The 111,423-nt window shown below is 69.9% G+C and carries 113 protein-coding genes (1 of these 113 only partly in view); 72 read left to right on the forward strand and 41 right to left on the reverse strand.

Annotated elements, in window-relative coordinates:
- Window positions 1–123 precede the first annotated feature (123 nt).
- Together AC5L3X_RS29880 and AC5L3X_RS29885 are read right to left on the reverse strand one after the other, a co-directional pair.
- Window positions 124–900: a class I SAM-dependent DNA methyltransferase gene (locus tag AC5L3X_RS29880; protein ID WP_189122606.1), complete on the reverse strand. Its 777-nt coding sequence runs from the start codon at window positions 898–900 to the stop codon at window positions 124–126.
- A gap of 121 nt (window positions 901–1,021) precedes the next feature.
- On the reverse strand, window positions 1,022–1,588 hold the full coding sequence (locus AC5L3X_RS29885; protein WP_494861363.1) for a MarR family winged helix-turn-helix transcriptional regulator: 567 nt from the start codon (window positions 1,586–1,588) through the stop codon (window positions 1,022–1,024).
- 140 nt (window positions 1,589–1,728) lie between these two features.
- Here AC5L3X_RS29885 and AC5L3X_RS29890 point away from each other — a divergent pair, with 140 nt between their 5' ends.
- The 6 genes from AC5L3X_RS29890 to AC5L3X_RS29915 all read left to right on the forward strand — a co-directional run bounded on the left by AC5L3X_RS29890 (window position 1,729) and on the right by AC5L3X_RS29915 (window position 5,876).
- On the forward strand, window positions 1,729–3,333 hold the full coding sequence (locus AC5L3X_RS29890; protein ID WP_494861364.1) for an LLM class flavin-dependent oxidoreductase: 1,605 nt from the start codon (window positions 1,729–1,731) through the stop codon (window positions 3,331–3,333).
- Window positions 3,334–3,377: 44 nt separating this feature from the next.
- Entirely contained in the window at window positions 3,378–3,737 is a 360-nt protein-coding gene (locus AC5L3X_RS29895; RefSeq protein WP_494861366.1) for an ArsR/SmtB family transcription factor, read from the forward strand.
- Window positions 3,734–4,363 carry an SRPBCC family protein gene (locus tag AC5L3X_RS29900; RefSeq protein WP_494861367.1) on the forward strand — a complete coding sequence of 210 codons (630 nt, stop codon included), beginning with the start codon at window positions 3,734–3,736 and terminating at the stop codon, window positions 4,361–4,363. Before AC5L3X_RS29895 ends, AC5L3X_RS29900 begins: the two co-directional genes overlap by 4 nt.
- Window positions 4,364–4,370: 7 nt before the next feature.
- Complete coding sequence (locus AC5L3X_RS29905) at window positions 4,371–4,769, forward strand: VOC family protein (protein ID WP_494861369.1); 399 nt, start codon at window positions 4,371–4,373, stop codon at window positions 4,767–4,769.
- A 60-nt stretch (window positions 4,770–4,829) separates the two neighbouring features.
- Complete coding sequence (locus AC5L3X_RS29910) at window positions 4,830–5,288, forward strand: SRPBCC family protein (RefSeq protein WP_494861370.1); 459 nt, start codon at window positions 4,830–4,832, stop codon at window positions 5,286–5,288.
- 114 nt (window positions 5,289–5,402) lie between these two features.
- The gene (locus tag AC5L3X_RS29915) at window positions 5,403–5,876 is read left to right on the forward strand and encodes a protein-tyrosine phosphatase family protein (protein WP_494861372.1); all 474 of its coding nucleotides are present in this window, start codon (window positions 5,403–5,405) and stop codon (window positions 5,874–5,876) included.
- A 32-nt stretch (window positions 5,877–5,908) separates the two neighbouring features.
- On the opposite strand, the gene AC5L3X_RS29920 is transcribed toward AC5L3X_RS29915, so the two are convergent.
- A complete protein-coding gene (locus AC5L3X_RS29920; protein WP_494861374.1) occupies window positions 5,909–7,066 on the reverse strand; it encodes an erythromycin esterase family protein in 1,158 nt (385 codons plus the stop codon).
- A 90-nt stretch (window positions 7,067–7,156) separates the two neighbouring features.
- Here AC5L3X_RS29920 and AC5L3X_RS29925 point away from each other — a divergent pair, with 90 nt between their 5' ends.
- Window positions 7,157–7,834: a TioE family transcriptional regulator gene (locus tag AC5L3X_RS29925; RefSeq protein ID WP_494861376.1), complete on the forward strand. Its 678-nt coding sequence runs from the start codon at window positions 7,157–7,159 to the stop codon at window positions 7,832–7,834.
- Between the two features lie 18 nt (window positions 7,835–7,852).
- Here AC5L3X_RS29925 and AC5L3X_RS29930 read toward each other — a convergent pair whose 3' ends face one another.
- A complete protein-coding gene (locus AC5L3X_RS29930; RefSeq protein WP_494861378.1) occupies window positions 7,853–8,257 on the reverse strand; it encodes a DoxX family protein in 405 nt (134 codons plus the stop codon).
- Window positions 8,258–8,440: 183 nt separating this feature from the next.
- The gene (locus AC5L3X_RS29935) at window positions 8,441–9,871 is read right to left on the reverse strand and encodes a DHA2 family efflux MFS transporter permease subunit (RefSeq protein ID WP_494861380.1); all 1,431 of its coding nucleotides are present in this window, start codon (window positions 9,869–9,871) and stop codon (window positions 8,441–8,443) included.
- A gap of 77 nt (window positions 9,872–9,948) precedes the next feature.
- Between AC5L3X_RS29935 and AC5L3X_RS29940 the strand changes: the two genes are divergently transcribed.
- Entirely contained in the window at window positions 9,949–10,596 is a 648-nt protein-coding gene (locus AC5L3X_RS29940) for a TetR/AcrR family transcriptional regulator (protein WP_494861382.1), read from the forward strand.
- A 78-nt stretch (window positions 10,597–10,674) separates the two neighbouring features.
- Here AC5L3X_RS29940 and AC5L3X_RS29945 read toward each other — a convergent pair whose 3' ends face one another.
- Together AC5L3X_RS29945 and AC5L3X_RS29950 are read right to left on the reverse strand one after the other, a co-directional pair.
- Window positions 10,675–11,505: an SWIM zinc finger family protein gene (locus tag AC5L3X_RS29945; RefSeq protein WP_494861383.1), complete on the reverse strand. Its 831-nt coding sequence runs from the start codon at window positions 11,503–11,505 to the stop codon at window positions 10,675–10,677.
- On the reverse strand, window positions 11,502–14,240 hold the full coding sequence (locus AC5L3X_RS29950; protein WP_494861385.1) for an SCO1167/SCO6262 family helicase: 2,739 nt from the start codon (window positions 14,238–14,240) through the stop codon (window positions 11,502–11,504). Before AC5L3X_RS29950 ends, AC5L3X_RS29945 begins: the two co-directional genes overlap by 4 nt.
- 146 nt (window positions 14,241–14,386) lie before the next feature.
- On the opposite strand from AC5L3X_RS29950, the gene AC5L3X_RS29955 reads away from it, so the two are divergent.
- From AC5L3X_RS29955 to AC5L3X_RS29980, 6 genes are read left to right on the forward strand one after another with little or no spacing between them, the layout of a single operon-like run.
- Complete coding sequence (locus tag AC5L3X_RS29955; protein WP_494861387.1) at window positions 14,387–15,481, forward strand: thiamine pyrophosphate-dependent dehydrogenase E1 component subunit alpha; 1,095 nt, start codon at window positions 14,387–14,389, stop codon at window positions 15,479–15,481.
- Window positions 15,478–16,458 (forward strand): alpha-ketoacid dehydrogenase subunit beta, encoded by a 981-nt coding sequence (locus AC5L3X_RS29960; protein WP_494861388.1) that lies wholly within the window; start codon window positions 15,478–15,480, stop codon window positions 16,456–16,458. The genes AC5L3X_RS29955 and AC5L3X_RS29960 overlap by 4 nt, the downstream gene beginning before the upstream one ends.
- Complete coding sequence (locus tag AC5L3X_RS29965) at window positions 16,455–17,714, forward strand: dihydrolipoamide acetyltransferase family protein (protein WP_494861390.1); 1,260 nt, start codon at window positions 16,455–16,457, stop codon at window positions 17,712–17,714. The genes AC5L3X_RS29960 and AC5L3X_RS29965 overlap by 4 nt, the downstream gene beginning before the upstream one ends.
- 10 nt (window positions 17,715–17,724) lie before the next feature.
- Window positions 17,725–19,128 (forward strand): dihydrolipoyl dehydrogenase, encoded by a 1,404-nt coding sequence (gene lpdA, locus AC5L3X_RS29970; protein ID WP_494861391.1) that lies wholly within the window; start codon window positions 17,725–17,727, stop codon window positions 19,126–19,128.
- Complete coding sequence (locus AC5L3X_RS29975; RefSeq protein WP_494861393.1) at window positions 19,125–20,435, forward strand: acyl-CoA dehydrogenase family protein; 1,311 nt, start codon at window positions 19,125–19,127, stop codon at window positions 20,433–20,435. The genes lpdA and AC5L3X_RS29975 overlap by 4 nt, the downstream gene beginning before the upstream one ends.
- Complete coding sequence (locus AC5L3X_RS29980; RefSeq protein WP_494861395.1) at window positions 20,432–21,550, forward strand: phosphotransferase family protein; 1,119 nt, start codon at window positions 20,432–20,434, stop codon at window positions 21,548–21,550. Before AC5L3X_RS29975 ends, AC5L3X_RS29980 begins: the two co-directional genes overlap by 4 nt.
- Before the next feature lie 3 nt (window positions 21,551–21,553).
- Here the strand turns inward: AC5L3X_RS29980 and AC5L3X_RS29985 are convergent, their stop codons facing one another.
- The 3 genes from AC5L3X_RS29985 to ureA form a co-directional block, all read right to left on the reverse strand.
- Window positions 21,554–22,177, reverse strand: a complete 624-nt coding sequence (locus AC5L3X_RS29985; RefSeq protein ID WP_494861397.1) for a GntR family transcriptional regulator — start codon at window positions 22,175–22,177, stop codon at window positions 21,554–21,556.
- Between the two features lie 212 nt (window positions 22,178–22,389).
- On the reverse strand, window positions 22,390–24,072 hold the full coding sequence (locus AC5L3X_RS29990; protein ID WP_494861399.1) for an urease subunit alpha: 1,683 nt from the start codon (window positions 24,070–24,072) through the stop codon (window positions 22,390–22,392).
- Between the two features lie 58 nt (window positions 24,073–24,130).
- On the reverse strand, window positions 24,131–24,826 hold the full coding sequence (ureA, locus tag AC5L3X_RS29995) for an urease subunit gamma (RefSeq protein ID WP_494861401.1): 696 nt from the start codon (window positions 24,824–24,826) through the stop codon (window positions 24,131–24,133).
- A 174-nt stretch (window positions 24,827–25,000) separates the two neighbouring features.
- Here ureA and AC5L3X_RS30000 point away from each other — a divergent pair, with 174 nt between their 5' ends.
- From AC5L3X_RS30000 to AC5L3X_RS30045, 10 genes are all read left to right on the forward strand, one after another.
- Entirely contained in the window at window positions 25,001–26,263 is a 1,263-nt protein-coding gene (locus AC5L3X_RS30000; RefSeq protein ID WP_494861403.1) for a pyridoxal phosphate-dependent decarboxylase family protein, read from the forward strand.
- Window positions 26,264–26,342: 79 nt separating this feature from the next.
- Window positions 26,343–28,067: an ABC transporter substrate-binding protein gene (locus AC5L3X_RS30005; RefSeq protein WP_494861405.1), complete on the forward strand. Its 1,725-nt coding sequence runs from the start codon at window positions 26,343–26,345 to the stop codon at window positions 28,065–28,067.
- 12 nt (window positions 28,068–28,079) lie between these two features.
- Complete coding sequence (locus AC5L3X_RS30010) at window positions 28,080–29,060, forward strand: ABC transporter permease (protein ID WP_494861407.1); 981 nt, start codon at window positions 28,080–28,082, stop codon at window positions 29,058–29,060.
- On the forward strand, window positions 29,057–29,989 hold the full coding sequence (locus AC5L3X_RS30015; RefSeq protein WP_494861409.1) for an ABC transporter permease: 933 nt from the start codon (window positions 29,057–29,059) through the stop codon (window positions 29,987–29,989). The genes AC5L3X_RS30010 and AC5L3X_RS30015 overlap by 4 nt, the downstream gene beginning before the upstream one ends.
- Entirely contained in the window at window positions 29,986–30,966 is a 981-nt protein-coding gene (locus tag AC5L3X_RS30020) for an ABC transporter ATP-binding protein (protein ID WP_494861411.1), read from the forward strand. Before AC5L3X_RS30015 ends, AC5L3X_RS30020 begins: the two co-directional genes overlap by 4 nt.
- Window positions 30,966–32,018: an ABC transporter ATP-binding protein gene (locus tag AC5L3X_RS30025; RefSeq protein WP_494861412.1), complete on the forward strand. Its 1,053-nt coding sequence runs from the start codon at window positions 30,966–30,968 to the stop codon at window positions 32,016–32,018. The genes AC5L3X_RS30020 and AC5L3X_RS30025 overlap by 1 nt, the downstream gene beginning before the upstream one ends.
- Before the next feature lie 74 nt (window positions 32,019–32,092).
- Entirely contained in the window at window positions 32,093–33,589 is a 1,497-nt protein-coding gene (locus tag AC5L3X_RS30030; RefSeq protein ID WP_494861414.1) for an aldehyde dehydrogenase, read from the forward strand.
- Window positions 33,590–33,676: 87 nt separating this feature from the next.
- Window positions 33,677–34,852, forward strand: coding sequence for an NAD(P)/FAD-dependent oxidoreductase (locus tag AC5L3X_RS30035; protein WP_494861416.1), 1,176 nt, complete (start codon window positions 33,677–33,679; stop codon window positions 34,850–34,852).
- 61 nt (window positions 34,853–34,913) lie between these two features.
- Entirely contained in the window at window positions 34,914–36,527 is a 1,614-nt protein-coding gene (locus tag AC5L3X_RS30040; RefSeq protein WP_494861418.1) for a N,N-dimethylformamidase beta subunit family domain-containing protein, read from the forward strand.
- A 172-nt stretch (window positions 36,528–36,699) separates the two neighbouring features.
- Window positions 36,700–37,428, forward strand: a complete 729-nt coding sequence (locus AC5L3X_RS30045; RefSeq protein WP_494861420.1) for an aldolase/citrate lyase family protein — start codon at window positions 36,700–36,702, stop codon at window positions 37,426–37,428.
- A gap of 141 nt (window positions 37,429–37,569) precedes the next feature.
- Here AC5L3X_RS30045 and AC5L3X_RS30050 read toward each other — a convergent pair whose 3' ends face one another.
- Window positions 37,570–39,144, reverse strand: coding sequence for an ABC-F family ATP-binding cassette domain-containing protein (locus AC5L3X_RS30050; RefSeq protein WP_494861421.1), 1,575 nt, complete (start codon window positions 39,142–39,144; stop codon window positions 37,570–37,572).
- Between the two features lie 175 nt (window positions 39,145–39,319).
- Here AC5L3X_RS30050 and AC5L3X_RS30055 point away from each other — a divergent pair, with 175 nt between their 5' ends.
- The 5 genes from AC5L3X_RS30055 (at window position 39,320) to AC5L3X_RS30075 (ending at window position 45,213) form a co-directional block, all read left to right on the forward strand.
- Entirely contained in the window at window positions 39,320–40,738 is a 1,419-nt protein-coding gene (locus AC5L3X_RS30055; RefSeq protein WP_494861422.1) for a S28 family serine protease, read from the forward strand.
- A gap of 106 nt (window positions 40,739–40,844) precedes the next feature.
- Window positions 40,845–41,507 (forward strand): TetR/AcrR family transcriptional regulator, encoded by a 663-nt coding sequence (locus AC5L3X_RS30060; RefSeq protein WP_494861423.1) that lies wholly within the window; start codon window positions 40,845–40,847, stop codon window positions 41,505–41,507.
- A gap of 69 nt (window positions 41,508–41,576) precedes the next feature.
- Window positions 41,577–42,362 (forward strand): winged helix DNA-binding domain-containing protein, encoded by a 786-nt coding sequence (locus AC5L3X_RS30065; protein ID WP_494861425.1) that lies wholly within the window; start codon window positions 41,577–41,579, stop codon window positions 42,360–42,362.
- A 782-nt stretch (window positions 42,363–43,144) separates the two neighbouring features.
- Window positions 43,145–44,065 carry a serine protein kinase RIO gene (locus AC5L3X_RS30070; RefSeq protein ID WP_494861427.1) on the forward strand — a complete coding sequence of 307 codons (921 nt, stop codon included), beginning with the start codon at window positions 43,145–43,147 and terminating at the stop codon, window positions 44,063–44,065.
- 410 nt (window positions 44,066–44,475) lie between these two features.
- Entirely contained in the window at window positions 44,476–45,213 is a 738-nt protein-coding gene (locus AC5L3X_RS30075; protein WP_494861429.1) for a dienelactone hydrolase family protein, read from the forward strand.
- A gap of 10 nt (window positions 45,214–45,223) precedes the next feature.
- On the opposite strand, the gene AC5L3X_RS30080 is transcribed toward AC5L3X_RS30075, so the two are convergent.
- Window positions 45,224–45,397, reverse strand: coding sequence for a hypothetical protein (locus AC5L3X_RS30080; RefSeq protein WP_494861430.1), 174 nt, complete (start codon window positions 45,395–45,397; stop codon window positions 45,224–45,226).
- A 199-nt stretch (window positions 45,398–45,596) separates the two neighbouring features.
- Between AC5L3X_RS30080 and AC5L3X_RS30085 the strand changes: the two genes are divergently transcribed.
- From AC5L3X_RS30085 to AC5L3X_RS30100, 4 genes are all read left to right on the forward strand, one after another.
- Window positions 45,597–46,598, forward strand: a complete 1,002-nt coding sequence (locus AC5L3X_RS30085; RefSeq protein WP_494861432.1) for an MDR family NADP-dependent oxidoreductase — start codon at window positions 45,597–45,599, stop codon at window positions 46,596–46,598.
- 18 nt (window positions 46,599–46,616) lie between these two features.
- Window positions 46,617–47,000, forward strand: coding sequence for a MerR family transcriptional regulator (locus AC5L3X_RS30090; RefSeq protein WP_494861434.1), 384 nt, complete (start codon window positions 46,617–46,619; stop codon window positions 46,998–47,000).
- Between the two features lie 365 nt (window positions 47,001–47,365).
- A complete protein-coding gene (locus tag AC5L3X_RS30095; protein WP_494861436.1) occupies window positions 47,366–48,529 on the forward strand; it encodes a YbfB/YjiJ family MFS transporter in 1,164 nt (387 codons plus the stop codon).
- Window positions 48,530–48,706: 177 nt separating this feature from the next.
- The gene (locus AC5L3X_RS30100; protein WP_494861437.1) at window positions 48,707–49,249 is read left to right on the forward strand and encodes an RNA polymerase sigma factor; all 543 of its coding nucleotides are present in this window, start codon (window positions 48,707–48,709) and stop codon (window positions 49,247–49,249) included.
- A gap of 84 nt (window positions 49,250–49,333) precedes the next feature.
- Here AC5L3X_RS30100 and AC5L3X_RS30105 read toward each other — a convergent pair whose 3' ends face one another.
- Complete coding sequence (locus tag AC5L3X_RS30105) at window positions 49,334–49,702, reverse strand: tyrosine-type recombinase/integrase (RefSeq protein ID WP_494861439.1); 369 nt, start codon at window positions 49,700–49,702, stop codon at window positions 49,334–49,336.
- 15 nt (window positions 49,703–49,717) lie between these two features.
- Between AC5L3X_RS30105 and AC5L3X_RS30110 the strand changes: the two genes are divergently transcribed.
- From AC5L3X_RS30110 to AC5L3X_RS30125, 4 genes are all read left to right on the forward strand, one after another.
- Window positions 49,718–50,332: a helix-turn-helix domain-containing protein gene (locus AC5L3X_RS30110; RefSeq protein ID WP_494861441.1), complete on the forward strand. Its 615-nt coding sequence runs from the start codon at window positions 49,718–49,720 to the stop codon at window positions 50,330–50,332.
- Between the two features lie 12 nt (window positions 50,333–50,344).
- A complete protein-coding gene (locus AC5L3X_RS30115) occupies window positions 50,345–51,757 on the forward strand; it encodes a pyridoxal phosphate-dependent decarboxylase family protein (RefSeq protein WP_494861443.1) in 1,413 nt (470 codons plus the stop codon).
- A gap of 25 nt (window positions 51,758–51,782) precedes the next feature.
- Complete coding sequence (locus AC5L3X_RS30120; protein WP_494861445.1) at window positions 51,783–52,202, forward strand: SRPBCC family protein; 420 nt, start codon at window positions 51,783–51,785, stop codon at window positions 52,200–52,202.
- A gap of 206 nt (window positions 52,203–52,408) precedes the next feature.
- Window positions 52,409–52,834: a DUF7144 family membrane protein gene (locus tag AC5L3X_RS30125; protein WP_494861447.1), complete on the forward strand. Its 426-nt coding sequence runs from the start codon at window positions 52,409–52,411 to the stop codon at window positions 52,832–52,834.
- Here AC5L3X_RS30125 and AC5L3X_RS30130 read toward each other — a convergent pair.
- The gene (locus tag AC5L3X_RS30130; RefSeq protein WP_494861449.1) at window positions 52,751–53,800 is read right to left on the reverse strand and encodes a helix-turn-helix transcriptional regulator; all 1,050 of its coding nucleotides are present in this window, start codon (window positions 53,798–53,800) and stop codon (window positions 52,751–52,753) included. The two genes, AC5L3X_RS30125 and AC5L3X_RS30130, sit on opposite strands and share 84 nt — an antisense overlap.
- 62 nt (window positions 53,801–53,862) lie before the next feature.
- On the opposite strand from AC5L3X_RS30130, the gene AC5L3X_RS30135 reads away from it, so the two are divergent.
- Window positions 53,863–55,020 carry an epoxide hydrolase family protein gene (locus tag AC5L3X_RS30135; protein WP_494861451.1) on the forward strand — a complete coding sequence of 386 codons (1,158 nt, stop codon included), beginning with the start codon at window positions 53,863–53,865 and terminating at the stop codon, window positions 55,018–55,020.
- A 162-nt stretch (window positions 55,021–55,182) separates the two neighbouring features.
- On the opposite strand, the gene AC5L3X_RS30140 is transcribed toward AC5L3X_RS30135, so the two are convergent.
- Entirely contained in the window at window positions 55,183–55,398 is a 216-nt protein-coding gene (locus AC5L3X_RS30140) for a hypothetical protein (protein ID WP_189122637.1), read from the reverse strand.
- A 105-nt stretch (window positions 55,399–55,503) separates the two neighbouring features.
- Between AC5L3X_RS30140 and AC5L3X_RS30145 the strand changes: the two genes are divergently transcribed.
- From AC5L3X_RS30145 to AC5L3X_RS30155, 3 genes are read left to right on the forward strand one after another with little or no spacing between them, the layout of a single operon-like run.
- Window positions 55,504–55,860, forward strand: a complete 357-nt coding sequence (locus tag AC5L3X_RS30145; protein WP_189122638.1) for an ArsR/SmtB family transcription factor — start codon at window positions 55,504–55,506, stop codon at window positions 55,858–55,860.
- Complete coding sequence (arsB, locus tag AC5L3X_RS30150; RefSeq protein WP_494861452.1) at window positions 55,860–56,951, forward strand: ACR3 family arsenite efflux transporter; 1,092 nt, start codon at window positions 55,860–55,862, stop codon at window positions 56,949–56,951. Before AC5L3X_RS30145 ends, arsB begins: the two co-directional genes overlap by 1 nt.
- A complete protein-coding gene (locus AC5L3X_RS30155; protein WP_189122640.1) occupies window positions 56,944–57,348 on the forward strand; it encodes an arsenate reductase ArsC in 405 nt (134 codons plus the stop codon). Before arsB ends, AC5L3X_RS30155 begins: the two co-directional genes overlap by 8 nt.
- Before the next feature lie 20 nt (window positions 57,349–57,368).
- Here the strand turns inward: AC5L3X_RS30155 and AC5L3X_RS30160 are convergent, their stop codons facing one another.
- From AC5L3X_RS30160 to AC5L3X_RS30170, 3 genes are all read right to left on the reverse strand, one after another.
- Complete coding sequence (locus AC5L3X_RS30160; protein WP_494861453.1) at window positions 57,369–58,721, reverse strand: serine hydrolase domain-containing protein; 1,353 nt, start codon at window positions 58,719–58,721, stop codon at window positions 57,369–57,371.
- A 17-nt stretch (window positions 58,722–58,738) separates the two neighbouring features.
- The gene (locus AC5L3X_RS30165; protein ID WP_494861454.1) at window positions 58,739–60,286 is read right to left on the reverse strand and encodes a hypothetical protein; all 1,548 of its coding nucleotides are present in this window, start codon (window positions 60,284–60,286) and stop codon (window positions 58,739–58,741) included.
- A gap of 161 nt (window positions 60,287–60,447) precedes the next feature.
- Window positions 60,448–61,407, reverse strand: coding sequence for a CE1 family esterase (locus AC5L3X_RS30170; RefSeq protein WP_494861456.1), 960 nt, complete (start codon window positions 61,405–61,407; stop codon window positions 60,448–60,450).
- 56 nt (window positions 61,408–61,463) lie between these two features.
- Here AC5L3X_RS30170 and AC5L3X_RS30175 point away from each other — a divergent pair, with 56 nt between their 5' ends.
- Window positions 61,464–61,664 carry a hypothetical protein gene (locus tag AC5L3X_RS30175; RefSeq protein WP_494861457.1) on the forward strand — a complete coding sequence of 67 codons (201 nt, stop codon included), beginning with the start codon at window positions 61,464–61,466 and terminating at the stop codon, window positions 61,662–61,664.
- Between the two features lie 23 nt (window positions 61,665–61,687).
- On the opposite strand, the gene AC5L3X_RS30180 is transcribed toward AC5L3X_RS30175, so the two are convergent.
- From AC5L3X_RS30180 to AC5L3X_RS30195, 4 genes are all read right to left on the reverse strand, one after another.
- Window positions 61,688–62,251, reverse strand: coding sequence for a GNAT family N-acetyltransferase (locus AC5L3X_RS30180; protein ID WP_494861458.1), 564 nt, complete (start codon window positions 62,249–62,251; stop codon window positions 61,688–61,690).
- A 30-nt stretch (window positions 62,252–62,281) separates the two neighbouring features.
- Complete coding sequence (locus AC5L3X_RS30185; protein WP_494861459.1) at window positions 62,282–63,166, reverse strand: glycosyltransferase family 2 protein; 885 nt, start codon at window positions 63,164–63,166, stop codon at window positions 62,282–62,284.
- Window positions 63,167–63,188: 22 nt separating this feature from the next.
- Window positions 63,189–63,929: a class I SAM-dependent DNA methyltransferase gene (locus AC5L3X_RS30190; RefSeq protein ID WP_494861460.1), complete on the reverse strand. Its 741-nt coding sequence runs from the start codon at window positions 63,927–63,929 to the stop codon at window positions 63,189–63,191.
- An 82-nt stretch (window positions 63,930–64,011) separates the two neighbouring features.
- Window positions 64,012–64,887 (reverse strand): NAD(P)-dependent oxidoreductase, encoded by an 876-nt coding sequence (locus AC5L3X_RS30195; RefSeq protein ID WP_494861462.1) that lies wholly within the window; start codon window positions 64,885–64,887, stop codon window positions 64,012–64,014.
- Window positions 64,888–65,007: 120 nt separating this feature from the next.
- Here AC5L3X_RS30195 and AC5L3X_RS30200 point away from each other — a divergent pair, with 120 nt between their 5' ends.
- The 5 genes from AC5L3X_RS30200 (at window position 65,008) to AC5L3X_RS30220 (ending at window position 70,699) form a co-directional block, all read left to right on the forward strand.
- Window positions 65,008–65,382 (forward strand): winged helix-turn-helix transcriptional regulator, encoded by a 375-nt coding sequence (locus AC5L3X_RS30200; protein ID WP_494861464.1) that lies wholly within the window; start codon window positions 65,008–65,010, stop codon window positions 65,380–65,382.
- Window positions 65,383–65,461: 79 nt separating this feature from the next.
- On the forward strand, window positions 65,462–66,055 hold the full coding sequence (locus AC5L3X_RS30205) for a DUF1707 SHOCT-like domain-containing protein (RefSeq protein ID WP_494861466.1): 594 nt from the start codon (window positions 65,462–65,464) through the stop codon (window positions 66,053–66,055).
- 86 nt (window positions 66,056–66,141) lie between these two features.
- Window positions 66,142–67,062 (forward strand): tyrosine-type recombinase/integrase, encoded by a 921-nt coding sequence (locus AC5L3X_RS30210; RefSeq protein ID WP_494861468.1) that lies wholly within the window; start codon window positions 66,142–66,144, stop codon window positions 67,060–67,062.
- A gap of 60 nt (window positions 67,063–67,122) precedes the next feature.
- The gene (gene recD2 / locus AC5L3X_RS30215; protein ID WP_494861470.1) at window positions 67,123–69,348 is read left to right on the forward strand and encodes an SF1B family DNA helicase RecD2; all 2,226 of its coding nucleotides are present in this window, start codon (window positions 67,123–67,125) and stop codon (window positions 69,346–69,348) included.
- Between the two features lie 163 nt (window positions 69,349–69,511).
- Window positions 69,512–70,699: a L,D-transpeptidase gene (locus tag AC5L3X_RS30220; RefSeq protein WP_494861471.1), complete on the forward strand. Its 1,188-nt coding sequence runs from the start codon at window positions 69,512–69,514 to the stop codon at window positions 70,697–70,699.
- Window positions 70,700–70,788: 89 nt separating this feature from the next.
- On the opposite strand, the gene AC5L3X_RS30225 is transcribed toward AC5L3X_RS30220, so the two are convergent.
- From AC5L3X_RS30225 to AC5L3X_RS30245, 5 genes are read right to left on the reverse strand one after another with little or no spacing between them, the layout of a single operon-like run.
- The gene (locus AC5L3X_RS30225) at window positions 70,789–71,301 is read right to left on the reverse strand and encodes a GNAT family N-acetyltransferase (RefSeq protein WP_189122773.1); all 513 of its coding nucleotides are present in this window, start codon (window positions 71,299–71,301) and stop codon (window positions 70,789–70,791) included.
- A gap of 52 nt (window positions 71,302–71,353) precedes the next feature.
- The gene (locus AC5L3X_RS30230; protein WP_494861473.1) at window positions 71,354–72,091 is read right to left on the reverse strand and encodes a phytanoyl-CoA dioxygenase family protein; all 738 of its coding nucleotides are present in this window, start codon (window positions 72,089–72,091) and stop codon (window positions 71,354–71,356) included.
- A gap of 34 nt (window positions 72,092–72,125) precedes the next feature.
- Window positions 72,126–73,055 (reverse strand): radical SAM protein, encoded by a 930-nt coding sequence (locus tag AC5L3X_RS30235; protein WP_494861475.1) that lies wholly within the window; start codon window positions 73,053–73,055, stop codon window positions 72,126–72,128.
- A gap of 49 nt (window positions 73,056–73,104) precedes the next feature.
- A complete protein-coding gene (locus tag AC5L3X_RS30240; protein WP_189122774.1) occupies window positions 73,105–73,410 on the reverse strand; it encodes a MerR family transcriptional regulator in 306 nt (101 codons plus the stop codon).
- An 18-nt stretch (window positions 73,411–73,428) separates the two neighbouring features.
- Window positions 73,429–73,860 carry an Hsp20/alpha crystallin family protein gene (locus AC5L3X_RS30245; RefSeq protein WP_494861477.1) on the reverse strand — a complete coding sequence of 144 codons (432 nt, stop codon included), beginning with the start codon at window positions 73,858–73,860 and terminating at the stop codon, window positions 73,429–73,431.
- Between the two features lie 132 nt (window positions 73,861–73,992).
- Between AC5L3X_RS30245 and AC5L3X_RS30250 the strand changes: the two genes are divergently transcribed.
- Genes AC5L3X_RS30250 through AC5L3X_RS30270 form a run of 5 tightly spaced genes read left to right on the forward strand, consistent with a single transcriptional unit; the run spans window position 73,993 to window position 76,167 of the window.
- Complete coding sequence (locus AC5L3X_RS30250) at window positions 73,993–74,316, forward strand: DMT family transporter (protein ID WP_494861479.1); 324 nt, start codon at window positions 73,993–73,995, stop codon at window positions 74,314–74,316.
- Entirely contained in the window at window positions 74,313–74,867 is a 555-nt protein-coding gene (locus tag AC5L3X_RS30255; RefSeq protein ID WP_225262283.1) for a TetR/AcrR family transcriptional regulator, read from the forward strand. Before AC5L3X_RS30250 ends, AC5L3X_RS30255 begins: the two co-directional genes overlap by 4 nt.
- A 20-nt stretch (window positions 74,868–74,887) precedes the next feature.
- Window positions 74,888–75,442: a GNAT family N-acetyltransferase gene (locus tag AC5L3X_RS30260; RefSeq protein ID WP_494861481.1), complete on the forward strand. Its 555-nt coding sequence runs from the start codon at window positions 74,888–74,890 to the stop codon at window positions 75,440–75,442.
- Window positions 75,439–75,738 carry a DUF952 domain-containing protein gene (locus tag AC5L3X_RS30265; RefSeq protein WP_189122778.1) on the forward strand — a complete coding sequence of 100 codons (300 nt, stop codon included), beginning with the start codon at window positions 75,439–75,441 and terminating at the stop codon, window positions 75,736–75,738. Before AC5L3X_RS30260 ends, AC5L3X_RS30265 begins: the two co-directional genes overlap by 4 nt.
- 54 nt (window positions 75,739–75,792) lie before the next feature.
- Entirely contained in the window at window positions 75,793–76,167 is a 375-nt protein-coding gene (locus AC5L3X_RS30270; RefSeq protein ID WP_494861482.1) for a nuclear transport factor 2 family protein, read from the forward strand.
- A gap of 569 nt (window positions 76,168–76,736) precedes the next feature.
- Here the strand turns inward: AC5L3X_RS30270 and AC5L3X_RS30275 are convergent.
- Entirely contained in the window at window positions 76,737–78,434 is a 1,698-nt protein-coding gene (locus AC5L3X_RS30275) for a hypothetical protein (protein WP_494861484.1), read from the reverse strand.
- A 289-nt stretch (window positions 78,435–78,723) separates the two neighbouring features.
- Between AC5L3X_RS30275 and AC5L3X_RS30280 the strand changes: the two genes are divergently transcribed.
- From AC5L3X_RS30280 to AC5L3X_RS30310, 7 genes are all read left to right on the forward strand, one after another.
- Complete coding sequence (locus AC5L3X_RS30280) at window positions 78,724–79,062, forward strand: ArsR/SmtB family transcription factor (protein WP_494861486.1); 339 nt, start codon at window positions 78,724–78,726, stop codon at window positions 79,060–79,062.
- On the forward strand, window positions 79,059–79,529 hold the full coding sequence (locus tag AC5L3X_RS30285; protein ID WP_494861488.1) for an SRPBCC domain-containing protein: 471 nt from the start codon (window positions 79,059–79,061) through the stop codon (window positions 79,527–79,529). Before AC5L3X_RS30280 ends, AC5L3X_RS30285 begins: the two co-directional genes overlap by 4 nt.
- On the forward strand, window positions 79,526–80,155 hold the full coding sequence (locus tag AC5L3X_RS30290) for a dihydrofolate reductase family protein (protein ID WP_494861490.1): 630 nt from the start codon (window positions 79,526–79,528) through the stop codon (window positions 80,153–80,155). The genes AC5L3X_RS30285 and AC5L3X_RS30290 overlap by 4 nt, the downstream gene beginning before the upstream one ends.
- A 225-nt stretch (window positions 80,156–80,380) precedes the next feature.
- On the forward strand, window positions 80,381–81,490 hold the full coding sequence (locus AC5L3X_RS30295) for an FAD-dependent monooxygenase (protein WP_494861492.1): 1,110 nt from the start codon (window positions 80,381–80,383) through the stop codon (window positions 81,488–81,490).
- Between the two features lie 101 nt (window positions 81,491–81,591).
- Window positions 81,592–83,304 (forward strand): enoyl-CoA hydratase-related protein, encoded by a 1,713-nt coding sequence (locus tag AC5L3X_RS30300; protein ID WP_494861494.1) that lies wholly within the window; start codon window positions 81,592–81,594, stop codon window positions 83,302–83,304.
- Between the two features lie 49 nt (window positions 83,305–83,353).
- Window positions 83,354–84,850 carry a UDP-N-acetylglucosamine 1-carboxyvinyltransferase gene (locus tag AC5L3X_RS30305; protein WP_494861495.1) on the forward strand — a complete coding sequence of 499 codons (1,497 nt, stop codon included), beginning with the start codon at window positions 83,354–83,356 and terminating at the stop codon, window positions 84,848–84,850.
- A 79-nt stretch (window positions 84,851–84,929) separates the two neighbouring features.
- Window positions 84,930–86,015: a tyrosine-type recombinase/integrase gene (locus AC5L3X_RS30310; RefSeq protein WP_494861560.1), complete on the forward strand. Its 1,086-nt coding sequence runs from the start codon at window positions 84,930–84,932 to the stop codon at window positions 86,013–86,015.
- A 131-nt stretch (window positions 86,016–86,146) separates the two neighbouring features.
- Here the strand turns inward: AC5L3X_RS30310 and AC5L3X_RS30315 are convergent, their stop codons facing one another.
- On the reverse strand, window positions 86,147–86,401 hold the full coding sequence (locus AC5L3X_RS30315) for a helix-turn-helix domain-containing protein (protein ID WP_494861496.1): 255 nt from the start codon (window positions 86,399–86,401) through the stop codon (window positions 86,147–86,149).
- A 135-nt stretch (window positions 86,402–86,536) separates the two neighbouring features.
- On the opposite strand from AC5L3X_RS30315, the gene AC5L3X_RS30320 reads away from it, so the two are divergent.
- Window positions 86,537–86,815 (forward strand): penicillin acylase family protein, encoded by a 279-nt coding sequence (locus AC5L3X_RS30320; protein ID WP_494861561.1) that lies wholly within the window; start codon window positions 86,537–86,539, stop codon window positions 86,813–86,815.
- A gap of 75 nt (window positions 86,816–86,890) precedes the next feature.
- Here AC5L3X_RS30320 and AC5L3X_RS30325 read toward each other — a convergent pair whose 3' ends face one another.
- A complete protein-coding gene (locus tag AC5L3X_RS30325; protein ID WP_494861498.1) occupies window positions 86,891–87,736 on the reverse strand; it encodes an NAD(P)H-binding protein in 846 nt (281 codons plus the stop codon).
- 115 nt (window positions 87,737–87,851) lie between these two features.
- Here AC5L3X_RS30325 and AC5L3X_RS30330 point away from each other — a divergent pair, with 115 nt between their 5' ends.
- On the forward strand, window positions 87,852–88,499 hold the full coding sequence (locus tag AC5L3X_RS30330; RefSeq protein ID WP_494861500.1) for a TetR/AcrR family transcriptional regulator: 648 nt from the start codon (window positions 87,852–87,854) through the stop codon (window positions 88,497–88,499).
- Window positions 88,500–88,503: 4 nt separating this feature from the next.
- Here the strand turns inward: AC5L3X_RS30330 and AC5L3X_RS30335 are convergent, their stop codons facing one another.
- Together AC5L3X_RS30335 and AC5L3X_RS30340 are read right to left on the reverse strand one after the other, a co-directional pair.
- Window positions 88,504–88,680: a hypothetical protein gene (locus AC5L3X_RS30335; protein WP_494861501.1), complete on the reverse strand. Its 177-nt coding sequence runs from the start codon at window positions 88,678–88,680 to the stop codon at window positions 88,504–88,506.
- Window positions 88,681–88,811: 131 nt separating this feature from the next.
- Window positions 88,812–89,426: a TetR/AcrR family transcriptional regulator gene (locus tag AC5L3X_RS30340; RefSeq protein ID WP_494861502.1), complete on the reverse strand. Its 615-nt coding sequence runs from the start codon at window positions 89,424–89,426 to the stop codon at window positions 88,812–88,814.
- A gap of 118 nt (window positions 89,427–89,544) precedes the next feature.
- Between AC5L3X_RS30340 and AC5L3X_RS30345 the strand changes: the two genes are divergently transcribed.
- Together AC5L3X_RS30345 and AC5L3X_RS30350 are read left to right on the forward strand one after the other, a co-directional pair.
- Window positions 89,545–90,459, forward strand: coding sequence for an NmrA family NAD(P)-binding protein (locus AC5L3X_RS30345; protein WP_494861503.1), 915 nt, complete (start codon window positions 89,545–89,547; stop codon window positions 90,457–90,459).
- Window positions 90,460–90,573: 114 nt separating this feature from the next.
- Window positions 90,574–90,783: a hypothetical protein gene (locus tag AC5L3X_RS30350; protein WP_494861505.1), complete on the forward strand. Its 210-nt coding sequence runs from the start codon at window positions 90,574–90,576 to the stop codon at window positions 90,781–90,783.
- 25 nt (window positions 90,784–90,808) lie between these two features.
- On the opposite strand, the gene AC5L3X_RS30355 is transcribed toward AC5L3X_RS30350, so the two are convergent.
- From AC5L3X_RS30355 to purB, 4 genes are all read right to left on the reverse strand, one after another.
- Window positions 90,809–91,669: an alpha/beta fold hydrolase gene (locus AC5L3X_RS30355; protein WP_494861507.1), complete on the reverse strand. Its 861-nt coding sequence runs from the start codon at window positions 91,667–91,669 to the stop codon at window positions 90,809–90,811.
- Between the two features lie 188 nt (window positions 91,670–91,857).
- Window positions 91,858–92,871, reverse strand: a complete 1,014-nt coding sequence (locus AC5L3X_RS30360) for a DUF4037 domain-containing protein (protein ID WP_494861509.1) — start codon at window positions 92,869–92,871, stop codon at window positions 91,858–91,860.
- A 128-nt stretch (window positions 92,872–92,999) separates the two neighbouring features.
- Entirely contained in the window at window positions 93,000–93,776 is a 777-nt protein-coding gene (locus AC5L3X_RS30365) for a GNAT family N-acetyltransferase (protein ID WP_494861511.1), read from the reverse strand.
- Window positions 93,776–95,206, reverse strand: a complete 1,431-nt coding sequence (gene purB, locus AC5L3X_RS30370; protein ID WP_494861512.1) for an adenylosuccinate lyase — start codon at window positions 95,204–95,206, stop codon at window positions 93,776–93,778. Before purB ends, AC5L3X_RS30365 begins: the two co-directional genes overlap by 1 nt.
- Before the next feature lie 130 nt (window positions 95,207–95,336).
- Between purB and AC5L3X_RS30375 the strand changes: the two genes are divergently transcribed.
- Both AC5L3X_RS30375 and AC5L3X_RS30380 read left to right on the forward strand, forming a co-directional pair.
- Window positions 95,337–96,383: a class I SAM-dependent methyltransferase gene (locus AC5L3X_RS30375; protein ID WP_494861513.1), complete on the forward strand. Its 1,047-nt coding sequence runs from the start codon at window positions 95,337–95,339 to the stop codon at window positions 96,381–96,383.
- Between the two features lie 270 nt (window positions 96,384–96,653).
- Window positions 96,654–97,589, forward strand: coding sequence for a hypothetical protein (locus AC5L3X_RS30380; RefSeq protein ID WP_494861514.1), 936 nt, complete (start codon window positions 96,654–96,656; stop codon window positions 97,587–97,589).
- A 32-nt stretch (window positions 97,590–97,621) separates the two neighbouring features.
- Here the strand turns inward: AC5L3X_RS30380 and AC5L3X_RS30385 are convergent, their stop codons facing one another.
- The 3 genes from AC5L3X_RS30385 to AC5L3X_RS30395 form a co-directional block, all read right to left on the reverse strand.
- Window positions 97,622–98,836, reverse strand: a complete 1,215-nt coding sequence (locus tag AC5L3X_RS30385; protein WP_494861562.1) for an RNA polymerase sigma factor — start codon at window positions 98,834–98,836, stop codon at window positions 97,622–97,624.
- Between the two features lie 43 nt (window positions 98,837–98,879).
- Window positions 98,880–99,251 carry a YciI family protein gene (locus AC5L3X_RS30390; RefSeq protein ID WP_494861515.1) on the reverse strand — a complete coding sequence of 124 codons (372 nt, stop codon included), beginning with the start codon at window positions 99,249–99,251 and terminating at the stop codon, window positions 98,880–98,882.
- A gap of 381 nt (window positions 99,252–99,632) precedes the next feature.
- Window positions 99,633–102,905, reverse strand: a complete 3,273-nt coding sequence (locus tag AC5L3X_RS30395) for an efflux RND transporter permease subunit (RefSeq protein WP_494861516.1) — start codon at window positions 102,903–102,905, stop codon at window positions 99,633–99,635.
- 97 nt (window positions 102,906–103,002) lie between these two features.
- Between AC5L3X_RS30395 and AC5L3X_RS30400 the strand changes: the two genes are divergently transcribed.
- Window positions 103,003–103,479 (forward strand): MarR family winged helix-turn-helix transcriptional regulator, encoded by a 477-nt coding sequence (locus AC5L3X_RS30400; RefSeq protein WP_494861517.1) that lies wholly within the window; start codon window positions 103,003–103,005, stop codon window positions 103,477–103,479.
- 26 nt (window positions 103,480–103,505) lie between these two features.
- Here the strand turns inward: AC5L3X_RS30400 and AC5L3X_RS30405 are convergent, their stop codons facing one another.
- Window positions 103,506–105,794 (reverse strand): HelD family protein, encoded by a 2,289-nt coding sequence (locus tag AC5L3X_RS30405; RefSeq protein ID WP_494861518.1) that lies wholly within the window; start codon window positions 105,792–105,794, stop codon window positions 103,506–103,508.
- 191 nt (window positions 105,795–105,985) lie between these two features.
- Here AC5L3X_RS30405 and AC5L3X_RS30410 point away from each other — a divergent pair, with 191 nt between their 5' ends.
- The 5 genes from AC5L3X_RS30410 to AC5L3X_RS30430 all read left to right on the forward strand — a co-directional run bounded on the left by AC5L3X_RS30410 (window position 105,986) and on the right by AC5L3X_RS30430 (window position 110,140).
- Window positions 105,986–106,687: a CTP synthase C-terminal region-related (seleno)protein gene (locus tag AC5L3X_RS30410; protein ID WP_494861519.1), complete on the forward strand. Its 702-nt coding sequence runs from the start codon at window positions 105,986–105,988 to the stop codon at window positions 106,685–106,687.
- Window positions 106,684–107,577, forward strand: a complete 894-nt coding sequence (locus AC5L3X_RS30415; protein ID WP_494861520.1) for a LysR family transcriptional regulator — start codon at window positions 106,684–106,686, stop codon at window positions 107,575–107,577. Before AC5L3X_RS30410 ends, AC5L3X_RS30415 begins: the two co-directional genes overlap by 4 nt.
- Window positions 107,578–107,667: 90 nt before the next feature.
- Window positions 107,668–108,609, forward strand: coding sequence for a sulfite exporter TauE/SafE family protein (locus AC5L3X_RS30420; protein WP_494861521.1), 942 nt, complete (start codon window positions 107,668–107,670; stop codon window positions 108,607–108,609).
- A gap of 145 nt (window positions 108,610–108,754) precedes the next feature.
- Window positions 108,755–109,168 carry an RrF2 family transcriptional regulator gene (locus tag AC5L3X_RS30425; RefSeq protein ID WP_494861522.1) on the forward strand — a complete coding sequence of 138 codons (414 nt, stop codon included), beginning with the start codon at window positions 108,755–108,757 and terminating at the stop codon, window positions 109,166–109,168.
- Between the two features lie 210 nt (window positions 109,169–109,378).
- On the forward strand, window positions 109,379–110,140 hold the full coding sequence (locus AC5L3X_RS30430) for an SDR family NAD(P)-dependent oxidoreductase (RefSeq protein ID WP_189122801.1): 762 nt from the start codon (window positions 109,379–109,381) through the stop codon (window positions 110,138–110,140).
- Between the two features lie 59 nt (window positions 110,141–110,199).
- Here AC5L3X_RS30430 and AC5L3X_RS30435 read toward each other — a convergent pair whose 3' ends face one another.
- A complete protein-coding gene (locus AC5L3X_RS30435; protein WP_494861524.1) occupies window positions 110,200–110,679 on the reverse strand; it encodes a pyridoxamine 5'-phosphate oxidase family protein in 480 nt (159 codons plus the stop codon).
- A 204-nt stretch (window positions 110,680–110,883) separates the two neighbouring features.
- On the opposite strand from AC5L3X_RS30435, the gene AC5L3X_RS30440 reads away from it, so the two are divergent.
- On the forward strand, window positions 110,884–111,423 hold the 5' portion of the coding sequence (locus AC5L3X_RS30440; protein ID WP_494861526.1) for a nucleotidyltransferase domain-containing protein. It continues 279 nt past the right edge of the window; 540 of the gene's 819 nt are visible here — the first part of the coding sequence; its start codon is at window positions 110,884–110,886; the stop codon falls past the right edge of the window.

Raw genomic sequence — 111,423 nt, forward strand, 5'->3', positions numbered from 1 at the left:
GACGTCAACGCAGCCCGCAACATCGCCGCACGCGGTGAGACGGGCTGGGCAGTGAGTCACGCTGCCTGACGCGGACCGGACCGTCGAAGCCACCGACGGCCAGGAGCTGCAAGCTCAGTCCCTTCAGGGCTGAGAAGCTGACATTCTTCTGGTGACGCGGATCTTCGACTGCTTGTGGGGCAGCCGCTCCCAGTCGTCCATGAAGACGGCGTCGAGGCCGTGGCGGTCGGCCATGGCCACGAGGGTCTCGGTGCGGTAGTAGAAGTCCTCGCGCAGCACCTGGTGTTCCTTGCCCACGGTGCGGTCGAAGGTGAAGTCGAACCAGCCGCCCGCCCGCATCACCCGCCCGACGTGGGCGAAGCACTCCTCGATGACCTCCGGCGGCGAGTGCGAGAAGACGCTGTGGGCGTGCACGACGTCGAAGTGGGCGTCGGGCAGGAACGCGAAGCGCAGGTCGCGCACCGGGGTCAGGTGCGGCAGTTTGTCGTGCAGGCCGTGCTCGACGATGGTGTCCTGGGCGGCGATCAGGATGTCGGGCGAGATGTCGATGCCGTAGTAGTTGCCGTGGTCGAGATAGTCGATGAACAGCCGGCCGGCCCGCAGGTTGCCGCAGCCGATCTCGAGCATCCGGAACTCCGGCTTGAGCCCGTGCTCCCTCAGGTAGTCGAACTGCATCCGCCCGAGCGCCAGCCAGCGTTTGTGGGAGTGGGAGCCCACCGCGCCCTCGGGGCTGCGGGCGGCGTCGGACTTCATGACGGCCCGGTAGTAGGCGACGTGGTCGCGGGTGCGCAGCCGCAGCCACGTGTCACGGGTCAGCCGCCGCAGGTGCGGCACGATCTTGTGCGGATGACGCAGCGCGTAACCGGCCTGGTGGACGAGGCTGGAGCGGGTTCGAGGCATGGCGGGATCACCAGACTTGTGGAGGCGGCGACGTTCCCTCGACCGTAGACACAGGGCCGTGGGCGCTCAATCGCTTTCCGTGAGCGTCCGGTAAAAAAATCTTGACGGAGCCCGGGACGGGTCAGTGGCGCGCGGAGTGGCGGGGGCGTGCCGGGGCGGGATCGAGCTCGGCGACGAGCTCGCAGGCGCTCGTGACGGGGTCGAGCGTGTGGGCCCGGACTGCCAGCTTCCGCAGCAGCTCACGGAACAGGTCGCGCTCGTCCGCCGCCAGTGGCGCGAGCACGTGCTCTTCGGCGTGTTCGAGCCGGGAGCACAGGCTCGTCCAGGTGGCCCTGCCGTCGGCGGTGGCCAGGACGCGCTTGTTGCGCCGGTCGGCGGGGTCGGGGCGGCGCTCGACCAGCCCGGCCTGCTCCAGGTCGTCGACCAGATAGGTCATGACCGTCTTATCGATGCCGAGCCGCTGCGCCAGCGCGCCCTGCCCGCCGGGCAGCTCCTGGGCGGCGGCGGCCAGCACCTGGTAGCCGCGAGCGCCGCCGGGCAGCTCGGCGACCAGGGCGTCGGCGATGCGGACGTAGGCGCGGAAGACGACGCCGAGACTCCAGCCGAGGTCGCGGTCCAGCGCGTCGGGCACGGTGTCGGACACCGTGTCGGGCACGGTGTCGGGCTTCGCGGGCGTGGTCTCGGGCACGGCTCCAGCCTACCCGGACAGACAGTTGAACAGACCATCTGTTTGACCATTCGTCTGTTTCACATATCATTTGGCCCACCTCCGGAGGCCGCGATCGCCCCTCACTCCGGTGACACCCCACACGAAGGGACACGACAGCGATGGCGGACCACGGCCACGATCTGATGTTCGGCACATTCCTCACCCCGGCGGCCCAGCAGGCCGAGCGGGTGGTAGAGCTGGGCCAGCTGACCGAGCAGGTTGGCCTGGACCTGGTGACGGCCCAGGACCACCCCTACCAGTCACGCTTCCTCGACACCTGGACGCTGCTCTCGGTGATCGCGGCCCGCACCTCGACGGTGCTGGTCTCGCCCAACGTGGCCAACCTGCCGTTGCGCCCGCCCGCGGTGCTCGCCCGCAGCGTCGCCAGCCTCGACCTCCTCAGCGGCGGCCGCGTCGAGCTCGGGCTCGGAGCGGGCGCCTTCTGGGACGCGATCGCCGCCGTCGGCGGCCCGCGCCTCGATGCCCCACGCGGTGTCGACGCGCTGGAGGAGGGCATCCGGGTGATCCGCGCGATGTGGGACACCACGAGCAGCCCGGTGCGCGTCGACGGCGAGCACCACCGGGTCGTGGGCGCGCATCCCGGTCCCGCGCCCGCCCACGACGTCGCCATCTGGCTGGGCGCCTACAAGAAGCGGATGCTGGCGCTGACCGGGCGGGTCGCCGACGGCTGGCTGCCCAGCAGCGCCTACGCCGCCCCCGACACGCTGCCCGCACTGCACCAGATCATCGACGAGGCCGCCGTCGCCGCCGGGCGCCGGCCCGGTGACGTCCGCCGCCTGTACAACATCCAGGGCACCTTCGCCGGGCGGGGCACCGGGTTCCTGAACGGGCCGGCGGGCACCTGGGCCGAGCAGCTCGCCGAGCTCGCCCTCGAACAGGGGATCAGCGTCTTCATCCTGGCCGGCGACGACCCGGACGTGATCCGCCGCTACGCCGCCGAGGTCGCGCCCGCCGTACGGGAACTCGTCGAGAACGAACGGGCGCGCCAGTCCCGGGACGAGAGGTCCCCGGCCGAGCAGGCGCCGGACGGGCAGGCGGCCACCGGGCGCATCACCAACGACATCATCGGCGAGCGGGCGCCGCGGCCGGTGACGGCGGTCGTCAGGACCGGGGCGCTGCGGGTCACGCCGACGCCGGACGACGGCGTCCGGCTCAGCGACGTCCGGGTGTGGGACGAGAGCGCCCGCCCGACCGGGCCGGCCCCCGATCCGGAGCGCCGCTACACGCCGCACGAGCAGGCGGCCGGGCAGCACCTTGTCGACGTGCACGACCACCTGCGCCAGGAGCTGCGGGAGATCCGCCGGCTCGTCGAGAAGGTGACCGCCGGCACGATGGACGTCGGCGCCGCCCGCTCGCACATCAACACGATGACCATGCGCCAGAACAACTGGACGCTCGGCGCCTACTGCGAGTCCTACTGCCGGGTCGTCACCACGCATCACACGATCGAGGACCAGAGTCTGTTCCCGCGCCTGCGCCGCGCGGACCCGGCGCTGGCGCCGGTCGTCGACCGCCTGGAAGCCGAGCATCGCGCCATCCACGACGTCCTCGACGGCGTCGACCGGGCCCTCGTCGCGCTCGTCGGCGAACCCGGCGGGACCCAGGCGCTGCGTGACGCCGTCGACCTGCTCACCGACACGCTGCTGTCGCACCTGTCGTACGAGGAGAGGGAGCTCGTCGAGCCGCTCGCCCGCCTCGGCTAATACCAGGTTTGACTTATATAAGCAGGACCTGAAACACTCGGGACGTGCACGCATTCGACGTCCTCGGCGATCCGATCCGGCGCCGGATCCTGGAGCTCCTCGCCGACGGCGAGCTCAGCTCAGGCGAGGTCACCGCCGTCATCCGGCGCGAGTTCGGCATCTCCCAGCCGGCCGTCTCCCAGCACCTGCGGGTGCTGCGCGACAACGGGTTCGCCACGGTGCGCGCCGAGGGCACCCGGAGGCTGTACGCCGTGGAGCCCGGCCCGCTGCAGGAGGTGGACCTCTGGCTGGAACGGTTCCGCGGCTTCTGGGAGCAGCGCCTGGACGCGCTGGCCACCGAGCTGGCGCGGGGCAAGCGGGAGCGCCGGACCAAGGGCGCCCACTCGAGAAACGAGAATCCATGATCGACATCATCAACGAGCTCAACCGGGCCCGCCGCGAGGTGAGTGACGGCGCCGAGGTCAAGACCATCGTGGTGAGCCGCCGCTACGACGCCGCGGTGGAGGATGTGTGGGACGCCTGCACCGACGCCGAGCGAATCGGCCGTTGGTTCCTGCCCGTCACCGGCGATCTCCGGCTCGGCGGCCACTACCAGCTCAAGGGCAACGCCGGCGGCGAGATCCTGCGGTGCGAGCCGCCCCACCTGCTGAAAGTGTCCTGGGTCATGGGCGAGGCCCCCGGACTGTCGGAGGTCGAGGTGCGGCTGACGGCCGAGGGCGGCGACGCCACGCTCTTCGAGCTGCGCCACACCGCGCAGGTGCCGCCGGAGATGTGGTCGCACTACGGTCCCGGCGCGGTCGGCGTCGGCTGGGACCTCGCGGTGCTCGGCCTGGGCCTGCACCTGGCCGGAGGCTCCATCTCCGATCCGGACGCCTGGCAGCGCACCGACGAGGCCCGCCGGTTCATGACGGCGAGCGGCGAGGCGTGGGGCGAGGCCTTCCAGGCGGCCGGTGCCCCTCCGGAGCAGGTGGCCGGCGCGGTCGCGCGCACCCTCACGTTCTACGTCCCTGAAAATCCCGAACAGGAGTAACACCGATATGTCGCAGAAGATCACCACGTTTCTCATGTTCCAGGGCAATGATGCCGAAGAAGCGATGACGTACTACATGTCGCTGTTCGACGACTCCGAGATCCTGTCGATCAGCCGCTACGGCGCCGACGGGCCGGGCAAGGAGGGCACGGTGCAGCACGCCCTGTTCACCCTCGCCGGCCAGCCCTACATGGCCATCGACAGCAACGTGAAGCATGACTTCGGCTTCACCCCGTCGATCTCGCTCTACGTCAACTGCGCGTCCGCCGACGAAATCGAGCGCCTCTACGCGGCGCTGCTCGACAAGGGCGGGGCGCTGATGCCGCTGGACTCCTACGGCTTCAGCACCAAGTTCGGCTGGGTCAACGACCGCTTCGGGGTCTCCTGGCAGCTCAACCTGGCCTGACGCCCAGCGCCGCCGTATGCGACCGATCCCTCCAGGAGCGGCCGTCATAGGGTTGGCCCCGTGCCCCGGTTCGAGATGCTCACCCATGTGGCCGCCTCCCCGGAGCGGGTGTTCGAGGCGTCCCTGTCGGTGGAGGTGCACATGACCTCGTTCGGCAGGTCGGGGGAGCGGGCTGTGTCGGGGGTCACCTCCGGCCTGCTCACCCTCGGCGACCAGGTCACGTGGGAGGCCCGCCACTTCGGCCTCCGGTGGCGCCTGACCTCGCTGATCAGCGCCTGCGAGCCGCCGTCCTTCTTTGTCGACGAGCAGACGGCGGGGCCCTTCCGGCGTTTTCGCCACGAGCACCGGTTCGCGGCCGACGGCGACGGCACCCTCATGCGGGACGTGGTCGAGTTCGCCTCCCCCTTGGGGGTGCTGGGGGCCGTGGCCGACGCCGTCGTCCTGAGACGCTATCTGACGCGGCTCATCAGCGTGCGCAACGACCACCTCAAGGCGTTCACCGAAGCGGAGACGTCCTGACATTGCGCCGTACCGGGGGAGTCGCTGGTCCGCGGAGTGGAGGAGCTGCCGCCCACGTCTCACCGGTGCCGTCACCCGCTCGCGTCACGCCCTGCCAAGACAAGGAGAACCCCGTTGAAAGATCCCGTGGAGGGCGCAACACCGGGCCCGGCGAGCGAGCCCCCGCTGGTAGGCGCCCTCAAGCTCCCCGACGGCTCCTGGATCCGCGGCCGCGGCCTGCGCCGGCCGCCGCCGGAGGGGCCGATGCCCGACTTCGGCCTCTACCTCGGCTCCGGCCGGCTTCGCCGCCGCCACGAGAGCGGGCTACGGTGGCCGCACGCGTGGATCCAGTGGCCCGACTTCCTCCTGCCCAGCGACCATGACCTGGCCATCCGGCAGATCCGCGAGCTGCACGAGCGGGCGCGGGCGGGTGCTGCGGTGGAGGTCGCCTGCGGAGGCGGCATCGGCCGCACCGGCACGGTCATCGCCTGCCTCGCCGTCCTGGCCGGTCTCGACCCGGCCGACGCCGTCGCCTGGACGCGCGAGCACCACCACCATCGGGCCATCGAGACCCCGTGGCAGCGCCGCTGGGTGCTGCGCTTTCCGTAGTTTCTTCACCCCAGGGGCGGAGAACGCGCCCGTCAATCCTGTGCGACGGCCTCCTTGAGGAAGACGATGCCGTCGATGGTGTCGAGCTGGGCCGGGTCCAGCGGGAAATAGGCGAAATGGTGGGAGACGCGCGGGGCGGGCTTGGTGACGGTTTCGGCCAGGCGGCGGGCGTCGACGAGGGAGCGGTCCCACGGGAGCGTGGACAGGATGTCCTCGACGGTGTCCGGGGGCGGGGTGTTGCCGTCGATCGCGCCGAAGGCGGAGGCCAGGAAGGCGTACCGGTCGCCGAGGTGCGCTCCGATGATCGCCCCGGCGCTCCACCACTCCAGCACGTGGTCACCGAAACGCATGAGGCTTCTGGGCCGCTGCAGGTGGAGGTTGTGGGCGAAGACCAGGACCGGGCCGTGCTCGGCGGCCGCGCGCAGGTTGGCCGCCATCATCGCGTCTCGCAGGGCCGACAGCCGGCCGATCCGTGCCGGGGACGGGTCGGCCATCCCGTCGTGGTAGCGGAGCAGGCCGGTGGCGGTGCGCCCGTACAGTGCCGCCCGCTCCCTGTCCGTCGCGCTCATGCGTGGCGTCTGCGTGTCGAGCAGCGCCACCAGGTCGTCGGCGATCAGCCGCAGCCGCTGGGCGTCGGCGGACCGGCCGATCGACTGGGACGGGTCCATGACCGTGGCCTCGTTCGTCCATCGGTCGTCCGGGCCGAGCAGCGTGTCGAGCGTTTCCCTGGTGCAGGGGAGCGGGTCGTCGAGGAGGGCGTGCAGCGAGGTGAGCGCCTGGCGCGGGCTCTCGGCCCAGTACTCCAGCGGGCCGTCGAAGCCGAAGAACCGGAGCTTTTCGTCATGCTCGGCGTTGTACGCGCGCATCCAGCGTACGAGCTCGCGGTTGGCCGGTGAGGCGCCGAAGCTGTGGCTGAAGCCGCGTTCCATCACGTCGTCGAGCGTGCCCGCCCCCGTCGTGATGTGGTCGTCCACCACCAGGCCCCTGAGGCAGTCGCTCTCGATGGCGAACGACCGGTAGCCCTCGTGCTCGACCAGATGCCGGAAGATCTCGTTGCGCAGCTCGCCCAGCTCACCCACGAAATGCCTGGCCTCGCCCAGGCCGAGCAGCAGGGGCTTGGCGGGAAGCGACCGCAGGAACGCCGAGACACCCGCGCCATCGAGCGGCCGGGCCATGTCCTTGATATCCATGCCTTAGACGGTATCGTTGAACACTCCGTGTAAACTTTTCCGCGAAATCCTCCCTTCTGCCGCAGTCAACCTTCAATCGGTGATGCATCCATGAGGCCAGTGGACCTGGCGCGCGAGCACGGCCTGTCCACCCAGGCGATCAGAAACTACGAGGACGCCGGCATCCTGCCCGCCGCCCAACGCACCGTCCACGGCTACCGCACCTACACGCCGCTGCACGCGGGGGCCCTGCGCGCGTTCCTCGCCCTCGTGGCCGGGCACGGTCACCAGACGGCCACGTCGATCATGCGGGCGGTCAACCGGGGCGCCGTCGAGGACGCGCTGCGGCTCATCGACGAGAGCCACGGCCAGCTCCTTGACGACCGCCGCACCCTCCAGGCCGTCGAGGACGCGCTGCGGGATCTGGCGCCCGTGCCGCAGGAGCGCGGCGACACGTTCATCGGCCCGCTGTCCAGGAGGCTCGGCATCCGCCCTGCCACCCTGCGCAAATGGGAGACGGCCGGGCTGGTCCGGCCGCGCCGCGATCCGCTGACGGGCTACCGGGTCTACAGCGCGGCCGACGTACGGGACGTCCGGCTGGCCCACCAGCTGAGGCGGGGCGGCTACCTGCTGGAGCAGATCGCCCCGCTGATCGCTCAGGTTCGCGCCGCTGGAGGCGTCGCTCCGCTGGAATCGACCCTGCGTGACTGGCGGGCCCGCCTGTCGGCCCGGGGCCACGCCATGCTCAAGGGCGCGGCCGACCTGGACGCGTATCTCCGCGCCGGTTGAGACCACCCGGAACCATGCTCAGGTCTCTTGCGTCAGCAGCTTTCTGCCTGTCGGCCTGAAATGCCATGACACTACCGTGAGAATGAGAAGAAACAGCGCCGGAAGCAATTGATACCAGGGGTCATCTGAGGCGATATGCGAGAACATCCCCCCGGTAAGGAGGAAGAAGATGCCCGCATAGGCCCATTCCTTGAGCAGTGGATATTTGGGGACAACGATCGCCACCGCTCCTAAGAGCTTCCATGTGCCCAGCATCGTGAGAATATAGACGGGATAGCCCAGCTCCACGATGCCCCAGGCATACGGTGGCGCCAACGCCCCCTCGCCTTCGGCTCTCAACAATTGTTGAGCCCCGGAACCGATCAGCCCCGACGCGAGGCCCAGGGTGGAAATCCAATAGACGATCTCTCGGCTGCTTGCCATATCGCTTCTGCTCCTTGTCGGCTGACTCTGCTGCCTGCACTCGGACAAACCTTGCTTGTCTTGATGCGGCGCGCTCGTCACGTTATTGCGCGTTGATCGGCCGACGCTTCTCGATTCTTGACCGATCCGACCCCGGCCGGCCGGCCGTGGAACGTGATCACGATGGTCTTCACGGGCCGGTCATCAGGACGCCTTCGCTGGGGTGAGGGGTTCGGGATGGGCAGGGGTGTGGGCGCGGCCAGGCAGCAGCGAGGTCGCGGCGAGCACGGCCGCGATGAGCGCGCTGACGAGCCAGAAGACGCCGTGGAAGCCGGTGATCACGTTCGCGGCGGTCTGCATGATGAGGGTGACCAGGGCGATGCCGAGCGCGGCGCCGAGCTGGTTGAGCATGTAGAGGACCGAGCTACCCTGCGCGACCAGCGGTCCGGGCAGGCTCCGGTAGAGCGAGCCCATCGTCGGCGCGCTGAAGCAGCCCATGCCCAGGCCGATGGCCAGCGCCGCCAGTACCGGCCACGCCTGAGCGGTGCCGGCGTCGATCCGGGTGAAGGCCAGGGCGCTGAGCCCGGCCACGAGCGCGCCGACGGCGGCCAGCTTCCGGGCGCCGATCCGGTCGGACAGCCGGCCCGCGAGCGGCATGGCAATGGCGCCGCCCAGGCCCGCCGGCGCCATCAGCAGCCCGGCGGCGAGCACGCCATGGCCGTGGGCCTGCTGGTGGTACAGCGGGAGCGCGAAAAGGGTCGCGAAGTTGGCCAGCCCGCCCAGTCCCATGATGGTGACGCTGGCGGTGAACCCTCGGCTGGCGAACATCCGCACCTCGATCAGCGGTGGCGTGCGGCGGGCACCGAACGCGCGCAGGACATAGCCGGTGATCAGGACGATGCCCGCGGCCAGCGGCAGCAGCGCCTGCCAGGCGGTGACCGCTCCGTGCTCGGCCGTCTGCGACAGGGCCAGGACGAGCGCGGCGAACCCCGGCGCGAGCAGGGCCAGTCCCAGGACGTCGAGCCGGACCGCCGGATGGCGTCCGGCTGGCGGGTCTGCCGGCAGCACGCGTACGGCCAGCAGGTAGGCGATCAGGCCGACGGGCACGCTGAGCAGGAACATCCACCGCCACGATAGGCCGCCCAGCACGGCGCCGCCCGCGACCGGGCCCAGGACCGGGCCGAGCGACAGCACCACGCCCATCAGGCCCATGACGCGCCCGGCGCGCGCCGGTCCGGCCGCGCGGGCCAGCAGGATCAGCACGAGCGGGTCGAGCATCCCGGCGCCGAAGCCCTGCAGGGTGCGGGAGGCGATCAGGCTGCCGGCGTTCCAGGCGAGCCCGGCGGCCAGCGACCCGGCGATGAACACCGCCAGGCCCGCGAGCCACAGCCGCCGTCCGCCGTAGCGGTCGACCGCCCACGTGGTGAAGGGAATGGTGGCGGTGACGGCGAGCAGGAAGCCGGTGGAGGCCCAGCCGATCGTGGCGAGCGAGGCGTCCAGGGCGCTCGCCAGCGTCCTGGTGGCGACCGCGGCCATCGTGCTGTTGAGGATGCCCAGCAAGCCGCCGAGCAGGACGACGCCGATCAACGCCAGCAGTGGCCGGCCAAGACGGCCATCGGAAGAGGTTGAACTCATGGGTTCAAACTAGTTGCCTGACCAATCCAACACAACTCATTCGTTCATCATGCTGAACCAATGAGTACAATCGAGGCATGGTCAGCGCACGCGGACGCATCGACAAACGGCAGGCGATCCTGGACGGCGCCTTCACCGTGTTCGCCCGTCAGGGCTACGCCCAGGCCTGCGTCCAGGAGATCGCCAATGAGGCCGGCGTGGCCAAACCCACGGTGTACAACCACCTCACCGACAAGGCGACCCTCTTCCGGCACGCGATCCAGGCCGCGGCCCAGAGCGTGCTGGACCAGCGGCTGGCCGCGCTGCAACCGCTCACCGAGCCCGGCACCGACCTCCGCGCCACCCTGGAGGAGGTCGGCCACCACCTGGTGCGCCTGCACGCCGACGACCGCTCCTGCGCACTGCGGCGCCTGCTGTACGCGGAGCTCACCCATTTCCCCGACATCCTCGACTTCGCCGTCGAGAGCGGTCCGCACCGTCTCAGCCAGGCACTCGCCGACCGGATGGCACGACTCATCCTCAACGGCCGCCTCCGCGCCACCGACCCCGACCAGGCCGCCGAACACTTCCTGGCCCTGCTCGTCGGTCCGCTGGAGGCACGCTCCCACATGGGCACCCGCCAGATCGGCGACACCGAACTGCGGGAGATCGCCTGCGCCGCCGCCGACACCTTCCTCCGTGCCTTCGGCGCTGAGAACGCGAACGCACGGCAGCCCGCCGAGTAGCCTCCTGAGCGAAGGGCGAGCCGGTCGGTGCCGGCGCCCGAATCCGGTCCGATCCTCCCCGGAGGCCGCATACCTGGCCTAGCTCGACCGCTCGCCGCTGAGCCTCGGCCCCGCCCCGCCTCGGCCTGGGTCCTCCCGCCGGCACTCGCGGACGAGCAGCTCGCGCGCCCGCCCGGCGGCCGAGGCGGCGAGCGTCTCCAGGGCGGCCACGTCCACGCCAGGGGCGGGCTCCAGCCCGAGCGGCGCGAACTCCACGTCCGGCGGCGGGGGGTCGGGCAGCGGCGGCACCCCGAGCGCGAACGCCGCCCCGGCGAGCGTGCCCGCCGGGGCGGCGGCGGAGGTTGAGGGGGCGGCGGAGGCGGCGGGCCGCCGCAACGCGCCGACCAGCTCCCGCTCGCCGCGCCCGCGCAGCAGGAGCAGCACGAACGGGTCCGCGTCGAGCAGCCAGGACGCCTGATAGCAGAGCGCGGCGGCGTGCTGGCAGGGGTGGCCCCAGTCGGGGCAGGAGCACTCCGGTTCCAGGTCGCCGAGGGCGGGCAGCAGCGGCACGGCCGCCTCTTCGGCGGCTGCCACCAGGTCGTGCGGCATGTCGCGGTCGAGCAGCGCGGCCAGGTGCCCGGCCTTGGCGGCCACCTGGTCGAGGAACCGCCGCCATTCGTCGTCGGTGAGCCGTTCGACGTGGACGACGGTGTCGTAGTCGTTCTCGGTCAGGGCGGCGATGCGGCCGGGGCTGACCGTGATCGGGCCGACCTGCCCGGTCTTGGCGTAGGCGCGGCCCTTACGCAGCAGGACCTGGTCCAGCGAGGTGTCCTCCAGGGCCTTGATCCAGGCCCGGCCCCACCAGCTGGTGGCGAAGCGGGCGCCGGCCCGCTGCGGGGGGAACGCGGGGAATCCTCTGGCGTCGTTCAACGGAGCTCCACGAGTTCGGCGAGTTCGGCGTCGGTCAGTTCGGTGAGCGCGGCCTCGCCGGAGGCGAGCACCGACTCGGCCAGGGAGCGCTTGGCGGCGAGCATGCCGGCGATACGGTCCTCGATCGTGCCCTCGGTGATCAGGCGGTGCACCTGGACGGGCCGGTTCTGGCCGATGCGGTGGGCGCGGTCGGTGGCCTGGTCCTCGACGGCCGGATTCCACCAGCGGTCGTAGTGGATGACATGGTCGGCGCGGGTGAGGTTGAGCCCGGTGCCGGCGGCTTTGAGCGACAGCAGGAACACGGGCGCGTGGCCCTCCTGGAAGCGCCGGACCATCTCCTCCCGGCGAGCCACCGGTGTGCCGCCGTGCAGGAACTGGGTGGCGACCCCTCTGGCCGTCAGGTGCCGCTCCAGCAACCGGGCCATGGCGACGTACTGGGTGAACACCAGCACCGCGCCGTCCTCGGCCAGGATGGTGTCGATCAGCTCGTCGAGCAGCTCCAGCTTGCCCGAGCGGCCGGCCAGCCTGGGAGCCGTCTCGTGCAGATACTGGGCCGGGTGGTTGCAGATCTGCTTGAGGCCGGTCAGCAGCTTGACGATCAGGCCGCGCCTGGCCATGCCGTCCGCGTCCTCGATCCGCGCCATGATCTCGCGTACGACGGCCTCGTAGAGCCCTGCCTGCTCGGTGGTGAGCGCCACCGGCCGGTCGGTCTCGGTCTTGGGCGGCAGCTCGGGCGCGACGCCCGGGTCGGACTTGCGGCGGCGCAGCAGGAACGGCCCCACCAGCCGGGCCAGCCGCTCGGCCGCCGCGGAGTCGCCCGACTCGACCGGCTTGGCCCACCGTGACCTGAACCGGCCCAGCGGCCCGAGCAGCCCGGGGGTGGTCCAGTCGAGGATGGCCCACAGCTCCGACAGGTTGTTCTCGACCGGGGTGCCGGTCAGCGCGACGCGGGCGCCGGCGGGGATCTCGCGCAGCGCCTTGGCGGTGCTCGATGCGGGATTCTTGACGTGCTGGGCCTCGTCGGCCACCAGCAGGCCCCACGGGTGCGCGGCCAGCTGCTCGGCGTCCAGCCGCATGGTGCCGTACGTGGTCAGGACGAACCCGTCGTCGACCAGCGCGCGGGCGGCGCCGTGGTAGCGGCGGACCGGCACGCCGGGCGCGAACCTGGCGATCTCCCGCTCCCAGTTGCCCAGCAGCGAGGCGGGACAGACGACCAGGGTGGGCCCGCTGCCGCGCCGGTGCAGGTGCAGGGCGATCAGCGTGATCGTCTTGCCCAGGCCCATGTCGTCGGCCAGGCAGCCGCCGAGCCCGAGCGAGGTCATCCTGGCCAGCCAGCGCAGCCCCCGCAGCTGGTAGTCGCGCAGGGTCGCGGCGAGCCCCTCGGGCGGGCCGAGGTCCTCCGGCTCGGCGAGGCGGTCGCGCAGGTCGCGCAGCCAGGCGCTGGGCTCCACCGCCACCGGCTCGTCGCCCAGCTCCGCGAGCTGGACGGTGCCGGTCAGCGCGGCGCCGAGCGCGTCGAGGGCGGTCAGCGGCTTGAGGTCACGCTGGCGGGCCTTGCGGGCCAGGTCGGGGTCGATGAGCACCCACTGGTCGCGCAGCCGTACGACCGGGCGGTGCGCCTCGGCCAGCCGGTCCATCTCGGCCGCGGTGAGCGGCTCGCCGCCGAGCGCGAGCTGCCAGTCGAAGCTGGTCAGGTGGTGCCCGCCGAGGAACGACGGCAGGTCGGACGGGGCGGCGTCGCGTCCGCCGACGACGGCGCGGGCGCTGAGACCGCGCACCATGGACCGGGGCCAGTGCACCTCCACCCCGGCGGCGGCCAGCCGCTCGGCCGCCCCGGCCAGCAGCTGCTCGACGTCGCCGTCGGACAGCGTGAGCTCGTCGGGGACGGCGCTGTCGAGCAGCCCCGCCAGGGGCGGCCAGACGCGGGCGGCCCGGCGTAGCGCGACGGTGACGTCGATCCGGGCTCGGTCGCCGAACCCGGGATCCCGGCCCTCCCACAGGTCGGCGGCGTCCACCACGAGCGACGGGTCGGCCAGGCTGTGCAGCTGGACGACGGCGCGGAACTCCCCGGCCGGCGGGTCGTCGGCCTCCACGCGCAGCGACAGCCGCACCCCGGAGTCGAGCCCGGCCGCGACCTCGTCGGCCCACCCGCGCAGCCGCGGCACCTTCACCGGCCTGGTGCCGGCGAACGCCGCCGTACCGGTGGCGCGCACCGCGCCGGGGGAGCGCGGCATCGCGTCGGCCACCGCGTCGAGGAACGCCCGCACCAGCTTCTCCGCGTCCGGCAGCACCGCCTCCTCCGCCGCGCCGGCGGAGGTTTCGACGGGTACGGCACGCGCCGTGGCGGGCATGGCGCCGGCCAGTTCCCTGACGCGCTGGACGTCGGCCGCGTCGAACGGCCCCGCCCGCCAGGAGTCGTGGTCGCCGGCGCTCACCCCGGGCAGGATGCGTCCCCGGGCGACCAGTTGCAGCGCCACCAGCGCGGCGGCGCCCCAGAAACGGGCGGCGGGGTGCGCCCGCTCGTCGCCGCGCGCTCTGGCCAGGGTGGCCACGGCCTCGGCCACGGGCACCCGGACGGCCGCGGCCTCACGGACGCGCAGCGCGCCGTCGTGCTGCTCGACGACTGTGACCGTCGCGTCGCCGCGGGGGTCGAGGAAGGCCATCCGGCCGGTCCTGGGTGGGTCACCCGGCTCGAAGACGACGGACCGCTGTGCCAGATCGATGGGAGAGCTCACAACCGTACAGTGTACGGTACGCGGGCGCCGGGACGCGGCGGCAGGAAATCACATCGAGAGATCAGCACCTACCTTTACACTGCTAGGATTCCAGCGATATCTTACTACGACATCGCTTTGCGCCCCTATGGAACGAGGTGACGGCCGTGCGTACCACCGAGTCACTCGTGGGAACGCCAGACAAGCTTCCGGCTGACGCGGTCAGGTTTCTCCAATCAGACGGACGGCTCACCGGCCCCGGACACTCGATGACCACTGAGCAACTGGTGGACGCCTACACGTGGATGACGCTGTCCCGCGTCGTAGATGAGCGGGCATTCACTCTGCAACGGCAGGGTCGCCTCGGCACCTTTTCCCCGACCAAGGGCCAGGAGGCGTCCGTCGTGGGCTCCGCCATGGCACTCACGGTCGGACAGGACTGGATCGTTCCCCAGTACCGCGAGCTGGGCGCGTGCCTCGTCCATGGGCTACCTCTCGACCTGTGGTTCATGTACTGGATGGGCAACATGTCCGGGGGGCGGATCCCGGACGACGTGCGCATCCTCCCCGTACAGATCTCCTTGGCAGCGCAGCTTCCCCATGCGGTGGGCCTGGCGTGGGCTCGACGACTGCAGAACCTCGACGACGTGGTCATCGCGTACTTCGGTGACGGAGCGTCATCCGAAGGGGACTTCCATGAGGCGCTGAACTTCGCCGGTGTCCTTCGTGTACCGGTGATCTTCTTCCTGCAGAACAATGGCTGGGCCATCAGCACCCCACGCAGCGCGCAGACGGCAGCCACTTCGTTCGCCTGCCGCGCCCAAGGTTACGGAGTCGCCGGCGCGACGGTTGACGGCAACGACGTGGTCGCCGTGTACGAAGTGACGAAGGAAGCCGTCGCCCGGGCCCGAGCCGACGAAGGTTCGACACTCATCGAGTCGATCACCTATCGACTGGGCCCCCACAACACCGCGGACGATCACACCCGATACGTCGCGGAGGGCGAGATGGAGACGATGGCGGAGTTCGACCCGATCATCCGCCTTCGAACACACCTCATCTCGCAGGGCCTCTGGGACGAACATCGCGACACCGAGCTGCTCGCCGGCCATGCACGTCGAGCTCAGCACGCCGCGGTGACCGCAGAGACCAGGCGACCGCACTACTCACAGGTCTTCGATCACGTCTTCGCCAGGCCCACCCCACGCCTTGCTCGACAGGCCGCTGAGGCGGAGAGACGTCACGGCCAGGAGCCGTCATGACGACGATGAACATGATCGAGGCGATCAATCTCGCGCTTCGGGAAAGCATGTACGCCGACGATCGTGTCATGGTCCTGGGCGAGGACGTCGGCCAGCTCGGTGGCGTCTTCAGGGCGACGGCGGGACTGCAAGCCCAGTTCGGGCGTCACCGGGTTGTCGACACCCCTCTGGCCGAGGGAGCGATCATCGGCACCGCCGTGGGCCTCGCTGCCGGCGGGATGATTCCCGTGCCGGAAATCCAGTTCCTGGGCTTCGCTCATCAAGCGTTTCATCAGATCGCCGGTCAAGTGGCGCGCTTTCGCCACCGCTCCCAAGGTCGCTATCCGATGCCGATGACGATTCGAGCGCCATTCGGTGGCGGCGTCCGGACGCCTGAGCTGCACTCGGACGCTCTCGAAGCGCAGTTCGCCCACTGCCCGGGGCTGAAGGTCGTGGCACCCTCGAATCCGGCGGACGCGCGATCTCTGCTCATCGCCTCGATCATCGACCCGGATCCCGTCCTGTTCCTCGAGCCGCTCAAGGGCTACCGGCTCGTCAAGGGAAACGTGTCCGAGAGCGCTGGCAGCGACACGATTGGATCCGCCCGCACGGTACGTGTCGGAGACGATGTGACCATCATCGCGTGGAGCGCTTCGGTGCAGTTGGCGGAGCAAGCGGCGGTCCGGGCAGGCGAGGAGCTCGGTGTCTCGGTCGAGGTACTCGACCTTCGGTCACTGATTCCCCTGGACGTAACGAGCATCGCCACCGCTGCAGCCAAGACCGGCCGCGTCGTGGTCGTACAAGAGTCGCCCGTGACGGGGGGATTCGCGAGCGAAGTCATAGCCACCATCGTCGAAGAAGCCTTCTACGACCTGGAGGCTCCCGTGCAACGTGTAGGCGCCCCCGACGCTCCCTATCCCTTGCCCGGCGTCGAAGAGATCTACCTACCGTCGGTCGATGCCGTGCTCGCGGCCATTCGTGAGGTGACCAGCGAGTGAGCCTCTACGAGTTCAAGCTGCCCGATGTCGGCGAAGGGCTGGAAGAAGCCGAGATCATCGAATGGTACGTGCGTCCAGGTGACACCGTCGCGTCGGATCAGGTCGTCGTCTCCGTAGAGACAGCCAAATCCGTCGTCGAGTTGCCGATTCCGGTCGGAGGACGCATCGCGACCGTGTGCGGAGACGCTGGGACGGTCGTTCCAGTCGGCGGTGTTCTCGCGGCCGTCACGACCGATACGGAGTCCGCCGATGTGCTCGGCCTGACCGTGGCGGAGGCCTCAGCGCTGGGTAGGGGCGAGGCGACAACCTCGCCGGCACAGAGCACTGCCGCGCGCGGACAAGGGGTGGCACCTCGAGCGCTGAGGATCAAGGCGTCGCCCCTGGTCCGGCGCATGGCCAAAGAGCGAGGAGTCGACCTCGGCGTAATCACCGCTTCGGGTCCCCACGGTCGAGTGACCCGAGCGGATCTCGAGCGCCACGTTGCCGAGGGATCGGCGACGGCGCGGCCGCCGGCCGATCCTGCCATCGAGCGCCAGAGGCGAACCGAACCGGATGGAGAAACTTCCTCGTCCGTCCCGTTCCGCGGTGTACGAGCGCGAATCGCCTCGGTCCTCACAGAATCGAGCAAGACCGTTCCGCACATCTACGACTGGCGAACCATCGACGCTTCAGCGTTACTGGACTTGAAGCGACGCCTTGCGGGGATGCAACCGGAAGGTCATCGCCTGAGCCTTGTGTCGTTGCTGGCGCGCATCACTCTCGCCGGACTGAGAAGGCACCCCATTCTGAACGCCAGACTCGATGTCGCGGCGGGGAGGATCCACGTCGACGGCGGCGTCGACCTCGGACTCGCGATAGCCGGTCCCGAAGGACTCGTCGTGCCAGTGGCCAAGAACGCGCACGCGATGACGCTCACGGATCTCAACGACGAGCTGAGACGACTCACCGACGGGGCGCTCGATCGGACACTCCCGGTATCCGACATGGGCCGGGCCACCTTCACGTTGAACAACTTGGGACCGCTCGGCGCGGACCACGGGTCACCATTGCTGCGCGTCGGAGAAGCGGGCGCGGTGGCGTTCGGCGCTGTTCGGGATGGCGTCGTGGCAAGAGAGGGACGAGCAGTCGTCGTGCCCACGATGGGGCTCACCGTCGTGGGTGACCACAGGGTCCTCGACGGCTCGGATCTCTGCGCGTTCACGAACACCATCGTCCGGTTCATCGAAGAGCCGGATCTCCTCTTGACGGAACTCTGAAGGAAAAACTGTGGTTGTCGGAGAGGTCGCTGAGCGCGCCGAGTTCCTGGTGATCGGCGGTGGTGCCGGCGGCTATGTCGCGGCTCTGCGGGCGGCAGAACTTGGCGCAGAGGTCGTCCTGGTCGAGCGACGCGGTGTCCCAGGTCTGGGAGGAGTCTGTCTCCACGAAGGGTGCATCCCGTCCAAAGCGTTGATCGAGTTCGCCCGTCAGGTCGAATGCGTGCATCAGCTCGCAGCCGGCCGGCTCGCTGATTGGCGTCCTGACGTCATCGGGGCGTGGGAGCGGCGAACTGTGGCGTCCGCTCGGCTGGCCGAAGGCATCGCACGGCGGATGAAGGCCCTCAACATCACGATCGTCGATGGAGAGGCCCGCTTCAACAGAAGGAAACGCGTTGCGGTCCAGCAAGGCAACGGAGTCAGCTTCATTGACTTCGAGCGATGCGTCATCGCCACCGGCAGCCGTCCGCGGCGACTGCCCCTCCTGCCGGTCGACGGCGACCGAGTGGTCGACTCCACGGGCGCTCTCGATCTCCGGGTGCTGCCGGGCCGGATGGTCATCGTCGGCGGAGGTTACATCGGACTCGAACTCGGAACAGCCTACGCCAAGCTTGGCGTCCAGGTAACCGTCGTAGAGATCGGTCCGCAGTTGCTTCCAGGCCTCGAAGGTGACCTGGTCCGGCCAGTCAGGAAGGGGCTTCGCAAGCTCGGCGTCGACATCTTGTTGTCGACGCGACCGGTCGAGTTGACCAGCGAGGGTCTGCTCATCGCCGGCGAGGAGGGTGGTCAGCAGGTCATCCCTGCCGACATCGTCGTCGTCACTGCCGGCCGAGTTCCCAATACGGACGATCTCGGGCTCCACATGGCCGATGTCCCGGTAACCGATGATGGGCTCATCGTCGTGGACGCCAAGTGTCTTGTCCGCCCCGGTCTCGCCGCGATCGGCGACGTGACCCCAGGACCCGCATTCGCGCACAGGGCCAGCGCTCAGGCCATCGTGGCCGCGGAGTCGCTCCTCGGGCACCCGACAGAATTTGACAACGCGACAATCCCGAGCGTCATCTTCACTGACCCAGAGATCGCGACAACAGGTCTCACCCTCGATACCGCCCGGTCAATGGGGATCGAGGCGCGGGCTGTCACCGCGAGCTTGAAGGCGTCAGGGCGGGCGTCGGCGCTTGACACCGACGGGTTCGCTCGCCTCGTCATCGACCCTGACCGTGACCTTGTCATCGGCGCACAGGTCGTGAGCCCTCACGCGTCAGACGTCATCAGTGAGCTCACGCTCGCAATCGAACTTGCGGCAAGTCCGTGGGACATCGCGTTGACGGTGCATCCGCACCCGACTTTCAGCGAGTCCTTCCATGAGGCCGCCGTCGCGGCCACGAAGGCACCGACACGTCGGAGGGCTGTATGAGCTGGGATTTTTCCACCGAGCCGGAATTCGAAGCGTCCTTGGAGTGGATGCGCGGGTTCGTACGTGAGCACGTCTTTCCGCTCGAACTGCTCGATCTTGATCGACGCCAGTTGAAGCTCGTCGTATCGCCGTTGCAGGAGGAGGTGAAGGCGCGTGGTCTCTGGGCCGCGCATCTGCCGCCTGAGTTGGGTGGGACCGGTTTCGGGCAGTTGAAGCTCGGTCTGATGCACGAGATCATCGGGGAGTCGCCGTTGGCTCCCTACGTCTTCGGCAACAACGCGCCGGACTCGGGCAACAGCGAGTTGATCGCGTTGGCCATCAGGGAGACGGGTCGCGAAGACCAGGCCGGGCGCTGGCTGAGGCCGCTGTTGTCGGGCGACCTGTCCTCAGCCTTCAGCATGACCGAGCCGCACACGGCCGGGTCGGACCCGCACTTGCTCCAGAGCACGGCGGTTCTCGAGGGTGACAGCTGGGTGATCAACGGCCACAAGTGGTTCACCACGCACGGTTCGAGCGCCGACATCTTGATTGTGATGGCGCTGACGGACCCGGACGCCGCGCGCGGCAAGAGGCACTCCATGATCATTGTGCCCGCGGACACGGAGGGCGTAGAGGTAGTACGTGATATCTCCACCATGGAGCACCCGTCTCCCCATTACGGCACGTTCTGGGCCCATTCCGAGGTGCGGTACAGGGACGTCCGAGTTCCGGCGGACAACCTCCTAGGGCAACGGGGAGCAGGATTCCGGCTGGCGCAGGAGCGGTTGGGGCCGGGGCGCATCCATCACGCGATGCGCTGGCTGGGACAGGCGAACCGGGCGTACCGGATCATGTGCGAGCGGGCCGTAAGCCGGACCGCGCACGGCGGGCTGCTGGCCGACAAGCAGTCGATCCAGAACTGGATCGCGATGAGCAAGGCGGAGATGCACGCCGCTCGGTTGATGACCTTGCATGCCGCGTGGACCATGGATCAGGCCGGTGCATCGAACGCCCGTGTCGAGATCTCTATGATCAAATACTTCGGCGCCCGTGTCCTGCACGATGTCATCGACCGCGCCATCCAGACGTGTGGTTCTCTGGGCTATTCCGCAGACCTGCCGCTTGAAGCGATGTACCGGGCCGCCCGGTCCGCCCGCATCTACGACGGCCCCGACGAGGTGCACATGCAGTCGGTAGCCCGTAGTGAGTTGAAGAGGTTCACGGCATCGGTCTTCCCCCAAGACCACGTGCCAACGCGCCGCGCGAAGGCGGTCGCGCGTTACGGCGACCTGGTTGTCGGCTACCGGGATGAAGCGGCCGGCACGTGAATCTTCGTCCTGAGAACGTGCCGCATGACGGGCCAGGAGTAGCTGGAGAAGCCGAACATGAAGCGGATCTGGCCAGGAACGCCCTGGAGCTGAAGGCACTGCTGGTCGCCGCCGGGCACGGGGTGCCCGGCGCGCTGCGACTCGAACGCATCGAGGCTGGAATTTCGAACGAGACCTACGTGGTCCGAGGAGTCATCGAGCCCCGCGGAGGATCCATCCCAGCCGCGGGCACCTGGGTCTTTCGCCGTCCACCACGGGACCATGTTCTACCGACTGCCCACGACATGGAACGCGAGTTCAGCACGCTGCGGTTTCTGGCTGGACAGCGCTACGCGGCTCCCAAGCCGCTGTTGCTCACCAGCGCTTCCTCGTCCTTGGGTAGTTCCTATGTCATGTCCTGGGAAGCGGGCCGAACCCTTGTGTCCGCGCGAGACACCGCACTGCTCACGCCCGCCGAACGGGCACGGGCCTCCTATGAGTTCATCGGCGCCTTGGCTCGGCTGCACCAGTTGGACGTCACCACCTATCCACGCAGATCACGATCGACGACGCCGTTCGTCGCCCGGCAGCTGTCCTTGTGGCGACGCCAATGGGAGGCCAGCGATCCGCCACCCGGACTGACCCGGGCCTTCGATGATGTAGCCGCCAGGCTCTCACCATGGGCGGAGTCTCGATCGGCGGGGACGGCTGCCGTCCTGGTCCACGGCGACTATCGCCTGGACAACACCATCTTCGACGACGACTTCCAGGTCCGTGCCGTACTGGACTGGGAGTTGGCCACCGTGGGCGACGCGTGGTGCGACCTCGGCTTGCTCCTCGTCTATTGGGCTGAGGCCGCCGACGACGAACGCGCGCGCATCGGCATCGCCGAGGGAGCCACCCAGCACCCAGGCTTTCCCACCCGTCACGAACTCATCGAGTACTACGCGTCCGTCGGCGCCACCCCGCCCGACGATCTTGACCATTACACCGCCGTCGGGTACCTCAAGCTCGCCGCGATCTTTCAAGGAATCCACGCACGACTGCGGATCCGACCTCAGCAGGGTGAACGATTTTCCACCATCGCGGACGCGATCCCACGGCTTCTCTCGCTCGCTGGCCAAGCATGTGGATAGGCGTTATCGGAAGCGACGGAGAATGTGCGCGTTGATTGATCCGATGTGGTCTCGCATTGCTCGCTCGGCTTGAACGGGATCATGGGCTTCGAGGGCGGACAGGATGGCAAGGTGCTGTTCAAACGATTCCTTGTATCTGCTGACATCATTCCCGACCAGTTCCTTGATGCCGCGGTCCACCTGGTTGCGCACCGTGGCCAAGATCTGATCCATCTTGCTGTTGTCCGCCGCCCGCATGATGCTTCCGTGCAGGGTCGAATTCAGCTCCTTCATTGTTGCGATATCCGATGCAGGATCTGTTCCCAGAGACGCCTGCCCCTCATCAAAAGCCTTCCGGATCCCGGCGAGCTCCGTGTCGGAAATTCGGTCGGCGGCGAGCATGGCCAAGTAGCCTTCGACGGCCTCTCGCACCTCCAGGGCCTCCCTTAGCTCCAGGTACGAGAGATAGGGAATGAGATATCCGACGTGCGGAATGGGCAACACCAGGCCCTCGTTCTCCAGCCTGAGGAGCGCCTCCCTGACCGGGGTCTTCGACATCCCCAGCCTTGAGGCCAGTTCCGTCTCCGAAAGCCGGGAACCGGCCGGGAGGTCGGAGAGAATCAACTTGACAAGCCGCTCGTATGCCACGTCGGCAAGTCGCGGTCTCGCAGCACGCCCAGGTGACTGGACCGAACTTTGTCTGGCCATTGAGTGCTCCTTACTAAAACGGGTCAACTCCGCCGAGACCGACGAACGCGCCGCTCTGTGTGCGATATCAGGACAATCCGACACAGGACACGTTCATGTATCGTCGACGCCAAGAATAGATACCGCCAAGATATCACGGAGCTTGCAACGAGTTAGAAGAAGTACAGCCGACTCAAGGACACAGTGTCCGCTGGATCAGAGCCGATGAGCTCACCATCGAGAGTGACCTGGCCGGTGTCTTGTCGCACACGCACCTCGCCGAGGCGGTCGTTGCGGATCATGCTTGCGGGCCCGATGCCTCGAGTGCCGAGGACGGCGACGCGGCGACGCCGGGTGGTCATGACGTCGTTGCCGGCTTGAGCGGCCGCCTGGCTGACGAACGCCACCGACAGGTCTGCCGGCGTGGCGCCGTGCGCGCCGAACTGCGGGCCGAGCACGAGCGGTTCGGCGCGATCGATGGCCGCGTTCGGATCACCGGTCACGCCGTACGCGGGAAATCCCGCCTTGAGCACCAGCTCGGGCTTGGCCGCGAAGTAGGAGGGCTTCCACAGCACGATGTCGGCGAGCATGCCGATCTCCAATGAGCCGACCTCGTGAGCCAGCCCGTGGGCAAGGGCCGGGTTGACGGTGAGTTTGGCGAGGTAGCGCAGGACCCGCTCGTTGTCGTGGCGCGGGTTCTCGGCTCCGAGCTGGGCCTTCATCTTGGCGGCCATCGCGAAGGTCCGCCGCACCGTCTCGCCGGCGCGCCCCATGCCCTGCGCGTCGGAAGAGGTGATCGGGATGACTCCCAGGTCGTGCAGCACGTCTTCCGCGCCCATCGTCCCAGCACGGATGCGATCACGGGCGAGCGCGGCGTCGCCGGGCAACTCGGTGTTGAGCAGATGTACGGCTGCGATCATGTCGAAGTGTTCGGCGACCGAGTCGCGCCCGAAGGGGAGTGTGGGGTTGGTCGAAGAGCCGATGATGTTGGCCTCGCCGGCCAGGCGCAGCACGTTGGGGACGTGCCCACCACCGCACCCCTCGATGTGGAAGGCGTGGATGGTGCGCCCGGCCAGCACCGCGAGGGTGTCCTCCACGCAGAGGGCCTCGTTGAGGCTGTCGGTGTGCAGGGCCACCTGCACGTCATGCTCCTCGGCTACGCGCAGCGCGGTGTCCAGCGCCCGGGGATGCGCGCCCAGGTCCTCGTGCACCTTGAATCCACACGCCCCACCCTGAGCAAGAGCTTCGACGAGGGGCGCGGGATCTGAGGAAGAACCGCGGGCGAGGAAGCCGATGTTCACCGGCCAGGCGTCGAAAGCGTTGAAGGCATGCCGTAGCGCCCAGGGCGAATTGACCCCGACTCCCCAGACCGGGCCGAACTCCTGGCCGATGATCGTGGTGACGCCTGAGGCGAGGGAAGCCTCCATGATCCGCGGTGAGAGCAGATGCACGTGCGTGTCGATCGCGCCCGCGGTGGCGATCAGGCCCTCGCCCGGCACGATCGCCGTTCCGGTGCCCACCACGACGTCCACGCCGCCGAGGGTGTTCGGATTGCCGGCGCGGCCGATCCCGGCGATGCGCCCGTCCCGGATGCCGATCGACGCCTTGCGGACGCCCAGCATCGGGTCGATCAAGACCACGTTGCTGATCACAAGATCGCATGTGGCGTGGACGGGTGCGGCGAGCAGGTGCATCCCGTCCCTCGCGGTCTTGCCGAATCCGACGACGAACTCCTCACCCGGTTCGGAGGCGTCGTGTTCGACCTCGACCACGAGCCCGGTGTCGCCGAGGCGAATCCGGTCGCCGTGCCGCGGTCCGTAGCTGGCGATGTATTCCTCTGGGCTCAGCGGATTCATCGGCGCACCGCCGGAGTCAGGCGCGCCGCCACAACGCAGGGGAGCCGCTTGCCGTTTCTCATGTCCGGTCCCATCCGTTATCCAGGTAGCCCAACGCGCGTGCGCGTCGCAGCGCCCGCTCGGGTGCGCCCGGCGCGTCCAACGGCCCATCGACCAGTCCGGCGAAGCCGATCGCGACCCGTGCGCCGGCGATCGGCGTCAGCGCCACGTCGATCGTCCGGCCCGCGTCGAACCGGATCGTCGACCCGGCAGGCATCGCGGCCCGGAAGCCATAGGCGGCCGCGCGGTCGAAGGACAGCTTCTGGTTGACCTCGAAGAAGTGGAAGTGCGAGCTGACGCTGATCGGCACCGTGGCGGTGTTCGTCACGGTCACGGTCACGGTCCCGCGGAGCACCGGTAGCGGAGCGTCCCCGGCCATGATCGCGCCGGGCGCCTCCTCGGCGAGGCTCACGCTCTGGATCGGTTCGTTGACCACCACCAGGCGGGTGCCGTCGTCGAAAACGGCCTCGACGGCGACCTCGGTGAGCACATCCGCCACGCCGGGTAGCACATCGGCGGCGGTGAGGACGGTGCGGCCGACGCCGACCGCTTCGGCGATCCGGGCGCCATCACGCGCCGCCTCGCACACCGCGTCGGCGATGAGCGCGGTGGCCTCCGGCACGTTCAGCCGAAGCCCGCGTGCACGGCGAGCCCGGGCAAGTTCGGCCGCCGTGAACAGCAGCAGCCGATCACGCTCACTCGGGGTCAAGCGCATAGCGGCCTCCCTCCACCCGCGGCCAACGCCGCGGCCTCGACGGAATCGATTTCTGTAGCAGGCATCTGGTCCTACCTCATCAAGCTCTAGTCCACCAGCGATACTTGTGGCATACTAGCGACGTCGCACCAATATTCTACCTCTCCCGGTGATTACCAGGATCGGAGTTAGCAAATGGTTGATGACCAGAACCTCGCCCCCGTCGCGATAGATCACTTTCCTCCGCTGGGTGCGACCATGGCCGAAGTCGAGGCGATGCTTGACGGCCTTCGCGCACAAGATCCAGACGTACGCCGAGGAAGGTTCGGCATGTTCTCGCTGCGCGGGAATGCCGACATCCAAGATGTGGCGCACCGAGGATACGAACGGTTCTTCAGCTACAACGGTCTATTTGCTCGCATGTTGCCGAGCATCGGCCTGATGCAGCAAGAACTACTGTCCAGTTGGGCCTCTCTGTTGTCCACGACCCCCGAATGCGGCGTGTTGACCTCGGGTGGAACGGACAGCCTTTTCAACGCGGTGCACTCCATACGAGAGTGGGCACGAGAGCATCGACCGGGAGTGGAACCCGAGATAATCGCGCCGTTCTCCGCGCACGCCTCTTTCACGAAGGCGTGCCATTACCTGGGCGTCCGGCTTGTGCGAGTTCCTCTGGATGGGGAGTACCGCGTCGACCTGGAGGCGATGGAGGCCGCCATCACCGACAGCACGGTGGGGCTGATCGCCTCTGCGCCGGCGTGGCCGCATGGCGTGTACGACCCGATCGGCAAGGTCGCGGCGCTGGCAAGAAAACGTGACCTGTGGCTGCACGTCGACGCCTGCGTCGGTGGCTGCCTCACTCCTTTCGTGCGAGAGCTCGGATATGCGGTGCCTGAATTCGCATTCGAGCACGAGGGGGTCTGTTCGGTCAGCCTGGACCTGCACAAGTATGGATACGCACCCAAACCGTGCTCGGCTTTGTTCTACGCCGACGAGGACCGCAGGCGCTACCAAGGATTCGCCACCGAGGAGTGGTCGAACGGTCCGTACAAGACGGATGCCTTCGTCGGATCGCGCCCAGGGGGAGCGGTAGCGGGGGCTTGGGCAGTGATGCGTTTCCTTGGCCATGAGGGATACCTGCGTACGGCTCAGAGAACGATGTCGGTGCGTGATCAGATCCTGGCCGCCATCGAGCAGATCCCCGAACTTCATTCGGTCGGAAGCGAGCTCTCGCTCGTGACGATCGGGTCAGCCGAACTCGACATCAAGGTGGTCGGGCAGGGTCTGGCCAGTCGCGGCTGGTCGCTGTTCGGTGTCAGGCACCCGGAGTTGCTCCACCTGACGTGCGACGCGGTCGATGACGAACTGGTGGCCGAGTTCATCGCCGACCTGGTCGACGTCACCGGTCGCGTCTCAGCCGGAGAACTGAACGAGCGCGGCGATCTCAGATACACCTGACACAACCATCACAAGGTCAGGTTGGAACGACTCGACCTACCAACGAGCGGCAGCAGGCTCAGTGAGTGGAGGCAATCACATGTTTGACGATCGAACAAGGGGCGTCGCGGGAACGGCCTCGCCCGGTGGCGAGGGATTCACTCGCCGAGCACTGCTGTTCAGAATGGGCGTCGGCGGCCTCGCGTTGGCCGGTCTGCCGGCACTGCTCGCGGCGTGCGGTGAAGGATCGGAATCCGGCGAGGCCAAGGACACCTTGCGCATCGGCCTGACCTCCGAGATGGATTCGCTCAACCCCTTCGTGCAACAGAGCGCCGCCGCCGTCATCGCGACGCACCTCATGTTTCCCACGTTGACACGTCAGGAAGGCAGTGAGTTCACCCTCAAACCTGATCTGGCGGAGAGATACGCGGTCAGCGATGACGGCAAGGAGATCACCTTCACGCTCCGTACCAACGGCAAGTGGTCAGATGCCAAGCCGATCACCGCGGAGGATGTCGAGTTCACGATCAACACCCTCGTGCGCCTGAAGAGTTCGGCTGCCGCACTGCTCGCTCAGTACGTCGTGGGGATCACCAAGGCGGTCGCCAAGGATGCCAAGACACTCGTCGTCAGCTACAGCAAGCCGATCGCGAATGCGCTGGCACTGCTCTCCCGCGTGGTGATCCTGCCCAAGCATGTGTGGACGGCCCCGGCAGCCGGGGACGGTGCCGGCCTGAAGAGCTTCACGTTCGACGAGAAGGTCGTGTGCGGCGGGCAGTTCGTCCTGGAGAAGTACACGCCGAAGCAGATCGTGCTGCTCAAAGAGCACCGGGATTGGTACGGCGCCAAGCAGTCGATCACCACCCTCGGTTTCCTGACCTTCGGTTCGCCGGACGCGATGCTCAAAGCGCTGGAGACCAGTCAGATCGACGCGGTGGCTCTGCTTTCGCCCAGCGCGGTGGGGGCCGGCGTGGACAAACTGCGGACCAAGAACATCAAGGTCGAGCAAGCGCCCGGGTTCGTCATGAACAACCTGTACTTCAACGTCAATCCCAAGAAGACGAAACATCGGGAACTGCTCGACCCGAGGGTACGGAAGGCGTTGTCGCTGGCGATCGATCGCGAACGCATCGTGAAGGTGGTGCTGTTCGCGATGGGCCGGCCGGGCAGCTCGCTCGTCTACCCGGCAATGGGGGACTGGCATGACTCCAGCATCACGCCCGACCCCTTCGATGTCGCGGCGGCGAACAAAATCTTGGACGACCTCGGCTACAAGCGTGGGCCTGACGGAATTCGGGTCGCCGACTCGGAGCCGATGTCGTACACCGTCAACCTCGCCAGCGGCCTCGCAGGTGGCAGCCGGATCGTGCAGATCATCAGCAGCGGCTGGGAGCAGGTCGGTGTGAAGGTGACCTCCCGCGCACTGGACGCGAGCGCGATGATCGATGCCATCAGCGCACCCGATGGCAAGTACCTCACCAACGATGTGGCCGTCTGGGGATTCTTACCCGCCTCCCCGGACCCGTCGGCGGTGCTCGATCACTTCGTGACGGATTCGATCGGCGGCTTCAACAACTGTCATTACAGCGATCCCGAGTATGACCGTCTCTACGTCGAGCAGAACGCCACGCTGGACGCGGCGGCTCGCCGGGAGATGGTTTACCGGATGCAGCGCATGTTCTTCGATGCCCGCGCGATGCTGGCCCTGTGCTATGTCGATGCGCTCTCCGCCTCGGGCTCGAAGTTCACCGGCTATCACATGTCTGGCTTCGGGCCGTTCAACGCGATCTCGCGCGATCAGTTCACTGACATCCGCCCAGCCTAGGTGTTGGCACCAGTGACGAACATAGGCAGCGCGATCGTACGCCGCATCCTGAGTGCGGCGGTGCTGGTCTGGGCAGCGATCACGTTCAACTTCTTCCTCTTCCGTCTGGCCCCTGGAAACCCCACCGCGCAACTCAGCCGCGTCCCGCAAGGCAGCGTTGCCCTCCAGGAGCAGCTCAATCGCGAGTTCGGGCTCGATCGCCCGATCCTCGTGCAATATTTCCGCTATCTGGAACAGCTGGGCCAAGGCAACCTGGGTGTCTCCTTCGTCAACAAGCAGCCGGTCCGCGGCAACCTCGTGGACGCCATCGGGAACACGTTGCCGATGGTCATGCTCGGAGTTCTGTTGGCGATCGTCATCGGCATCACGCTTGGCGTCCTGGCCGGCGCGCACCGCGGCGGGCCGCTGGACCATGCCTCGGTCGGGTTCGCCACGTTCATGTACTCGCTACCGGCACAGTGGATAGGGCTGGTTCTGTTGTTCCTGCTGTCGGGCTGGTTGCCCGCCGGGGGGATGACCGACGAATTCCTCATCGACCCCTCGCTGGGCGAGCGGATCGCCGATGTCGCAGTTCATATGATCCTTCCCTCACTGACCATGGCTCTGGTCATGTTCGGCCAGTACGTGCTCGTCACGCGCTCGTCGGTGGTCGAGACACTGAGTGACGACTATGTCCTCACCGCGAGAGCCAAAGGCTTCGGTGCGGGATACGTCGTTCGCCGTCACGTCCTCCGCAACGCGCTGTTGCCGACCGTCGCCCTGATCGGGCTCTCGGTGGGTGCGATGGTCGGCGGCGCGATCCTGGTCGAGGTGGTCTTCTCGTGGCCCGGGATCGGACGCACGATCTACGACTCCATCGTCGCGCGTGACTATCCGATGATGCAGGGAGCATTCCTCGTGTTCACCGTCTCGGTCGTGCTTTCCAACTTGCTGGCCGATGCCACGTACGGACTTCTTGACCCGAGGGTGCGCAGGATGGGAGGGGCACGGTGACCGAGAGCCATGGTGCCCGCACGGCGCGCGGCGCACGGCGCGGGGAGGCGCTCTGGCGCGGAGCGCGGCGAAACCCGGGCTTCGCCCTCGGGCTAGCGGTGTTGCTCGCGCTGGGAGTGATCGCCACCCTGGCACCGCTGATCTTCCCGGCCGGGTCGGGCCTCCAGGTGGGGGAATCGTACGCCGCCCCGTCGAGTGAGCACCTGCTGGGCCTGGACGACGGTGGTGCCGACGTGTTGGCCGAGCTGACCTGGGGTGCGCGGATCTCTCTTCTGGTCGGCGTCTGCGCGGGGGCCATCACGGTCCTGGTCGGCGGCCTGGTCGGTCTCCTGAGTGGTTACTTCGGCGGTTGGCTCGAGCAGATGCTGATGAGGGTCACCGACTTCTTCCTCGTGATCCCGGTTCTTCCGGTGATGATCATCATCGCGGCGCTGTACGGTACCCACCTGGTCAACACCATTCTCATCATCGGGTTGTTGTCGTGGCAGAGCACCGCGCGGGTCGTGCGGGCACAAGCCAAAAGTGTTCGTGAGCGCTTGTTCGTCCGGCGAGCGCGAGCGATGGGCTCCAGCCACGCACGGACGCTCATACGACACGTGCTGCCGCAGGTCGGCCCGTTGCTCGCGGCGAGCACCGCGCTTGCCATCGGACACGCGATCTTCTTCGAGGCCGCGCTCCGCTTCTTGGGGCTGGCCGACAGCAACACCACCTCGTGGGGTCAGATGATCGCCGACGCGTTCCAGCGTGGAGCGACGAACGCGGGAGCCTGGTGGGTGTTGCTGCCCCCGGGCCTGGCCATCGGGCTGGTGGTGCTCATGACGACAGTGCTGGGAAGACGGCTCGAACAGCACATGAATCCGCGGCTAGAAGTGTCCCATCTGGGTCTGCGGTCGTTCCGCAGGCAGCACGCTGCAGGGAGATCACGGTGACTGCGCCTTGCTTGGAGGTCAGAGGTCTGAACGTCCGGCTGCGTTCCGGGGGGCGTGACCTGCACTTGGTCAGGGACGTTTCCTTCACAGTGCAGAGCGGCGAACGGTTCGGCCTGATCGGTGAGTCCGGCTGTGGCAAGACGACGACGCTCATGGCACTCATGGGACTCCTGTCCGACCGGGCTTCGGTGGCCGGCGACGTTCTGGTCGACGGGGTGGACATCCTGGGGGACGGGGAGCGGAGCGTTCGTGCGCATCGCTGGCGGGATATCGCTGTCGTGTTCCAGAGTGCGATGAACGCCCTCAACCCCGTCCAAACGGTCGGCCGGCAGATTGCCGAGGCCGCGGGCCGGATGGTCGGTGAATCCGAGGTGCCCGTGAAGCGCCGCGTCTCAGACGTACTCGAGCTTGTGGGCCTCCGCGCAGATGTCGCCGGACGCTATCCACATGAGCTGTCCGGCGGCATGCGCCAGCGCGTGGCGATCGCCATGGCGGTGGTGTGCCAACCCCGGGTGTTGCTGGCCGACGAGCCGACGACGGCGCTCGACGTGATCGTGCAGGCACAGGTGCTCACGGCTCTCGAACGCGCCTGCGCGGAGCTCGGTGCGGCACTCGTCCTCGTGTCGCACGATATGGGCGTGATCGGGGAGGTCTGTGACCGGGCCGCGGTGATGTACGCCGGTGAGGTGGTCGAGACCGCGGAGATCGACACCCTGTACCACGACCCCGCGCATCCGTACACCCAGCTCTTGATCGCGGCGAGCCCCAGCCTCGCCCATCGCGACCGGGAACTCGTGTCGATCGCGGGAACTCCTCCTGCGGCCGGTGGCGCGGTCCCCGGCTGCGGCTTCGTGGCTCGATGTCCGCGCCACTTCGCCCCCTGCGCCTCCTCGGCTCCGCATTTCTGGCCCGTCGGTTCCGGTATGCAACGAGCTCGCTGTCATCTGTACGACTCGGCCTCCAAGGTCCGGCCATGATGACCAGGACCCCAGCGCTTGAGATCGACGAGCTGGCCGTGCGATACGGGGCCAAGCAGGTCGTGGACGGGTTCTCCATGACGGTCCGCAGCGGTGAGCTGGTGGCCGTGGTCGGCGAGTCGGGCTGCGGGAAGACCTCGACCGCACTCGCAGCCGTGGGACTCGTCAAACCTGCGGCCGGCACGGTGAGGGTGGCCGGCGCCGACCTGGTCCAGGCTCGCGGGCGCAGCCGCCGTGAGATCCTCCGCTCGATCCAACTGATCTGTCAAGATCCCTACGAGGCCCTGGACCCGCGTTGCACGGTCGGCGAGGTGGTGGCCGAACCCCTGCTCGTCCACCGAGTCGGCGGAGGCGCGCGGGCCCGGCGCGCTCTGGTGATCGAGGCCCTGGCACGTGCCGGGATCCCGAACGCCGAGACGTACTTGGACCGCTACCCGCACGAACTGTCGGGCGGCCAGCTGCAACGGGTGGCGATCGCGGCGGCGATCGTCCTTCATCCGCTGGTACTGATCGCCGACGAGCCGGTGTCGATGCTCGATGTGTCTCTGCGCGCCGGAGTGCTCCACCTGTTCGCGGACCTCCGCGACGCCGGCCTGGCGATCCTGATGATCACCCATGACCTCGTCACCGCTGCGCATTACGCGGATCGCGTCGCGGTCATGTACGCCGGGAGGCTCGTGGAGGAAGGCAGTCCCGAGGCGGTTCTCCGTTCGCCGACGCACCCCTACACCCGAGCTCTGCTGGCGGCGGTGCCGAACCCGGACCGGTCACGGGACGTGGCTCGTCCGATCCTTCCAGGGGAGCCGCCGGACCTTCTCGACCTCCCTTCGGGCTGTCGCTTCCGCCCGCGGTGTCCGCTGGCACAGGAATCCTGCGCGCGGACGGATCCGGCGCTCGAGACGCTGACCCCGGACCGGGGCGCGGACGCTCACCGGGTGGCCTGCATCCGTGCTTTCGAGCCGGGCCACGCTCCGCCGGGTGACGTGGGGCTCACGCGGGCCGGATCGTCGGCCGAGGCGACCATCGCCAAGGACGGCAGCAAGCCTGACTAGGTCCGCCGTCTCCTGTCGTCGGAGGCACCACACCCACTGCCGGCCACGAGAACGCGACTTTGAGGAGGTGGACGGTGACCGAGAGAGCGTTTCCCCGCCATGACCATTACATCGCTGGATCGTGGCGCGCGCCGAACCGCGGCGACTACTTCGAGAGCGTGAACCCGACGACGGGTCGCGCTTGGTACTACGCCGCTCGTGGTGACGCCGTCGACGCGGACGCCGCCGTCCGGGCCGCCCACGCCGCGTTCCGCGACCCGGCGTGGCACGACGTCACACAGACCAGGCGAGGCGCGCTGCTGCGGCGGCTGGCGGAACTCATCGCCGAACACGGTGAGGATCTGGCCCGGACCGAGACGCTCGACAATGGCAAGCTGCTCACCGAGATGCGGGCGCAACTTGCCAGCCTGCCCGAGTACTTCCACTACTACGCCGGACTCGCCGACAAGATCCACGGTGAGACCATTCCAGGTTCGCACCGTGACATCCTCAACTACACCTTGCGCGAACCCCTGGGTGTCGTGGTCGCGATCACGCCATGGAACTCGCCACTGCTGCTCACGGCCACCAAGCTCGCTCCCGCTCTCGCCTCGGGTAACACCGTGGTGGTCAAGCCATCCGAGCACACGTCGGCCTCCCTGCTGCGGCTGGCACCGCTGTTCGCCGAAGCCGGGTTCCCGCCCGGCGTCGTCAACGTGGTGACCGGGCACGGCAACGAGGCCGGCAGGGCGCTGGTCGAGCATCCGCTGGTCGCCAAGGTGTCCTTCACCGGCAGCACCGAGACCGGGTCGGCGATCGCCGGCGACTGCGGGCGCCGCTTCGTGGGAACCACCCTTGAGCTGGGCGGTAAGTCACCCAACATCGTCTTCGCTGATGCCGACATCGACAACGCGTCCGTCGGCATCGTGGCGGGCATCTTCGCGGCGGCCGGCCAGACCTGTGTCGCGGGCAGCAGGGTATTCGCGCAACGCCCGGTCTACGACGAGATAGTCGCGCAGGTCCGGGCGCGCGCCCAGGCGATCCGGCTCGGGGACCCGCTGGATCCCACGACGCAACTCGGGCCGCTCGCGACCGCCGCTCAGCGCGGCCGGGTGGAGGAATACGTCGCGCTCGGCGTCGCCGAGGGAGCTCGCGTGGTCACCGGCGGAGCTCGAGCGTCGGTGGACGGCCTCGACGGGTTCTTCTTCGAGCCGACCGTCTTCGTCGACGCCGACAACGGCATGCGTGTGTGCCAGGAGGAGATCTTCGGACCGGTCGTGGCGATCATGCCGTTCGACACCGAGGACGAGGTGCTCGCCCTGGCGAACGACACGAGTTTCGGCCTGGCGGCCGGAGTGTGGACCCGCGACCTGGCTCGCGCTCATCGGGTCGCGTCGCGGCTGGCGGCCGGCACGGTGTGGGTCAACACCTATCGGTCGACGTCGCCGATGTCCCCACGGTCGGGCTTCAAGAACAGCGGCATGGGAATCGAGCAGGGCACGCACGCGATCGGCGAGTACACCCGGCTCAAGAGTGTCTGGATCAACACCGGCGAAGGTCCGGCGGACGACCCGTTCGTGCTCCGCTCCTGACTGGTTCAGGCGTCCATACTCTGCTAATATACTAATCGAGTACCACCAGTATACTACTGAGATCGACTACCTGATCGGAGTTGGCAAATGGTGGAATACGGGAACCCTGACGTCGTGATCGTCGGCGCCGGGGCAGTTGGCACCTCGTGTGCCTTTCATCTGGCGGCAGCGGGGATGCGGGTCATGGTCCTCGAGCAGGATCGGGTGGCCTCCGGGTCCTCGACCTGCGCGACTGGAGCGATGTACTCCATCTCCGCCGACTTCAATGACGCGGACTACCTACGCTGGGGCGTGCAGGGGCACTACTCGACGAAGGAGATCGTTCCCGTTCTCGAGGACCTCTCGGGAATCACCACGGGCTTCCAGTGCCGCCCGGCTCTCCGGCTGGCGATCGACGACGAGGAAGAGACGCAGGTCCGGGCCGACCTGACCTGGCAGTCGGAGGTCATGAACACCCGGTGGCTGACGCCGGACGAAGTGCGGTCGATCGAGCCTCGGATCAGTGGCGAGGTCCGCGGTGCCGCCCTGGAGCCGGAGGCGATCCAGGTCCCGGCGGACGTTCTGTCGCAGGCTTTCATGCGATCGGCCGAGCGATTCGGCGCGACGTTCGTTCCCGGAGTGGCGACGGGCCTCGAGTGGAGCGGCGACCGAGTGACGGGCGTACGTCACAGCCAGGGGACGATCTCCTGCGACAACGTCGTCCTTGCGATGGGCGCCTCGGCGGCCGTCGCGTCGAACTGGTTCGACTACCAGGTGCCGGTCCGGCCGCTTCGGGGCGAGCGGTTGATGCTGCGCTGGCCGTCCCCGCCGCTGCAGGTGCTGCTCTCGACTCCTCGTCGTGGTCATCTCATCAGCCGCCTGGACGGCTACCTCAGCATCGGGAGCACGGGCGGCCGCGACTTCGATGATCGCGACAACTGGATCGTCGACCAGGGCGCCGCGATCGCCGAACCGCATCCAGCGCCGACCCCCGAGGCGCGCGCCGAACTCCTGGCACGGGCGATCGAAGTTCTGCCCACCATCGAGTTCGCCACGGTCGGACAGCAGATCACGGGTATTCGGCCGCTCTCGCGCGACGCCAGGCCGATCATCGGCCCGGTGCCGGGTCGCGAAGGCGTGTTCCTGGCCACCGGTCACACCCACCGCGGCATCCACCTGGCCGCGGTGACCGGCGAGTTGATCCGCGACCTCGTCGTCCATGGGCGATGGCTGCGGACATCCTGTGACGCGAGCCTCCTCGATCCCGCCCGGTTCCTCTCATAATCGCGTGCACCGCCCGTCCTTGACCGGACGGGCGGTGACGGCGACGAATGGAAGGTAGAAGATGCAATCTCCAGGCAACATGCTTCGCGCCGCGGTCGAGGGCTACGCGGGCGGGCGAAGCTACGCACCGGGCGAGACGCTCACCGTCCACTGCACCGCCGATGTGCCCTCCTTCGACATCGAGATCGCCCGCTGCGGACGCACGCGTGAGGTCGTGTGGACGGCCGAGGGGATCGAGGGACACCAGCGTGAGATCCCCGCGGACGTGGGCGCGCGGGGATGCGGCTGGCCGTCCTCCTTCGAACTCGTGCTGCCGCCGGATTGGCGGCCCGGCTACTACGAGGTGTCGTTCGCGTGGCCGGGCAAGGACGATCGCGAGCTCAACCTGCCGGCGTTCTTCGTCTTGCGCAGCTCGCCCGAGCGTCCGCGCCCACCGATCCTGCTCTTGCTCACCGACACCACGTACAACGCGTACAACGACTGGAACCACAGCCGGAGTCTTTACACGGGCGGTTCGCACGTTTCGTTCGAGCGGCCGTTCGCACCCGGCTTCCTGACGCGTCCACCTGACCTGCGACTGCGGGCGGCGACGGCGATGGGCACCTTCGACCCGGCGTTCCGTACGCAACGCGCGACGGTCGACGCGCATCGCCTGTCCGGGTGGTGTTACGGGGCCGGCTTCTACCAGTGGGAGCGGCCATTCGTCACCTGGGCAGAGGAAGAGGGGATCGAGCTCGACTTCGCGGTGAGCTCGGACCTGGAGTTCCGGCCCGAGGTGCTCGACGGCCGGCAGTTGGTGGTGAGCGTCGGCCATGACGAGTACTGGTCATGGGCCATGCGCGACTCCATGGAGGAGTTCATCACCGGCGGCGGCAACGTCATGTTCCTGACCGGCAACGCCGTCTTCTGGCAGGTGCGTTTCGAGGATGAAGGTCGCGTGATGGTCTCGTACAAGTACGCGGCACCACGAGAGGACCCGCTTCGCGGTACCGAACGGCAGAGCGGCATGTGGTCGGACAGCGTCGTGGGGCGGCCCGAGAACCAGCTCACCGGCGTCAGCTTCACCCATGGTGGCTATGTGCGCGCAGGCCACGGCGTCGCGCGTGGGCCAGGCGGCTACCTCGTCTGGCGGCCGGACCACTGGATCTTCGAGGGCACAGACGTCCGCTACGGCGACTTGATCGGCGCCGAGTACGGCGTGATCGGGTACGAGGCCGACGGCTGTGAGCTCACCTACGGTGAGGACGGGCTGCCGGTGCCGACGCACCGCGACGGCACGCCCGAGAGCTTTGAGATCCTCGCGACGTCGCCGGCGCGCCTCTGGGCGAATGAGGATCTGCCGCCTACGAACTCGGGGGTCGACGGCGACCTGTCCGACCTGGGATACACGCAGTGGCGCGTGTTCGGCGTCGATCCACGCGTCACCCCGGAGTCGGAGATGGAGCCGCGAGTACGTGCGATCGGGCATGGAAACGCCGTCATGGGCATGTACACGCGCGGCGGCACGGTCTTCACATCCGGCTGCACCGACTGGGGCCACGGCATCGAGGGCCGCGACCCGATCATCGTCGCCATCACTCGCAACCTGATGACGCGGTTGGGTGGAGCGTCTCGTCGGCCCGGCGCCGAGGACGGTGCCGGCGAGGCTCGTGCGCCATCAGCCGAGGCGGGCTGAGGGTGGCTCAGTCGCGGGCCGATCGGCCGCGGCATTACCGAGAGCGATGCTGGTCACTATCAGCGATCAGGAATGGAGATGGTGCGAAAAATGGATTTCTCAACGGGGATGAGTTCTTTGAGTCTCGTGACCGGCGCGCGGCACGGCTGGCCGGGTACCGGAGCGTCCGACAATGGCTGAGGTCGTGAACGAGGTCCGCTCCCGCCAGTTGGGCTTACTGACTTCGTCCTCTGACCCGATTCTGATCGATTCGGTTGCCGAGGCTGGAATGGACTTTCTGTGGCTTGACGCAGAGTACACCGGTCTGTCCGCCATCGCGGCTAGCCACGTCGTGCACCGGCTCTCCGGGCGCGGCGTGAGCACCCTGATCCGTGTTCCGGCGATCGATCCGGACTCGCTTGTCACGTTCGCGAACATGGGCTTCGACGAGATCGTATTGCCCCGCGTTCGCACCGTAGAAGAGATAAAACGCGCATGGGCGTGCCTGACCTATCCCCCTCGGGGAGAACGACCTCGGCAGGTCATACCGGCCAGCGCGTGGGGCGCGAGATACGACAGGCAGCCCCAGATCAGCATGATCGTGGAAACGTTGGACGCGGCGCGGGCCCTGCCTCAGATTATTGCCACTGACCATCTCTCAAGCTATTGGATTGGCCACAAGGATCTGTTCGATGACTATGTCCGCGAGTTCGGCGACAAGGCGGGATTCGAGGACTTCGTCCGAGAAATAGTTGAGACTTTCCGCCAATCTGGAGTCAGCTTCGGCTGGGGAGTGCCCGAACCGTCCGACGTCGAATCGGTGTGGACAGCCGGTGCCACGCGGTGCGCTTGGTATTGGGATCTGCACCTACCTCGCCACCTCGCACGGTCAGCCGCCTCCCGCCTTGAACGTCGCCAGTAGGGCCACCGCCATTCGTCGCATGACCAGTGCGGACGCGGGATGGGTCAATGCGATCTTGTGATCGGAAGCAGGTCTGACGACGGCAGCCGCTCGTGATCACGTCTGTATGACGTGATCACGAGCGGCTGCCGCTGCGGCGGCTCAGCGGTCCCAGCGGGGCTCGGCGCTCTCGAGCACCCGCCCGTCCGCCGTGAAGATCAGGTAGCGGTCGAAGTCCGCGGCGAACCAGCGGTCGTGGGTGACCGCCAGCACGGTGCCCTCGAAGGCGGCCAGCCCCTGCTGCAAGGCCTCCGCGCTGGCCAGGTCGAGGTTGTCGGTGGGCTCGTCGAGCAGCAGCAGGGTCGCGCCGGACAGCTCCAGCAGCAGGATCTGCAGCCGAGCCTGCTGCCCGCCCGACAGCGTCTCGAAGCGCTGGCCTCCGGCGGGCGCGAGCTCGTAGCGGGCCAGCGCGGCCATGGCGTCGTCGCGGGCCAGCCGGTGCTCGGTCATGACGATCTCGGTGACCGTACGGCCGTGCAGGTCAGGGCGGGTGTGGGTCTGGGCGAACAGGCCCGCCGAGACGCGGGCGCCCAGCCGGGCCAGCCCGGTGTGCTCGATCGGCTCCCCGGCCAGCAGGCGCAGGAAGTGCGTCTTGCCGGTGCCGTTGAGGCCGAGGACCGCGACCCGCTCGCCGTACCAGATCTCGGTGTCGAAGGCGTCCAGCAGGCCCGTGAGCCGCAGCCGCTCGCACGTGACGGCGCGCTTGCCGGTGCGGCCGCCGCGCAGCCGGATGCGGATGTTCTGCCGGCGGGGGACCCGCTCGGGCGGACCGGCCCGCTCGAACCTGTCGAGCCGGGTGAGCGCCGCCTGGTAGGCCGTGGCCAGCGCGTCGTTGCCCTTGGCGCGCTGGCGCAGCACGTGCACGAGGTCGCGCAGCCTGGCGTGCTCGTCGTCCCAGCGGCGGCGCAGCTCCTCCAGCCGGCGCACCCGGTCCTGCCGTGCCTGCCCGTAGCCGGCGAAGCCGCCGCCGTGCACCCACACGCCGCGCGACTCGACCGTCACGATCCGGTCGGCCGTCTCGGCGAGCAGCCTGCGGTCGTGGGAGACCAGCAGCACGGTCTTGGCGCTGGCCCGCAGCTCGCCTTCCAGCCACTGCTTGGCCGGCACGTCCAGGAAGTTGTCCGGCTCGTCGAGCAGCAGCACCCGGTCGGGCCCGCGCAGCAGCGCGCGCAGCATGAGCCGCTTCTGCTCGCCCCCCGACAGCGTGCCCAGCGGCCGGCGCCTGACCTGCTCGTACGGCAGGCCGAGCGCCTGCGTGGCGCACACGTCCCACACCACCTCCAGCTCGTAGCCGCCGGTGTCGGCGTAGTCGCTGAGGGCCTGCGCGTAGGCGAGCTGGGCCGGCTCGTCGTCACGCTCGCCGATCGCCGCCTCGGCCCGGGCCAGTGCGGCGGCGGCCCGCCTGACCGGGCCCGGCGCGACGGCCAGCAGCAGGTCGGCGACCGTGCCCGGGCCCAGGAACTGCCGCATCACGCCGATCCCGCCGGACACGGCCACCCGCCCCGAGGCGGGCTCCAGCTCTCCGGCGATCAGTCGCAGCAGGGTGGTCTTGCCCGCGCCGTTCGGCCCGACCAGCGCCGCCTTGCCGCCCTCGCCGACCCGGAACGACACCCGGTCCAGCAGCGGCCGCCCGTCAGGCAGCAGGTACGTCAACTCACTGACCTCGATGTGGCTCATTGTTCTAGTACTAGACCATCGATCCGGATCTCGTACAACGTTTTTCGGCGCATCGTCGTGATGGCGGCCCGGCACGTTCCGTGATCTTCCGGGGGTCGCGTCAGAACTACCAGATCGGTATAAGTGGGACATCTGACTGGTATCACGATCACCCTGACGCACCACCAGGAGAACCATGTCCACGCGCACCCGGCTGCTCCCGGCCGCCCTCGCCCTCGCGTTACTCACCACCGGCGCCGTCGCCCAACCGGCCTCGGCCGCCGCACCCCTCACCGCCTCCGCGACAACGGCCGACGACGCCCTGCTGGCCAAGCTCACCGCCATCCCCGGCCTGACCGTCGTCTCCGAGACCCAGCCGAGCGGCTTCCGCTTCTTCGTCCTCACCCTCACCCAGCCGGTGGACCACCGCCACCCCGGCAAGGGCACGTACCAGCAGCGCTTCACCCTGCTGCACCGCTCCGACGACGCTCCCGTGGTGCTCTACACCAGCGGCTACGGCCTGCCCGTCAACCCGAGCGCCTCCCAGACCGAGCCGACCCGGCTGCTCGGCGCCAACCAGGTCTCGGTCGAGCACCGGTTCTTCCGCAGCTCACGCCCGGACCCGGCCGACTGGTCCAAGCTCGACATCTGGCAGGAGGCCAGCGACGAGCACCGCATCGTCCAGGCCCTCAAAACCGTCTACAACGGCAAGTGGATCCAGACCGGCGCCAGCAAGGGCGGCATGACCTCGGTCTACCATCGCCGCTTCTACCCCGGCGACGTGGACGGCGTGGTCGCCTACGTCGCGCCGAACGACCGGGTCAACCCCGCCGACCGCGCCTACGACGAGTTCTTCGCGAACGTGGGCGACGCCGCCTGCCGCACCGTGCTGGACAACGTGCAGAAGGAGGCGCTCAAGCGGCGCGACAGGCTGGTGCCCAGGTTCGAGGCCGAGGCCGCGCAGAACGGCTACACCTTCACCAGGTCGCTCGGCACCGCCGACCGGTCGTTCGAGATGACCGTCCTCGACTCGGTGTGGGCCTTCTGGCAGTACTCCAGCGAGAGCGACTGCGCGGACGTGCCGCCCGCCACGGCCACCGACGACGAGATCTATGACTGGATCGACACCGTCGCCGGATTCTCCTTCTACACCGACCAGGGCATGGACTACTACGTCCCCTACTACCGCCAGGCGGCCGCCCAGCTCGGCTGGCCCGAGCTCACGTTCAAGCACCTGCGCGGCCTGACCCGCTACCCCGGGCTCTACCAGCCCAACTCCGTCCTCCCCGCCGCGCTGCGCACCTTCCACGACCCGCGCCCGATGCTGGACGTCGACCACTGGGTGAGCAAGCAGTCCAGCCGGATGATGTTCGTCTACGGCCAGAACGACCCGTGGAGCGCGGAGCAGTTCACGCCCAGCCGCAACGACTCCTACCTGTACGTCGCCCCCGGCGCCAACCACGGGGCGAACATCTCCCGCCTGCCCGAGGCCGAGCGTCAGGCGGCCACCGACACCCTGCTGCGCTGGGCCGGAGTGACCGGCGCCCAGGCGAACCAGCGCAGCGCGCCCTCCATCCCCGACGACGACATGCTGCCCGACCGTCACACCTTCTGATCCGCCCGATCCGCCCGATCCGCCCGATCGGCCTGATCGGCCTGATCGCTGCCTGACGGCCGTGTACCGGATCACCGATCCGGTACACGGTCGTAGGATCGGGCGCATGGCTGGCGAAAGCGTGTGGCTGCGACCGCGAAAACAGGAGCGCCAGACGCTCACCCTCGACCGGATCGTCACCGAGGCCGTGGCCCTGCTCGACACCGAAGGCGAGGCGCGGCTGACGATGCGGCGCCTCGCCGAACGGCTCGACACCGGCTCCACCACCCTCTACTGGCACGTCAAGACCAAGGACGACGTGCTCGACCTGGCACTCGACGCGGTGTTCGGCGAGGTGCCCCTGCCCTCTGGGCCGGCTGGGGCGGCGGGGCCGGGCGGCTGGCGGGCTCGGGTGAGCGAGCTGGCCGGCGCCTGGCGGGCCGCGATGCTCCGCCACCCGTGGTCCACCGGGCTGCTCGACCGCCCGATGATGGGTCCCAACGCGCTCAGCCGCACCGAGTTTCTCTACGCCACGCTGGCCGGAGCCGGATTCACCGGGCCCGACCTGCCCGCTGCCGCCTTCAGCCTGTCCACGTACGTCACCGGCTCGGCCACGATGCAGACCCGCGAGCGCGACGCCACCGACGCCGCGATGCGCGACCATCTCCGCGCCCGGCACGCCGCCTACCCGACTCTGGCCGCCCACGGCCTCGACCACGACTGGGACGAGACCTTCGCCCGCGGCCTCGGCTACCTGCTCGACGGTATGACCTCCAGGAATGGCCAGTGATCACCCGTCAAGCCCTCAACCGGGCCACCCTGGCCCGCCAGCTGCTGCTCCAGCCACACCATGCCCGCCGTGCAGGCCGTCGAGCGCCTCGTGGGGCTGCAGGCGCAGGCGCCGTTCCCGCCGTACTTCGGGCTGTGGTCGCGGCTTTCGTTCCTCGCCGAGGGGCCGCTGACCGCCGCCAAGCTGGGCGAGCGGCTGGCCCCGCTCTTCCCCGGCGTCGCCTCCGGTGACCTGTCACAGGCGGTGCGGTTGCTGATGCCGCTGGTGCAGGTGCCGCCGCGCGCCGTGTGGGGCAAGTCCGGGCAGACCGCGTACGCCGGCCTTGAGTCGTGGCTGGGGCGCGAGCCGCATCCCGAACCGTCGATGTCGCGGCTGGTGCTGCGCTACCTGGCCGCCTTCGGGCCCGCCACCGTCGCCGACGTGCAGGCCTGGTCGGGGCTGACCGGGTTGCGCGAGGTCGTCACGCGGCTGCGGCCGCAGCTGGTCACCCTGGAGGACGAGCACGGGCGGGAGCTGTACGACCTGCCCGAGGCGCCTCGGCCCGACGCCTCCGTGCCCGCGCCGGTGCGGCTGCTCGCGCCGTTCGACAATCTGCTGCTCAGTCACGCCGACCGTTCGCGCGTCATCTCCGACGCGCACCGCAAACGGGTCATCACCGTCAACGGGCAGGTGCTCGGGACCGTGCTGGTCGACGGGTTCGTCCAGGGGGTCTGGAAGCGGGACAAACAGGTGGTGTCCGTCGAGCCGTTCTCCGCGTGGTCCGCCTCCCAGCAGGAGGAGGTCCGGGCCGAGGCCTTCGCGCTGCTGGCCTTCGCCGAGCCCGGCGGGGCTCGGCACGACGTTCGGTTCGTCTAGGCCGGCGTTCGGGGCCCGCTTCTCCGGCTTTCCGTGGGATGTCCGGCCGTGTGGTGGAGGCCGCGGAGGCGGGTGGGCGTTCCGGCCGACCGCGATTGCCCGGGGTCTGGTGATTTTCGCCTTCGGCCTTACTTCGGGCGCGGGGGTAACTGGCACGGTCTTAAGTCGGCCGGAACGCCCACCCGCCTCCGCTCTACGGCCCCCGCTGTCCTGTCGACCCGCCGCAGAACGGGCCGGGCTTCGTCGCCTGTCTTCTCGCCGATGCTGAAGCTCCTGCTTGCGGCTTCTTTGTGCCTGCTCGCCGTAGCTGAAGCCCGAACTTTCCGGCACAGTGCGGGCCGGGCTCCGAAGTCCGCCCTGCCCTGGTTCGGCCTCCCGCCGCTGACCCCGAGTTCCGGCTGGTTCCGACGCCGTGGGTCTGGGCGCGGACGGCCTGCCGGGTCGTGCGCTAGGGCGTGCCGGTGAGTCTGCCCAGCACCGCGAACACCTGCTGGGGTGTCGCGGGAGCGGGTCGCGGGCAGCTTGTGTGCGACGGCCGTCGAGGAGGAAGGCGGCACTGCGGCGCCAGGCGTCGGCTCCGAGATAGCGGCAGGAGCTCCGGCTGAGCCCGACCGCGCGGTCCCAGTTCCGGTAAATACGTTGCGGGGTCCGGAACGGGCGGGCACGCTGGGTTGATCGAGCGGCGGCGAACGCTGCCTGGACTAAGGAGGGCTGACGGATGGTCATCACTGTGCTGCGGCATGTCCGCATCAGTCCCACCTCTTTGTTCAGGAGCACACCCGTTGTCTTCCGAGTACGAACTCTCTGACACCTACTCCGGCCTCGACTCCCGCCGGTCCGAATTCACCGGTGACGAGCCCCGGCCAGATCCGGCCGGCGCCTTCGTCTTCAAGTTCCATTCGGTCGACGAGGAGCTGGGCCCGGATCAGCGGTGGTCCACCTGGCTGGACGTCGAGCGCGGCTCTCGCGGCCCGAAACCACGCCCCTCGTGGGTTGTGACGGACCAGGCTGCGATCGACACCGAGCTCGGCGTCCTCAAAACCGGCAAGGAAGCCGACGTCTTCCTGCTCGAACGGGCCGTCGAAGCCATCGGCGACAACCCGGCGAAGTCCTCGCTGCTGGCCGCGAAACGGTACCGCACCGAGGAACACCGGTCCTTCCACCGCAGTACGTCGTACGTCGAAGGCCGCCGTACCCGCAACAGCCGCGACAGCCGGGCGATGGCGAAGAAGACCTCGCACGGCCGCAGTGTCGCGGCCGGTCAGTGGGCGTACGCCGAATGGGACGCCCTCAACCGGTTGTGGGAGGCCGGCGTCCCGGTGCCGTATCCCGTGCAGGTGGACGGCACCGAGCTGCTGATGGAGTTCATCGACGATGGCGAGGGCGGTGCCGCGCCCCGGCTCGCCCAGGTCCGGCCGTCGAAGGAGCTGCTCGGTGTGTACTTCGAGCAGCTCCGCAACGGCATGCGTGAACTGGCCCGCGCGGGGCTCGCGCACGGCGACCTCTCGCCGTACAACGTCCTCGCGCAGGCCGAGCGGATCGTGATGATCGACCTGCCTCAGGTCGTCGACATCGTCGGCAACCCGAAGGGCATGGACTTCCTGATGCGCGACTGCCACAACATGGCCATGTGGTTCACGAACCGCGGGCTTGAGATCGACGAACAGGAGCTGTTCGCCGACCTGATCACGATGGTGTTCTGATCGCCTTCTGCAGAACGCGGTCCCTCAGCCGATGCTGGGCCGAGATGCCACCCCGGCCAGGAGTCCAGCTGGACTCCTGGCTGGATCACCCTGCTCCCGGTGAACTGATCAGCGCCTGGAGGCCGCCGGCTTCGCCACGCTGCGATCACCGCACAGGCCCGAAGCCCTTAACGACACGGCCTGGCCTTGGCCTTTAGGCGAGTGGCTGCGTGGCATCCGGCCACGGAGCCTCCGCGAAAACCCGTTGGCCGACCACGGCGACCACTGCTACATTTCCGGAGGCCGTGCGAGAGACCGAGGAGGTGGTACCCGTGAACGCAGTATCGACATGGGTGCTCCCCTCTGGGGTCACGGTCGGGCGATAGGTCGTCCGGGAGCGCCGTTCAAGAGCACTCCCGAAAGGCACGACCGTGCGATTCACTTCTGAACAGCGCCTCGACGACGGCGTCCTCGAGCGCGAATTCACCCTCGGCGAGATCCCCGGCATCCTGTGGGCGCCCGCAGCCGCAGCCGCATCCGCGCCGGCGCCGCTGATCCTGGTCGGCCACCCCGGCGGACTGCACAAGATGTACCCCCGGCTCGTGACCCGGGCCCGGCACTCCGCGGCGGAGGGCTTCGCCACGGCCACCATCGAGCTCCCCGGGGGCGGTGACCGGCCCCGTTTCGCCGCCGCAGAGGAGGCCCGCGCCGACCTGCACCGGGCGCTGGAGGCCGGCGAGCCGGTCGACGACGAGGTCGTCGACCGGCTCGTCCTCCCGCTGGTCGAAAAGGCGGTCCCGGAATGGCGGGCCACCCTGGACGCCCTCCTTTCGCTGCCCGAGATCGGCGGCCCGGTCGGGTACGCGGGAGGGGTGCTCGCCATCGGCCTCCGGCTGGCGGTGGTCGAGCCGCGCATCTCGGCCGCCCTTCTGTTCGCCGGAAGTTTCGTGCCCCGCGCCATGTTCGAGGAGGCCCGGCAGGTCACCATTCCGCTGCAGGTCCTGCTGCAGTGGGACGACGAAGGGAACGACCGGCAGCTGGCCCTGGACCTGTTCGACGCCTTCGGCTCCAAGGAGAAGACGCTGCACGCCAATATGGGCGGGCACACCGGCGTCCCGCAGTTCGAGGGGGACGCCGGGAACCGGTTCTTCGCCCGGCACCTGAAGTGAGGCCGGGCCGTCAGGCCGGCAGCAGACGATAGGAGCTGTCGGCCAGGATGCCGCTCATCGAGGACAGGTCCCGGCCCTCCTCGATGACGGTGGCCAGCAGATGCACAACCGCCCCGACCGCGGCGGTACCGGCCATCGGCGGTACCGGCCGGTCGGGGCGGCGCTCGGCCACCAGCGCCTCCATCGGCTGGGCCCACGCCGTGCGGCACTCGGCCCTGGGTTCCCCCGCGGGCGATCCTGGAGGCAGGCGGACGCCTTCGTCACCCGTGCCGGTATGCGCGGTCGCCCTCCGGGTTGCCCTTGACGTGCGGGTCAGGAGTTAAGGTCGCGAGGCCCTTTCTCGCCGTACATCCAAGGAGCGTAACGTGCCGTCCCTTCCGCACATGTCACGAGAAGTCCAGCTCGCTGCTGTACCCGATGGACTGCCCAGGCCCGAGCATTTCGTGCTCGCCGAGGTTCCGCTGCCGACGCCGGACGATGGCCAGGTGCTGGTCCGCAATCGCTTCTTCCATGTCTTCGCCGCGCTCCGCACGTTGATCGGCGGGAGTGCGGAGGACGCACCCGTGCCGCCGCTGCGCCCCGGCGACACGCTGCTCGGCCCCGCGATCGGACAGGTCGTGTCGGCTCCCGGCGAGAGCGGGCTGCGGGCGGGCGACCTGATCTCCCATTGGCTGGGCTGGCGCGAGTACGCCATCGTGCCGGTCGATCAGGTCACGCCGCTGGGCGACGCGCTGCCCGACCCCGTCGCGCACCTGAGCCAGGGCGGGTTCGCCTACGCGGCGCTGACCAGGGATGCGGAGGTCAGGCCAGGGGACACGGTGTTCGTCTCGGGCGCGGCCGGCGGCGTCGGATCGCTGGCAGGGCAGATCGCCCGGCTGCTCGGCGCCGGCCGGGTGATCGGCAGCACCGGCTCACAGGACAAGGCCGACCGGCTGGTCCGTGAGCTCGGATACGACGCGACGGTGATCCGCGGCGCGGCGCCGATCGAGGAGCAGTTGGCGAAGGCCGCCCCGGGCGGCATCGACGTCTACGTGGACAACGTCGGCGGCGACCAGCTTCAGGTGGCGGCGGTCGCGGCCCGGCCCGGAGCCCGGTTCGTCCTGATCGGCGCACTGTCTGGGCAGATGTCACCTCAGGGAACGGGCGGGGCGGCGCCCGTCGAACTCGACACCTACCAGCTCATCCTGAAGCGGATCTCGATCCGGGCCTTTCAGGGCTTCGACGAGCAGGTGCGATCCCGGTGGCTCGAACGCTTCGGCGGCTGGTTGCGCACCGGCGACATCACCTTCCCCTACGTCCGGGTCTCGGGCATCGATCACGCGCCACGTGCGTTGCAGGAGATGATCGAGGGACGGCATTTCGGGACCGTCATCGTCGAACTGTAGGGGCTCACAGGAGGACTGATGCGCATCGGCGACGCGGCGGCCGCGGCGGGCACCACGCCCCGGGCACTGCGGTTCTACGAACAGCGCGGACTGCTGAGTCCGCCCCCGCGCACCACGAACGGGCAGCGCGAGTATGGGCCGCGTGAAGTGGCCCGGGTGCGTATCATCCGCGAACTGCTGTCGCTGGGGCTGACCGTCGAGGACGTCCGTAGTTGCGCCGATCGCCTTCACCTGCTGGACGGCGACACGCTTCCGCCACGCGCCGGCCCCGGCTGCTCCATGGCGAGCGGCGTGGTGGAGCGCAGGCTCGCCGCCCTCGACGCGGAGATCGCCCGCCTGTCCCGACTGCGCGAACAACTCTCCGCACGGGCCGGGGTGGAGGAGGGCACGAAGACCGCATGACAGGGATGATCCGGTCCAGGATCACCCTCACGTTGGGCGAGAACATGCAGGACGGCACGCCGTACCTTCAAGGTGGCGATCTCCGCGTCGAGGGCTTTGACGTGTGTCCACGCCAGCCCTCTCAGCGTGGCCCGCCTGTCCAGGAATGGCTCGAATCTGCACCTTCCACCCACTGGAACCTCAAGCGCTGCGCCCGAATTCTTGGCATGAAGCGTCAAGGCCCGGAGATGCGCCATAGTTCGTACCGATCGGTTCGATCTTTGGAGTGTCATGCCGGATCTTTACGCCTCACCACCAGTCCGGAACGCCTCGGACGCGCGGGACGCGACACCCCACGGCGACGCCGCCGCCGAGAGATCGGACCGATGACGCGGACGGCGCTGAAGATGGAGCCCAGGGCGGCATGGCAGGCGGGCCGGCTGGCGCTCGGCACCGCCTCGGCGCTCGGGCTCGCGCGCTTCGCCTACGGCCTGCTCCTGCCGGCCATGCGCGAGGACCTGCGCTGGACACTGGCCGAGGCCGGAGCGATGAGCACCGCCAACGGGCTCGGCTACCTCCTGGGCGCGCTGGTCACCGCCGCGCTCGCACGCCGCATGGGCACCGCCGCCACGTTCCGCATCGGGATGGCGCTCACGGCCGTGTCGCTGGCCGCGACCGCGGCGAGCGACGCCTACCTGGCACTGCTGGCCGCACGGGTCGCGGCCGGAGCGGCGGGCGCGGCGGTGTTCGTCTCCGGCGGCGTGATCGCCTCGCGCCTCGCCGCCCGCGCGGCCTCCGGCGCGCCCATCACCGTGTACTTCGCCGGCACCGGGCTGGGCATCATCGTCAGTGGTGTGAGCATCCCCGCGCTGGGGGAGCACTGGCGCCTGGCCTGGGTCGGCCTGGCCGCCGCCGCCGCACTGGCGACCGGGGCGAGCTGGAGCGCGGCGACCACGGGCCAGGAGGCGCAGGCCGCCGCGGCAGGCCGGGCCCGGCTGCGCCCGCTGTGGGGGGCCGCCGTGGCCTACCTGCTGTTCGCCGCCGGGTACATCACCTACATCACCTTCCTGTCCGCCTACCTGGCCGACCAGCACGCCCCGCCCGGGCAGGTGATGCTCACCTGGGCGGCGCTGGGCCTGGCCGTCCTCGCGGCGCCCGCGCTGTGGAGCCGCCCCACCGCCGCGTGGCCCGCCACCCGGACCATGGCCACCCTGCTCGCCCTTCTGGCCGGCGGAGCGGCACTGGCGCTGGCGGCACCCGCGCCACCGGTCATCCTCGCCTCCGCGATCGTCTACGGGGCGACGTTCATGGGCGTGCCCGCCGCCATCACCGCCCTCATCAAGGCCAACGTCCCGTCCGCCGACTGGACCGCCACGCTGGCGGCCTTCACCACGGTGTTCGCGGCCGGGCAGACCGCCGGGCCGTGGATCGCCGGCGTGGTCGCCGATCACACCTCGACCGAGGCCACCCTGGCGTGGACCGCGATCCTGTGCGCCGCGGCCTCCGCGATCGCACAACCTCAGGCGGGACGCGCCGCAGAACCCCGCTGACGGCGATAGCGCGACGCCCGCACAAAGTCCTCCCACGCCTGGCCGCGGCGGCGGATCTCGGCGCGCACTCGTGGCCTTCACCCGAGCCTGCCGGGCGGTCGGCAGCCTCCCCGTGAACTCGTTTCCTCACTCGTGTGAAAGACAGGCGACACTCCTTCCTTGAAAAGGCCCACCCCCATGCCCCTCCGTACGACCCTGTCTGACGCCGCCCTGATCGAACGGTCGTGGCGAGATCCCAAGGATTTCGCCTTGCTGTTCGACAGGCACACAGGACACATCCACCGTTATGTGGCCCGCCGCCTCGGCGACGACACGGCCGACGACGTCGTCTCCGAGACGTTCCTCGCCGCGTTCAGGCAGCGCCGCGACTACGACACCGCCCGCCCGGAGGCCCTGCCCTGGTTGTACGGCTTCGCGACCAACTTCATCCACCGGCATCAGCGCGCCGAGACACACCGCTATAAGGCGTACTCGAAAGTGGGCGTGCTTCCCGACGCCGACGACGCCGCGGAACAAGCTCTTGAGCGGGCGAGCGCGCATGCCGTACGCCGCCCTCTGGCCCAGGCGCTCGCCTCGCTGAAGGGCCGTGACCGCGACGTCCTGTTACTCGTGGCCTGGGCCGACCTCACCTACGAGGAAGTCGCAGGCGCCCTGTCCATCCCGATCACCGACGTACTCCCGGCCTGGTCCAAGTCCCTGAAGCCGGGCGGCTGCGTCTGAGCCTGCGCCTACCGGACGGCAGGCCGATCGTTATCCGAGGGGGATGAAACGCTCTCTGGCCCCCATCGTTTTCTGCGCCGTTCCTCAGCGCCTGCGGGCGGCGGGATCACGTCCCGATTGCCAGCGTGCGAGTGCTTCGCCGGAAACTCGGGCGTAGCGGGCCATTGAGGCGACCGAGGTGTGCCCGGAGTAGGCCGGCAGGGTGGAGGTGTTGGCGCCATCCTCGGCCGCGTGGGTCAGCGCCGAGTGCCGGAGTTGGTGCAGTGTCCAACCGCCGGTGGCGGCCTCGAACAGCTCGGCCGCCCGCCGGCCGGTCAGAGCCAGACGGTGGCGAGCCAGGCGGTCGCCGCGGCGGCTGCCGGCAGGGCGATGTTGAGTCCGATCTGCCGGACCTCGCCGCGGGCGGGCCGATCCCACCGTCGAACATGCCCCTCCTCTATAGAGGATGAGCATCGCTATAGTGGAGAGATGGGTGACTTTCTCTCCAGCGGATTGTCCATGACCGAGCTGGGGGCCAGGATCCGGGCGGAGCGGCGGGCTCGCGGGATGGCTCTGGAGCGGCTCGCCGAGGTGAGCGGTGTGAGCCGGAGCATGGTGTCGGAGGTGGAGCGCGGCACCAAGACGCCGAGTGTGCTGGTGCTCGACCGGCTGGCGACCGCGCTGGGCACCTCGATCGCCCGGTTGCTGGACGAACCCGTTCGCCCTGAGGTGACGATCCTGCCGCGCGAGCGGCAGCACGTCGTACGCGACCCCTCCGGATGGGAGCGGCGCATCCTTTCTCCCGTCCTTGCGGGGGTGGAGTTCGAGTTCATGCGCACCACCCTGGAGCCCGGCGTCGATGCCGGGGAGTTCGCGCCGCATCCCCCGGGATCACACGAGTACGTGGCGGTGGAGTCAGGGCGGCTACGCCTGACCGTCGGCGGTGTGCCTCACCTTCTGGCGGCCGGGGACAGCGCCTACTTCCCCGGCGACCGGTGGCATGCCTTCGCCAACGACGCGGACGACGTGTGCGGGTACTACCTGGCCATGGCGCTGGGCCGGGCCGCCGATGCCCATCACCGGCCCACAGCACGAGAAACCTGACCGGAGGACGTGATGGACGAACTTGGGCGAGCGAGCCGGTCGGCCGCGGACCTGGCGACCGGCCACCTGGCCGCCGTGCCCGGTGGACCGGTCTGGCGGCCGGTGCCCGACGCGGACCGTTCATGGCTCACCCAGCAACCCTTGCCCGAAGCGGGCCGCCCGTTGGAGGCGCTGCTCGGCGACGTGCGTGATCGGGTGCTGCCCTACCCGATGGGCAACGGGCACCCCCGGTTCTTCGGCTGGGTCAACTCCCCGCCCTCGCCCGCCGGTGTGCTGGTCGCCCCCTTGGCCGCGGCCTTGAATCCGAGCTGCGCCGGTGGCGAGCACGCGGGCGTCCTGCTGGAGCGCACCGCCGTACGGTGGCTGGCGGAGCTGGCAGGCTTCCCGCACCAGCCGGGCGCCGGGTTGCTGACCAGCGGCGCGTCCGTGGCCACCATCGTCGCGATGGCCACGGCCCGGCAGTGGGCGACCGGGCAGGACGGCTGCGACGTGCGGGAGACGGGCCTGTACGCGTCCCGCCCGCTGACGATCTATCTGTCGGGCGAGGGGCACAGCTGCCTGCGCAAGGCGGCCGAGCTGCTGGGCCTGGGCAGCCGATACCTCCGCGTGGTCCCGGTCGACGACGCCTTCCGCATGGACACCGTCGCGCTGCGCCGCCTGATCACGGCCGACATCCGGGCCGGGTTGCGCCCGTTCTTCGTCGCGGCCAGCGCCGGCACGGTCAACACGGGCGCCGTCGACCCGCTGGAGGAAATCGCCGAGGTCGCGCGCGAGCACGGCCTGTGGTTCCACATCGACGGCGCCTACGGCGCGCTCGGCGTCCTCGCCGACGAGCCCGACCCCGGCTACGCGGGGCTGGCGCTGGCCGACTCTCTCGCGCTGGACCCGCACAAGTGGCTCGGCGTCCCCGTCGACTGCGGTTGCGTCCTGTTTCGCGATCGGTCGGGCCCACGCGGCGCCTTCAGCCTCGTGCCGTCCTACCTTCGTGACGACGGCGCCGACGAACTGGGCTGGTTCTCCGAGTACGGCCCCGAGCAGACCCGTCCCTTCCGGGCGCTGCGCGTGTGGGCCACGATCGCGCACCTCGGGCGTGCGGGTGTCGTCCGGCTGGTGCGGCGCACCACGGGTCTGGCGCGCACGCTCGCGGCCATGGTCGAGGCCGCCGACGACTTCGACCTGCTCACCCCTGCGGTCACCTCGGTCGTCGCCTTCCGTTACCGATCGCCGGTCCCGGGCATGGCCGACGTGCTGAACCAGCGCATCCCGTCGGTGGTGCAGCGTCGCGGACGCGCCTTCCTCACCGGCACCGAGCTCTGTGGCAGGGCGGCGCTGCGCGCCTGCGTCCTTCACCCGGACACCACCGAGGCCGACCTCGCCCTCCTGCTGGACGAGATCCGTGCCGCCGCCAAAGAGATCATCGATTGACCGAACCCAGGGAAGGGAGGAGCAGATGCGCCACGCCTACGCAGGCGCCGCCGTGCACGTCGACGCGTCCCCGCAGCAGGTGTTCGCGCTGGTCACGGACTGGCCGCGGCACGAGGAGTGGATGTTCCTGACCACGGCGAGAGCCACCGGCAAGGACACGGTGGAAGCCTTCACCGGCATCGGAAGGCTCGGTTTCCTGGACACGATGACGATCACCAGGTGGAACCCTCCCACCGAGGTCCGCATGCGCCACACGGGCACACTGATCCGAGGCACCGGCATCATCCGCGTCCGACCGGACGGCGAGGGCAGCCGGGTCATCTGGGCCGAGGAGCTCGAGCTGCCGTTCGGCCCGGCGGGAAGGGCGTTGTGGCCACTGGCCCGCCCGGTGATCAACGCGCTGGCGAGGCGCTCACTCCGCACACTGGCAGCACTGTTGTCCTAGACGGTCGAACCCGGGCCGCAGAAACGTACGACGAGTACACCCTCGCCAGGAACGGGCACGCCAGCACCACCAAAACCCCCAGTAACAACATTTACCTCGCCAAAAGGCTACGGCGCACTCAGATCAGTACTGTCGGAACATGGTCGGCCCACATCACCCCTCCACGGAAGGGCGTGTCAAGGGGCCCGTCTTCAGGGGGATTCGCCATGGCCTATGAGACACGGCCGCAACCGCAGCCGCAGCCCGTCACCGGCTGGGTGGGCTGGGTATGGTTCGCGGGCATCATCATGATCCTGTCGGGCCTGTTCAACGCCATCACCGGCATGTACGCCGTCATCTACGGCGACCTCTACGTCCAGACGGCCAGGCGACTACTGCTGTTCAACCTCACCGGATGGGGCTGGCTGCACCTCGCGTTCGGCATTCTGCTCATCGTCACCGGCGTCGCACTCACCATGGGGCAGACCTGGGCACGCATCGCCGCGGTCATCATCGTGATGCTCAACGCGCTGAGCCAGCTCATGTGGATCGCGATCAACCCGTGGTGGTCACTGACCGTCATCGCGGTGGACGTACTCGTCCTGTACGCGCTCATCGTGCACGGGGGAGAGACCAAGGAGGCTCGCGCCTGAACCCGCGTCGGCGGCGGCACGCAGCCGGTCGGACAGGACGCGCAGCACCGGGACGAGGCCGGGCGGATCGAGCACCTCGAACGCGAAACCCTTGACGGCGACATACAGGGCGAGATCCTCCAGCGAGTTGGAGCCGGTGTGCAGCACGCAGGCGCGGGGGCCGAGCCGCTCCAGCCGCCCGGCCGCGGGTGAGGTGCGCGGTGCCACGTCCTCCAGCGGGGCGCGGAACAGAATCCGCGCCCGGTAACGGTAGGGCGCCGAGGAGATGGCCTCCGACACGAAGGCGGCGGTGTCGCGTCCGGGCGGGGTGCGGGGGGCGAAGCGGGCGCCCGGCGGCCCGAGCGGGCCCTCGATCCGGTCGACGCGGAAGGTCCGCCAGTCGGCGCGGTCCACATCCCAGGCCACCAGATACCAGCGGCGCGGCGTGTGCACCAGGCGATGCGGCTCGACGGTCCGCGAGGCGACCCCGTCGCGTCCCGGATACCGCAGCCGCAGCCGGCGGTGGTCGCGGCAGGCTCCGGCGATCGCGGCCAGCAGGTCGGCGGCCACGCCGGAGCCGTCCCCGGCCGGCCCGGCGAGCGCGACCGTGGCGGCCTCGAAGGCGCCGACCCGGTGGCGCAGGCGCGCGGGCAGCATCTGCTGGAGCTTGGTCAGCGCCCGCACCGAGCTCTCCTCCAGCCCGGCCACGCTGCCGGTGGCGGCCGTGCGCAGCCCGATCGCCACCGCCACCGCCTCCTCGTCGTCGAGCAGCAGCGGCGGCAGGGTCGCGCCCACCCCCAGCCGGTAGCCACCCGCCACCCCGGGCGTGGCGTCGACCGGGTAGCCCAGCTCGCGCAGCCGCTCGACGTCGCGCCGCACCGTCCGGAGGCTGACCTCGAGCCGCTCGCACAGTGCGGCGCCGGTCCATTCTCCCCGCGCCTGAAGCAGCGACAGCAGACGCAGCAGGCGCGCCGAGGTTTCCAACATGCGTCCCATTCTGGCCGCCATTGGTGCCGGAACCTGACACCGATGACTTCTAGGGTCGAGCCATGACCAACGACACCTCCGTCCGGCCGTACCGGATCGACATTCCCCAGGCCGACCTCGACGACCTGCGCGAACGGCTGGCCCGCACCCGGTGGACCCCCGACCTGCCCGGCGCCGGCTGGGAGCGCGGGGTGCCGACCTCCTACCTGCGCGAGCTGGCCGACCACTGGGCCGGCGGCTACGACTGGCGGGCGCACGAGGCGGAGCTCAACTCCCACCCGCACTTCACCACCACCATCGACGGCGCGAACGTGCACTTCATGCACGTCCGCTCGGCCGAGCCGGACGCCACCCCGCTGATGCTCGTGCACGGGTGGCCGGGCTCCGTCGTGGAGTTCCTCGACCTGATCGGCCCGCTCACCGACCCGGCGGCGCACGGCGGCGACCCCGCCGACGCCTTCCACCTGGTGATCCCGTCGCTGCCCGGCTACGGCTTCTCCGGCCCGCTGCCCGGCACCGGCTGGACCGACGACCGCACCGCCTCCGCGCTGACCGAGCTGATGGCCCGGCTCGGCTACCAGCGCTACGGCGTGCAGGGCGGCGACGTCGGCGCGTTCATCGCCCCGCTGATGGGGCAGGCCGCGCCCGAGCGCGTCATCGGCGTGCACGTCAACGCCCTGCTCACGTTCCCCACGGGCGACCCGGCGGAGATGGAGTCACTGAACGAGGCCGAGCGTGAGCGGCTGGCCGGGATGGAGCAGTGGCGGGAGCGCTCCGGCGCGTACATGATGCTCCAGGGCACCCGGCCGCAGACCATCGCCCACGCGCTGCACGACTCCCCGGCGGGACAGCTGGCCTGGATCGTGGAGAAGTTCTACGAGTGGACGGATCCGGCGGCCAAGCTGCCCGAGGACGCGGTCGACCGCGACCGGATCCTCACCGATGTGAGCGTCTACTGGTTCACCGGCACCGCCGGCTCGGCCGCCCACACCTACTTCGAGCGGTTCAACGACCCCGGCATGTGGCGGCCCCTGCCGCGCGGCACGGTGCCCACGGCCGCGGCGGTGTTCACCACCGACTTCTCCGTGCGCCCGCTCGCCGAGCGGGCGCACCACGTGGTGCGCTGGACGGAGTTCGACCGCGGCGGCCACTTCGCCGCCCTGGAGGCGCCCGACCTGCTCGTCTCCGACCTGCGCGCCTTCTTCGGCACGCTCACCTGATCGGGCCGGGCGGCGCCTCACCCGTCACCGGGCGAACCTCTTCATCGGGAACCTCCGAGGAGACCCCTGGGCCGGTGTAAGACCTCAACGGGAGTCCTCTGTCGGGCGGGCGACCGGCGGTGAAGCAGGAAGCCGGCCGGCGACGGTCGGAATCCCGGTTCTTCAGGGCCGGGAGGACGTCAAGAAGGCGGGTTCGACGACCGGGTCGTGCACCACGACCCGGTTGATCATGCCGATCCGCCCGGCGTCGCGGGCGCTGAGCGAGCCGGAGGTGAACAGCACCTCCTTGGCCTTGCGGACGCCAAACTCGTAGGGGTGCTTGAAGAACTCGACGCCGTTGACGCCCATCGACACCATGGTGTCGATGCCGGCCGACATCGGTGTTCCGGCCGGCTGAGAGCAACCTCACGTGCCGAGTCGGCAGAGACGCATGTCAATATAGACAGGTAGTTATTTCGATGAATGTCTATACGGAGAGTGCGGATGGAACTGCTGGAGATCCTGGAGTGCAGCCCGCCGCTGACCCGCGAACCGCTGGACGCCGAGCAGGCGGCGGGGGTGGCGCGCGTGTTCAAGGCGCTGGGCGATCCGGTACGGCTGCGCATCCTGTCGATCGTGGCCAGCCGCGCGGGCGGCGAGGTGTGCGTGTGCGACGTCACCGGCGCGTTCGAGCTGTCCCAGCCGACCATCAGCCACCACCTGAAGGTGCTCAAGGAGGTCGGACTGCTGGCCGCCGAGCGCCGCGCGTCATGGGTGTACTACCGGCTGGTGCCCGAAACGTTGGGCGAGCTGTCGGCATTGCTGACCCCGCCCGCCACCGCACCGGCGGTTCCGCAGTGATGGCCGCCGAACCCGCACAGGCCGGCGCGCCGCCCGCCCACGTGTTCGATGCCCTGTCGAGGCTGGACCGGTTCCTGCCAGTGTGGATCATCGCGGCCATGGGGGTCGGGCTGCTGCTCGGCCGCCTGGTGCCGGGCCTGGACGCCGCGCTGGACGCCGTCAAGATCGGGGAGATCTCGCTGCCGATCGCGCTCGGCCTGTTGCTGATGATGTACCCGGTGCTGGCCAAAGTCCGCTACGACCGCCTCGGCACCGTAACCGGCGACCGCCGCCTGCTGATCGCCTCGCTGGTGCTGAACTGGGCACTCGGCCCGGCCCTCATGTTCGCGCTGGCGTGGCTCCTGCTGCCGGATTTGCCGGAGTACCGCACGGGCCTGATCATCGTCGGGCTGGCCCGGTGCATCGCCATGGTGCTCATCTGGAACGACCTGGCCTGTGGCGACCGCGAGGCCGCCGCTGTCCTGGTCGCGCTCAACTCCGTCTTCCAGGTGATCGCCTTCGGCGCGCTGGGCTGGTTCTATCTGCAGGTGCTGCCCGGCTGGCTTAGCCTGCCGGAGTCCGCGCTCGCCGTCTCGGCCTGGGACATCGCCTTCTACGTGCTCGTTTTCCTCGGAATACCGCTGCTCGCGGGCTACGCCTCTCGCAAGCTGGGCGAGCGCGCCCGCGGCCGCACCTGGTACGAGCAGCGCTTCCTGCCGCGCATCGGCCCGATCGCCCTGTACGGCCTGCTGTTCACCATCGTCATCCTGTTCGCCCTGCAAGGCCACACGATCACCTCCCAGCCCGCGGACGTGGCCCGTATCGCGCTGCCGCTGCTGGCCTACTTCGCCCTCATGTGGGGCGGCGGCTTCCTGACCGGCAAGGCGATCGGCCTGCCCTACGACCGCACCACCACCCTCGCCTTCACCGCCGCCGGCAACAACTTCGAACTGGCCATCGCGGTCGCGGTCGGCGTCTTCGGCGTCACCTCCGGCCAGGCGCTGGCCGGGGTGGTCGGCCCGCTCATCGAGGTCCCCGTCCTGGTCGCCCTCGTCTACGTCAGCCTGGCCGGCCGCCGCCTGTTCATCGCCAAGGAGCCCGCCCGTGCCTGACAAGCCCTCCGTCCTGTTCGTCTGCGTGCACAACGCCGGACGCTCCCAGATGGCCGCCGGCTGGCTCACTCATCTGGCCGGCGACCTGGTCGACGTGCGCTCCGCGGGATCCGCGCCCGCCGACCAGGTCAACCCGGTCGCGGTCGAGGCGATGCGCGAGGTCGGCATCGACATCACCAGCGAGCAGCCCAAGGTCCTCACCGTCGACGCGGTCGAGGCCTCGGATGTGGTCATCACCATGGGCTGCGGCGACGCCTGCCCAATCTTTCCTGGCAAGCGATATGAGGACTGGAAGCTCGACGACCCGGCCGGGCAGGGCATCGAGGCCGTCCGGCCGATCCGCGACGACATCCGATCCCGCACCGAGAAGCTGCTCAGCGAGCTGCTGCCTGGCTGAGATGTCCCCGCCGGCGGCGCTCAGGACTCCCAGCCGGCGACCCCGCCCGGCACGGGCGCGTCCGGATCGTAGGGCGTGCGGGTGAAGATGAACGTGTTGAGGTCGAGATGGTCGGGCGCCAGCCGCAGCGTCTCACCCGCGTAGTAGCCGTCGAGCCCCACCCAGGTGCCGTCCTGGCGCGCCACGAACCGCGAGGCCCGCCCGCCGCCGCCCGCCGGCTCCAGCGACAGCCCCCGCTCCGGCAGCAACCGCAGAACGTACGGCGCCGGCCCCCAGTGCCACACCCCCGTCATGGCCAGCAGATCGGGATCGGCCGCCACAGGCCGCCACTCGGCCGGCAGCCGCGGCTCGTACTCGTCGAGGATGCCCAGCAGGTCGGTCGGCAGGGTGCGGCTGACCCCGGAGGTCGTGTTGGCCATGAACAGCACGCCCACCCGGTCGGCCGGATCGGCCCACACCATCGACAGGAACCCGGGCATCGACCCGCCGTGCCCGGCCAGCCGCCGCCCCGCGTGCCGGGTCAGCTGCAGCCCGAGGCCGAACCCGCCGGTCCAGGCGTCACCGTCGTCGACCGTGGCGGGCTCGCGCATCTCGGCCAGCGTGTCAGGCGACAGCACACCACCGGTGTCACCCGCGACGAACGCCGCCCACCGGGCCAGGTCGTCGGCGGTGGACCACAACTGCCCGGCGGGCGCCATGGCGGCGGCGTCGTGCTCGGGCTCGGGCAGCAGCACGTCCGCGTACGGATGGACGGCGTAACCGGTCGCGTGCGGCGAGCGCGGCCGCGCGGTGGTGGCGTCCATGCCGAGCGGCTCGAGGATCTCCGCCCGCACCGCCCGCAGCCACGACACCCCGCGCAGCCGGGCGACCAGCTCACCGAGCAGCGCGAACCCGACGTTGCTGTAGTGGAAACGGCGGCCCGGCCGGTGCTTGACGTCACCCGGCCCGAGCCGCGCCAGCAGGTCGTCGACCGCGACCCCGGCCGTGCGTTCCCACCAGACCGTGGGCGGCTCGGCGGTCAGCCCGCCGGTGTGCGACAGCAACTGCGCGATCGTCAGCTCACCGGCCGGCACGTCCGGCAGATGCTTGCCCACGGGGTCGAGCAGGTCGAGCAGACCCTCGTCGCGCATCCGCATCACGACCGCGGCCACCAGCGGCTTGGTGATCGACCCCAGCCGGTACTGGGTGGCGGGCGTGGGCGCGGCGCCACCGACCCGCCCGCGCGAGCCGAACCACGCCGTGCGGCCGTCACGCACGATGGCCGCGACGATCGACGGCACCCGGCATTCGGCCTGCTCGACGGCCAGCCTGCGCAGCAACGCCCGCGCCGTCGCCTCTTCCACCTGTCCCGGCCGCTCCACATCCTGACTCATGGTCGCCCAGCCTAATCTCAGATCGGGATCAGGTCCGGCCCGATCAGCTCACCCTGGTGCGGCTGCGGGTGGGCCTGGTCGTGGAAGTAGTGGCCGGCGTACCAGACGACGACGTTGGCGCCGTGGATGCTCTCGCCGTTGACGAACCGGTCGAGCGCCGCCCGGTCGCGCGGCCCGGGATTGCCGTCGTCGAGCTCGGCCGGATGGTGGCGCAGGAACCACAGGTCGGACACCCCGTAGGCGTCGGCGGTGCCGTCGAACGGCCCGGGGTGGATCTGGTAGCCACGGCCGGACGAGCCGTCGCGCACCCGCCAGAACCGGCCCGAGCGTCGCCTGCGCGACGTCTCACGGACGATCGGCACCGGATCGGGGCTGATCGGCCCCTCGTCCAGCTGCTCCACCACGTCGCCCGCGGCGCCGCCGATGTCGAAGTCGAACCGCCAGTAGGCGTGGTGGCGATGCACCTGGCAGGTCATCGGGTTGGCGGTGGCGGCGAAGCCGAACCTCGGCTGGACGACGCCGTCGTCGCCCAGCCGCCAGTCACTGGCGTAGCGGTACCAGCCGGCCTGCAGCTCGCTGACGATCCGCAGCCGCTCACCGTCGTGATGGAGGGCGACGCCCTGGAAGTTGCCGGCATCGGTGTGCGGCCGCTCCAGGATCGTGCGGGGCGGGCCGTCACACAGCCGCCATCCCCAGCCGACCGGGTCGCGGCCGGTGGCCGAGAAACGGGTCTCGGCGCTGACGTCGTCGCGGAAGGTGGTGCCCTCCTCGTACTCGACGTTGAGGATGGGCACGTGCGCCTGCCGCAGCAGCAGCCGCCCGCGATAACGGACGTCGCGCAGCTCCACACCGCTGCCGACGCCCGGGTTCTGCGGCGCCGACGCGCGCGGCCGCACGACCAGCAGATTCCACAGCTCCGTCTCGCCCCGGACGACCCGCACCCGCACCTGGTCGGGCCCGCCGTGGTCGGCGAGCGCGTCCACCCCGACCGGCACACTGTCCTCGCAGTCGTGGTGCATGCGCACGTTCACGCCGGCCGGCGTCCAGTCGACGCCGCGGCCCATGATGTCGACCGCGACGATCCGGTGCCGCACCCCGGTCGGGTCGCCGGGCGTGTAGACGCCGAGAGTGGGACGGCGCACGGTGGTGCCGTCGGGGTTCTCCAGGTCGGCCAGCGGCGGCATCGGCCGGTAGACCACGATGTCGTCACCGGCCGGAAATCCCGGGTCGGCGCGCAGGATGGCGGCGGCCGCGGTCAGCTCGCCGCTGCCGGGCTGCGGGGTGAAGGCGCTGGGCCGCACCTCGGCCCGTTCGGGCCGGTCCAGCGTGCCGCGCAGCTCGACGGACCGGTTGCCCACCGGGTCGAAGACGCACGCGCGGAAGGGCGCGTCGTCGCCCGGGTCGTGCCCGAGAGCCGCGGCGTACGGCACGAGGAGCTCCGCCGGGTCGGCCACGTCGAGCTCGGCCAGCACGCCGGGATGCTCGGCCACGGCCTGGCGCAGCCGTTCGGCGGTCAGGCCGGCGCGCGGCACGGCCTCCAGGATGATGCGTACGTCGTCGCTCATGGCATGCCGTTCTGTTCAGGGGCCCGAGCCTGTCTTACCGGCCCCCGGTCCCGGCCGGTAGGCCCGAATCCCCGGGGTTCACAGCCAGGCGACGCGGCTCTCCGGCGCCGGGCGCCCTCGCACCGGCGGCGTGACGTCTTCGGCAGGGTCGTGTGGCGTCCTCAGCGGGGCGGCGCGGCGTCGAAGGCGTCGAGGATGGCGCCGGTGGCGTCCAGCGCGCGGGTGGTGGCGCCCAGCCGGGGCACCTCTCGCGCCCCGGGCCAGGTGTGGCCGCCGTCGCGCACGGTGTAGAGCCGCACCGTCACACCGCCCCGGCACGCCGTCCAGCCGCGCAGCCGTACCCCTCGGGCGGGAGTGCCGTCGGCGCGGCCGGTGCAGCCGAACGCGCGCGCCCAGCCGCCGGCCGCCTGCTCGACGGGCGGCAGCTTGACCAGCGCGCCCAGCTTGCGCAGCTTCTCCGAGGCGAACCGCAGGGGAGGGCCGCCCTCGTAGGGGACGACCCGGTCGGCGACCCCGTGGAAGGCGATGACCGTCGTCGGCTGCGGATCGTCGCAGGGCCGCACGATGTTGACCCCGGCGACCAGCCCGACGCCGGCCAGCCGGCCGTTCAGGGCGCACACCAGCCCGGCCGACATGCCGGCCCCCAGCGACATGCCGGCCGCGAACTCGTGGCGGCGGTCGACGCACAGGCCCTGTTCGAGCCGGTCGAGCAGCGCGCCCAGGAACCCGGTGTCGTCGGGGCCGCCCATGTGCGGCAGGGTCCAGCCGAACCTGCCCTCGGCCGACTGCGGGGTGGCCACGATGTAGCCGCGCCGCGCCCCCACGTCGGGCAACCGGCTGTAGACGGCCTGCTCGACCGCGTTGGACCCCATGCCGTGCAGGTTGAGCAGCACCGGGTGCGGGCCCAGACCGGCGGGCAGCGACAACAGGAACCTGCGCTGCAGCCCGCCAAAGGACATCAGATGCTCGCCACGCGCCAGCACCGGCCCGGCCGCGCACCCCGCCGACCCTGCCGGCGAGGCGGAGGAGGCGGGGGAGGGCGTGGCAGGGGAGGGCGGAGCCTCACCGCACCGGGCGGCCAGCGCCGCCACGAGCGCCACGCCGATCACGAGTCTGACCATCGCGCCTCCGTATAAGATCATACAAAGGACATGTCGACTCTCCCAGCGAGGTGTGGATGACCTTCTCGACGATCCTGGCGGCCGGATCTCTCGCCGCGGTGGCGGTCATCGTCGTCCGGCAAGCCTGGCTCGCCCTCTCACGCAGGTCCGTCACCCGCCGCAGGACGCCCAGCGGGATCGTGATCGAACCGCACGCGAACCCCATGCCGGGCGCTACCGACTCGTTCGGGTGCGACAGCTCCGGAGGCGGAAACTGACCGTGCCCTCACTGGCCGTCCCGTCACTGGCCGTGCTCGGCTGAGCGGCCCGCCCACTCCGCCGCCAGCAGCGACCAGACCTCGGTGTCGTGGCGGACTCCCCGGTACGGGAACTGCTCGCGCAGCACCCCGTCCAGCCGCATGCCGAGCCGCTGGGCGACGTTGCGGCTGGCGGTGTTCTCCAGGCGGGTGAGCCACTCGACCCGGCGGATGCCGCGCACGTGCACCGCCCAGTCGATGAGACGTCCCGCGGCCCGGTTGATCAGCCCCCGCCCCTGCCCGGCCGGCTCCAGCCAGCAGCCGATCTCGCAGGTGCCCGCGACGGCGTCGAAGGCCACGAACATGATCCCGCCGACGAGCGTGCCGTCCAGCCAGATGCCGTACAGCCGGCCCGCGTCACGGGCGGCCAGGTCGGCGTAGCGCTGCAGCGAGGCGCACGCCGAGTCCAGATCGGTGCTGCGGCTCGCCCACGGGACCCACGGGTCCACCGCGTCACGCGCCCGGTCCAGGTGGGCGAGGAACTCCTCGGCCTGCCACGGCTCCAACGGGCGCAACTCGGCGCCGTCCCCCAAGAAGATCGCGAACATCCGCGTACCGTACCAGCGTGGCGCCCGTGCTCAGACGATCGGAGGACGGCCACCACGAGTCAGCCGCAGCACGGTGCGCCAGGACATCGGCCGGCGCGACCCGTGCCCGCCCCTCATCCCCTCCCGCAGACCGGCGAACCAGACGGCGAGGCTGGCGCGCGACCGGAACCGGGCCACGCTGAGCAGCGTCCAGTTCGCCAGATAGAGCGGGATCAAAAGAGCGGGCAGGCGGCGGTAGGCGAGCCAGACCCGGTTGCGGGCGACGAACCGGTAGAAGTCGGCATGCCGGGCGGGGTCGGTGGCGGGGTGGTGGATGACGACGTCAGGCGCGTACCAGCCGCTGCGCCCGAGGTCCCACAGCCGCCACGCCAGATCGACGCCCTCGTGGAAGAGGAAGAAGTGACCCGGCCAGCCCCCGGCCCGCTCGTAGTCGGCACGGCGCACGAGGACCACGCCCTCGGCCATGACGGTGATCGTGCCCGGCCGGGTGGCGTCGCCCGCGCGCAGCCGCGGAACCCACCGGCGCAGGGTCGCGCCCGTGTCGGGGTCGGCGATCCGGGGCTGTACGTAGGCGGCTTCGGGGTGGCGGCGGGCCTCGGCGACGAGCCGGGCGAGCGTGTCCTGGGCGGGCAGGACGGCGTCGTTGTCGAAGAAGAAGACGAACTCGCCTCCGTCCTCACCGGCCAGCGCGTCCGCGCCCACGTTGCGGCCCTGCGGGATGCCCTCGTTGGCGGGCAGGGTCACCGCGCGCACGCCGGCCGGGACATGGTCGGGCTCGACCCCGTTACCGACGACGACCACCCGCAGATCGACGCCCCGCTGGCCCAGCAGGGAGGCCATGGCCCGCGGGAACGCGTCAGGCCGGTCGTTCATGGTGAGGACGACCACGTCGACGGTGGTCTTCGGGTCGGGCATCATGTCTCCCGGACGTGAGAAGTCAGTGCCGGGGGAGACGGTAGACGGACACGTGGGAACGCGACTGCGCGGTGAAGTCGGCTCCGGCCCAGTCGGCGTGCCTGTCCTCCAGCTCGAAGCCGGCCAGCTGAGCCATGAGGTCCAGCTCGGCCGGCCAGATGTAACGGTGAGGGCTGCGGAACAACTGAGCCTGCCCGCTCTCGTCGAACCTGAAGTGGTGGGAGACGATCCGCTGGCCCAGCACGTCGTAGGTGTCCAGGCCGATGGAGCCGGGCTCGCACTGGAAGACCGTGGCCTGCCGCCCCGGCGGAAGCGCGCGCAACTCGGGCACCCACAGCTCGATCACGAACCGGCCGCCCGGCGTGAGATGACGGGCGGCGTTGCGGAAGCAGGCGACCTGCTCGGCCTGAGTGAGCAGGTTGGAGATCGTGTTGAAGACGAGATAGACGAGCGCGTACTCTCCCGGCGCGACCGCGGTCGCCATGTCGCCGACGACGACCGGGATCGTCGCTTCGTCCACCTTCGTCCGCAGCTGGTCGATCATCGGAGGTGACAACTCGATGCTGGCGACACGCACCCCTCTCCCTGCGAGCGGCACGGCCACGCGGCCGGTCCCGATGGCGAACTCCAACGCCCGCCCTCCGCCCGCGAGCTCGGCGAGACGGTCCACGGCCGGGCCCAGAACCTCGGGCGCGAACATGCCGGCGCCCGGCGTGTCATAGCGCCGGGCGGTCTCGGCGTCCCAGATATCCTCCTGCCGCATGCCGCCCACCATGCCCGCGAAGGGCGGGCGTTGTCCAACACCGCTGGGACGAGCGCCCGCCAGGCGGCCGCCGGGCGAGCCGTCAGCCCGGTCGCCTGATGCTCTCGAAGATCCGGGCGAAGCCCTCCTTTCCGTGGCCCGCGTCGATCTGCCGCTGGATGAGGCGCTGGACCATGGCGACCACCTCGGTGCTGACGCCCTGGTCGGAGCTGGCGGCCAGGAGGTCGCCGAGGTCGGAGAACTCAAGGCTCTGCTGTCCTTCGACGGTGTAGTCACCGCCGTCGATGACCGCGGCGTACTCCTGGAAGCCGCCGGTCATGGCGGTCAGGAAGGGCGCGGCCATGGCGGCGAACTCGCGCGCCGTCACGCCGGCCGGCGCGACCATGGCGGCGCCGTGCATGAACCCGGCGAACATCACGTACATGCCCGAGAGCAGGGCGAGGTCGTACAGGGACGCCAGTCCGGCGTCGTCACCGAAGTAGGTGCTGCCTCCCCACAGGTCGAGCAGCGGCCTGTGCTGATCGAAGACCTCGGCCGACCCGCTGTAGAGGATCGACGCCCCCGGCCGGCCGATCATGTCCGGTACGGCCATGATCCCGCCGTCCAGATACGCGACCCTGGCCTGGGCCGCCCAGGCGGCCATCTCCCGTGACTGAGCCGGCCGCGTCGTGGTCACGTTGATCAGGGCCCGGCCGGCCAGCTCGCCGGCGAGCGGATCGAGCACCTCACGGACCGACGCGTGGTCCAGCAGGCAGGCGATCACCAGCCGGCCGCCCCGGACCGCGTCACCGGCCGTGGCGGCGAGCCGCGCGCCCCGCGCGACCAGGTCCTCCGCCTTGCCCGGTGAGCGGTTCCAGACCGTCGCCGGATATCCGGCCCGCACCAGGGCGCCCGCCAGAGCGCTCCCCATCGCCCCCAGCCCGAGAACGCTCACCTGCACGTTGTCATCGCTCGTCATGTTCGGTGCCCCCTTCGGTTCATCGTCGCGACGATCCTTTCGGCTACCGGTAGAGTTGACCAGTACTCACTATTTAGTCAGGTACTTACGTGTGGGTAAGTACGGCTTTGGAGCGGCCGGATGGCGACAGCGGCACGACGGGGCCCCTACTTCTGCGGCGTCGACGCGGCGATGGACGTGGTCGCCGGCAAGTGGAAGTCGCTGATCCTCTGGGAGCTGGACCACCACGGGACCCGCCGGTTCGCCGAGCTGCGGCGCGGCCTGCCGGGCGTCAGCGAGAAGATGCTGATCCAGCATCTGCGGGAGATGGAGGAGGACGGTCTCGTGCACCGTGAGGTGTACCGCCAGGTGCCTCCGAAGGTCGAGTACTCCCTGACGGAGCACGGCGTCTCGCTCAACGCCGCCCTGGCCGGCCTGGGGACATGGGGCACCGAACGCATACGGCGGATCGGAGCCGCGAAGGTCTCCGCCGGGGACGAGCATGATCATTCATGACCCCCCATAATCGCGGTTATAGGGTGGTGATCTCCTCGGAACCCCCCGAAGGAGTTCACCCCACCCGAAAGCGAACATCATGGGCGACAACCAGCAGCCGGCCCCCATCCGCCCTCAGCAGATGCGCGTCTCCCACGACGAACGCGAAGCGGTGGTGGAGCGGCTGAACATGGCCGCCGCCGAAGGGCGCCTCGACTTCACCGAACTGGAAGTCCGGCTGGAGCTGGCACTGAACGCCAAGACCTACGCCGAACTGACGCCGCTCACCGCCGACCTGCCCCAGGAGGTCCCCGCGGAGCCGCTGGTCCTCAAAGGAGGCCTCAACGGCGCGGCACGGACGGGACGCTGGCGGGTACCCGCGCAGATCACCGTGTACGGCGGCCTGGGCAGCGCCAAGCTCGACTTCACCCAGACCGAATGCCGGCTGCCCGAGATCGCCATAGAAGCGCACGGCCAGACCGGCGGAGTCACGATCATCATCCCCGACGGGTGGGTGGCGGAGACCTCGCAGATGAACGACGGCCTCGGCGGCTTCAAGGACAAGACCACCTCCGAGCGCCTGCCCGGCACGCCGCGGGTCCGGCTCACCGGCAACGGCGGCACCTCCGGCGTGGTCATCCGCCACCCGAACAGCTGGGAACGCCGCGTGCAGCGCCGCAGTCAGGAGCGTTGAGCGACCACGCCGGCCGGCGCCCCATGCCGGCGTCCATCAGCGACACGAACCCTGAAGCCGAGGAACGCCCCGCAGGAGGTCAGCCGATGACGACTCCCGGCGCACGGCTCCACGCCGCGGCCACCCCCGCCCCGCTGCAGGCGATCACCGAGATCCCCGCCCCCCGTTCCACCGAGCCGGCGTCGCGTCCGGGCAGCGCCATCGTGTTCCCGCCCGGTCTGCCCGGCCACGTGCGCGACCTGACGAAGGCGTGGCTGCTGTCCTACGACTCCCCGAACACCCGCGACACCTACCGGCGCGAGATCGAGCGATGGTTCGGCTTCTGCGCCGAGACCGGCCTCGACCCGCTGCAGGCGCGCAAGTCTCACGGCGACGTCTACACACGCTGGCTGGAACGACGAGCCGGTAAGCCGATCCCGCCCAAGACGATGAACCTGCGGATCTCGGCCGTGTCGTCCTGGTACGACCACCTGTCCGACGAGGACGTGATCGACGCCAACCGGTTCAAGGGCACCCGGCGGCCGAAGGTGAACCGGCAGCACCGCGAGACCGTGGGCCTCACCCGCGCCCAAGCCCGTGACCTGTTGCACGCCGCCGACCACGACCACGGCCGGGAACGACTCCGCACGGCGGCGCTCATCCGGCTGCTCACGCAGACCAGCGTCCGCGTCACCGAAGCCCTGGCCGCGCAGCTGACCGACCTCGGGCACGAGCGCGGCCACCGCACCCTGCGGATCGCCGGCAAGGCCGACGAGCCGAAGACACGGAAGGTCCCGCCCGCGGCGGCGCACGCGATCGACGGCTACCTGACCCACCGCGCCGAGCGCGCCGGGATCACGGTGGAGCAGCTCACCGGGCCGCTGTTCGTGTCCGCCTCCGGGCGGCGGCTCGACCGTAAGGACGTCTACGAGCTCGTGGAGCGCATCGGCCGTCAGGCCGGGATCACCGGGCTGCACCCGCACCAGCTCCGGCACACGTTCGCCACCCGGCCGAGGAGGCGGGCGTGAACGTGAAGAAGAACGGCCGCTGCTCTAATCTGGCCCACGACGTGAGGGGGTGAGAGTTCCATGACACAGGGGCAGGACGGTCCAGGCGCCGTCGCCTTGGACGCCGTCCTTGAACGCGTCACCTACGCCAACGAGGAGACCGGCTACACGATCGCCCGGGTGGCGACCGACCGGTCCGGCGCCGACCTGCTGACCGTGGTCGGGCCGCTGCTGGGCGCCCAGGTGGGGGAGTCGCTGCGGCTGACCGGCCGCTGGACCTCCCACCCCCGCTACGGCAGGCAGTTCGAGGTGTGGTCCTACACCACCGTGCTGCCCGCCACCGTCCAGGGCATCCGCCGCTACCTGGGCTCCGGCCTCATCAAGGGCATCGGCCCGAAGATGGCCGAACGCATCGTCGACCACTTCGGCACCGACACCCTGGAGGTCATCGAGCAGACCCCCGAACGCCTCGTCGAGGTGCCCGGACTCGGCCCCAAACGCACCAGGATGATCGCCGCCGCCTGGGAGGAACAGAAGATCATCAAAGAGGTGATGATCTTCCTGCAGGGCGTCGGCGTGTCCACCTCCATCGCCGTCCGCATCTTCAAGGAGTACGGCGAGGCGTCCATCTCCGTCGTCAGGACCCAGCCCTACAAGCTGGCCGACGACGTGTGGGGGATCGGCTTCAAGACCGCCGACACCATCGCCCAGGCCGTCGGCATCCCGCACGACAGCCCCGAACGCGTCAAGGCCGGCCTGCGCTACACCCTGTCGCAGGCGGCCGACGACGGCCACTGCTACCTGCCCGCCCCCAACCTCGTCGGCGACGCCGTCAAGATCCTCGACGTGCCCGCCGACCTGGTCAGCCGCTGCCTGGACGAACTCGTCGCCGAGCAGGGCGTGGTCCGCGAGGACCTTCCGGCGGGAGACAACCTCGTCCCGGCCGTCTACCTGCTGCCCTTCCACCGCGCCGAGCTGTCGCTGGCCTCCGGCCTGCTGACGCTGCTGCGCGGCGGCCACGACCGGCTTAAGGTGTTCGCCGACGTCGACTGGGACAAGGCCGAGACCTGGCTGCACGGCCAGACCGGCGCCGAACTGGCCGCCGAGCAGCGCCAGGCCGTCCGGCTCGCGCTGACGGAGAAGGTCGCGGTGCTGACCGGCGGGCCCGGCTGCGGCAAGAGCTTCACCGTCCGCTCCATCGTCACCCTGGCCCGCGCCAAACGCGCCCGCGTCATCCTGGCCGCGCCCACCGGCCGCGCCGCCAAACGCCTGGCCGAGCTGACCGGCCACGAGGCCACCACCGTGCACCGGCTGCTGCAGCTGCGGCCCGGCGGCGAGGCCACCTTCGACCGCGACAACCCCCTCGACGCCGACCTCGTCGTGGTCGACGAGGCCTCCATGCTCGACCTGCTGCTGGCCAACAAACTCGTCAAGGCCGTCGCGCCCGGCGCCCACCTGCTGTTCGTCGGCGACGTCGACCAACTGCCCTCCGTCGGCGCCGGCGAGGTGCTCAAAGACCTGCTCGCCGCCGACGACGTCCCCCGCGTACGGCTCACGCAGATCTTCCGCCAGGCCCAGGAGTCCGGCGTGGTGGTCAACGCCCACCGCGTCAACACCGGCCGCCACCCCGTCCTCGAAGGCATGAAGGACTTCTTCCTGTTCCCCTGCGAGGAGCCCGAGGAGATCGCCGCCCTGACCGTCGACGTGGTCGCCCGGCGCATCCCGCGCAAGTTCGGCCTCGACGCCCGCCGCGACATCCAGGTGCTGGCCCCCATGCACCGCGGCGCGGCCGGCGCCGGCGCCCTCAACACCGCCCTGCAGGACGCGCTCACCCCCGCCCGCGAGGGCATGCCCGAACGCCGCTACGGCGGCCGGGTGTTCCGCGTCGGCGACAAGGTCACCCAGCTGCGCAACAACTACGACAAGGGCGCCGCCGGCGTCTTCAACGGCACCGTCGGCATCGTCGTCGACATCCGCCCCGACGAGCACAAGCTGACCGTCCTGACCGACGAGGACGAGCAGGTCGACTACGCCTTCGACGAGCTCGACGAACTCACCCACGCCTACGCGGTCTCCATCCACCGCTCCCAGGGCAGCGAGTACCCCGCCGTGGTCATCCCGCTGGCCACCAGCGCCTGGATGATGCTGCAGCGCAACCTCCTCTACACCGCGATCACCCGGGCCAAGAGACTCGTCGTCATCGTCGGCTCCCGCCGGGCGCTGGCCCAGGCCGTCCGCACCAGGGGCGCCGGACGGCGCCACACCGGCCTCACCCACCGCCTCGGTGAGCGGTCCGCCCAGCGCTGACCAATCCGGCTTTCCCTTTTCTTGACCGGCCGTTGACCTGCGACTGGCCGCGATAAGTGATCCAAATGTGACCGAACTCTCCTAAATGCTTCCGCGTCTTACATGCAGGAGCATTAGAGTTTTGGGGTGCACTTTGCGCGCATTAGGAAGGACTGACGTGAACATGACGCCTGGTTGGAGGAAGCCCGCGGCGGGCATCGCCCTGCTCACCGCGGCTGCCCTGACCGCGGCATGCTCGAACGGCAACGCCGCCACCAACGGCGACGGCGCACCCGGCGCCACCATCTCGGCCTCCCCACAGGCGCCGACGATCAAAATCTCACCCGCCGAAGGCAGCTCCAACGTCAGCCCCGACAAGAAGATCGTCGTCGCCGCCGCCGGCGGCACCCTGGACAACGTCATCGTCGAAGGCGCGGACGAACAAGTCGAAGGCAAGTACAACGCCGACAAGACCCGATGGGTCTCCAAGGGCCCCCTCAAGCCCTCCACCGACTACACCGTCACCGCCGCCTCCGGCGTCACCAGCGTCACCAGCGAGTTCCGCACCCTCAAACCCGCCATCGAACTCGCCGTCGCCGACGTCACCCCCAACGCCAAAGGCGAGAAACTCGGCGTCGGCGCCCCCATCATCGTCACCTTCAACCAGCCCGTCTCCGACAAGGCCTCCGTCGAACGCGCCCTCGACGTCGACGCCGAAAAGCCCGTCAAGGGCGCCTGGCGCTGGATCAACGACACCGTCGTCATCTACCGCACCGCCACCTACTGGCCCGCCCACCAGAAGATCAAATTCACCGCCGACCTCGAAGGCGTGAAAGCCGGCAAGGGCATGTACGGCGTCAAGGACTACACCACCACCCTCAAGATCGGCGCCAAGGTCATCAGCAAGGTCGACGTCAAGAAACACATGATGTACGTCTACCGCGACGGCAAACGCGTCCAGACCATGCGCATCAGCGCCGGCAAGGCCACCACCCGCGAATACACCACCACCTCCGGCGTCCACCTCACCATGGAACGCGCTAACCCCGTCCGCATGATCTCCCCAGGCCGCGAGAAGGACGACCCCGAGTACTACGACGTGATGATCAACCACGCCGTACGCATCTCCAACTCCGGCGAGTACGTCCACGCCAAGGACAACGTCTGGGCCCAGGGCGTCCGCAACGTCAGCCACGGCTGCATCAACTCCCGCCCCGACCAGGCCAAATGGTTCCACGACAACATGCAGCGCGGCGACATCGTCGACGTCACCGGCACCGACCGCGAGCTCGAATGGAACAACGGCTGGGGATTCTGGCAGATGTCCTTCACCCAGTGGAAGAAGGGCAGCGCCCTCAACGGCAGCCGGTGACGACCGGCTCCGACCACGACGCAGGGAACGCGACACACCCGGACAGGCGACCACCCCCGGCCGCGCGGTCACCCGCGCGGCCGGCGTCATCAAGCGCCGGACGGAGACAGACGACGCTGAAGGATCATCCCGGGCCACGCACCGACCGTGAACGGCTCGGCCCGGGTGAAACCACACCCCTCGTAATAGGCCACCAACCGGCCGTCGTCACCGGCGTAACAGTCGACCCGCACCAGCCCCACCCCACGCCGCGCCGCCTCCTCCAGCGCCCAGCCGAGCAGCGCCCGCCCCACCCCACGGCCCGAGAACCGCTGATCGATCACCAGCACCTGCACGTACAGCTCCGGCTCCCGCGCCGGCGTCACATAATCGTGCGGCGCCCCCACCACGACACACCCCGCGGGCTCGCCATCGACCTCCGCGATGCGCATCCCACCACCCCCGGCCCAGCCCTCCACCTGCGCGGCGCGTCTGGGATCACCGGTGAACGGATCGGCACCCCACTGCCCGGTGCGCCCACGCGCCACCAGGAACGCCACGGCGCTGTCGAACATGCCCAGCACCGCCGCCACATCCTCCGGCCCACCCTCACGAATCCTCATCCGGCCAGCCTAGAACCCGCCACCGACACCACGCCGGGGGAGTGGCCGGACCTCAGCCCCGCACCGCCCGCCCCAGCGCCGTCTCGTCATCGGGCGCCCACGGCCTGACCAGCATCACCGGCGCCTGCGACATGAACCGCGGCCGGCTCCCCAGATGCTCGTCAGCCGCGTGCACCGTGAACGGATGCACCAGGAATACATCACCTGGCCGCCCCACCGCATGCGCCACCGGCCGCTCCACGCTCACCCGATCGACCATCGGACCGGCCACGAACGGATCCAGGACCTCACCATCCCGCTCCGCCAGCAACGCCGCCACGTCCCGCTGCGAACCCACCCGGATCCGGGTCGGCGCGTCCTCCGCCCCCACCTCCGACAGCAACACGAGCAGCAACATCGTCGACGGCCGCCCGCTCACCCCCCACGTGCCATCCGCCCCCTGGGTGTTGGAGTCGATATGCCACCCGCGATCATCGGCCGGCGGCACCTTCGGGAAACGGACCGGGATATTGCCCAGGGAACCCATCGGCAGCCACCCGCCCCGCCCGGCCACCAGATCCAGCGCCTCGCCCAGCCGCGGACTCCGCACGATCTCACCGAACGGCCCGGCCCCCGTCAGATCGGCCGCCCACACCACCGGCTGCGTCCACCCCGCCGGATCATCGGGGGACAGGCCGATCTGCCGCCACAACCCCGCCCGCGCCTTATCGGCCACCTCACGCGGCACCACCGACTCCACCTTGACGAAACCGTCGGCGACGAACCGCTCCACATCGATGATCTGTTGCATACGCAGCACGCTAACAACGCCGTCAAACGAATTCTCAGACCAGCGACAACTGCGGGAACCGCGGCGCCCGCGCCACCTGCTCAGGCGCCCCCGACCGCATCCCGTACATCTCACACAACTGCCCGATCTGCCCCATGATGCGCTGCTCATACGCAGGGGAGGGGAGCCCCGCGGCATCGTAGAGCTCCTCATAACGCTCCACCAGACGCGGATGCGCACCGGCCAGCCACGACATGTACCACTGCCGCGTACCCGGCGGCAGCCGCAACACCACCGGCTCCACCGCCGCCGCCCCCGCCGCCGCGATCCGCCGCACCGTCGCCGACAACTGATCGGCCGCGTCGCTCAGCAACGGCAACACCGGCGCCATCAGCACCCGGCACGCCACCCCCGCCTCCACCAGCGCCGACACCAACTCCAACCGAGCCTGCCCACCGACCGCCCCCGGCTCCACCGCCCGCCGGATCCGCTCGTCGACGAACGCGATCGACACCGCCACCTGCGCCCCCGTACGCGCCAGCAACCCGGCGTCACGCACCACCAACGGGCTCTTGGTATAGACGGTGAACGCCACCCCCGCCCCGGCCAGCGCCTCCACCACACCCGGCATCAACCGATAAGTCCGCTCGGCCTCCTGATAACAGTCACCCGTCACACCCACCGCGATCGGCTCACCACCCCAGCGGCCCAGCTCGGCACGCAACCGCTCCACCGCGTTCGCCTTCACCACGACGCGAGTGTCGAAATCAGGCCCGGAATCCAGACCCAGCCGCCGGTGACCCGCACGGGCACCGCAGCCGCGGCAGGCATGGGCGCAACCCCGGTAGGGCGAGACCGCCCACCGCTGGGCGATGCCCGCGGTCCGCGGCACCCGCTCGATCATCGTGCGGGTCTGCGTCTCATAGAACCCGCCCCGCAGAACCGCGCGCCGCTCGATCAGCGGACGGTCGTCGTCGACGTCCACCAGCGAAAGCGCGTCCCAACCCACACCCCACAGTGGAACACGCTTTCGACTAGCTTTTCAACCGCTTCTCACACTCGGCCAGCCGCGCCCTCAGCACGGCCACCTCACGCTCCAACTCCAGGATCCGGCCGACCGAGACGAGCGTCATGCCCTCACCGGTCAGCCGGATCACCTCCCGCACCCGCACGATGTCGTCACGCGAGTAGCGCCGCTGCCCGCCCTGCGAACGCCGCGGGCTCACCACCTCGTGCGAATCTAGCCTGCGCAGGAACGCCTGCTGCACCTGCAGCATGTCGGCCACCTGGCCCAACGTGTAGAGGGGCGCACGGCTGTCGTCGAAAGGAAGCGAAGTCATGCGAACCCCCTCACCGGATCAGGCCACGATGGCCTTGACGTCCTTACCCCGCTGCACCGCCACCTTGCGTGGCTTGGCCTTCTCCAGCACCGGAATCCGCACCGTCAGCACCCCGCCGGAGTAGCCGGCCTCGATCCGCTCGGCGTCGAGGTGCTCCGACAGGTAGACGCGACGGGTGAAGGCGCCCATCCGGCGCTCACGCAGGAACGGACGGTCGTCCTCCTCCAGCGCCTCCTCACGCCTGGCGCCGACGGTCAGCACCCCCCGGTCGACGGTGACCTCGATCGAGTCGGGGTCGATGCCCGGCAGGTCGAAGCGGAGCAGGACGTCGTCCTTGCGACGAACCCCGTCCATCGGCATCCCGGCCGGCTCGCCAAGAGTGGCTCGCGCGAGCCGGTCGAACTGGCGCTCGAACTCCTGGACGAACGGGTCGATGGTCGTGAGCAGCATGTCTACCTCCTCGCTGAAACTCTCCTGAGAGGAAACCTCCAACTCGATTCATAGGTTAACTACACGCCGAGCTCCATGCAACCTCCAGAACTAAACTGGTACGAGCGTCCCACTCCTCCGAAGGAGACCCCCATGGCCTGGCTCCTCCTCGCCCTCGCCATCGCCACCGAGATCATCGCCACCACCGCCCTCAAACTCAGCGACGGCCTCACCCACCACGCCTGGACCGCAGCCGCCGCCACCGGCTACCTCACCTCCTTCGCCCTCCTCGCCCAAGCCCTCAAACTCCACCTCGACATGGGCACCGCCTACGCCATCTGGTCAGGAGCCGGCACCGCCGCCATCGCCCTCATCGGCACCCTCCTCCTCGGCGAAACCCTGACCCCCTTCAAGATCGGCGGTATCCTCCTCATCATCATCGGCGTCGTCGTCCTCAACCTCGCAGGTGGCCATTGACCTCCCACACCCCACCACCCCAAGAACGCGGACGCAGACGACGCGCCACCCTCCTCACCGCCGCCGTCGAACTCCTCACCCAAGGCGGCTTCGCCGCCGTCACCCACCGCGCCGTCGCCCACCGCGCCCACCTGCCCCTCGCCGCCACCACCTACTACTTCACCTCCCGCGACCAACTCCTCGCCGAAGCCTTCGCCCAACTCGTCCAGACCGAGCTCACCACCCTCCACACCTGGATCACCGACCACGGCCTCACCGCCCTGGCCGACCAGATCGCCACCGCCGACCGCCACCGCCAACTCGGCCTCTGGGAGCTCTACGTCCACGCCGGCCGCGACCCCGTCCTCCAGCAGATCGCCCGCCGCTGGACCGACGGCTGCGTCCACCTCATCGCCCAAACCCTCGCCCACCCACCCGACCACCCCCGCGTCCGCCTCCTCTACACCACCGTCTCCGCCCTCTGGCTCGAACAACTCGTCGAACAACGCCCCGTCCACGAAACCCGCACACTCCTCACCATCGCCATCGAAAACGCCTCGCCCCCCACCTGACCGTTCCCTACACTGCCCACGTGCTCCGACCCCGCTACCCGATCACCACCGACCGCCTGCTCCTCCGCCCCTTCACCACCGCCGACCTCCACGACCTGCACGCCTACGAATCCCGCCCCGACGTCGCCCGCTACCTCTACTGGGAACCCCGCGACCTCGACACCGTCCGCACCCACCTCGACAAGAAGATCACCCGCACCGCCCTCCACCACGAAGGCGACGCCCTCGACCTCGCCATCACCCTGCGCGACACCGGCCGCCTCATCGGCAACTGCATCCTCATCTGGACCAGCGCCCACCACCGCCAAGGCGAGATCGGTTACGTCCTCCACCCCGACCACCACGGACACGGCTACGCCACCGAAGTCGGCGCACCCCTGCTCCGCCTCGGCTTCCAGGACCTCCACCTGCACCGCATCGTCGGCCGCCTCGACGGACGCAACACCGCCTCCGCCCGCGTCCTGGAAAAACTCGGCATGCGCCGCGAAGCCCACCTCATCCACAACGAACACGTCAAAGGCGAATGGGCCGACGAGGTCATCTACGCCATGCTCGAAAGCGAGTGGACCCCATGACCATCCTCCACCTCGCCCGCCACACCGACTGGCAGCACGCCCGATCAGCCGGCGACTACCGCGTCTCCACCCTCGGCCGCACCCTCGACCAGGAGGGCTTCATCCACTGCAGCCACGACCTCACCCAACTCCACGAGGTCCACGACACCTTCTACGCCCACCTCACCGAACCCCTGGTCATCCTCGAGATCGACCCCACCGGCCTCGACATCCGCGACGAAGGCGGCTACCCCCACCTGTACGGGCCACTCCCGCTGCACGCCGTCACCACCACGCGCCCCTACCGGCCCCGCTGAACCCGCCTCCGAAACAGCCCGCACAAACCCGCGCCGACCACCACAATGACCACCATGGACCCCCGAACCGCCGCACAACGCTTCGCCGACACCTGGCAACACGGATGGACCCACCACGACGTCGACAGCATCCTCACCCTGTACGCCGACGACGCCGTCCACACCTCGATGCCCTTCCGCCCGCCACACCGGGGGAGAGGGGCCATCGCCGACTACATCCGCTGGTCATTCACCAACGAGACGGACCCCAGGATCACCTTCGCCACACCCATCGTCGACGGAGACCAGGCGGCCATCGAATTCCACGCCCACACCATCGACAACGGCGCACCCGTCACCCTCGCCGGCTGCGTCTTCGCCCGCTTCGACCCCGACGGCCTCGCCGTCCAGACCCGCGACTACTGGCACACCACAGACGGCCACCACTGACCAGCACACGAAACCAGGGGAGTGGCCCCCCACCGACACCCCGCACCGCGTCACACGCGACGCGGCCCCCGGCGACCGAGCCCGGTCAGCGAACCGCGCGCAACGCGGGCGCCACGCGAGCCGGCGGCACCTGCGCGCCCGGCTGCTGAACCTGCTGCTGCATCGGCGCCACCGGGCGCGTCATCTGGCGCGTCTGCTCCGCCTCGGCCAGCCGCTCCTCGCAGCCACCCCCGCAGTAACCGTTCGTGACGATGAGCCGCCCCCGCAGCGTTGTGTACGAATCCCGCCCCGAAGCAGGCAGAACCCCCTGACAGACCGGGCATAAAACCGATTGGTTCCCCACGTGCTGCTCCTCTCGCGGCGCGATAGCAGATTCCCACCCTACGGGCCACGACCTTGCGAGAACAGCGAATCAACTGAAGGTCAAGCGTACGGTCACGGTCACGCATCGTCGCGAGAACGGTCTACTTGACATAATATTCATTATCAAGCACAGGGAGAAGTCGTCCTCCGGACGGACCGTGATCGCCAGATAGGATCACCACATGCTGCAAATGGGTCTCCCTGAATTACTCATGCTGCTCTTCGCCGCCTTCGTCGTCATAGCCGTCGTCACCGGAGTCGTTCTCCTCGCCCTGGCCGTCAAACGGCGATCGCGCTAGAACGACACAGTTCGCCAACGGCCTCTGACGCCGCCGCCGCGACGGCGCTACGATCAGTGCATGCTCAGCCTGGCGATCTCCACCCCGGGCCTTGTCGCGCTCACCGCCGTCGTCACCGCCGCGATCATCTACCTGATCATCCTGGCGGTGCGCCTGACCCATCGCCCCCGCAACAGCCCGGCCCCCAGCGACGACATGGTCGACAAGGCCCGCGAGCTCAAGGCGCTCGGTCAGGTCCGCGAGGCCGTCTTCCTGGTCCGCGGCGAGACCGGCATGAGCCACCGCGCCGCCACCCGCTACGTCAACCGCCTCTGACCTCCCACCGCCCCCCGCCTGCACCACCCACGGCGGATGCAGGGACGCGCGACTGTTCACGCGCCAGGAGCGCGCCGAAGGCGGCGGCCAGCAGAGGAAGACCCGGCCCTGGCGCACGTTCGCGGCCTCGCCGAAGCCGGAGGTCAGCGCACCCGCGAGAGCGACAAGAAGGGCCGTCACGACGACGGGAACCCACCCGCTCGAAGCTTCGAAACCTCGTTCGACGTAAATCTCCGCGACCGCGTCGTCCAGCCGGTCGTCGAGGCGATTCTGCTCCTGTACCGTGACCCGGCGCAGTGTGGGATCGACGATCAGCTCGTCCGGCCGCAACTGGTAGCCGAGGTCGCGCACGATCGCCGACGGGACGAAAATCGTCTCCATGTGCGGGTCGGAGGTCCTGGCGATGACAGCCGGCACGGTCTTGGTCTCCATCACGTCGGCGTTCTCCTTGATCTCATAGAAGAGGTCCACCGAGTCGACCTTCACGTCGGCCGACGTGACCACCACGGCCGTGCCCTCGTCGTACGGAGTGGACTGATCGCCGGTGAGATACCGCAGCAGTTTCTCGTCACCAATGGCCTGATACTCGTAGAGAGGCTCCTCCGGAATCTCGACGTTCTGCGCACTCGCACTGAAGTGCCAAGAGTCGCTCGAAGGGCGCTCGCTCTGGGCGATCGGCACTCCGGGTAGCTCCCGTTCGATCGCCGCTCGCACGGCGCCCGCATCGGCCGCCGAGAAAGACGCCGGGAGGAAGGTGCCCGGCCGGACCAATAAGGTGCCGGCCCGGGCACGGGGAGAGTATTCGGCCCTGCTCTGCGACGTTTCGCCGACCGCGATGACCGTGAGCCCCACGCCGAAGGCCGTCACCATCATCGTCAGCGCGATCGCGCCCGCCGCGGGTACCCGGCGACCGGCCAGGTCGCGAACCGCCAGGCGCAACGGCAGTGGCAGCCGTTCCGCGTACGGGCCGGGGATCTCCAGCAGCCACGCGGGCAGCGGGCCGAGACCGGCGACGAGCAGACCCGCACCAATGAGGGTGATCAACAGCATCCCAAGGGATTCGAGGCCGCCGCGCCGTGAATCCTCATGCGCCAGCCAGGCGCCAAGCCCCATCAGCAAGGCGCCGGCGAGCGACACGAACAGTCCCATGACGACGCATCGCCGGCTCATGGACCCATGGCGGCCGGGCGGGGCGGAAAGCACCGCGGCAAGGACGGACCCGGATGCGACCATCAGAGGAAGGACCGCGAACACGATTATGAAGACGTAGTGCACAAGATCGAAGAACATGGCGGAAGAGTAGTGAGCCGCCGCGGCGACGTCTAAGCAGTGAAGGCATCGCATACGCGCCCGCCATGTTGGTCCACCCCCAGGAAGCCTGGTCTGTCGTCTGTACGGAATACAGACGCGATACCGGACAGAAGGTGGATTCTGTTCGGTATAGCCGATATCCCTCATTGAAGAACAGGGCAGCACAAACCAGCCGTCTCTGACGCCCCCGGGGCTGCCCGGCGATCGCCTGGACGGCCCCGACACTTAGCCCTTGCGCTAACCATTTCGAGACGCCATACTTAGCCGCATGGCACAGTATCCGGCGCAGCTCGACGGGGTGTTGGTCGCCCTCGCCGACCCGACTCGGCGCGCCGTCGTCCGGCGCCTCGGCCGCGGGCCCACGAGCGTCGGCGACCTCGCCCGCGAGTTCCCGATGACCCTCCCCTCGTTCATGAAGCATGTGCGGATGCTCGAATCGAACGGGCTCATCCACACGGTCAAGTCCGGCCGGGTGCGCACCTGCGTGCTCAACCGCGAGCGGCTCGCCTTGGTCGACGATTGGCTCGCGGAGCAGCGCCGGATCTGGACGGAGCACACCGACCGCCTTGAACAGTTCGTCACCGACCCAGAGGAGAACAGGCAGTGAATCCCGATCTCGACTTTGGCCTGGAGCGGATCATCCGCGCCCCGCGCGCGACCGTGTGGAGGGCCTGGACGGACCCGTCCCGGCTTGAGCGGTGGTGGGTCCCGGCTCCGTCCCGTTGCCGGGTGGATCGCCTGGACTTGCGGCCCGGCGGGGCGTTCGTGACGCGGCTGACCAACGACGGGGCCGAGTTCGTCCCGCACCTGGACGCCTGTTTTCTCGCCGTGGACGAGCTTGAGCGGATCGTGTTCACCAACGCGATCGACAGCGCGTGGCGTCCCGTGAGCCCCGCCCCGATCGCGATGACCGCCACGATCACCTTGAACGATCACCCGGACGGCACCGACTACCGCATCGTCGTCCAGCACTGCGACCCGGAGGCCCGCGATCATCATGAGAAACTCGGCTTCGCCGAGGGCTGGGGGATGGTAACCGGCCAGCTGGCCGCACTCGCCGAGGGCGTGCGATGAAGATCACTCTCACCGAGTTCGTCACACTCGACGGGGTCAGTCAGGGCCCCGGCTCGCCGGACGAGGACACCAGCGACGGATTCATCCGTGGCGGCTGGCTCGTCCCCCACATGGACGGGACGTTCGTCCAGCGCGCCTCCGAATGGCTCGACCTCGCCGACGGCCTGCTGCTCGGACGGCGGACCTACGAGGCGTTCGCACGCGATTGGCCGAAGATCACCGACCCGGCCGACCCGTTCACCGAGCGGATGAACACCCTGCCGAAGTACGTCGTGACGAACACCCTCACCGAAGGGACCTGGAACCCCACGACCGTCCTCAAGGGCGACCCGGTCCAAGCGGTCACCGAGCTCAAGGCACGGCCAGGCCGGGAACTCCAGATCCACGGCAGCGCTCGCCTCGGCGACTCGCTACTGGCGGCGGGCCTGATCGACACGCTCCGCCTCGCGGTCGCCCCCGCCGTCCTCCGGACCGGCCGGCGGCTGCTGACCGGCGCAGGCACCCCGTCCGGTCTCCGCCTGCTCCGCCACGAAGCTACGCCGAACGGCCTGCTGCTTCTGGAGTACGAGGTGACCGGCTCAGCACGCCAAGGCGAGTACAAGGGCGTCGCCGCCTTCGCGTTCTGACAGCGTGCCGCTCGTGAGCGGCCAGGCGGCCCCACTCCCCCGGCGTGTGAGCCGCGCCGCCGCTTGGCCATCTCCTGACCGGTAGATGGAGGCGACGAGATGGTCTCGCCACGACCCCTTCGACTACCGTGTGCGACATATCGAGCACATTGTGTCACTAAGGGAGTTGTTGTGAAGGTCGCCTGCGTCGGTGGTGGACCCGCCAGCCTGTATTTCTCAATCCTGATGAAGCGGACCGACCCGTCCCACGACATCACCGTGTACGAGCGGAACCCGGCCGGGTCGACGTACGGGTGGGGGGTGACTTACTGGGACGAACTGCTGGACAATCTGCGCGGCGCCGACCCTGAGTCCGCTCAGGCCATCGACGAGAGCTCGGTCCGGTGGGACAGCTGGGCCGCGCACCTGGACGACCGCGCGGTGGTGACGGTGGAGAACGGTGAGGAGGGCTTCGGTCTCGGCCGGCACCGGTTGCTGTCGATCCTCACCGAGCGGGCCCTGTCGCTCGGTGTGCGCGTCGAGTTCGAGCGTGAGATCGCCGCCGAGGAGGAGGTGGCCGGCGCCGACCTGGTCATCGCGGGCGACGGCGTGAACAGCGGGTTGCGCGAGCGTCATGCCGAGCATTTCGGCACCGAGGTCGCGGTCGGCCGGAACATGTACATCTGGCTGGGTACGACCAGGGTGTTCGAGGCGTTCACGTTCGCCTTCGTGGAGACCGAGTGTGGCTGGATCTGGTGTTACGGCTATCCGTTCAGTGAGGGGCAGAGCACCTGTGTCGTCGAGTGCTCCCCCGCGACGTGGAGTGGGCTGGGGTTCGGGGAGGCGAACGAGGCCGACTGCCTGGGTCTGCTGGAGAAGTTGTTCGCCGGGATGCTGGATGGGCATCCGCTGGCCGGCCGGGCGCAGGCCGATGGCGGGGCGCACTGGCTGAACTTCCGTACGGTGACGAACCGGACGTGGTTCCGCGGCAATCTGGTGTTGCTCGGGGATGCCGCGCATACGACGCATTACTCCATCGGGGCGGGGACGGCGCTCGCGTTGGAGGATGCGGCCTTTCTGGTCGGCGCGTTGCACGGGGGCATGGAGTTGGAGCCCGCGCTGGCCGGTTTCGAGCGGGGGCGTCAGGTCGCGATCCGGGGTTCTCAGCGGGCGGCCCGTTACAGCGCCCGGTGGTACGAGAGTCTGCCGCGGTACATCGGTCTGCCGCCGGAGCAGTTGATCGCGGTGCTGGGCCGGCGGCATTCGCGGTTGCTTCCGCATGTGCCGCCGCGGTTGTTCTACCGGCTTGATCGGTTGTCGGGGTGGTGGGGGTCGTTGCGTGGGGGTGACCACTGACGGGCGCTCTCTTTTTGTGGTGATTTGTCAGCGAAGTTTGCTCGGACGTGTCAAGATCGACGGGCTTGTCCATCCCCTCGAACGTCCGGAGGAACCTTCCGTTGCGGATCCTGCTTCTGTGCTCGTCGTTCAACGGCCTGACCCAGCGCGCCTGGCTGGAGCTGCGCCGGGCCGGTCACGATGTCAGCGTGGAGCTGGCGCTGTCGGAGCGGGTGATGCTCGAGGCGGTCGAGCTGGCCAAGCCGGATCTGGTGATCTGCCCGTTCCTGAAGGAGCGGGTGCCGGGGCGGCTGTGGCGTCACCACCGTACGGTCGTCATCCATCCGGGGCCGCCGGGTGATCGGGGGCCGTCGTCGCTGGACTGGGCGATCGCCGGCGCGGAGCCCGAGTGGGGGGTGACGGCGTTGCAGGCGGTGGAGGAGATGGACGCGGGCCCGATCTGGGGGTGGCGGACGTTCCCGCTGCCGGCCGAGCCGCCGCGCAAGTCGGCGTTGTACAACGGGGCGGTGGCGGACGCGGCGGTGGAGCTGGTCGTGGAGGTGGCGGCGAAGGCGGCGGATCCGGGGTTCGCGCCGGTGCCGCTGGACTATCGGCGGCCGGAGGTGCGGGGGCGCGCGCGGCCGGCGATGCGCCGGGCGGATCGGGAGTTCTCGTGGGCGGAGCCGACGGACGCGGTGGTGCGGCGGGTGCGGGCCGCCGACGGCGCTCCGGGCGGGCGGGCGGAGTTGTGCGGTCTGCCGGTGCGGGTGTTCGACGTGTACCGGGGTCCGGTGCCGCCGGTGCCGTCCGGGCCGCCGGGATCGGTGGTGGGCAGGGGCGAGGGTGCGGTGCTGGTGCGTACCGGCGACGGCTCGGTGTGGGTGGGGCAGTTGCGGCTGGACGCGCCGGGAGGTGTGAAGCTGCCGGCTGTCGCGGTGCTGGGTGAGCGGGTGGCCGGGGTGCCGGAGCGTCCGGGGTGGGGTGAGGTGACCTACGACCGTGGCGGGGATGTCGGGGTGGTGAGTTTCGACTTCTACAACGGGGCGATGTCGGCGGAGCAGTGCCTGAGGCTGGTGTCGGCGTTGCGGTACGCGGTGGCGCAGGACACGCGGGTGCTGGTGCTGCGTGGTGGTGAGGTGTTCTCCAACGGGATTCATCTGAACGTGATCGAGGCGGCGCGTCATCCGGAGGTGGAGGCGTGGCGCAACATCAACGCGATCAACCAGGTGTGCCGGGAGGTGATCGCGTGCACGGGGCAGCTGGTGGTGGCGTCGGTGGCCGGCAACGCGGGTGCGGGCGGGGTGATGATGGCGCTGGGCGCGGATCGGGTGGTGGTGCGGGAGCCGGTGGTGCTGAATCCGCACTATCGGACGATGGGGTTGTACGGGTCGGAGTTCTGGACGTACGTGTTGCCGCGCCGGGTGGGGGCGTCGGTGGCGCGGCGGTTGACGGATGAGGCGTTGCCGTTGGGGGCCGTGGAGGCGGTGGAGCTGGGGCTGGCCGACCGGGTGGTGGCGGGGTCGCGGCTGGAGTTCGAGCGGCGGGTGGTGGAGTACGCCGAGCGGCTGGCGGCCGGCGGCGGTTTTGGGCGGTTGCTGGCGGCCAAGCGGGAGGCGCGGGAGGTGGATGAGCGGCGTAAGCCGTTGGACGCGTACCGGGTGGAGGAGCTGGCGGAGATGAGCCGGGACATGTTCGACGATCGGAGCGGGTTCCGGGCGGCGCGGGAGGCGTTCGTGGGTAAGCGGGCGGCGGAGTCGACTCCGGCGCGGTTGGCGGTGCATCGGGAGCTGTCCGGCGCGTCGGGCGCGGATAACCCGATCGCATCTCATATGTGAGATATGGTCTCGTCCTGTGACAGACGATTATCTTGTACGGATTGGCCGGTTGATTCGGGACGCGCGTCAGCATCGTGGTTGGACGCAGCTTCAGCTGGCCGACGCGCTGGCGACGAGTCAGAGCGCGGTCAACCGGATCGAGCGCGGCAACCAGAACATCAGTCTTGAGATGATCGCGCGCATCGGTGAGGCACTCGACAGCGAGATCGTGTCGCTGGGGTACGCGGGGCCGATGCATCTGCGGGTGGTGGGCGGCCGGCGGCTGTCGGGCAGCATCGACGTCAAGACGTCGAAGAACGCGTGCGTGGCGTTGCTGTGCGCGTCGCTGCTGAACTCGGGGCGGACGATCCTGCGGAAGGTGGCGCGGATCGAGGAGGTCTACCGGATCCTGGAGGTGCTCGCCTCGATCGGGGTGCGGGCGCGGTGGATCAACGAGGGCAACGATCTGGAGATCGTGCCTCCGGCGCGGCTGGAGCTGGAGGCGATGGACACCGAGGCGGCTCGCCGTACCCGGAGTGTGATCATGTTCCTCGGTCCGCTGATGCACCGGACCGAGCAGTTCAGGATCCCGTACGCGGGCGGGTGCGATCTGGGCACCCGTACGGTGCAGCCGCACATGTCGGCGCTGAGGCCCTTCGGGCTGGACATCACGGCCACGGGCGGCTTCTACCACGCGCGGGTGGATCGCGAGGTGTCGCCGTCGCGGCCGATCGTGCTGACCGAGCGGGGCGACACGGTGACGGAGAACGCGCTGCTGGCGGCGGCGCGGCACGACGGGGTGACGGTGATCCGCAACGCCTCGTCCAACTACATGGTGCAGGACCTGTGTTTCTTCCTGGAGCAGCTGGGCGTGCGGGTCGAGGGCATCGGCACGACGACGCTGACGGTGCACGGGGTGGCCTCGATCGAGCGGGACGTCGACTACTCCCCTTCCGAGGATCCGGTGGAGGCGATGAGCCTGCTGGCGGCGGCGGTGGTGACGTCGTCGGAGCTGACGATCTGCCGGGTGCCGGTTGAGTTCCTGGAGATCGAGCTGGCGGTGCTGGAGGAGATGGGCCTCGATCACGATCGGGGGGTGGAGTATCCGGCGGCGAACGGGCGTACCCGGCTGGTGGATCTGACGGTGCGGCCGTCGAAGCTGGTCTCCCCCATCGACAAGATCCATCCGATGCCGTTCCCGGGGCTGAACATCGACAATGTGCCGTTCTTCGCGGCGATCGCGGCGGCGGCGCAGGGCTCGACGCTGATCCATGACTGGGTCTACGACAACCGGGCGATCTATCTGACGGAGCTGACGCGGCTGGGCGCGTCGGTGAAGCTGCTGGATCCGCATCGGGTGCTGGTGGAGGGTCCGACGCGGTGGCGCAGCGCGGAGATGATGTGCCCGCCGGCGTTGCGTCCGGCGGTGGTGGTGCTGCTGGCGATGATGGCGGCCGAGGGCACGTCGGTGCTGCGGAACGTGTACGTGATCAACCGGGGGTATGAGGATCTGGCCGAGCGGTTGAACGCGCTGGGGGCTCGGATCGAGACGTTCCGCGACATCTGATTTTCTGTCGGTGGCGGCCGCTACCGTCTCCTCGTGGATCCTCGGGGTTGGGTTCTCGTGGCGAGGGTGAGGGGTGACGGTGCGGCCTGCGGAGCTCGAACGGGTGACGGTGGCGGAGGCGGCTGACCGCTATGTGGAGTTGGTGCGGGCCAAGTCGCTGACGGGCGCGTTGTCGCGGTCGACGGCCGAGGTCTACGCGCGTGACGTGGTGACGTTCGTGGCGCTGGCGGGCGCGGAGACGGTGCTCGACGATCTGACGGGCGCCGACATGGACGCGGTGCTGCTGGCGTTCGCCCGCAAGCCGGACGGGCGGCGCTCCGCCGCCCGGGGCGGCGGAGCCACCGGGGGTGCTGGGGGCGGTGGGGCGGTGGCCGGTGCGGACGGTGAGGGGCGGGCCGGGGGCGCGTCGCAGTCACCGTCGTCGCAGGCGCGTTTTCGCCGGTCGGTGTCGGCGTTGTTCAAGCATGCGGTGCTGGCCGGCTGGGTGCAGGTCGATCCGATGGCGTCGTCGACGGTGACGGCGCGGGAGCGGGGCGGGCTGCGGCCGGAGCGGCGGGCGTTGACGCGTGAGCAGGCGCAGGGGCTGATCGGCGCGGCGCGGTCGATGAGCGAGGAGCGCGGCGAGGGCCGGCGTGATCAGCGGATGGAGACGCGCGACGCGTTGATCGTGCTGTTGTTGTCGACGATGGGGCCGCGGGTGTCGGAGCTGGTGCGGGCCAACGTCGAGGATTTCTACACCAATGACGGAGTGCGTTACTGGCGGATCTTCGGCAAAGGGGGCCGCACGCGTGATGTGCCGCTCCCCCGTGACGTGGCGGCGGCGCTGGACGACTATCTGGCGCGGGGGCGGGCGGCGGTGCCGGACAAGGCGTTGCTGTTGTCGTGGCGGGGGCGGCGGCTGGCGCGGGGCGACGTGCAGGCGGTGATCGACCGGGTGCGGGCGCGGGTGGATCCGGAGCGGCGGCGTTCGGTGACGCCGCACGGGTTACGGCATACGACGGCGACGCATCTGCTGGCCGACGCGGTCGACATGGACGCGGTGCGGCGGGTGCTGGGGCACAGCGATCTGTCGACGCTGGGGCGTTACCGTGACGAGTTGCCGGGTGAGCTGGAGGTGGCGATGCGGGCGCATCCGCTGCTGCGGGAGCCGCGGCCGTCCGACTGACGACTCTCCCCCGGGCGTCGTCCGCTGGGCTGGTCGACGGTGGCGCTTGGCTCCCCGCGCGGGCAGGCTGGGGCGTTCGGGTCGGCGACGGGTTCTCCGCCGGTGGCGTGCCGAGCGGGCCGGCGGGGTGCTCAGGTGGGGACGCTGGTGGTGAGCCGGGCGGCCAGGTGGTCGAGGGGGATGTGGAGGACCTCGGCGAGGGCGGCGATGGTGAAGAAGGCGGGGGTGGCGATGCGGCCGGTCTCGATCTTGCGGAGGGTCTCGGCGGACATGCCGGCGGCGGCGGCGACCTCGACGATGCTGCGTTCGCCTCGGGCTTGGCGCAGGAGCAGGCCGAGGCGTTCGCCGCGCAGGCGTTCCTCGGGTGTCAGCGCAGGCCGTACCATGTGCCCCATTCTACAACCGGGATACAAATACCGTTCGGGATAGGAATACCGGTAAGCGGGCCGGGTGGGCGGGTGCTCACGCCTGCCCGGCGCGGGCCGGCCCGCAGGTGCGGGCGGCGCCGCGGCATGAGCGGGATGTTCTCGTCCGGGCCGTGTGCGTGTCAGCCGTGTTCGTCCTCGCCGTGTTCCCCTTTACGGCCACCCGATTCCAGCTTCCTGAAGGCCGTCGCGCTCACCCCGGACGGGCCGCGCATGCGTACCGTCCTCACCTACTCCCTGTCCGCCAACCCCGCCTCGGCGCACCGCACCGACCAGACGGACCTGTTATCGCGCGGCCCGTGGGTCACCGGGCGGTTCGCCGAGGCCGAGATCGCCGCCGACCCGCATCTGAGGACCATCACGGTGCGCGGATGAGATCTACGGCGTTCCGCGCCCGCGGCGGTGTGCCGGGTACGGGCGCGGAAACCGCGGAACGTCACCTCGGATGGGTCATCTGAAGGCGGCGATGTTGCGGATCGCCCACGCGGCGAACGTGCGGGGCGTGCGGCCGAGGACCTGTTCGACGTCGGGGCTGATCCTCCGCTCGGCGGGAGTGGGATCGCCGAGGATGTCGAGGGTGGTCTCGACCACGGGCTCGGGCATGAACCGCAGCATCTGCGCGCGGGCCTCGTCGCGGGTCTGCTCGACGAAGCGGATCGGCTCGCCGAGCGCGTCGCCGATCACCTCGGCTCGTTGCCGGGGCGTGCTGAGGGCCGACCCGGTCAACTCGTAGATCCGCCCGGCGTGACCGTCCTCGCGCAGGGCGGCCGCGGCTACCTCGCCGATGTCGGCCGGGTCGATGAGCGGCAGTCCGGTATCGCCGAAGGGCGCGGCGGCCGTGCGCCGCGTGCGGATCGTCTCGGCCCACGCCAAGGTGTTGGAGGCGAAGCCGCCGGGTCGCAGGATCGTCCAGTCCATGCCCGACCGCCGGACGGCGTCCTCGATGGACAGTCCCATGCGCCCATGGGACGGCGACTCCGGCCGGGTTGCGACCCCTTGGGAGGACAGCAGGACGACCCGTCGAACGCCGCCGGCTTTCGCGACGTCGAGGATGCCCTGGGGGCTCACCAGGTGCGCGGCGGCACCACCGTCGTGGAGGAACACCGCGTCGGCGCCGTCGAAGACGGGCCGAAGGCTCTCAGGGACGGCCAGGTCCGCCTGGCGGTGCCGGACGCCTTCCGGCACCGTCACATCCGAGACTCCTCGGGACACCGCCGTCACCTGCTCTCCGGCTGTCGCGAGGGCCCGCACGAGCGGCCGGCCGACGTTGCCGGTGGCTCCGGTTACTACGATCATGAGCTTTCCCCTCGGTGGTGACCAGTCATCGCGGGAGCTTTCCCCCGGCAAGTTAGTTGACTGACTGAGATATGACCATAGCCAGTCGATCCCGCCGGTGTCTATGGTTAGTCAGGTGACCGACTTGAAGAAAAGTGATCGGACCCCGGCCCCCACGAAGCGGGGCAAACGGGAGCAGCTGACGGCCGCCGCAGTGCGGATGCTGCACGAGCAGGGCGTGGAGAAGACAACGCTCGCTCACATCGCGCAGGCGGCCGGCATCCCCGTGGGCAACGTCTACTACTACTTCAAGACCAAGGACGACCTCGTCGAGGCGGCCATCGGCGCGCACGCGCGGAGCCTCCAGGAAATGATCTCTTCGCTCGACGAGCTCCCCACCCCGCAGGACCGGCTGAAGACACTCATCGGCGGCTGGATACGGCAACGCGACCTCACCGCCCAGTACGGCTGCCCCACCGGAACCCTGGCCTCGGAGCTCGACAAACGCGCCGATGGTCTCGACCGGACTGTGGCCGAGGTCATGCGGGTCCTGATCGACTGGACCGAGCAACAGTTCCGTTCGATGGGCCGAAGCGACTCCCGCGACCTCGCGGTCGCCCTGATCGCCGCCTACCAGGGGATCTCGTTGCTCACCAACACCTTCCGCGACCCCGAGCTCATGACCCGCGAAGGCGACCGGCTGGAACACTGGATCGACTCGCTCGGCCGGCCGCCAGGAGATCCCGACGGCCGGCCGGCCGGCCCGCCAGGCGATGCCCGGTGAAAGCTCATCGGGAGTGATGGTCGCGCATTGTGACGACGCTGGTGGCGGCGGCGTGGCAGGCGCCGCGGCCGTCGGCGCGGGCGACGATCCGGCCGGCCTCCACCCGGACGGCGACCTCGGTGCCGTCGCCGACGGCGGGCACTCCGGCCGCTGCCGCCACCTCGCCGGAGGCGTCGTGCACGACCCGCAGGCCAGGCCAGGCGCAGGAGGGGAACGCCTGGCGCAGGCAACCGACACACCTCGGCGACGACGAGCCGCGCCAGCGGGGCGAGCTCGTCGGGCGAGCCGGTGACCAGCACGGCGGTGTCTGTGTCACATCTTTCGACCCGCCGTTTCTCCTGCAGGGTGCACTCCGGTGAGCGCAAGGGTGAGCAGCCGGTCGGCCTGGGCCGCGCCGTCGGGTTCCTGCTCAACGGCCAGGCAGATGGCGTTGACAAGTTTGAGCAGGTCCGTGATCGAGACATCGGGCCGTGCGGCGTTCGCCCGGCATGCGCGGGCCAGCAAGTCCGCTCCGGCGTTGGTGATCATCGTGTGGCAGGTGGCGCCCAGGGCCGGATCGCCGTTGCGGGCTCCCCCCATCAGTGAGGCGGCCAGGCCCCGGTTGGACACGGCGTGCCTGGCGACGGCTCCGAGCCAGCTCGCCAGCGCCCGTCCGGGGTCGGGGTCGGCGGCCAGGTCGGCAGCAGTGGCGCACAGGGCCTCGACCTTGTCCCGGAAGACGGCCTCCAGCAGTTGCTGCCGGGAGGGGAAGTGGCGGTGCAGCGTGGCCGAGCCGACGTCGGCGCGCCGGGCGATCTCCTCCAGTGACGCCTCGGCTCCGTGCTCGGCGACGGCCTCGGCGGCCGCGGCCAGGATGCGGTCGTAGTTGCGGCGTGCGTCCGCGCGCATCGGACGCGTGGGCGCGGTCGCACGGCTGTCAGGCGGCATGTGCTCTCCGGCGGGCTTGCAAAAACGGGGTGGTCCTCCATATCGTACTCACCCAGAACCGGAGGGCCACCCCACTTAGGTGGGTGGCCGCCGCATGCCTACCTTCTGGAGACACATCGTGAAGACCATCGTGGTGGAGGGGGCGACCGGCCTGCAGGGCCGGGCCGTGACAGCACGACTGCTCGCCGACGGCTGGCAGGTACGGGCGGTGACGCGCGATCCGGCCGCTGCGCCGGCCCGGGCGCTGGCGCAGGCGGGCGCCGAGGTTGTCCGCGCCGAGATGGACAACCTCGCCTCGCTCGTCGCAGCGGCCGAGGGCGCCTACGGCCTGTACAGCGTGCAGCCCACCGTCGGTTCCCCGGGCACTCCGCCGGGCTTCTCGGCCGAGGACGAGGTCCGCTGGGGCCGCAACGTCGCCGACGCGGCGCACGCCGCCGACGTGCGCCACCTGGTCTACGCCTCGCTCGCCGGCGCCGGCCGCCACAACACCGAGAAACTGCCGAGCAACACGATCAACAAGTGGCGGATCGAACAGCATATCACCCGGCTGGGCCTGCCCGCGACCTTCTTGCGCCCGGTCTCCTTCATGGAGAACTACACCGGCGCCTACCACCTGCACGACGGCACCGTGGCCACCGCGTTCGCCGCTGACGTGCCCCAGCAGGTCATGGCCGTCGACGACGTCGGCGCCTTCGCCGCGTTGGCCTTCGCCCAGCCGGGCGAGTGGATCGGGCGCGCGGTCGACCTGGCCGGGGACGAACTGACCCCGCGCCAGATCGCCGCGGCCATCTCCGAAGCCGTCGGCCGGCCGCTGCCGTACGTCCAGATCCCGATCGAGGCGATCGCGCAGATCGGCGAGGAGTTCGCCTTCGCCTATACCTGGCTCAACGAACGCGGCTACCGCGCCGACGTCCCCTTCACCCGCGTGCTGCACCCCGGCCTGATGGACCTGCGCACCTGGCTGCAGCGGACGGGAGCGGCCCAGATCGCCGGCTTCCTGGCCGCCCAGGACACTGCCAAGCAGGACCGATGAGCACGCTCGGCCTCGGACGGGTCGGCATCTGGGCGGGCGAGATGGACCGCTCTATCCCGCCCTCGCCATGCGTCAGGCGGCCGCCGCCATCGAGGGCCTCGGCTATCCGGCCCTGTGGTTTCCCGAGACGACCGGCCGCGAGGCGATGACCCAGGCCGCTCTCTCGGGCCGCAAGCGCTGCTGGCGGTCACCCAGCTCGTTGTCCTGGACTCATCCCGCGCCCGCGCGGCCGAGCCGGCCCGGGCCTACGCGGCCGCCGCCCTGCCCAACCGGCTCGCGCCGCTGCGCGACCTGGGACAGGAGCTTGCCGCACAGGTGCTGTGAGCGAGCTCCTGATCAACACCCACGCTCACGGCGTCAGAGCGGAGGCCAGAAAGTCGCGCAGCGCGGCGGTCACCTCGACGGGACGTTCCAGCGGGGGCAGGTGGCCGGTCTCCGGCAGGTCGACGCGGCGCGCACCCGGGATGCCCGCCGCCAGCAGCCCGGACACCTCCTGGATGCCCGGCACGTCCGCCAGCCCGTTGATCACCAGGGTGGGCGCGGCCACCTCACCCAGCCGGCCGGCCGCCGGCGGATCGAGCTGCCGCTCGACGGCAGGCGGGCCGCTCCACTCGCGGCGGAACACCTCCCGGCACATCTCCACCGCGGCCTCCCACACCTCGTCGGCCAGATCGGCCCGGCCCCGGTCGGGACCGGCCACCTGCCACAACGTGTGAGCCCGGGCGATGGCCAGCGTGTCAGCCGGATCAACCCGGCCCGCGGACCCGTCGCGATAGCGGGCCAGCCGGTCGGCCGGCACCGCGCCGTGCACCCGTTGGCCCGCCTGGGCCAGCATCTCCGGCGGCCACGAGTGCCCCGACAGGCCGGAACAGATGAGCACCAGCCCCGCCACCCGCTCCGGCGCCACGAGCGCGGACTCCAGAGCGTAGGCGCCACCCATCGACGAGCCCACCAGCACCGCCCGCCGCACGCCCAGCGCGTCGAGCACCGCCAGCAGATCCTCGTGATGGCACACCCACTCGCCGGGATCACCCGACTCGCCGTGGCCGCGCCAGTCATAGCGGATCACCCGGTGCCGCCGCGACAGCTCCCGGAACTGGTGCTCCCACATGCGCCGATCGGCCACCCCGGCATGCGAGAACACCACCGCCACGTCACCGCCAGGCCCCGCCTCGTCGTACCCGAGCCCCAACGTGTCGATCATCGCCATGCGCGCACCGTACCGCCGGAAAGTCGGCGGCAGGCGGCACGTTCGCCACGAGCACACCTCGCTCGCCACCCCCGCGAGACCGCCGGCCCGGACCACGCCCGCGACCACTCACCGAGACCGGCCACAACACCCGCCCGGCGACCACTCCCCGCGCCGCAGGCGGCGCCCCCGCCCCGCCCAAACCCGGCTCACGCCCCGAGACCGAGAGCGGCCGCCGTGACCGCGCGCGCCCGCGACGGCGCCATCAGCAGATCCACCGAATCCGACACCTGGTCCACGTTCCCCACCAACGGCAACGCCCTGACCACCGGATCCGACACCGCCTCCAGCAACGCCCGCGCGAACCGGTCACCCCCGATCACCTGGAACGGCCGATCGTGGAAACCACGCACCCGCTCATCCAGCCGCTCCGCCAGCGCCACCCGGTTCTGCATCGCCGCCACCCGCCCGTACGCCGCCGCCAGACCACTCTCCCGAGCCCGCCACGACCGCGCCGCCAACGCCGACCCCAACGCCTCCCCCAGCTCCGCCGACCCCGGCAACCGCGCCAGCGCACTACCGAGCCACTTCGCGTACGGCGGATAACGCCGCCGCAACAACAACGCCAGCCGCATCACCTCACGCGCCAGCCGCGCCGCCACCACCGCCGACCCCAGCTCGTCACCCACCTCCCCGCACCGCCCAGGAAACGGCTCCTCCTGCGCGATGCGCCGCCACTGACACGCCAACACATACCGCCACACGTCAGCCGGATACCACCGCAACGCCGCCCGGACCTTCTCCAACCGGCCCAGCCCATCGTGGAAGACCTCACCCCCGGTCACCTCGGCCAGGCTCTGCCACGGCACCGACAACCAGTCGAGCAGCGAAATCCCCCCGCCGCCCTCCGGATCGAACCCGAGCCGCCCCTCCAGCCACACCCCCAGATCCGCCACCTCGACCCCCGGCCGCACCACCCCGTGATAGTCGAACACCGTCTCAAAACCGCGAAACCGGCCAGGCAGCCCCGCCACCACCCTCGCCTCCACGGCCTCCACCGCCTCCGGCGCCGTGAACACCAGCACCCGCGGACCCCAGTCATGGTCGGCCGAACGCCCCGTGTCGAACGCCAGCACCTCAGACCCCGGCCCGATCAACGCGGCACTGTGCGGCACACCGGCCACCAGCGGCGCCACCACCTCGGCGTAGAACGCGCGGGACAACTCAATACCAGGCACAAAATCGGACATCACACCGCCCACTGTGCCTGACGCCCTCCGCAACCTCACCCGAATTAATCCCCCGAACCGTTCGACCCGGGCTCAACGGCACAGAAGGACAGCGAACAGGCTCAGCGGAGCCGCGACGACCTCACCGGAACCCGCCCGTACCCGATCCGCTCGTACACCCCGATCGCCGACGGATTGTCGTCATCCACCATCAGCGCCACCCGCCCATGCGCCGCCACCAGCTCACCCGACACCCACCGGCACACCCGCTCGGCCAGCCCCCGCCCCCGCCAGGCCACCGCCGTCGCCACCCCCGCCACCAACCCCACCGACGGAGCACTCCACGCATCGGCCGCCACCGCCACCAACCGCCCCTCCACCCGCACCCCGGCCCACCGCCGCACCCCGGCCCCGCCCGGCACCGCGTACGACCGCGGCGCCGCCTCCGCCAGCAACGCCGCCACCTCCCCATCGACCTCCGGCCCCAGCCACCCCACCTCACCCACAGCCGCGGCAACACCGGACCCGGCCCCACCCGCACGCACCACACCGCCACCACGCGTGAACGACCCGCCGGGCAGGCTCATCCACGAGAACGCCCCCGAGACCTCCAGCCCCTCGACCTTCGACGCCACCTCGGCCACCAGCTCAGCCCCGCCCAGCGGCCGGAACGACGGCCCCACCTCCGCCAGCGCGTACCGCACCAGCTCCACCGCGTCCGCCACGCCGCCCCACACCGCCAGCCGGTCACCCCGCGCCACCCCCGGCGCCGCCGCCACCACCGCGTCACCCAGCGCCCACGCCCGAGCCCCGCCCGTCAGCCCCTGCGCCACCCACACCAGCAGATCGTCATCACCACACGCCGCCCGCACCCGGTCCGGCGAGGTCAGCTCACGCATCACAAAATCGCGCCCGGACGGTAGACGGCCGCCTCCGGATACGCCGCCACCAGCTCACCCACCTGCTGCGACACCGCCTCCACCTGATCAGCAGCCGCCCCCGTGAACGACACCCGATCAGCCAGCAACCCCTCCAACGCCGCCCGATCCAGCGGGAACCGCTCATCGGCCGCCAGCCGGTCCAGCAACTCGTTGGCCACCCCACGCGACCGCATCGCCAGCGCCGACGCCACCGCGTGCTCCTTGATCAGCTCATGCGCCTGCTCACGGCCCACACCCGCCCGCACCGCCGCCATCAGCATCTTCGTCGTCGCCAGGAACGGCAGGTAACGATCGAGCTCCGCCGCGATCACCGCGGGGAACGCCCCGAACTCGTCCAGCACCGTCAACATCGTCTCCACCAGACCGTCGAAGGCGAAGAACGCGTCCGGCAACGCCACCCGGCGCACCACCGAACACGACACGTCACCCTCGTTCCACTGGTCACCCGCCAGCTCCCCCACCATCGAGGCGTAACCCCGCAACACCACCGCCAGCCCGTTGACCCGCTCGCACGACCGGGTGTTCATCTTGTGCGGCATCGCCGACGAGCCGACCTGCCCCTCCTTGAACCCCTCCGTCACCAGCTCGTGCCCCGCCATCAACCGGATCGTCTTGGCCAGCGACGACGGCGCCGCCGCCAGCTGCACCAACGCCGACACCACCTCGAAGTCCAGCGACCGCGGATAGACCTGCCCCACACTCGTCAACCGCCGCTCGAACCCCAGATGCGCCGCCACCCGCCCCTCCAGCTCGGCCAGCTTGCCGCGATCACCGCCCAGCAGGTCCAGCATGTCCTGCGCGGTGCCCACCGGCCCCTTGACCCCCCGCAACGGATAGCGCCCGACCAGCTCCTCCAGCCGCCGGAACCCCACCAGCAGCTCGTCGGCCGCCGACGCGAACCGCTTGCCCAGCGTCGTCGCCTGCGCCGCCACATTGTGCGAACGGCCCGCCACCACCGTCGCCTCGTGCTCCTCCGCCAGCGACGCCAGCCGCGCCAGCAACGCCACCACCCGATCACGCACCAGCAGCAGGCTGTCACGCACCTGCAACTGCTCGACGTTCTCCGTCAGGTCACGCGAGGTCATCCCCTTGTGCACCTGCTCATGCCCGGCCAGCGCGTTGAACTCCTCGATGCGCGCCTTCACGTCGTGCCGGGTCACCCGCTCCCGCGCCGCGATCGACTCCAGATCGACCCGCTCGACCACCTTCTCGTAGTCGGCCACCGCGCCCTCGGGCACCGCCACGCCCAGCTCCGCCTGCGCCCGCAACACCGCCAGCCACAACCGGCGCTCCGCCACCACCTTGTACTCGGGCGACCACAACCGGGCCAGCTCCGGCGAGGCATAACGAGCGGCCAGGACATCAGGGATACGCGGCTTCGAAGTCACGTCGGACAAGTCTATTCACCCGGCTCCACCCGCACCGCACCAGGCCCGCGACCGGATCGGCCGCCCGTCAGGCCCCACCCCGATCGGGGTATGACCGGCAACGAGCACACCCGGGGGAAAGAGGACGGCGATGGACAACGACCAGGTGAACGCCTTCATGGAACGGTTCGTGACCGACCTGGCGGCGACCGACGCCGCCGGCTCCGTCGTGATCGGTCACCGGCTCGGCCTCTACCGCGCGCTCACCCGAGGACCCGCGACCCCGGAGGAGTTCGCCGAACGCACCGGATGCCACCCGCGCTACCTCACCGAATGGCTGCGCGGCCAGGCCGCCGGCGGCTACGTCGACCACGATCCCCGAACCGGCCGATTCTCCCTGACCGAGGAACAGGCGTTCTGCCTGGCCGACCCCGACGGCCCCAACGTGCCGGCGGCCTTCCTCATCGCCCTGGGCATGCTGCGCGCCGAACCACGCATCACCGAGGCGTTCCGCACCGGCGCCGGCGTCGGCTGGCACGAACACCACGAGGACGTCTTCATCGGATGCGACGCCTTCTTCCGGCCCGGCTACGCCGCCGCGCTGGTCCCGGACTGGATCCCCGCCCTGGACGGCGTCGACGCCAAGCTCACCGCCGGCGCCCGGGTCGCCGACGTCGGCTGCGGCCTCGGCTCCTCGTCCATCCTGCTCGCCGAGGCCTACCCGCGCACCACGGTCACCGGCTTCGACTACCACGCCGAGTCGATCGCGCGGGCCCGCGCGCGGGCCGCCGAAAAAGGGCTCACCGACCGGGTCGGCTTCGAGGTGGCCACCGCGCAGACGTTCACCGGCGCCGACGTCGACCTGGTGACCATGTTCGACTGCCTGCATGACATGGGAGACCCGCTCGCAGCGGCCCGGCGGGTACACGAGGCACTGGCTCCGGACGGCACGTGGCTCCTGGTGGAACCGTTCGCCTCCGACCGGGTCGAGGAGAACTTCACCCCCATAGGGCGGCTGTACTACAGCGCCTCCACGTTCCTGTGCGTCCCCAACGGGCTGTCCCAGCCGGGCGGGTACGCGCTCGGCGCGCAGGCCGGTGAGGCCGCGATCCACGAGGTGATGACGGACGCGGGCTTCACCCGGTTCCGGCGGGCCGCGCAGACCCCGTTCAACCTGGTCTACGAGATCCGGCGGTGACCCCTCCTCCGCCAGTGGCGGAACCAGCCGGCCATCAGCCCGTCGGACCGGGCATTTGATTCCGGGCGGCATTGGTGAATGGTTGTGGTTGTTCTGTCGGTGTATGTAATTTGCATAAACGACATGTCCTTTACAATGTAGATTCTTTCCTGCGCTATTCCGCCACACCCTCTGACTGGCTCATCAAGTATTTTCCAATCGCTTGATGAGCGAACGAGCGCACGGTGAAACCTCAACCGAGCACCTGGGACAGCAGGGGGAAACGAACACATGGAACAGACGTTCCTCACACCGCTCCAGTCCGGCGACACCAAGCTGCTGACCGCGAAACTCTTCCTCGACGAGCTGATCGCGTGGACCGACGCCAACCTCGACACGATCACGGGCTGGTGGGCCAACCCGGGAGAGGGCTGGGAGGACTCGCTGAGAACCGCCTTCACGCTGCACCTGCAGAAGAAGTACCTCTGGGCCGACCTGGGAGCTCCGCAGACGCGCAACGTCTACCCCACCGCGAAAATGGCCTGCGACTGGGTGCTCAACGGCACCGTCGCCGCCCGCGCCTCCGACAAGGTCATCGTCGAGGTGAAGGTCCAGACGATCGACGCGGCGAAGAACTTCAGAAGCAACTTCGAAAACGACATCGAGAAACTCGACAAGGTCGACACGGCCTACGCCGACTGCCTTCGGCTGGCCATCGGGGTCTTCTTCACCAGAGATTACGACCCGAACCAGAAGAAGTCCGCTCCCAAACCGAAAAAGGCTCACGAGCCCATGGAGTCCGCCGGCACCTCGCAGGGCTTCACGAAATGGCTCAACGCGTTCCACCACGTCTACTTCTCCGACACCTACAATCCGGACCCGCGGAAGCCGGGATCGGTGACCGCGACCCGGGTGCGCAAGGCCGGAGCGATCCACAGCGACAAGGGCGGCGAGGGCATCGTCAGAGCTGAGGGCGTCCCGCTGACGGACGAGGACGTCAGCGAGCTCGGCATCGTCTGGGCCCTGCTCCCCTCGAAGAACGAACTGCTGAGGCGCAAGCAGGCGGAGAAGGAGGCCCAGGAGAAGGCGGCGCAGGAGAAGAGGGGAAAGTCGGAGAAGAGGACGAGAGAGGAGACGGATTCGGATCAGGGAGAGGGGTCGAGTTCCTCCGACTCGGTGTTCGAGAAGAAGCGGCCGACCAAGCGGGCCAACACCACCGACAAATGATCGACCGGCGCTCGTGCACCGGCCTGGAGAAGTCAGCTCAGCGTGGCCGCCTTGCGCAGCAGCACTGAGCGTTCGCGCTGGTTGGCGCACAGCCGGGCCGCCAGCTCCAACTCGGCACGTGCCTCCGGTCGCCGGCCGAGTCGGGCCAGCAGCTCACCGCGTACGGTCGGGACCAGATGCGAACCGGGGAGCCTGTCCGAAGCGATCAGCTCGTCCACGATGGCCAGGGCTTGCGCCGGGCCCGAGGCCATGGCCACGGCGACCGCCCGGTTGAGCTCGACCACCGGCGAGGGCGCGACCCGGCCGAGCGCCTCGTAGAGCAGCACGATCCGGTCCCAGTCGGTCGCCTCGACCGAGGACGCCGACGCGTGGGTGGCGGCGATCGCGGCCTGCAGGCCGTAGGGGCCGAGACCACGAGCCGACGCCTTCGCCAGCGCGGCCAGCCCACGGCGGATCGCCGAGAAGTCCCACAGCCGCCGGTCCTGGTCCTTAAGCAGGACCGGCGAACCGTCCGGGCCGGTCCGGGCCGGGAAACGCGCGGCCGTCAGCTCGCACAACGCGAGCAGGCCGTGCACCTCGGGCTCGTCCGGCTGCAGCGCGGCCAGCGTACGGGCCAGCCGGATCGCCTCGTACGCGACGTCGGGCCGCAGCAGCCGGTCGCCCGACGTGGCCGTCGACCCCTCGGTGAAGATCACGTAGAGGACACTCAGCACGCCGCCCAGCCGCTCCCGGCGCTCGGCGGCCGGCGGCAGCTCGAACGGCACCCCGGCCGCCGCGATCGTCTTCTTGCCCCGGGTGATGCGGGCCTGCACGGTCGGCACGGGTACGAGGAACGCGCGGGCGATCTCCTCGCTCGACAGACCGCCGACCACGCGCAGGGTCAGCGCCACCCGGGCCTCCGGGGAGAGCACCGGATGGCAGCTGACGAACATCAGCGCCAGCACGTCGTCGTCGATCTTGTCGGGATCGATGTCGTCATCGACCACCGAGCCGGCCGCCAGCAGGGCATATCGGTCCTGAAGGGCGGTCCGGCGGCGGATCGCGTCGATCGCCCGCCGCCGGGCCGTGGCCATCAGCCAGCCAGCCGGATTCGCCGGAGAGGCGAGCGGCCACGACACCAGCGCCTCGGCCACCGCCTCCTGGGCCGCGTCCTCGGCCAGCCCGAAATCACCGGTGAACCGGGTCAGCGCGGCGACGATCCGTGCCGACTCGATCCGCCAGACGGCCTCGACATCGGCCGTACCCATCAGATCGGGCCGATGCTCTCGCACCCGGCCCAGTCCTTGATGATCACTCGCCGACCTGCGGGACCTCGTCGCTCCCCGGCACCCGCCGGACCTCGATCTTGGCCCCGGGGGCCGCCGGGACCCGCTTGGCCCACTCGACCGCCTCCTGTCCCGAGGCGACGTCGAGCAGGAAGAAGCCCCCGAACAGTTCCTTGGTCTCGCCGTACGGACCGTCCGTGACCACCGGGACCTCGCCGCTGAAATCGACCACAACGCTCCGGCCCGGATCGTCCAGCCCTTCCGCCGCGAGGAGAACACCGGCCTTGACCATCTCCTCGATGAACTGGTGGGTCGAGGCCATCATCTCGTCGATGTCGGCCATCATGGCCGCGTTCGACTCGTCGGTGCCCCGCATGATCAGCATGTACTTCGGCATCGCGCTCTCCTCGTCCGGCGAGGCCGCCTCTCGGCCCTCGCACCCACACGTCGAACGAGCGGCCCACGGATCGACACGGCCCCGGAGAAATCTCTCGCCGCGACGCGGCCGATCCCTCCGGCCCGCGTTTCGCCCGTCAGAGCGGCCCCTGAGCGATGGCTGACGCGGACGCCCTGCTGATCAGAAAGCCTATCTTCGCAATTGCCCGGCGATCGCGGCGATGGGGGAAATGATGTGAATCTGGACCTCGCGGGCCACAAGTACGGCCGACGGCCTGGGCCTGTAGCGCGCGAAGAAGCCCTCGCCATCCTGTGATGGCGAGGGCTCGCTCATGGAGCGCGGGATGTGGTAACCCGCCGGGCGGCTGACGCCTCGATGGGGTCAGGCCGGCTGACCGGCCAGGCTCTCCTTCCCAGCGCCGTCCACGTCCGGGCTGGACGGCGCACCGGCACCGGGACCGCGCCGCAGCCGCTCCTTCGCCCGCTCCACCATGACGTACAGCGTCGGCACCAGCACCAGCGTCAGCAACGTCGACGTCACCAGCCCGCCGATCACCACGATCGCCAGCGGCTGCGAGATGAACCCGCCCGACCCCGTCACACCCAACGCCATCGGCGTCAGCGCGCAGATCGTGGCCACCGCCGTCATCAGGATCGGCCGCAACCTGCGACGGCCGCCCTCGATCACCGCCTCCACGACCCCCATCCCCTGATCCCGATACTGGTTGATCAGGTCGATCAGCACGATCGCGTTCGTCACCACGATCCCGATCAGCATCAACATGCCGATCAACGCCGGCACGCCCATCGCCGTGTCCGTCACGACCAGCAGCCCCACCGCGCCCGTCGCCGCGAACGGGATCGACACCAGCAGGATCAACGGCTGCACGAAACTCCGGAACGTCGCCACCATGATCATGAACACGATCGCGATCGCCGCCAGCATCGCCAGCCCCAGATCCGCGAACGCCTCCTCCTGGTCCGCCGACGCGCCACCGATCTCGTACGACGCGCCGCCGCCCAGCGCCAGCCCCTTCAGCCGGTCGGTCAGCGACTGCGTCACGCTGCCCAGGTCACTGCTCGTCGTCTTGGCCGACACCGTCGCCGAACGGGCGCCGTCGATCCGCGTCACCTGCGTCGGCCCGCCGACCTGCTTCACCTCGGCCACCGACGACAGCTTCACCAGCCCCGAGGCCGTCGGCAACGACAGCGCCCCGATCTCCTTGACGTCGGCCGGCGCCACTCCGCTGCGCAGCACCAGATCACTCGCCCGGCCGTCCAGCGTCACCTGGCCCAGCGGCGCCCCGCGGAACGCCTGCGCCACCGCCTGACCGATCTGCGCCTCCGACAGTCCCTTCTCGGCCGCCTTCGCCCGATCGACCCGCACCTCCACACGCGGCGCGCTCGTCTCCAGGTTGGACGACACGTCACGCAGGCCGGACACCTGACCCATCTCCGACGCGACCGTCTCCGCGGCCGTCCGCAGCGCCGCGAGGTCCGGCGCCTTCACGATCACCTGCACGGTGTCCGTGGCGAACCCGCCGCCCTGCATGCCGCCGACCTGCACCTCGCCGACGTTCGACAGCCCGGCCAGCCGGTCGCGCAACGCCTGCTCCACCGCCGGCGTGTCGGCGTCCTCCGCGACCGTCACCGAGTACGACGCCCGATCCGCGCTGCCACCGGCGCCACCCATCATGGCGTTGCCGCCACCCACGGTCACCTGGTAGGACTCCACCCCGTCGAGGTCCGCCAGCACGCCCTCCACCTGCTGGGCCGCCTTGTCGGTGGTCGCCAGGTCGGTGCCGGCCGGCATCCGCTGGCTCACCGAGATCGTGTCCTGCCCTGAGGAGTCCAGGAAGTTCGTCTGCAGCTGCCCGGCCAAGCCCATCGTGCCGACGAACACCGCCAGCCCGATCAGCACCGTCACCAGCTTGAACCGCGTCGCGAACCGCAACACCGGCAGGTACGCCCGCTGCAACGGACTGCGCAGCTCCTTCGCCTCCGCCTGGGCGCGCTGCGCCCGCGCCTCCTCCGGCGTCAGCTCCGGCGCCTTCAGGAACCAGTACGCCAGCACCGGCACCACCGTCAGCGACACCAGCAGCGACGCCAGCAGCGCCACCGCCACCGTGATCGCGAACGGCGAGAACAGCTCGCCCACCATCCCGCCGACCACCGCTATCGGCGCGAACACCGCCACCGTCGTCAGCGTCGACGCCGTCACCGCGCCCGACACCTCGCGCACCCCGGTCAGGATGGCCGCGCGCTTCTCCTCGCCGTAGCCGAGGTGCCGTTTGATGTTCTCCAGCACCACGATCGAGTCGTCCACCACCCGGCCGATCGCGATCGTCATCGCGCCCAGCGTCAGCATGTTCAGCGAGTGGTCGCCCACCCACAATGCGATCAACGCGATCACCACCGACAGCGGGATCGACACCGCCGTCACCACCGTCGAACGCACCGACAGCAGGAACACCAGGATGACCAGCACCGCGAACGCGAGCCCCAGCAGCCCCTCGGTGGTCAGGTCCTCGATCGACTTCTCCACGTACGGCGCCTGGTCGAACACCACCTCCACCGCCCTGTCCGACGAGTCGCCCAGCGCCTTGGTCAGCTCGGGCAGCTTGTCGCGCACCTCGTGCGAGATGGTCACCGCGTTGCCGTCCGGCGACATCGTCACCGACACGCCGAGGCTCGTCTTGCCGCCGGTCCGCGTGATCGTGGTCGGCTCCGCCAGGGCGCGCTCCACCGTGGCGACATCACCGAGCTTGACCGGCTTCAACGCCCGCTGCACGGTCTGCGGCTGACCCGCCTGCGGCTGCCCCGTCTGCGGCTGCCCCGTCTGCGGCTGACCCGCCTGCGGCTGGCCGGTCTGCGGCCTGCCCGGCTGGGGCTGCGCCGGCTGGGCCTGCGGCTGCGCGGGCGTCAGGTACAGCGCCTTCAGCTTGGCGATCGAATCGACCCGGGCGCCCACCTGCACGGTCAGCGACTTGCCGTCGGCGGTCAGCGTGCCCGCCGGGATCGGGGTGCCGTTCGCCTTCAGCGCCTCGGGGATCTGCGCCGGAGACACGCCCGCCAGCGCCATCTTCCCGAGGTCGGGCGTGATGGTCACGACCTCCTCGCGGGTGCCGGTGACCGCGACCTCCCGCACACCCTCGATCGCCTGCAACTCCGGCACCATGGTCTGGCGCAGCTTGTCCGCCATCGCGCGCGGATCGCCACCGTCGCCCACCGCCAGCACCATCACCGGGATGTCGTCGGTGCTGCCCGCCACGACCTGCGGCTCAACCCCCGCCGGCAAGCGACCCTGGAGCCGGCTCACGGCCTGCTGCATCTTGCTGATCGACGACTCGATGTCCGTGCCGTACTCGAAGGCCACCTGGATCTGCGCCAGGCCCTCCTGGGACGTCGAAGTGGTCTGCTCCAGGCCGGCGATGCCCTGGAAGGACTCTTCCAGCGGGGCGGTGACCTGCTCCTCCACGATCTCCGGTGAGGCGCCGGGATAGGGTGCCACCACGAACGCCCCGGGAAACTCCAGCGACGGCAGCAACTGCTGTTTCAACTGCGGGATCGTGAACGCGCCGAACGCGGTGATCACGACCGCGATCAGGATCACGAGGCTGCGGTTGGCGAGGCTCAACCGGGCGAATGCGGTCATCAGGGTCCTTCCGAGAGTTCGGCCCAGACTAACACTTCGCCTCATACGAATATTTAGCCTCACCCGATCTTCCTGATAACCTTCTCAGGAACGAGAGGTGAGCGTGAAGAACGAACGCGATGACCTGATCCACCGGATCACAGAAGCCCAGCGTGGCCTCGGCCGGGCCTTCGCCCAGCACCAGTCCCCTCTTTTCGCCTCCAACCTCACGATGCGCCAGCTGAAGGTCGTCATGCTCCTGTCGATCCACGGCTCGGCCTCCGGCCAGGAGCTCGCCACCGGCCTCGGCGTCGGCCTCGGCACGGTCACCGGCATCGTCGACCGCCTCGTCGGCCAAGGCCTGGTGAGCAGGCACGAGGACCCGCACGACCGGCGCGTACGCCGCGTCGAGCTGACCGACGCCGGCCTCAGGCTCATGGAGGAGATCAACGACGCCGGCCTGGAGCAGTACAACCTCATCATGCGGCATCTCGACCTCGACACCCTGCGCGCCCTCGACATGGTGCTCGGCCGTATCTGCGCCGTGGCCGACGAGCTCTTCGGCCCGTCGAGAGGTTCGGGTTGTGGTGGCTGAGAGGGTGAATCACCCGCCCAGGGCCTTTACTTTGTAGATTTCTGGGTCAGGCGGGACAGGACGCCGGGCAGGTCACCGTCATGGACGACCGTCAGGCGCCTGGTCGCCCTCGTCACCGCCACGTACAGATCCTGGCCGCCCATCGGCGACTGGCCGAGGATGCCCGCCGGGTCCACCACCAGCACCGCGTCGAACTCCAGGCCCTTGGCCTGGGTCACCGTCAGCGCCACCACGGCCGCGTCGAGGTCGTGCCCGGGAAACAGCGCCGCCACCTCGGCGTGCCGCGCGTCCGAGGTGATCACGCCGATCTTGCCCTCCCCGACGGCGGCGAGCTCCTCCCGCACCAGCGCCGGCAGCTCGGCCACCCCGCCCCGCACGGCCCGCGGCTCCGATCCCCCCTCCCGTACCGACTCCGGAGGCATCTGACCGGGATCCACCGCCCGCAGCACGTCGGCCGCCACCCGCATGATCTCCACCGGCGTGCGGTAGTTGACCAGCAGCCGTTCCTCCCGCCACCGGCCGGCCAGGTGCGGATCCAGCACCTCGCCCCACGACCGGGCGCCCGCCGCCGACCCCGTCTGCGCCAGGTCGCCCACCACGGTCAGCGAACGCGCGGGCACCCGGCGCATGACCATCCGCCAGGCCATCGGCGACAGCTCCTGCGCCTCGTCCACGATCACGTGCCCGTACGCCCACGTGCGGTCGGCCGCCGCCCGGTCCGCGGTGGTCAGGTCGTCATCCGGACCGGCATGGCGGGCCGCCAGCCGGTCGGCCTCGCCGAAGATGCCCTCCTCCAGCAGCCCGGTCGTCTCCAGCACCTCCCGCGCGAAGAGTTCCTGCTCCTCCCACTCGGCCCGCGCCCGCCTGCTCGCCGCACGATGGGCCGAGTCGTCCTCGCCCAGCAGCTCGGCCGCCTCGTCCAGCAGCGGCACGTCGCCCACCGTCCAGCCGGCGTCCGCCGGCCGTACCAGGGCCCGCCAGTCCAGGCCCGGAGGCGAGACCTGCCGGAGCGTCTCGGGCGCGGCCAGCAGCTCGCTGACCAGCCGGCGCGGCGTCAGCTCCGGCCACAGCCCGTCGACCGCCCGCCGCACCTCCGGCAGCTCCCAAAGGCGGCGGCTCGCCAGCTCGATGTCCAGCTCGTCCAGGTCGCCCTCCAGGTCGAGCGGCTCGGCCAGCTCGGGGTCCTCCAGCTCCATCTCCTCCAGCCGCAGCGCCCCCTCCAGGGCCCGCGCCTCGGCCAGGGCCAGCTCCTTGAGCAGCTCGGTGACGTACAGCTTGCGCGCCATGTTGTGCCGCAGCCGCACCGCCCGAGCCCGCTCGCGCAGCCGCGCGCACGTCTCGTGAGGCACCCGCAGGACCAGGCCGTCGAGCTCCACCTCCAAATCGCCGGCGGGCACCCGCTGGCGCTCCCGCACCGCCCCCGCCATCACCTCGGCCATCCGCGGATCGCCCTTGACCACGGCGGTACGCGGCTCGTCGGCGGCCGTCGCCCGCACTCCCGGGAACAGCTCGCCCACCGTCGACATCACCACCTGCGTCTCCCCCAGCGCCGGCAGCACCTGGCCGATGTAGCGCAGGAACATCGCGTTCGGCCCCACCACCAGCACGCCGCGCCGCTCCAGCGTGTCGCGGTGGGTGTAGAGCAGGTACGCGGCCCGGTGCAGCGCCGCCACCGTCTTGCCGGTGCCGGGGCCACCCTGCACCACCAGCGCCCCCTGCCACGAGGCCCGGATCACCCGGTCCTGCTCGGTCTGGATGGTGGCCACCACGTCGCCCATCCGTCCCGTGCGGCCGCGCCGCAGCGCCGCCAGCAGCGCCGCCTCCCCCACCAGCGTGCGCCGGTCGCCGTCGCTCATCCGCTCCAGGTCGAACACCTCGTCGTCCAGCCCCACCACCGCGCGGTCACGCAGATGCAGGTGGCGGCGGCGCACCAGCCCGCCCGGATCGCCCGCCGTGGCGACGTAGAACGGGCGGGCGGCCGGCGCCCGCCAGTCGATCAGCACCGACTCGTACTCGTCGTCGCGCAGCCCGATCCGCCCGATGTAGACGGTCTGCCCCGCCGCGTCGTCGACGCGGCCGAAGCACAGGCCGCGCTCGACGGCGTTGAGCTGCGCCAGCCGGCGGGCCTGCTCACCCGCCACCGCGTCGCGCTCCAGCCTGGCCTGGCGCGTGCCGCCCGCTCCGCCGCCGCCGTGCGCGCGGGCCAGCGCCGCCTCGGCCCGTGACCGCGCCAGGTCGAGCCGGCCGTAGAGCATCGACACGGTCTCCTGCTCGACGTCAAGGGCCTCGGCCAGAACTTCTTGACGATTAGTCATTAGGTGATATACTCCTAACGGGTGACGTGTGGAAGCTCTTTGATTTGCGTCCAAGCAGAAGAGCTTACTCCTGTCGCGCGCCTCCGGGCAAGCCTCGTCCCGTGAGCCCGTCCCGGCATGAGGAGACGCTCATACCGGGGAGCGTCGTCCGGCATTGGCGCCAGGGTCCGCATGCCGCGATAGTCGGCTTCATGCGCTCCCGCCTGACCGTCGCACTCGTCGGCGACCACGACCCCACATTCCCTCCGCACACCGCCACGGAGGACGCCCTGCGCCACGCCGCCGAACACCTCGGCGTCCGCGTGGACGCCCGCTGGGTGCCGACTCTCCCCCTGGAGACCGACCTCTCCCCCGTACGGTCCGCCGACGCCGTCTGGTGCGTCCCCGGCAGCCCGTACCAGAGCCTCGACGGGGCGGTGCGCGCGCTGCGGCACGCCCGCGAGCACCGCCTGCCCACGCTGGGCACGTGCGGCGGCTGCCAGCACATGGTGATCGAGTACGCGCGCGGCGTGCTGGGCTTCGCCGACGCCCAGCACGCCGAGTACGACCCCTACGCCTCGCGCCTGTTCGTCACCGAGCTCGCCTGCTCGCTCAAGGGCGCCACCATGCCGGTCGCGCTCGTGCCCGGCTCCACCGCCGCCACCCTGTACGGCGAGAACACGACCGAGGAGCAGTACTACTGCGACTTCGGCCTCAACCCCGAGTACCAGCGGGCCCTGCACGACGGCGGCCTGCGGGTGAGCGGCACCGACGCCGACGGCGAGGCCCGCGTCCTCGAACTGCCCGGCCACCCCTTCTACCTGGCCACGCTGTTCGTCCCCCAGGCCCGCTCGCTGCCCGGCAGGCCGCACCCGCTGATCACCGGCTTCCTGCGGGCGGCACTCGCCCGATGACGTTCAGCCAGCTCCGCGTCCTGGTGGCGGTCGCCCGCACCGGCAACATGACCCGCGCCGCCGCCGAGCTCGCCACCACCCAGTCGGCGGTGAGCCACGCTCTGCGCCTGCTGGAGAGCGAACTCGGCCTGACCCTGTTCACCAGGAACACCCACGGGGTGACGCCCACCGACGCCGGTCGCGCCGTCACCCGCCGGGCCGTGCTCGTCCTGGCCCAGCTCGACGCCCTCGAACAGGAGGCGGCCACCGCCCGCGGCGAGTCCCTGGGCCGGCTGCGCGTCGGCGTCATCCCCAGCGCGAACGCCTCGCTGCTGCCGCGCGTGCTGCGCGCCTTCACCACCGCCCACCCCGGCGCGCCCCTGACCGTCCTGGAGGGCTCGGACGAGGAGGTGCTGGACTGGCTGGTGACCGGTGCGGTCGACGTGGCCACCCTCACCACCGTCGCACCGGGGGCGGCCACCACGCCGTTCGCCCGCGACCGGATGCTCGCCATCCTGCCCGCCGCCCACCGGCTGAGCTCCCGGCCCTCCGTCGCGGTGACCGACCTGGCGCGTCACCCGTTCATCATGTCCACGGGCGGGTGCGAGCCGCTGATCATCGACCTCGTACGGCGGGCCGGCGCGTCCCTGCGCTGCCACTACCGGGTCCGCGACACCGGCAGCATCCTCGCCATGGTCGCCGAGGACCTCGGTGTGTCGATCGTCCCCGAGCTGGCCCTGCCCGCCCGCACCACGGGCGTCTGCGCGATCCCGCTCGAACCGGAGGAGACCCGGACCATCCTGCTCGGCCTGCCGGAGGCCGGGGCGGCCTCGCCCATGGCCACCGCCTTCGCCGCCCTCGCCCTGGAGCAGGTGCCTCCCGCCCACCGCTGCCACGGAGATCGGCCGTAGTGGATGGTGAACCGTGGCTTGACGAACCCCCCTTACCTGATACACGCTATTCCCACTCGACATAGTAGGAAAAGAAGGAAAGGTGGACCCTTGCGCGCGCTCGTCCTGCTCGGTCTGGTCGGCTTCGCCGCCCAGCTCGTCGACGGCAGCCTAGGCATGGCCTACGGCGTGACGTCCACGACCCTCCTGCTGGCCATCGGCACCAACCCGGCCGCCGCGTCGGCCACCGTCCACCTCGCCGAGATCGGCACCACCCTCGCCTCCGGCGTCTCCCACTGGCGCTTCGACAACATCGACTGGAAAGTCGTCGCCAAGATCGGCATCCCCGGAGCCGTCGGCGCCTTCGCCGGAGCCACCTTCCTGTCCAGCCTCTCCACCGACGTGGCCGCCCCGGTCATGTCGCTCATCCTGCTGGCGCTCGGGGTCTACATCCTCATCCGTTTCACCGCCTTCGGCCTGCCCAAGGGCAACCTGGGCAAGCCGCTGCGCAAGCGCTTCCTCGGCCCGCTGGGCCTGGTCGCCGGCTTCGTCGACGCCACCGGAGGCGGCGGCTGGGGCCCCGTCGGCACGCCCGCCATCCTGGCCAGCGGCCGCCTGGCACCCCGCAAGGTCATCGGCTCGATCGACGCCAGCGAGTTCCTCGTCGCCATCGCCGCCAGCGTCGGCTTCTTCGTCGGCATTGGCTCGGAGAACATCGACTTCTCCTGGGTCGCCGTCCTGCTCCTCGGCGGCGTCATCGCCGCGCCCATCGCCGCCTGGCTCGTGCGCCACATCCCGCCGCGCATCCTCGGCTCCGCCGTGGGCGGCGTCATCATCCTGACCAACGTCCGCACCCTGCTGCGCTCCGACTGGATCGACGCCCCTGGCAACGTGCAGACCATCGCCTACATCACCATCGCCGTCATCTGGGCCGGCGCGATCGCCATCTCGGTCCGCGCCTACCGCCGCGCCAAGGCCGAGGAGTCCGTCGAGGCGGTCGAGGCCGAGCTGCGAGCCCGCCGCGGCGAGGAGGAGACGACGTCCGCATCCTGAAGCCGCCCGTGAACGCACGTCACCCGGTCCCGGCCGCCCCGAGCAGCCGGGACCGGCCTCGTCGGAACACCCGGCCGGGACGCCACTCCATCCGGCCCGCGGCGACCGGCCCCGCCGCCCTTCCGTCCCGGCGCCGGCCCGCCGCATGATGCGCATCTCCGCCCGTACGCACTACGCCCTGCGGGCCATGGTGGTGCTCGCCGCCACCGACGGCCCCGTACGCGCCGAACACATCTCGGCCAGCCAGGACATCCCCCGCCGCTTCTGCGACGACATCCTGCTCCAGCTCCGCCGCTCCGGACTGATCAACAGCCAGCGCGGCCCCGACGGGGGCTACTGGCTGGCCCGCCCGGCGGAGAAGATCTCCCTGGCCGACGTGATCCGCGTGACCGAAGGCGTCGAGACCGGCGTGGGCCACTTCCCCGGCGTCGCCCGCCCGCTCGCCGAGGTGTGGGACGAGATCCGCCAGTACGAGAACGCCCTGCTCAGCGAGATCACCCTGGCCCACATCGTGGCCACCGCCACCGACCCCTCACCGACCGACCTTGGACCTAACTGACGCCGGACCCGACCGACCTGGACCCGACCGACCTGGACCCCACTGACGCCGGACCCCGGCAGACCCTGGACGCGCACGGGCCCGCGCCTGCCCCACCTGCGCCACGCGCGCCCATGGGCGGCCATGGGCGGCCCATGCCGGGCAGCACGGAGCCCATGGGCTGATCCCGGCCGAACGCGGCGCGGATCACGCCTGCTAGCTTGGCGAGCCGTGTCTGCCTATCTTCGCGAACTCTTCTCCCTGCACGGCCGCCGCGCCCTGGTGACCGGCGGCAGCTCGGGCATCGGCTACGCCATCGCCGAGGCGATCGGCCGCGCGGGCGCCGACGTGGTGATCGTCGCCCGCCGGCCGGGCGAGCTCGACCAGGCCACCGAACGGCTGCGCCGCCATGGCGTGACCGCCTCCAGCATCAGCGCCGACCTGGGCCGGCGCGACGCCGTCAAGCATGTCTGCGAGGTCGCCGGCGAGATCGACATCCTGGTCAACGACGCCGCCAACAACATCCGCAAACCCATGGCCGAGCTCACCGAGGACGACTACGAGCAGACCGTCGCCGTCAACCTGACCGCGCCCTACCTGCTCGGCCAGCACTTCGGGCCGCGCATGGCCGAACGCGGCTGGGGCCGCATCATCAACCTAGGCTCGCAGCAGAGCGTCAGCGCCTTCGGCGACAGCGGCGTCTACGGGGTGTCCAAGGCCGCCGTCGCCGGGCTGACCCGCTCGCAGGCGGAGGCCTGGTCGGCACGGGGCGTCTGCGTAAACACGATCATCCCCGGGTTCATCCTGACCCCGCTCACCGAAGCGGCCCAGGCGGTGCCGGGACGCGTCGAGCAACTGGCCGCCCGTCACATGAGCGGCCGCAACGGCGTGCCCGCCGATTTCGCCGGCGCCGCGGTGTTCCTGGCCGGCGATGCCTCCGCCTTCGTCACCGGCCAGATGTTGTTCGTCGACGGAGGTTTTTTCGTGCACTAGAACGTGCTCGAACCGCCTGCAGGGCGTGCTCGAACCGCCGAGCGCCTTTACAATGTAGATTACTTACGATGGACCTGCCGGACCCCCGCTCCCTCGTGCCACGCGTCGATGACCAGTTCGTCGCCCTGCACGTGGGTCCACACCACCTCGGACAGCTCGACCCTGAACAGGTGCGCGTCACTGTCCGGCAGGTCGAACGAGGCCAGCAGCTCCCCGTCGGTGACCTCCACCGCGCGCCCGGCCAGCTTGACGTCGCCCCTCCAGGCCGACGGGTCGCCCTCGCCGGGGTCGTCGGAGGTGACGTGCAGTGCCATCCGCGGGTCGCGCCGCAGGTCGAGGGCCTTGACCGACCTCGGCATCGACCCCATCCACAGATCGCCGTCGCGGAACTGCGACTCGGTGCCGCTCACCCGCGGCGACCCGTCCTTGCGCAGGGTGGCCAGCACCTTGTGCCGGTGATCGTCCATCAGCGCCCGCGCGACCTTCGCCAGCTCCGGCGCCTGCCGCTCGAATTCCTGCCACGAAACCATGGTCGTCATCCTGTCCTCCGCCACCGACAGAAACCCGGCCCCCGCCCTATACAAAGGAGACGACGGTCCTGCCGGCGCTGGGCGGACGTCGCTCCGACCACGACGGCTCTCCTCGACGGCGCTGAGATCGACGCCGCTAAGATCGACGGCACCTGACCGCCGAGCTCGCCCGCCGGTCCCCCACCGGACAGGAAGACCCCGAACAGGAAGCCCATGGACGACGCGAGACTGGAGGCGCTCGCCCGGGAGCTCGCCGGGATCCCCTCGGTGGTGGCCGTGGTGCTCGGCGGCAGCCGGGCACGCGGCACGCACCGCCCCGACTCCGACTACGACCTCGGGCTCTACTACCGCGGCGAGCTCGACGTCGCGGCACTCCGGGCCGTGGCCGTGCGGCACGCGGGCGACCAGGCGGAGCTGACGGAGCCGGGCGGCTGGGGGCCCTGGGTCGACGGCGGCGGCTGGCTGACCATCGACGGCGCGCGGGTCGACTGGATCTACCGCGACCTCGACCGCGTCCACCGGGTCTGGGCCGACTGCCAGGCGGGCCGCTACGAGATCGGCGTCCAGGCCGGGCACCCCCTGGGCTTCTACTCGCACGCCTACGCCGGCGAGGTGGCGCTCTGCCGGGTGCTCGCCGACCCCGGCGGGGGGCTCACCGAGCTGCGCGAGCGCATGCGGGCCTACCCGGCCGCGCTGGGCGACGCGCTCGTGCGCGGGTTGTGGGAGGCGCACTTCTCCGTACGCCTCGCCTCG

Source organism: Nonomuraea sp. CX421, assembly GCF_059358955.1.

What these genes read in the sequence shown, in the direction of transcription:
- AC5L3X_RS29880 (WP_189122606.1), bottom strand. Translation starts at nt 900, where the DNA reads ATGCCTCGAACCCGCTCCAGCCTCGTCCACCAGGCCGGTTACGCGCTG.
- AC5L3X_RS29890 (WP_494861364.1), top strand. Translation starts at nt 1,729, where the DNA reads ATGGCGGACCACGGCCACGATCTGATGTTCGGCACATTCCTCACCCCG.
- AC5L3X_RS29900 (WP_494861367.1), top strand. Translation starts at nt 3,734, where the DNA reads ATGATCGACATCATCAACGAGCTCAACCGGGCCCGCCGCGAGGTGAGT.
- AC5L3X_RS29905 (WP_494861369.1), top strand. Translation starts at nt 4,371, where the DNA reads ATGTCGCAGAAGATCACCACGTTTCTCATGTTCCAGGGCAATGATGCC.
- AC5L3X_RS29920 (WP_494861374.1), bottom strand. Translation starts at nt 7,066, where the DNA reads ATGGATATCAAGGACATGGCCCGGCCGCTCGATGGCGCGGGTGTCTCG.
- AC5L3X_RS29925 (WP_494861376.1), top strand. Translation starts at nt 7,157, where the DNA reads ATGAGGCCAGTGGACCTGGCGCGCGAGCACGGCCTGTCCACCCAGGCG.
- AC5L3X_RS29930 (WP_494861378.1), bottom strand. Translation starts at nt 8,257, where the DNA reads ATGGCAAGCAGCCGAGAGATCGTCTATTGGATTTCCACCCTGGGCCTC.
- AC5L3X_RS29935 (WP_494861380.1), bottom strand. Translation starts at nt 9,871, where the DNA reads ATGAGTTCAACCTCTTCCGATGGCCGTCTTGGCCGGCCACTGCTGGCG.
- AC5L3X_RS29940 (WP_494861382.1), top strand. Translation starts at nt 9,949, where the DNA reads ATGGTCAGCGCACGCGGACGCATCGACAAACGGCAGGCGATCCTGGAC.
- AC5L3X_RS29960 (WP_494861388.1), top strand. Translation starts at nt 15,478, where the DNA reads ATGACGACGATGAACATGATCGAGGCGATCAATCTCGCGCTTCGGGAA.
- AC5L3X_RS29975 (WP_494861393.1), top strand. Translation starts at nt 19,125, where the DNA reads ATGAGCTGGGATTTTTCCACCGAGCCGGAATTCGAAGCGTCCTTGGAG.
- AC5L3X_RS29990 (WP_494861399.1), bottom strand. Translation starts at nt 24,072, where the DNA reads ATGAATCCGCTGAGCCCAGAGGAATACATCGCCAGCTACGGACCGCGG.
- ureA (WP_494861401.1), bottom strand. Translation starts at nt 24,826, where the DNA reads ATGCGCTTGACCCCGAGTGAGCGTGATCGGCTGCTGCTGTTCACGGCG.
- AC5L3X_RS30000 (WP_494861403.1), top strand. Translation starts at nt 25,001, where the DNA reads ATGGTTGATGACCAGAACCTCGCCCCCGTCGCGATAGATCACTTTCCT.
- AC5L3X_RS30005 (WP_494861405.1), top strand. Translation starts at nt 26,343, where the DNA reads ATGTTTGACGATCGAACAAGGGGCGTCGCGGGAACGGCCTCGCCCGGT.
- AC5L3X_RS30025 (WP_494861412.1), top strand. Translation starts at nt 30,966, where the DNA reads ATGACCAGGACCCCAGCGCTTGAGATCGACGAGCTGGCCGTGCGATAC.
- AC5L3X_RS30035 (WP_494861416.1), top strand. Translation starts at nt 33,677, where the DNA reads ATGGTGGAATACGGGAACCCTGACGTCGTGATCGTCGGCGCCGGGGCA.
- AC5L3X_RS30040 (WP_494861418.1), top strand. Translation starts at nt 34,914, where the DNA reads ATGCAATCTCCAGGCAACATGCTTCGCGCCGCGGTCGAGGGCTACGCG.
- AC5L3X_RS30045 (WP_494861420.1), top strand. Translation starts at nt 36,700, where the DNA reads ATGGCTGAGGTCGTGAACGAGGTCCGCTCCCGCCAGTTGGGCTTACTG.
- AC5L3X_RS30050 (WP_494861421.1), bottom strand. Translation starts at nt 39,144, where the DNA reads ATGAGCCACATCGAGGTCAGTGAGTTGACGTACCTGCTGCCTGACGGG.
- AC5L3X_RS30055 (WP_494861422.1), top strand. Translation starts at nt 39,320, where the DNA reads ATGTCCACGCGCACCCGGCTGCTCCCGGCCGCCCTCGCCCTCGCGTTA.
- AC5L3X_RS30060 (WP_494861423.1), top strand. Translation starts at nt 40,845, where the DNA reads ATGGCTGGCGAAAGCGTGTGGCTGCGACCGCGAAAACAGGAGCGCCAG.
- AC5L3X_RS30080 (WP_494861430.1), bottom strand. Translation starts at nt 45,397, where the DNA reads ATGGAGGCGCTGGTGGCCGAGCGCCGCCCCGACCGGCCGGTACCGCCG.
- AC5L3X_RS30085 (WP_494861432.1), top strand. Translation starts at nt 45,597, where the DNA reads ATGTCACGAGAAGTCCAGCTCGCTGCTGTACCCGATGGACTGCCCAGG.
- AC5L3X_RS30090 (WP_494861434.1), top strand. Translation starts at nt 46,617, where the DNA reads ATGCGCATCGGCGACGCGGCGGCCGCGGCGGGCACCACGCCCCGGGCA.
- AC5L3X_RS30095 (WP_494861436.1), top strand. Translation starts at nt 47,366, where the DNA reads ATGACGCGGACGGCGCTGAAGATGGAGCCCAGGGCGGCATGGCAGGCG.
- AC5L3X_RS30100 (WP_494861437.1), top strand. Translation starts at nt 48,707, where the DNA reads ATGCCCCTCCGTACGACCCTGTCTGACGCCGCCCTGATCGAACGGTCG.
- AC5L3X_RS30105 (WP_494861439.1), bottom strand. Translation starts at nt 49,702, where the DNA reads ATGCTCATCCTCTATAGAGGAGGGGCATGTTCGACGGTGGGATCGGCC.
- AC5L3X_RS30110 (WP_494861441.1), top strand. Translation starts at nt 49,718, where the DNA reads ATGGGTGACTTTCTCTCCAGCGGATTGTCCATGACCGAGCTGGGGGCC.
- AC5L3X_RS30115 (WP_494861443.1), top strand. Translation starts at nt 50,345, where the DNA reads ATGGACGAACTTGGGCGAGCGAGCCGGTCGGCCGCGGACCTGGCGACC.
- AC5L3X_RS30120 (WP_494861445.1), top strand. Translation starts at nt 51,783, where the DNA reads ATGCGCCACGCCTACGCAGGCGCCGCCGTGCACGTCGACGCGTCCCCG.
- AC5L3X_RS30125 (WP_494861447.1), top strand. Translation starts at nt 52,409, where the DNA reads ATGGCCTATGAGACACGGCCGCAACCGCAGCCGCAGCCCGTCACCGGC.
- AC5L3X_RS30130 (WP_494861449.1), bottom strand. Translation starts at nt 53,800, where the DNA reads ATGTTGGAAACCTCGGCGCGCCTGCTGCGTCTGCTGTCGCTGCTTCAG.
- AC5L3X_RS30135 (WP_494861451.1), top strand. Translation starts at nt 53,863, where the DNA reads ATGACCAACGACACCTCCGTCCGGCCGTACCGGATCGACATTCCCCAG.
- AC5L3X_RS30140 (WP_189122637.1), bottom strand. Translation starts at nt 55,398, where the DNA reads ATGTCGGCCGGCATCGACACCATGGTGTCGATGGGCGTCAACGGCGTC.
- AC5L3X_RS30145 (WP_189122638.1), top strand. Translation starts at nt 55,504, where the DNA reads ATGGAACTGCTGGAGATCCTGGAGTGCAGCCCGCCGCTGACCCGCGAA.
- arsB (WP_494861452.1), top strand. Translation starts at nt 55,860, where the DNA reads ATGGCCGCCGAACCCGCACAGGCCGGCGCGCCGCCCGCCCACGTGTTC.
- AC5L3X_RS30160 (WP_494861453.1), bottom strand. Translation starts at nt 58,721, where the DNA reads ATGAGTCAGGATGTGGAGCGGCCGGGACAGGTGGAAGAGGCGACGGCG.
- AC5L3X_RS30165 (WP_494861454.1), bottom strand. Translation starts at nt 60,286, where the DNA reads ATGAGCGACGACGTACGCATCATCCTGGAGGCCGTGCCGCGCGCCGGC.
- AC5L3X_RS30170 (WP_494861456.1), bottom strand. Translation starts at nt 61,407, where the DNA reads ATGGTCAGACTCGTGATCGGCGTGGCGCTCGTGGCGGCGCTGGCCGCC.
- AC5L3X_RS30175 (WP_494861457.1), top strand. Translation starts at nt 61,464, where the DNA reads ATGACCTTCTCGACGATCCTGGCGGCCGGATCTCTCGCCGCGGTGGCG.
- AC5L3X_RS30180 (WP_494861458.1), bottom strand. Translation starts at nt 62,251, where the DNA reads ATGTTCGCGATCTTCTTGGGGGACGGCGCCGAGTTGCGCCCGTTGGAG.
- AC5L3X_RS30185 (WP_494861459.1), bottom strand. Translation starts at nt 63,166, where the DNA reads ATGCCCGACCCGAAGACCACCGTCGACGTGGTCGTCCTCACCATGAAC.
- AC5L3X_RS30190 (WP_494861460.1), bottom strand. Translation starts at nt 63,929, where the DNA reads ATGCGGCAGGAGGATATCTGGGACGCCGAGACCGCCCGGCGCTATGAC.
- AC5L3X_RS30195 (WP_494861462.1), bottom strand. Translation starts at nt 64,887, where the DNA reads ATGACGAGCGATGACAACGTGCAGGTGAGCGTTCTCGGGCTGGGGGCG.
- AC5L3X_RS30200 (WP_494861464.1), top strand. Translation starts at nt 65,008, where the DNA reads ATGGCGACAGCGGCACGACGGGGCCCCTACTTCTGCGGCGTCGACGCG.
- AC5L3X_RS30205 (WP_494861466.1), top strand. Translation starts at nt 65,462, where the DNA reads ATGGGCGACAACCAGCAGCCGGCCCCCATCCGCCCTCAGCAGATGCGC.
- AC5L3X_RS30210 (WP_494861468.1), top strand. Translation starts at nt 66,142, where the DNA reads ATGACGACTCCCGGCGCACGGCTCCACGCCGCGGCCACCCCCGCCCCG.
- recD2 (WP_494861470.1), top strand. Translation starts at nt 67,123, where the DNA reads ATGACACAGGGGCAGGACGGTCCAGGCGCCGTCGCCTTGGACGCCGTC.
- AC5L3X_RS30220 (WP_494861471.1), top strand. Translation starts at nt 69,512, where the DNA reads ATGACGCCTGGTTGGAGGAAGCCCGCGGCGGGCATCGCCCTGCTCACC.
- AC5L3X_RS30225 (WP_189122773.1), bottom strand. Translation starts at nt 71,301, where the DNA reads ATGAGGATTCGTGAGGGTGGGCCGGAGGATGTGGCGGCGGTGCTGGGC.
- AC5L3X_RS30230 (WP_494861473.1), bottom strand. Translation starts at nt 72,091, where the DNA reads ATGCAACAGATCATCGATGTGGAGCGGTTCGTCGCCGACGGTTTCGTC.
- AC5L3X_RS30240 (WP_189122774.1), bottom strand. Translation starts at nt 73,410, where the DNA reads ATGACTTCGCTTCCTTTCGACGACAGCCGTGCGCCCCTCTACACGTTG.
- AC5L3X_RS30245 (WP_494861477.1), bottom strand. Translation starts at nt 73,860, where the DNA reads ATGCTGCTCACGACCATCGACCCGTTCGTCCAGGAGTTCGAGCGCCAG.
- AC5L3X_RS30250 (WP_494861479.1), top strand. Translation starts at nt 73,993, where the DNA reads ATGGCCTGGCTCCTCCTCGCCCTCGCCATCGCCACCGAGATCATCGCC.
- AC5L3X_RS30265 (WP_189122778.1), top strand. Translation starts at nt 75,439, where the DNA reads ATGACCATCCTCCACCTCGCCCGCCACACCGACTGGCAGCACGCCCGA.
- AC5L3X_RS30270 (WP_494861482.1), top strand. Translation starts at nt 75,793, where the DNA reads ATGGACCCCCGAACCGCCGCACAACGCTTCGCCGACACCTGGCAACAC.
- AC5L3X_RS30275 (WP_494861484.1), bottom strand. Translation starts at nt 78,434, where the DNA reads ATGTTCTTCGATCTTGTGCACTACGTCTTCATAATCGTGTTCGCGGTC.
- AC5L3X_RS30280 (WP_494861486.1), top strand. Translation starts at nt 78,724, where the DNA reads ATGGCACAGTATCCGGCGCAGCTCGACGGGGTGTTGGTCGCCCTCGCC.
- AC5L3X_RS30290 (WP_494861490.1), top strand. Translation starts at nt 79,526, where the DNA reads ATGAAGATCACTCTCACCGAGTTCGTCACACTCGACGGGGTCAGTCAG.
- AC5L3X_RS30295 (WP_494861492.1), top strand. Translation starts at nt 80,381, where the DNA reads ATGAAGCGGACCGACCCGTCCCACGACATCACCGTGTACGAGCGGAAC.
- AC5L3X_RS30315 (WP_494861496.1), bottom strand. Translation starts at nt 86,401, where the DNA reads ATGGTACGGCCTGCGCTGACACCCGAGGAACGCCTGCGCGGCGAACGC.
- AC5L3X_RS30320 (WP_494861561.1), top strand. Translation starts at nt 86,537, where the DNA reads ATGTTCTCGTCCGGGCCGTGTGCGTGTCAGCCGTGTTCGTCCTCGCCG.
- AC5L3X_RS30325 (WP_494861498.1), bottom strand. Translation starts at nt 87,736, where the DNA reads ATGATCGTAGTAACCGGAGCCACCGGCAACGTCGGCCGGCCGCTCGTG.
- AC5L3X_RS30340 (WP_494861502.1), bottom strand. Translation starts at nt 89,426, where the DNA reads ATGCCGCCTGACAGCCGTGCGACCGCGCCCACGCGTCCGATGCGCGCG.
- AC5L3X_RS30355 (WP_494861507.1), bottom strand. Translation starts at nt 91,669, where the DNA reads ATGGCGATGATCGACACGTTGGGGCTCGGGTACGACGAGGCGGGGCCT.
- AC5L3X_RS30365 (WP_494861511.1), bottom strand. Translation starts at nt 93,776, where the DNA reads ATGCGTGAGCTGACCTCGCCGGACCGGGTGCGGGCGGCGTGTGGTGAT.
- AC5L3X_RS30375 (WP_494861513.1), top strand. Translation starts at nt 95,337, where the DNA reads ATGGACAACGACCAGGTGAACGCCTTCATGGAACGGTTCGTGACCGAC.
- AC5L3X_RS30380 (WP_494861514.1), top strand. Translation starts at nt 96,654, where the DNA reads ATGGAACAGACGTTCCTCACACCGCTCCAGTCCGGCGACACCAAGCTG.
- AC5L3X_RS30385 (WP_494861562.1), bottom strand. Translation starts at nt 98,836, where the DNA reads ATGGGTACGGCCGATGTCGAGGCCGTCTGGCGGATCGAGTCGGCACGG.
- AC5L3X_RS30390 (WP_494861515.1), bottom strand. Translation starts at nt 99,251, where the DNA reads ATGCCGAAGTACATGCTGATCATGCGGGGCACCGACGAGTCGAACGCG.
- AC5L3X_RS30395 (WP_494861516.1), bottom strand. Translation starts at nt 102,905, where the DNA reads ATGACCGCATTCGCCCGGTTGAGCCTCGCCAACCGCAGCCTCGTGATC.
- AC5L3X_RS30405 (WP_494861518.1), bottom strand. Translation starts at nt 105,794, where the DNA reads ATGACTAATCGTCAAGAAGTTCTGGCCGAGGCCCTTGACGTCGAGCAG.
- AC5L3X_RS30410 (WP_494861519.1), top strand. Translation starts at nt 105,986, where the DNA reads ATGCGCTCCCGCCTGACCGTCGCACTCGTCGGCGACCACGACCCCACA.
- AC5L3X_RS30415 (WP_494861520.1), top strand. Translation starts at nt 106,684, where the DNA reads ATGACGTTCAGCCAGCTCCGCGTCCTGGTGGCGGTCGCCCGCACCGGC.
- AC5L3X_RS30425 (WP_494861522.1), top strand. Translation starts at nt 108,755, where the DNA reads ATGATGCGCATCTCCGCCCGTACGCACTACGCCCTGCGGGCCATGGTG.
- AC5L3X_RS30435 (WP_494861524.1), bottom strand. Translation starts at nt 110,679, where the DNA reads ATGACGACCATGGTTTCGTGGCAGGAATTCGAGCGGCAGGCGCCGGAG.